Origin of the sequence: Dickeya dadantii NCPPB 898 (assembly GCF_000406145.1) — a bacterium.
Classification (GTDB): Bacteria; Pseudomonadota; Gammaproteobacteria; order Enterobacterales; family Enterobacteriaceae; genus Dickeya; species Dickeya dadantii.
In genome coordinates this window covers 1,435,315-1,550,657 of sequence record NZ_CM001976.1, presented here as the reverse complement: position 1 = coordinate 1,550,657, position 115,343 = coordinate 1,435,315, and the positions used below count along the sequence as shown (strand labels likewise).

The 115,343-nt window shown below is 57.9% G+C and carries 94 protein-coding genes, 1 tRNA gene and 4 pseudogenes (1 of these 99 running past the window's edge); 44 read left to right on the top strand and 55 right to left on the bottom strand.

What is annotated here, in order from left to right; all coding sequences use genetic code 11:
- The 6 genes in view from DDA898_RS07335 to hycI are tightly spaced (at most 10 nt apart) and all read left to right on the top strand, a layout consistent with a single transcriptional unit that may run on beyond the window.
- On the top strand, positions 1-499 hold the 3' end of the coding sequence (locus DDA898_RS07335; RefSeq protein ID WP_038910725.1) for a hydrogenase 4 subunit F. It extends 1,181 nt beyond the left edge of the window; 499 of the gene's 1,680 nt are visible here — the last part of the coding sequence; its start codon lies beyond the left edge, outside the window; it ends in the stop codon at positions 497-499.
- The gene (locus DDA898_RS07330) at positions 492-2,219 is read left to right on the top strand and encodes a hydrogenase large subunit (protein WP_038910724.1); all 1,728 of its coding nucleotides are present in this window, start codon (positions 492-494) and stop codon (positions 2,217-2,219) included. The genes DDA898_RS07335 and DDA898_RS07330 overlap by 8 nt, the downstream gene beginning before the upstream one ends.
- A gap of 10 nt (positions 2,220-2,229) precedes the next feature.
- The gene (hyfH, locus tag DDA898_RS07325) at positions 2,230-2,799 is read left to right on the top strand and encodes a hydrogenase 4 subunit H (protein WP_038910722.1); all 570 of its coding nucleotides are present in this window, start codon (positions 2,230-2,232) and stop codon (positions 2,797-2,799) included.
- A complete protein-coding gene (locus tag DDA898_RS07320) occupies positions 2,796-3,587 on the top strand; it encodes an NADH-quinone oxidoreductase subunit B family protein (protein WP_038910721.1) in 792 nt (263 codons plus the stop codon). The genes hyfH and DDA898_RS07320 overlap by 4 nt, the downstream gene beginning before the upstream one ends.
- Positions 3,584-3,982: a formate hydrogenlyase maturation HycH family protein gene (locus DDA898_RS07315; RefSeq protein WP_013317230.1), complete on the top strand. Its 399-nt coding sequence runs from the start codon at positions 3,584-3,586 to the stop codon at positions 3,980-3,982. The genes DDA898_RS07320 and DDA898_RS07315 overlap by 4 nt, the downstream gene beginning before the upstream one ends.
- Positions 3,975-4,469, top strand: a complete 495-nt coding sequence (hycI, locus tag DDA898_RS07310) for a hydrogenase maturation peptidase HycI (protein ID WP_038910720.1) — start codon at positions 3,975-3,977, stop codon at positions 4,467-4,469. Before DDA898_RS07315 ends, hycI begins: the two co-directional genes overlap by 8 nt.
- An 84-nt stretch (positions 4,470-4,553) precedes the next feature.
- On the opposite strand, the gene dhiA is transcribed toward hycI, so the two are convergent.
- Together dhiA and dhiT are read right to left on the bottom strand one after the other, a co-directional pair.
- Entirely contained in the window at positions 4,554-5,042 is a 489-nt protein-coding gene (gene dhiA / locus DDA898_RS07305) for a type II toxin-antitoxin system antitoxin DhiA (protein ID WP_038910719.1), read from the bottom strand.
- 7 nt (positions 5,043-5,049) lie between these two features.
- On the bottom strand, positions 5,050-5,307 hold the full coding sequence (dhiT, locus tag DDA898_RS07300; protein WP_038910718.1) for a type II toxin-antitoxin system toxin DhiT: 258 nt from the start codon (positions 5,305-5,307) through the stop codon (positions 5,050-5,052).
- A gap of 497 nt (positions 5,308-5,804) precedes the next feature.
- Here dhiT and DDA898_RS07295 point away from each other — a divergent pair, with 497 nt between their 5' ends.
- Positions 5,805-6,347: a 4Fe-4S dicluster domain-containing protein gene (locus tag DDA898_RS07295; RefSeq protein WP_013317225.1), complete on the top strand. Its 543-nt coding sequence runs from the start codon at positions 5,805-5,807 to the stop codon at positions 6,345-6,347.
- A gap of 34 nt (positions 6,348-6,381) precedes the next feature.
- Positions 6,382-8,532: a formate dehydrogenase subunit alpha gene (gene fdhF, locus DDA898_RS07290; protein WP_038910717.1), complete on the top strand. Its 2,151-nt coding sequence runs from the start codon at positions 6,382-6,384 to the stop codon at positions 8,530-8,532.
- 91 nt (positions 8,533-8,623) lie between these two features.
- Here the strand turns inward: fdhF and flhA are convergent, their stop codons facing one another.
- Positions 8,624-10,801 (bottom strand): formate hydrogenlyase transcriptional activator FlhA, encoded by a 2,178-nt coding sequence (flhA, locus tag DDA898_RS07285; RefSeq protein WP_050570223.1) that lies wholly within the window; start codon positions 10,799-10,801, stop codon positions 8,624-8,626.
- A gap of 914 nt (positions 10,802-11,715) precedes the next feature.
- On the opposite strand from flhA, the gene DDA898_RS07280 reads away from it, so the two are divergent.
- Positions 11,716-13,005 (top strand): dicarboxylate/amino acid:cation symporter, encoded by a 1,290-nt coding sequence (locus tag DDA898_RS07280; protein ID WP_038900774.1) that lies wholly within the window; start codon positions 11,716-11,718, stop codon positions 13,003-13,005.
- A gap of 87 nt (positions 13,006-13,092) precedes the next feature.
- Here the strand turns inward: DDA898_RS07280 and hypT are convergent, their stop codons facing one another.
- Positions 13,093-13,986: a hypochlorite stress DNA-binding transcriptional regulator HypT gene (hypT, locus tag DDA898_RS07275; RefSeq protein WP_038910715.1), complete on the bottom strand. Its 894-nt coding sequence runs from the start codon at positions 13,984-13,986 to the stop codon at positions 13,093-13,095.
- 152 nt (positions 13,987-14,138) lie between these two features.
- On the opposite strand from hypT, the gene cuyB reads away from it, so the two are divergent.
- From cuyB to DDA898_RS07230, 11 genes and pseudogenes are all read left to right on the top strand, one after another.
- Complete coding sequence (gene cuyB, locus DDA898_RS07270; RefSeq protein WP_038900772.1) at positions 14,139-14,855, top strand: cysteate racemase; 717 nt, start codon at positions 14,139-14,141, stop codon at positions 14,853-14,855.
- Positions 14,856-14,941: 86 nt separating this feature from the next.
- Positions 14,942-16,021 (top strand): LacI family DNA-binding transcriptional regulator, encoded by a 1,080-nt coding sequence (locus DDA898_RS07265; protein ID WP_038910714.1) that lies wholly within the window; start codon positions 14,942-14,944, stop codon positions 16,019-16,021.
- A 179-nt stretch (positions 16,022-16,200) separates the two neighbouring features.
- Positions 16,201-19,314, top strand: a complete 3,114-nt coding sequence (locus DDA898_RS07260; protein ID WP_038910713.1) for a beta-galactosidase — start codon at positions 16,201-16,203, stop codon at positions 19,312-19,314.
- A 199-nt stretch (positions 19,315-19,513) separates the two neighbouring features.
- Positions 19,514-19,589: transfer RNA gene (locus DDA898_RS07255), tRNA-Asn, on the top strand.
- 247 nt (positions 19,590-19,836) lie between these two features.
- On the top strand, positions 19,837-20,265 hold the full coding sequence (locus tag DDA898_RS07250) for a hypothetical protein (RefSeq protein WP_038900769.1): 429 nt from the start codon (positions 19,837-19,839) through the stop codon (positions 20,263-20,265).
- Positions 20,266-20,299: 34 nt separating this feature from the next.
- Positions 20,300-20,607: pseudogene (locus DDA898_RS22780) on the top strand (phage integrase central domain-containing protein); the annotation flags it as partial.
- Between the two features lie 863 nt (positions 20,608-21,470).
- Positions 21,471-21,650: a hypothetical protein gene (locus DDA898_RS23100; protein WP_139348301.1), complete on the top strand. Its 180-nt coding sequence runs from the start codon at positions 21,471-21,473 to the stop codon at positions 21,648-21,650.
- A gap of 52 nt (positions 21,651-21,702) precedes the next feature.
- Complete coding sequence (locus DDA898_RS07240) at positions 21,703-23,229, top strand: type 2 lanthipeptide synthetase LanM (RefSeq protein WP_038910711.1); 1,527 nt, start codon at positions 21,703-21,705, stop codon at positions 23,227-23,229.
- Positions 23,207-24,061: a hypothetical protein gene (locus tag DDA898_RS07235; protein ID WP_038910709.1), complete on the top strand. Its 855-nt coding sequence runs from the start codon at positions 23,207-23,209 to the stop codon at positions 24,059-24,061. The genes DDA898_RS07240 and DDA898_RS07235 overlap by 23 nt, the downstream gene beginning before the upstream one ends.
- On the top strand, positions 24,061-24,390 hold the full coding sequence (locus tag DDA898_RS23605) for a hypothetical protein (RefSeq protein WP_236616712.1): 330 nt from the start codon (positions 24,061-24,063) through the stop codon (positions 24,388-24,390). The genes DDA898_RS07235 and DDA898_RS23605 overlap by 1 nt, the downstream gene beginning before the upstream one ends.
- Complete coding sequence (locus DDA898_RS07230) at positions 24,368-25,837, top strand: ABC transporter ATP-binding protein (RefSeq protein WP_236616711.1); 1,470 nt, start codon at positions 24,368-24,370, stop codon at positions 25,835-25,837. The genes DDA898_RS23605 and DDA898_RS07230 overlap by 23 nt, the downstream gene beginning before the upstream one ends.
- A gap of 114 nt (positions 25,838-25,951) precedes the next feature.
- Here the strand turns inward: DDA898_RS07230 and DDA898_RS07225 are convergent, their stop codons facing one another.
- The 3 genes from DDA898_RS07225 to DDA898_RS07215 form a co-directional block, all read right to left on the bottom strand.
- Entirely contained in the window at positions 25,952-27,151 is a 1,200-nt protein-coding gene (locus tag DDA898_RS07225; protein WP_050570315.1) for a multidrug effflux MFS transporter, read from the bottom strand.
- Positions 27,152-27,423: 272 nt separating this feature from the next.
- Positions 27,424-27,762, bottom strand: coding sequence for a DUF1869 domain-containing protein (locus DDA898_RS07220; protein WP_033111737.1), 339 nt, complete (start codon positions 27,760-27,762; stop codon positions 27,424-27,426).
- Between the two features lie 10 nt (positions 27,763-27,772).
- Complete coding sequence (locus DDA898_RS07215) at positions 27,773-28,105, bottom strand: TehB family protein (protein WP_013317211.1); 333 nt, start codon at positions 28,103-28,105, stop codon at positions 27,773-27,775.
- Between the two features lie 388 nt (positions 28,106-28,493).
- Here DDA898_RS07215 and DDA898_RS07210 point away from each other — a divergent pair, with 388 nt between their 5' ends.
- Positions 28,494-29,084: a flavin reductase family protein gene (locus DDA898_RS07210; RefSeq protein ID WP_013317210.1), complete on the top strand. Its 591-nt coding sequence runs from the start codon at positions 28,494-28,496 to the stop codon at positions 29,082-29,084.
- Positions 29,085-29,225: 141 nt separating this feature from the next.
- On the opposite strand, the gene DDA898_RS07205 is transcribed toward DDA898_RS07210, so the two are convergent.
- The 12 genes from DDA898_RS07205 to ftsI form a co-directional block, all read right to left on the bottom strand.
- Positions 29,226-29,711: a YjjA family protein gene (locus DDA898_RS07205; protein WP_013317209.1), complete on the bottom strand. Its 486-nt coding sequence runs from the start codon at positions 29,709-29,711 to the stop codon at positions 29,226-29,228.
- 300 nt (positions 29,712-30,011) lie between these two features.
- Complete coding sequence (locus tag DDA898_RS21705) at positions 30,012-30,911, bottom strand: helix-turn-helix domain-containing protein (RefSeq protein WP_050570222.1); 900 nt, start codon at positions 30,909-30,911, stop codon at positions 30,012-30,014.
- Positions 30,912-30,984: 73 nt separating this feature from the next.
- A complete protein-coding gene (locus DDA898_RS07195; protein WP_038912476.1) occupies positions 30,985-32,511 on the bottom strand; it encodes a DHA2 family efflux MFS transporter permease subunit in 1,527 nt (508 codons plus the stop codon).
- A gap of 10 nt (positions 32,512-32,521) precedes the next feature.
- Positions 32,522-33,700 (bottom strand): HlyD family secretion protein, encoded by a 1,179-nt coding sequence (locus DDA898_RS07190; protein WP_038910706.1) that lies wholly within the window; start codon positions 33,698-33,700, stop codon positions 32,522-32,524.
- A 14-nt stretch (positions 33,701-33,714) separates the two neighbouring features.
- The gene (locus tag DDA898_RS07185; RefSeq protein WP_038910705.1) at positions 33,715-34,185 is read right to left on the bottom strand and encodes a MarR family transcriptional regulator; all 471 of its coding nucleotides are present in this window, start codon (positions 34,183-34,185) and stop codon (positions 33,715-33,717) included.
- A gap of 205 nt (positions 34,186-34,390) precedes the next feature.
- On the bottom strand, positions 34,391-35,152 hold the full coding sequence (locus tag DDA898_RS07180; RefSeq protein WP_050570221.1) for an ABC transporter ATP-binding protein: 762 nt from the start codon (positions 35,150-35,152) through the stop codon (positions 34,391-34,393).
- Positions 35,153-35,155: 3 nt separating this feature from the next.
- Entirely contained in the window at positions 35,156-35,968 is an 813-nt protein-coding gene (locus DDA898_RS07175; RefSeq protein ID WP_038910704.1) for an ABC transporter ATP-binding protein, read from the bottom strand.
- 6 nt (positions 35,969-35,974) lie between these two features.
- Positions 35,975-36,874 (bottom strand): nickel/cobalt ABC transporter permease, encoded by a 900-nt coding sequence (gene opp1C, locus DDA898_RS07170; RefSeq protein WP_038910702.1) that lies wholly within the window; start codon positions 36,872-36,874, stop codon positions 35,975-35,977.
- A 2-nt stretch (positions 36,875-36,876) separates the two neighbouring features.
- Positions 36,877-37,809, bottom strand: coding sequence for a nickel/cobalt ABC transporter permease (gene opp1B, locus DDA898_RS07165; protein WP_038910701.1), 933 nt, complete (start codon positions 37,807-37,809; stop codon positions 36,877-36,879).
- Between the two features lie 72 nt (positions 37,810-37,881).
- Positions 37,882-39,456 (bottom strand): nickel ABC transporter substrate-binding protein, encoded by a 1,575-nt coding sequence (nikA, locus tag DDA898_RS07160; RefSeq protein WP_201765887.1) that lies wholly within the window; start codon positions 39,454-39,456, stop codon positions 37,882-37,884.
- An 84-nt stretch (positions 39,457-39,540) separates the two neighbouring features.
- The gene (locus tag DDA898_RS07155; protein WP_081639226.1) at positions 39,541-40,338 is read right to left on the bottom strand and encodes a class I SAM-dependent methyltransferase; all 798 of its coding nucleotides are present in this window, start codon (positions 40,336-40,338) and stop codon (positions 39,541-39,543) included.
- A gap of 218 nt (positions 40,339-40,556) precedes the next feature.
- The gene (gene ftsI, locus DDA898_RS07150) at positions 40,557-42,254 is read right to left on the bottom strand and encodes a peptidoglycan glycosyltransferase FtsI (RefSeq protein ID WP_050570314.1); all 1,698 of its coding nucleotides are present in this window, start codon (positions 42,252-42,254) and stop codon (positions 40,557-40,559) included.
- A gap of 627 nt (positions 42,255-42,881) precedes the next feature.
- Here ftsI and katG point away from each other — a divergent pair.
- Entirely contained in the window at positions 42,882-45,083 is a 2,202-nt protein-coding gene (gene katG, locus DDA898_RS07145) for a catalase/peroxidase HPI (RefSeq protein ID WP_038910699.1), read from the top strand.
- Positions 45,084-45,233: 150 nt separating this feature from the next.
- On the opposite strand, the gene DDA898_RS07140 is transcribed toward katG, so the two are convergent.
- Entirely contained in the window at positions 45,234-46,088 is an 855-nt protein-coding gene (locus DDA898_RS07140; RefSeq protein WP_038910698.1) for a hypothetical protein, read from the bottom strand.
- A 212-nt stretch (positions 46,089-46,300) separates the two neighbouring features.
- On the opposite strand from DDA898_RS07140, the gene DDA898_RS07135 reads away from it, so the two are divergent.
- The 7 genes and pseudogenes from DDA898_RS07135 to DDA898_RS07105 all read left to right on the top strand — a co-directional run.
- The gene (locus DDA898_RS07135; RefSeq protein ID WP_152490674.1) at positions 46,301-46,522 is read left to right on the top strand and encodes a hypothetical protein; all 222 of its coding nucleotides are present in this window, start codon (positions 46,301-46,303) and stop codon (positions 46,520-46,522) included.
- A 412-nt stretch (positions 46,523-46,934) separates the two neighbouring features.
- Positions 46,935-48,689, top strand: a complete 1,755-nt coding sequence (locus tag DDA898_RS07130; protein ID WP_038910696.1) for an ABC transporter permease — start codon at positions 46,935-46,937, stop codon at positions 48,687-48,689.
- A 10-nt stretch (positions 48,690-48,699) separates the two neighbouring features.
- Positions 48,700-50,046: an ABC transporter ATP-binding protein gene (locus DDA898_RS07125; protein WP_081639224.1), complete on the top strand. Its 1,347-nt coding sequence runs from the start codon at positions 48,700-48,702 to the stop codon at positions 50,044-50,046.
- A gap of 47 nt (positions 50,047-50,093) precedes the next feature.
- Positions 50,094-51,197, top strand: coding sequence for a sensor histidine kinase (locus DDA898_RS07120; protein WP_050570220.1), 1,104 nt, complete (start codon positions 50,094-50,096; stop codon positions 51,195-51,197).
- The gene (locus tag DDA898_RS07115) at positions 51,157-51,813 is read left to right on the top strand and encodes a response regulator transcription factor (RefSeq protein ID WP_050570219.1); all 657 of its coding nucleotides are present in this window, start codon (positions 51,157-51,159) and stop codon (positions 51,811-51,813) included. Before DDA898_RS07120 ends, DDA898_RS07115 begins: the two co-directional genes overlap by 41 nt.
- Before the next feature lie 128 nt (positions 51,814-51,941).
- Positions 51,942-52,358, top strand: coding sequence for a CidA/LrgA family protein (locus DDA898_RS07110; RefSeq protein ID WP_038910695.1), 417 nt, complete (start codon positions 51,942-51,944; stop codon positions 52,356-52,358).
- Positions 52,348-52,881 (top strand): annotated as a pseudogene (locus tag DDA898_RS07105) (CidB/LrgB family autolysis modulator); the annotation flags it as partial. The gene DDA898_RS07110 and the pseudogene DDA898_RS07105, both read left to right, overlap by 11 nt.
- Here the strand turns inward: DDA898_RS07105 and DDA898_RS23600 are convergent.
- A pseudogene (locus tag DDA898_RS23600) lies at positions 52,875-52,982 on the bottom strand (IS110 family transposase); the annotation flags it as partial. The pseudogenes DDA898_RS07105 and DDA898_RS23600 overlap by 7 nt on opposite strands.
- Before the next feature lie 212 nt (positions 52,983-53,194).
- Complete coding sequence (locus DDA898_RS07100) at positions 53,195-53,992, bottom strand: helix-turn-helix domain-containing protein (protein WP_038910694.1); 798 nt, start codon at positions 53,990-53,992, stop codon at positions 53,195-53,197.
- Positions 53,993-54,161: 169 nt separating this feature from the next.
- On the opposite strand from DDA898_RS07100, the gene DDA898_RS23790 reads away from it, so the two are divergent.
- The 5 genes from DDA898_RS23790 (at position 54,162) to DDA898_RS07080 (ending at position 58,477) form a co-directional block, all read left to right on the top strand.
- Complete coding sequence (locus DDA898_RS23790) at positions 54,162-54,290, top strand: hypothetical protein (protein ID WP_269077942.1); 129 nt, start codon at positions 54,162-54,164, stop codon at positions 54,288-54,290.
- A 53-nt stretch (positions 54,291-54,343) separates the two neighbouring features.
- Positions 54,344-55,492 (top strand): cyclopropane fatty acyl phospholipid synthase, encoded by a 1,149-nt coding sequence (cfa, locus tag DDA898_RS07095; protein ID WP_038910693.1) that lies wholly within the window; start codon positions 54,344-54,346, stop codon positions 55,490-55,492.
- 133 nt (positions 55,493-55,625) lie between these two features.
- Complete coding sequence (locus DDA898_RS07090) at positions 55,626-56,345, top strand: (Fe-S)-binding protein (protein WP_038910692.1); 720 nt, start codon at positions 55,626-55,628, stop codon at positions 56,343-56,345.
- A 9-nt stretch (positions 56,346-56,354) separates the two neighbouring features.
- Positions 56,355-57,782 (top strand): LutB/LldF family L-lactate oxidation iron-sulfur protein, encoded by a 1,428-nt coding sequence (locus DDA898_RS07085; protein ID WP_038910691.1) that lies wholly within the window; start codon positions 56,355-56,357, stop codon positions 57,780-57,782.
- Positions 57,782-58,477 carry a LutC/YkgG family protein gene (locus DDA898_RS07080; protein WP_038910690.1) on the top strand — a complete coding sequence of 232 codons (696 nt, stop codon included), beginning with the start codon at positions 57,782-57,784 and terminating at the stop codon, positions 58,475-58,477. Before DDA898_RS07085 ends, DDA898_RS07080 begins: the two co-directional genes overlap by 1 nt.
- 67 nt (positions 58,478-58,544) lie before the next feature.
- Here DDA898_RS07080 and DDA898_RS07075 read toward each other — a convergent pair whose 3' ends face one another.
- From DDA898_RS07075 to DDA898_RS07065, 3 genes are all read right to left on the bottom strand, one after another.
- On the bottom strand, positions 58,545-60,275 hold the full coding sequence (locus DDA898_RS07075; RefSeq protein WP_038910689.1) for an ABC-F family ATP-binding cassette domain-containing protein: 1,731 nt from the start codon (positions 60,273-60,275) through the stop codon (positions 58,545-58,547).
- A 303-nt stretch (positions 60,276-60,578) separates the two neighbouring features.
- Positions 60,579-61,343 (bottom strand): sulfite exporter TauE/SafE family protein, encoded by a 765-nt coding sequence (locus DDA898_RS07070; RefSeq protein ID WP_038900743.1) that lies wholly within the window; start codon positions 61,341-61,343, stop codon positions 60,579-60,581.
- Positions 61,344-61,411: 68 nt separating this feature from the next.
- Entirely contained in the window at positions 61,412-61,804 is a 393-nt protein-coding gene (locus DDA898_RS07065; RefSeq protein ID WP_038910688.1) for a VOC family protein, read from the bottom strand.
- Between the two features lie 156 nt (positions 61,805-61,960).
- Here DDA898_RS07065 and DDA898_RS07060 point away from each other — a divergent pair, with 156 nt between their 5' ends.
- Entirely contained in the window at positions 61,961-62,860 is a 900-nt protein-coding gene (locus DDA898_RS07060; RefSeq protein ID WP_038910687.1) for a LysR family transcriptional regulator, read from the top strand.
- 131 nt (positions 62,861-62,991) lie between these two features.
- On the opposite strand, the gene DDA898_RS07055 is transcribed toward DDA898_RS07060, so the two are convergent.
- Both DDA898_RS07055 and DDA898_RS07050 read right to left on the bottom strand, forming a co-directional pair.
- Complete coding sequence (locus DDA898_RS07055; protein WP_038910686.1) at positions 62,992-64,116, bottom strand: ATP-binding protein; 1,125 nt, start codon at positions 64,114-64,116, stop codon at positions 62,992-62,994.
- Positions 64,113-64,850, bottom strand: a complete 738-nt coding sequence (locus DDA898_RS07050; protein WP_013317173.1) for a response regulator — start codon at positions 64,848-64,850, stop codon at positions 64,113-64,115. The genes DDA898_RS07055 and DDA898_RS07050 overlap by 4 nt, the downstream gene beginning before the upstream one ends.
- A 133-nt stretch (positions 64,851-64,983) precedes the next feature.
- Between DDA898_RS07050 and DDA898_RS07045 the strand changes: the two genes are divergently transcribed.
- The 5 genes from DDA898_RS07045 to proP all read left to right on the top strand — a co-directional run bounded on the left by DDA898_RS07045 (position 64,984) and on the right by proP (position 73,134).
- The gene (locus DDA898_RS07045) at positions 64,984-66,246 is read left to right on the top strand and encodes an efflux RND transporter periplasmic adaptor subunit (protein ID WP_071604511.1); all 1,263 of its coding nucleotides are present in this window, start codon (positions 64,984-64,986) and stop codon (positions 66,244-66,246) included.
- Positions 66,247-66,266: 20 nt separating this feature from the next.
- Positions 66,267-69,389 (top strand): multidrug efflux RND transporter permease subunit, encoded by a 3,123-nt coding sequence (locus tag DDA898_RS07040; protein WP_038910685.1) that lies wholly within the window; start codon positions 66,267-66,269, stop codon positions 69,387-69,389.
- A 432-nt stretch (positions 69,390-69,821) separates the two neighbouring features.
- Positions 69,822-69,977 (top strand): hypothetical protein, encoded by a 156-nt coding sequence (locus DDA898_RS23435; protein WP_167401380.1) that lies wholly within the window; start codon positions 69,822-69,824, stop codon positions 69,975-69,977.
- Between the two features lie 48 nt (positions 69,978-70,025).
- Complete coding sequence (locus tag DDA898_RS07035; RefSeq protein WP_050570218.1) at positions 70,026-71,024, top strand: hypothetical protein; 999 nt, start codon at positions 70,026-70,028, stop codon at positions 71,022-71,024.
- A gap of 604 nt (positions 71,025-71,628) precedes the next feature.
- Positions 71,629-73,134: a glycine betaine/L-proline transporter ProP gene (gene proP, locus DDA898_RS07030; RefSeq protein ID WP_038910684.1), complete on the top strand. Its 1,506-nt coding sequence runs from the start codon at positions 71,629-71,631 to the stop codon at positions 73,132-73,134.
- Positions 73,135-73,251: 117 nt separating this feature from the next.
- Here the strand turns inward: proP and DDA898_RS07025 are convergent, their stop codons facing one another.
- The 5 genes from DDA898_RS07025 to DDA898_RS07005 all read right to left on the bottom strand — a co-directional run bounded on the left by DDA898_RS07025 (position 73,252) and on the right by DDA898_RS07005 (position 78,745).
- On the bottom strand, positions 73,252-73,479 hold the full coding sequence (locus DDA898_RS07025) for a DUF1272 domain-containing protein (RefSeq protein ID WP_013317164.1): 228 nt from the start codon (positions 73,477-73,479) through the stop codon (positions 73,252-73,254).
- A 50-nt stretch (positions 73,480-73,529) separates the two neighbouring features.
- Positions 73,530-74,843: an iron uptake transporter deferrochelatase/peroxidase subunit gene (gene efeB, locus DDA898_RS07020; RefSeq protein WP_038910683.1), complete on the bottom strand. Its 1,314-nt coding sequence runs from the start codon at positions 74,841-74,843 to the stop codon at positions 73,530-73,532.
- Positions 74,844-74,854: 11 nt separating this feature from the next.
- Positions 74,855-75,976, bottom strand: a complete 1,122-nt coding sequence (gene efeO / locus DDA898_RS07015; RefSeq protein WP_038910682.1) for an iron uptake system protein EfeO — start codon at positions 75,974-75,976, stop codon at positions 74,855-74,857.
- A 58-nt stretch (positions 75,977-76,034) separates the two neighbouring features.
- Positions 76,035-76,880: an iron uptake transporter permease EfeU gene (gene efeU / locus DDA898_RS07010; RefSeq protein WP_038900732.1), complete on the bottom strand. Its 846-nt coding sequence runs from the start codon at positions 76,878-76,880 to the stop codon at positions 76,035-76,037.
- Between the two features lie 305 nt (positions 76,881-77,185).
- Positions 77,186-78,745 carry a sensor domain-containing diguanylate cyclase gene (locus DDA898_RS07005; protein ID WP_038900731.1) on the bottom strand — a complete coding sequence of 520 codons (1,560 nt, stop codon included), beginning with the start codon at positions 78,743-78,745 and terminating at the stop codon, positions 77,186-77,188.
- Positions 78,746-79,580: 835 nt separating this feature from the next.
- Here DDA898_RS07005 and dgcN point away from each other — a divergent pair.
- Genes dgcN through DDA898_RS06990 form a run of 3 tightly spaced genes read left to right on the top strand, consistent with a single transcriptional unit; the run spans position 79,581 to position 82,454 of the window.
- A complete protein-coding gene (dgcN, locus tag DDA898_RS07000; RefSeq protein ID WP_038910681.1) occupies positions 79,581-80,573 on the top strand; it encodes an N-acetyltransferase DgcN in 993 nt (330 codons plus the stop codon).
- A gap of 10 nt (positions 80,574-80,583) precedes the next feature.
- Positions 80,584-81,594, top strand: coding sequence for an N-acetyl-D-Glu racemase DgcA (dgcA, locus tag DDA898_RS06995; protein ID WP_038910680.1), 1,011 nt, complete (start codon positions 80,584-80,586; stop codon positions 81,592-81,594).
- Positions 81,594-82,454, top strand: a complete 861-nt coding sequence (locus DDA898_RS06990; RefSeq protein ID WP_038910679.1) for a D-amino-acid transaminase — start codon at positions 81,594-81,596, stop codon at positions 82,452-82,454. Before dgcA ends, DDA898_RS06990 begins: the two co-directional genes overlap by 1 nt.
- Before the next feature lie 93 nt (positions 82,455-82,547).
- Here the strand turns inward: DDA898_RS06990 and DDA898_RS06985 are convergent, their stop codons facing one another.
- The 19 genes from DDA898_RS06985 to DDA898_RS06900 form a co-directional block, all read right to left on the bottom strand.
- The gene (locus DDA898_RS06985; RefSeq protein WP_038910677.1) at positions 82,548-83,480 is read right to left on the bottom strand and encodes a DKNYY domain-containing protein; all 933 of its coding nucleotides are present in this window, start codon (positions 83,478-83,480) and stop codon (positions 82,548-82,550) included.
- Between the two features lie 22 nt (positions 83,481-83,502).
- Positions 83,503-84,870: a tetratricopeptide repeat protein gene (locus DDA898_RS06980; protein ID WP_038912467.1), complete on the bottom strand. Its 1,368-nt coding sequence runs from the start codon at positions 84,868-84,870 to the stop codon at positions 83,503-83,505.
- A 69-nt stretch (positions 84,871-84,939) separates the two neighbouring features.
- Entirely contained in the window at positions 84,940-86,373 is a 1,434-nt protein-coding gene (locus DDA898_RS06975; protein ID WP_038910676.1) for a VasL domain-containing protein, read from the bottom strand.
- Positions 86,374-86,424: 51 nt separating this feature from the next.
- Positions 86,425-89,955, bottom strand: coding sequence for a type VI secretion system membrane subunit TssM (gene tssM, locus DDA898_RS06970; protein WP_038910675.1), 3,531 nt, complete (start codon positions 89,953-89,955; stop codon positions 86,425-86,427).
- Positions 89,956-89,980: 25 nt separating this feature from the next.
- Positions 89,981-91,420: a type VI secretion system protein TssA gene (tssA, locus tag DDA898_RS06965; protein ID WP_038910674.1), complete on the bottom strand. Its 1,440-nt coding sequence runs from the start codon at positions 91,418-91,420 to the stop codon at positions 89,981-89,983.
- Between the two features lie 11 nt (positions 91,421-91,431).
- Positions 91,432-91,995, bottom strand: a complete 564-nt coding sequence (gene vasI / locus DDA898_RS06960; RefSeq protein WP_038910673.1) for a type VI secretion system-associated protein VasI — start codon at positions 91,993-91,995, stop codon at positions 91,432-91,434.
- Positions 91,995-93,533: a sigma-54 interaction domain-containing protein gene (locus tag DDA898_RS06955; RefSeq protein WP_038910672.1), complete on the bottom strand. Its 1,539-nt coding sequence runs from the start codon at positions 93,531-93,533 to the stop codon at positions 91,995-91,997. Before DDA898_RS06955 ends, vasI begins: the two co-directional genes overlap by 1 nt.
- Before the next feature lie 2 nt (positions 93,534-93,535).
- Positions 93,536-96,136, bottom strand: coding sequence for a type VI secretion system ATPase TssH (tssH, locus tag DDA898_RS06950; protein ID WP_038910671.1), 2,601 nt, complete (start codon positions 96,134-96,136; stop codon positions 93,536-93,538).
- 15 nt (positions 96,137-96,151) lie between these two features.
- The gene (gene icmH / locus DDA898_RS06945) at positions 96,152-96,928 is read right to left on the bottom strand and encodes a type IVB secretion system protein IcmH/DotU (protein WP_038910670.1); all 777 of its coding nucleotides are present in this window, start codon (positions 96,926-96,928) and stop codon (positions 96,152-96,154) included.
- Positions 96,929-96,944: 16 nt separating this feature from the next.
- Positions 96,945-98,282: a type VI secretion system baseplate subunit TssK gene (gene tssK / locus DDA898_RS06940; protein WP_013317145.1), complete on the bottom strand. Its 1,338-nt coding sequence runs from the start codon at positions 98,280-98,282 to the stop codon at positions 96,945-96,947.
- Between the two features lie 2 nt (positions 98,283-98,284).
- Positions 98,285-98,821 carry a type VI secretion system lipoprotein TssJ gene (gene tssJ / locus DDA898_RS06935; RefSeq protein WP_107768237.1) on the bottom strand — a complete coding sequence of 179 codons (537 nt, stop codon included), beginning with the start codon at positions 98,819-98,821 and terminating at the stop codon, positions 98,285-98,287.
- The gene (tagH, locus tag DDA898_RS06930; protein ID WP_033111721.1) at positions 98,821-100,035 is read right to left on the bottom strand and encodes a type VI secretion system-associated FHA domain protein TagH; all 1,215 of its coding nucleotides are present in this window, start codon (positions 100,033-100,035) and stop codon (positions 98,821-98,823) included. The genes tssJ and tagH overlap by 1 nt, the downstream gene beginning before the upstream one ends.
- A 2-nt stretch (positions 100,036-100,037) precedes the next feature.
- Positions 100,038-101,051 (bottom strand): type VI secretion system baseplate subunit TssG, encoded by a 1,014-nt coding sequence (gene tssG, locus DDA898_RS06925; RefSeq protein WP_038912465.1) that lies wholly within the window; start codon positions 101,049-101,051, stop codon positions 100,038-100,040.
- Positions 101,015-102,781: a type VI secretion system baseplate subunit TssF gene (tssF, locus tag DDA898_RS06920; protein ID WP_038910669.1), complete on the bottom strand. Its 1,767-nt coding sequence runs from the start codon at positions 102,779-102,781 to the stop codon at positions 101,015-101,017. The genes tssG and tssF overlap by 37 nt, the downstream gene beginning before the upstream one ends.
- A 2-nt stretch (positions 102,782-102,783) precedes the next feature.
- Positions 102,784-103,215 (bottom strand): type VI secretion system baseplate subunit TssE, encoded by a 432-nt coding sequence (gene tssE / locus DDA898_RS06915; protein WP_013317140.1) that lies wholly within the window; start codon positions 103,213-103,215, stop codon positions 102,784-102,786.
- 6 nt (positions 103,216-103,221) lie between these two features.
- Positions 103,222-104,700, bottom strand: coding sequence for a type VI secretion system contractile sheath large subunit (gene tssC / locus DDA898_RS06910; protein ID WP_013317139.1), 1,479 nt, complete (start codon positions 104,698-104,700; stop codon positions 103,222-103,224).
- Positions 104,701-104,731: 31 nt separating this feature from the next.
- Positions 104,732-105,235, bottom strand: a complete 504-nt coding sequence (tssB, locus tag DDA898_RS06905; protein WP_013317138.1) for a type VI secretion system contractile sheath small subunit — start codon at positions 105,233-105,235, stop codon at positions 104,732-104,734.
- Positions 105,236-106,034: 799 nt separating this feature from the next.
- On the bottom strand, positions 106,035-106,247 hold the full coding sequence (locus tag DDA898_RS23090; protein ID WP_152490673.1) for a hypothetical protein: 213 nt from the start codon (positions 106,245-106,247) through the stop codon (positions 106,035-106,037).
- Positions 106,208-107,365 carry a M20 aminoacylase family protein gene (locus DDA898_RS06900; protein ID WP_038910668.1) on the bottom strand — a complete coding sequence of 386 codons (1,158 nt, stop codon included), beginning with the start codon at positions 107,363-107,365 and terminating at the stop codon, positions 106,208-106,210. Before DDA898_RS06900 ends, DDA898_RS23090 begins: the two co-directional genes overlap by 40 nt.
- 427 nt (positions 107,366-107,792) lie before the next feature.
- Here DDA898_RS06900 and DDA898_RS06895 point away from each other — a divergent pair.
- Positions 107,793-108,026: pseudogene (locus tag DDA898_RS06895) on the top strand (SymE family type I addiction module toxin); the annotation flags it as partial.
- 77 nt (positions 108,027-108,103) lie between these two features.
- On the opposite strand, the gene DDA898_RS06890 reads toward DDA898_RS06895, so the two are convergent.
- The 4 genes from DDA898_RS06890 to DDA898_RS06875 are packed head-to-tail and all read right to left on the bottom strand — an operon-like array spanning position 108,104 to position 115,340.
- On the bottom strand, positions 108,104-108,424 hold the full coding sequence (locus DDA898_RS06890) for a DUF7716 domain-containing protein (protein ID WP_038910667.1): 321 nt from the start codon (positions 108,422-108,424) through the stop codon (positions 108,104-108,106).
- Position 108,425: 1 nt separating this feature from the next.
- The gene (locus tag DDA898_RS06885; RefSeq protein WP_159077858.1) at positions 108,426-113,438 is read right to left on the bottom strand and encodes an RHS repeat-associated core domain-containing protein; all 5,013 of its coding nucleotides are present in this window, start codon (positions 113,436-113,438) and stop codon (positions 108,426-108,428) included.
- 19 nt (positions 113,439-113,457) lie between these two features.
- Positions 113,458-114,375, bottom strand: coding sequence for a DUF4123 domain-containing protein (locus DDA898_RS06880; RefSeq protein ID WP_038910666.1), 918 nt, complete (start codon positions 114,373-114,375; stop codon positions 113,458-113,460).
- Positions 114,372-115,340, bottom strand: a complete 969-nt coding sequence (locus DDA898_RS06875) for a DUF4123 domain-containing protein (RefSeq protein ID WP_038910665.1) — start codon at positions 115,338-115,340, stop codon at positions 114,372-114,374. The genes DDA898_RS06880 and DDA898_RS06875 overlap by 4 nt, the downstream gene beginning before the upstream one ends.
- Positions 115,341-115,343 lie beyond the last annotated feature (3 nt).

Here is a 115,343-nt window from a genome sequence, read left to right as displayed (position 1 = left end):
CGGCGGTATGCCGCCGTTCAACGTATTTCTGAGCGAATTCATGACGGTTACCGCCGGCATCCACGCCGGTCATCTACCGCTGGTGCTGGTGTTGCTGGTGCTGCTGACCGTGGTATTGGCCGGGCTGGTGCGCATGATCGCCACCAGCGTGCTGGGCAGCCAGCCGGAAGCGGTCAGCAAGGGCGAGCTGGGTTGGCTGACCACCGCGCCGATGCTGATTCTGCTGGTATTGATGCTGGTGATGGGCACTCGTATTCCACAGCCGGTCATCCATTTGCTGGAGCAGGCCACCGCCATCGTTTTAAACGGCAACCATGCCGGCGAACCAACCCCGCCGAGTCTGGGCTGGCCGTCGCTGAGCGCCCGTACTACTACAACAGTGGGTACTACCATACTGGGTACTACCTCGCTGGGTACTATCATGTCAGGTTCTACCTCGCCGGACACCGCGCCTGCTTCATCGTTAACCCCTTCCCGTCAGGAGATGTACCGTGATTAATTCATCCGCCGCGACCGGCACCGAGAATTTAGGCGCCGATTATGTCGCCCATGTCAGACAACAGTTCCCGACGGCGATTCTGGAAGAAGAACGGCAAACCGCCAATCAGTTGACCCTCACCGTCAAACTGCATCAGTTGCCGGAGGTGGTGGAATACCTCTACTACCAGCACGGCGGCTGGCTGTCGGTATTGTTCGGCAACGACGAGCGCACCCTCAACGGCCATTTCGCCGTCTACTATGTGCTGTCGATGGAACAGGGCGAGAAATGCTGGGTGGTGGTGAAAGCACTGGTCAACCCGACGGTGCCGGAGTTTCCGTCGGTGACGCCGCGCGTGCCTGCCGCCGTGTGGGGAGAGCGCGAGGTGCGTGATATGTACGGGCTGATCCCGGTCGGCCTGCCGGATGAACGCCGGCTGGTGCTGCCGGATGACTGGCCGGACGATCTCTATCCGCTGCGCAAAGACGCGATGGATTACCGCCAGCGCCCTGCGCCCACCCGCGATGACGAGTCCTACACCTTCATCAACGAGGCCACCGGCGACACCCGGGTGGTGCCGATCGGCCCGCTGCACATCACGTCCGACGAACCGGGTCACTTCCGGCTGTTTGTCGACGGCGAACAGATTATCGACGCCGACTACCGCCTGTTCTACGTCCATCGCGGCATGGAGAAGCTGGCGGAAACCCGCATGGGCTACAACGAAGTGACGTTCCTGTCCGACCGGGTGTGCGGTATCTGCGGTTTCACCCACAGCGTGGCCTACACCTCGTCCATCGAGAACGCGCTGGGCGTGGTGGTGCCGGCGCGCGCCCATACCATTCGCAGCATTCTGCTGGAGGTGGAGCGCCTGCACAGTCACCTGTTGAATATCGGGCTATCCAGCCACTTCGTCGGTTTCGACACCGGCTTCATGCAGTTCTTCCGGGTGCGCGAAAAATCGATGCAGATCGCCGAGATGCTCACCGGCGCACGCAAAACCTACGGTCTTAACCTGATCGGCGGCATCCGCCGCGACATCCTGAAAGAGGACCGGCTGAAGACCATCAAGCTGATCCGTGAAATGCGCGCCGAAGTCACACAGTTGACCGATATGCTGCTCAACACCGCCAACATGGCGCAACGCACCCAGGGCGTCGGCGTGCTGAGCCGTCAGGTGGCGCGCGACTACAGCCCGGTAGGGCCGATGATTCGCGCCAGCGGCTTTCAGCGCGACGTGCGCGTCGACCACCCGTTCGCCGGTTATCTGGACCTGCCGATGGAGCTGCACCACCTCGACGGCGGCGACGTTTACTCCCGCGTGCTGGTGCGGGTGCGTGAAGTATTCACCTCGCTGGCGATGATCGAATTCGGGCTGGACAACATGCCGGACGGGCCGATCCTCAACGAGCATATCCATTATCAGCCGCACAAGTTCGCGCTGGGTTTTACCGAAGCGCCGCGCGGCGAAGACATCCACTGGAGCATGACCGGCGACAACCAGAAGCTGTTCCGCTGGCGCTGCCGCGCCGCTACCTACGCCAACTGGCCGGTGCTGCGCTTTATGCTGCGCGGCAACACGGTGTCGGACGCGCCGCTGATCATCGGCAGCCTCGACCCCTGCTATTCCTGTACCGACCGCGTCACGCTGGTGGATGTCCGCAAGAAGAAAGTCACCACCGTGCCGTACAAAGAGATCGAGCGCTACGGACTGGAACGCACCCGTTCGCCGCTGAAATGAGGGAGGCCCCATGATTAAACTGTTCAAAACCATCCTCAAAGCGGGCAACAGCACGGTGAAATACCCGTTTGCGCCGCTGGCGGTGCCCGCCGGATTTCGCGGCAAACCAGAGTACGACCCGGCGCAGTGTATCGGCTGCGCCGCCTGTACCATGGCGTGCCCGGCCAACGCGCTGACCATGGCTAACGACCTGGACAACGGCACCCGCACCTGGCAGCTGTTCCTCGGCCGCTGCATCTTCTGCGGCCGCTGCGAGGAAGTGTGCCCGACCCGCGCCATTGTGCTGTCGCAGGATTTCGAAATGGCGGTCGCCAGCAAGGCCGACCTGTATCAGCGCGCCACCTTCCAACTGCTGAACTGCCATGTCTGCCAGCGGCCGTTCGCACCGCAGAAAGAAGTGGAGTACGCCATGGCGCTGCTGGCGCACGCCGGCGTGCCGGAAAGCGAGGTGGAGGCGCGTCGCCACCAGTTCGAAACCTGCCCGGACTGCAAACGCAAACAGAACATGAACCATCAGGGCAACGTGCAGTTGAGCCAGCACCTGCCCGCCCCGACCACTCACAAGGGGAATGCGCAATGAGTATGCTGCCCAACGGGGTCGACCACTACCACACTACCCCGATTACGCTCGACGAACAGGCTCAACAGCTGAAAAAGACGCTGCTGAAGGATATCCAGCGTTCCGCCTACGTCTACCGCGTGGACTGCGGCGGTTGCAACGGCTGCGAGATCGAGATCTTCTCTGCCATTACGCCGCTGTTCGACGCCGAACGCTTCGGCATCAAGGTGGTGGCGTCGCCGCGCCACGCCGACATTTTACTGTTTACCGGCGCGGTGACCCGTGCCATGCGAAGCCCGGCGCTACGCGCCTATGAGTCGGCACCGGATCCGAAAATCTGCATCTCTTATGGCGCCTGCGGCTGCGGCGGCGGCATTTTCCACGACCTGTACTGCGTGTGGGGCGGCAGCGACAAAATCGTGCCGATCGACGTCTACATCCCCGGCTGCCCGCCGACCCCGGCGGCGACGATTTATGGTTTCGCCGTGGCGCTGGGGCTGCTGGAACAGAAACTGCACGGCAGCGACCACCAGCAGGGCGACAATGAGAAAGCAGCACTGATTCATCCGGCACTGCCGCTGGATTTGCGGGTGCGGGTGGAACGGGAGGCCCGCCTGATGGCGGGGTATCGTCAGGGGCGGGAAATCAGCGACCGCTTCCTCGACTTGCTGGAAAACCAGCCGCTGGAAGGCTTTGAGCACCGCGTCAACCGTTGGCTCAACCAATATGACGACCCGCGGCTGAACGAGATTGTCGGCCATTTGCTACGGATTTACCACGCCATGCTGCGCGGGGAGATCCTTTCATGAGCCACGTGCGTTTTTATGCCCTGAACCGCAAGTTTCTCGACAGCCGCGACAAGATACCGGAGCAGGCGCAGCAGGTGATGTATTACTCGCTGGCTATCGGCCATCATGTCGGCGTCATCGACTGCCTGAAACAAGTGTTGCATTGCCCGCTGGCGGAGTACGAAGGCTGGGTCGGCCAGTTGAGTGATGAGGAAGCCCGCCGCAAAATGCTGGGTTTGCTGCGCTTTGGCGAAATCACCATCGACCATACCCACACCGCGCTGTTGGGCGGTGCGTTCACCGCGCTGGCGGCGGCGGACCGCTACCCGGAATGGACCGCTACGCTGGTGGACTATCTGGCGGCGATGCAACGGGAACCGGCTATTTATCTGATGGTGAAGCGTATCGATGACTGAACATCTACATAATGAAGCGCCACTGTATATCGAAAATATCGTGCTGACCGTCGGCAACACCCTGATGGGCGACGACGGCGCCGGCCCGCTGCTGGCGGAGCGCATGAACCGGCAGCCGGTGGCGGGCTGGTCGGTGATTGACGGCGGCCCTATTCCGGAAAATGCCGCCCACACGCTGCGGGAGCTGAAGCCTCGCCGCCTGCTGGTGGTGGACGCCACCGACATGGGGCTGACGCCGGGCGCCATCCGCATCGTCGATCCGCAGCGCATCGCCGAAGACATGCTGATGAATACCCACAGCCTGCCGCTGAACTACCTGATCGATAGCCTGAAGGAAGACATTCCCGAGGTGATTTTCATCGGTATCCAGCCTGCGCTGGTGGCGTTTTATTTTCCCATCAGCCCGGAAGTGACGCAGGCGGTAGACGCCCTGTATCAGCGGTTATCCGGTTGGGAAGAGAATGGCGGGTTTGAGGTGCTGTCGTAAGCCAATCGTGCGCTGGCGCGGTATTACGCTGCATGGCTAAAGCGGGGCAGGCGCCAGCCCCGCTCGTAACCGGAAGCCCACGGCCTACTTTTCTTCCAGTTGCAGCACGGTGTGCGCCAGGCTGACCACCGTCGCCAGGCTGACATTGGTATTCTTATTCAGCGACTTATACAGGCTGGTGCGGCTTTTCGCCCCCGCCTCTTTGGCTACGGTGCTGTTGCCATGTTTTTCCACCGCGGTTTTCAACGCCGCTTGCAGAATTTCCGGCCGGTTTTCAATCACGGCATCATAGAAGGCGCGAGAGATAACATCAGCGAAGTTCCTTTCTCGCACCGCGAGCGTGTGGCTGACATACTCCCCTTTTTTCCGCAATTCCGACGCGGAAATCCTAATATCCGGCAGCCATTCCAGCGAACCGTCCGGCAGCAGGCCAAATTTGATAAACTGGCTGGCGTTCGAAAACACCGGGCTGGGGGCATAGAGATAAAGATTGATGTCGCAAACCAGACCATCTTCATAGGTCAGGCGCAACGAAAAATCGCCAATGACGTCAACTTCCACGATCTTATGCATAAATGCCTCACAGTTTTCCCGGATTTCTCCTCACTACCGCCCGTTCCCACATACTCAGCAGTTGCTGCCGGTGGGCCCTGATATGCGCAAGCGCCAGCTTGCGCTTGTTATTCGGCAGATATCCTTCGATCTCGGTTCCGGTACGAATATTGATGATAAGTTCATGGTTGCCGTAGCAGACATGGACATGCGGTAAGTGATGCCGCTCATCGTCGTAAAAGTACAAATGGAAAATCAGCCCCGCCAGTCTGTCAATCTCAGGCATTGGCACTCCTTGTCAATGAACAGAGTAACATTGTATCCCACGGGATACAATCATCCTATTTCAGTCTTATCGCCTGTAAAAGGCTTCATGTTGATTCCACTGAAAAATAAAAAGCCATTGCGCGCCGCTGAAATGTGCGGGTACGTCGCCATAGCGCTGAAGACACAATAAAGGCCGGGCTTTCTAACCTCGACAGGCGGTTTTCAGAGCTGGAACGCGCTTCGCAACAGATTCGCTTTTATCCGTCTGTCGGCGCGACCTGCACCGCGCCGGGCGCGCGTCGTCAAATCTGCCGAACCCCGTCTGCCGACACTCGTCACCAGCCGGCCACTAGCGATCTTTTCCCAAAAAAACCGTTTTAAATTGCTGATAAATCAAATCGATAAACCATAAGCATTCATTCTGGCATAAACCCTGCTTTATCTGTGGTGATGTGTCGGCGACCGGGCCGTCGACATAACCCTTAGTCCATCAGAGCCGCGGAAGGAGACCCTGTCATGAACCGGTTCGTTTTAGCAGACCCCAGGAAATGTATTGGCTGCCGCACCTGCGAAGTCGCCTGCGTGCTGGCGCACAGCGACGGCAATCCGTCGTCGCTGTCGCCAGAACATTTCACGCCGCGCCTGAAAGTGGTGAAGGGGCTGAATGTCAGCACCACGATTCAATGCCGCCACTGTGAAGACGCGCCCTGCGCCAATGTTTGCCCTAACGGGGCGATCGTACACGCCGGCGATCATATCCGGGTACAGCAGGAAAAATGCATTGGCTGCAAAACCTGCGTGGTGGCCTGTCCGTACGGCGCCATGACGGTGATCAGTAAACCGGTGGCGCGTATCAGCCATTATCAAACGCTGGGTAACTGCATCAAGGCGGAAGCGCACAAGTGCGACCTGTGCGAAGGGCGCGCCAACGGCCCGGCCTGCGTTGAGGTCTGCCCGACCAAAGCCCTGCGCCTGATCAGCCGGGAAGACATTCAGGAGATGATCCAACGTAAACAGCGGCGCGCAGCACTCGATGAAGCCGCGGAAATGAAATTCTGAGCGTGCCGTCGGTACGATGAAGGAGAGCAATGTCATGCAGAAAGTAATTACCGTCTGCCCTTACTGTGGGTCAGGCTGCAAAATTAACCTGTTGGTGGAAAACGGCAAAGTGGTCGGCGCGGAAGGCGCCAACGGCCTGACCAACGAAGGCGAGCTGTGCCTGAAAGGCTATTACGGCTGGGATTTTCTCAACGACACCAAGCTGTTAACCCCACGGCTGAAGCAACCGATGATCCGCCGCCAGAAAGGCGCGCCGTTTGAGGTGGTGTCCTGGGACGAAGCCATCGACTTCGCCAGTTCCCGCCTGAAAGCCATCAAGGAAAAATACGGTCCGGACGCCATCATGCACACCGGTTCGTCCCGCGGGCCGGGCAACGAAACCAACTATGTGATGCAGAAATTCGCCCGCGCGGTCACCGGCACCAACAACATCGACTGCTGCGCCCGCGTCTGTCACGGCCCGTCGGTTTCCGGCCTGCAGGTAACGCTGGGCAACGGCGCGATGAGTAACTCGATTTGCGAAATCGAACACACCGACTGCATTCTGGTGTTCGGCTACAACGCCGCCGACTCTCACCCGATTGTGGCGCGTCGCATCATCAAGGCCAAAGAACGCGGCGCTAAAATCATCGTCTGCGACCCGCGGCACATCGAAACCGCCCGCATCGCCGACCTGTGGCTGCCGCTGAAGAACGGTTCCAACATGGCGCTGGTCAACGCTTTCGCCAACGTGTTGCTCAATGAAGGGCTGTATAACGCGAATTTCGTGGCGCAACATACCGAAGGGTTCGAGGAATACCGCAATCTGGTGGCGAAATACACGCCGGAATACGTGGCGGACATCACCGGTCTCGACCCGCAGCTGATCCGTGACGCCATTCGTATGTACGCCGCCGCGCCGTCCGCCACCATTCTGTGGGGCATGGGCGTCACCCAGTGGACGCAGGGCGTGGACGTGGTGAAAGGTCTGTCCGGCCTGGCGTTGCTCACCGGTAACCTCGGCCGTCCGAATGTCGGCGTCGGCCCGGTACGCGGCCAGAACAACGTACAGGGCGCCTGCGATATGGGCGCGCTGCCGAACCAGTTCCCCGGCTACCAACAAGTCACCGACGCGGACGTGCGCGAAAAATTCGCCAAAGCCTGGGGCGTGCCGTCGTTGTCCGACCGCATCGGCTACTCGCTGACCGACGTGCCGCACATGATCAAGGAAGGCAAGATCAAGGCCAACTACCTGATGGGCGAAGACCCATTGCAAACCGAGCCGGACCTGTCGGTGGTGCGCGAAACCTTCAACCAGCTGGAATTGCTGATCGTTCAGGACATCTTCATGACCAAGACCGCCGCCGTGGCGGACGTGATCTTCCCCGCCACCTCCTGGGGCGAGCATGAAGGGGTGTATTCGGCCGCCGACCGTGGCTTCCAGCGTTTCTACAAGGCGGTGGAACCGCAGGGCAACGTCAAGCCGGACTGGGAAATCATCAGCCTGATGGCGACCGCGCTGGGCTACCCGATGCACTACAACAACACCAATGAAATCTGGGATGAGCTGCGCAATCTGTGCCCGCTCTATTACGGCGCTACCTACGAGAAAATGGCCGGTCTGGGCTATGTGCCGTGGCCGTGCCTGACCGAAGACAGCCCAGGCACGCCGTGGCTGTACGCCGGCAACCAGTTCGACCGCCCGAACGGCAAAGGGCTGCTGTTTGCGACCGAATGGCACCCGCCGATGGAGCAGACCGACGCCGACTACCCGCTGGTGCTCTCCACGGTGCGCGAAGTCGGTCACTACTCCTGCCGCTCCATGACCGGCAACTGCACCGCGCTGCAAACATTGGCGGACGAGCCGGGCTACGTGCAGATGAACCCGGAAGACGCCGCTCGTCTCGGCATTCGCGATCAACAACTAACATGGGTGGCGTCACGCCGCGGCAAGGTGATCAGCCGGGCGATGGTCAGCGAGCGCATCAACAAGGGCGCGGTTTACATGACCTATCAGTGGTGGATTGGCGCCTGTAACGAACTGACGCTGGACGAAGTGGACCCGATCGCCAAGACGCCGGAATACAAGCACTGCGCGGTGAAACTGGAACCGATCGCCGACCAGAACTGGGCGGAGAACTACGTCGTACAGGAGTACAGCGCGCTGAAAGCCCGTCTGCGTAAAGAAGCGGAAGTGGCCGGTTAATCCTTCGCCATCACCCCTTCGCCATCCTCCTCGTTCGGGGAGGATGGCTTTTTCAAGCCGTCTCACAACCTCATCGTTTCAATCACGAAAATCAGGAAATTCCCTCGATTTCCCGGGCGGAAATCCCCATACGTTGCATGCGCGACAACAATGTGGTGCGCTTAAGCCCGAGCCGGGCGGCGGCGCCTTTCGGGCCGGCGACGATGCCGTTGGTTTCCCGCAATACCCGGATAATACGCTCGCGCTCCGATTCCTCGTCAGCATCCAGTTGCCCGGATGACGGCTCAGCCGCCACCGGCGGCGGCGGAAAGTCGCGGTGCGCCGGTTTGGGCACCTCCAGCGGCGACAGATGATGCTGCAATTCATCGATCTGCAGATTGAGCGTGGTGCCGCGCGTCAGGATCACCGCCCGCTCCACCACGTTTTCCAGTTCCCGCACGTTGCCGGGCCACGGCAAACGGCTCAGTTGACGCAACATGTCGGACGGAATGCTGTCGATGGTGCGGTTCATGCGGCGGGCGATCTTGCGGGTGAAAAACTTCACCAGCAGCGGAATATCTTCCGGCCGCTCGCGCAGCGGCGGAATGACGATGGGAAACACGTTGAGTCGGTAATAAAGGTCGCTGCGGTATTCGCGGTCCGCCACCATCTGCTTCAGGTCACGGTTGGTGGCGGCGATCAACCGCACATCCACCGAAATCACTTTGCTGCCGCCCAGCCGCTCGATCTCCCGCTCCTGCAATACCCGCAGCAGTTTGGGCTGCAGTTCCAGCGGGATATCGCCCACCTCATCCAGAAACAACGTGCTGTTATCCGCCTGTTCAAACCGCCCCTGACGCTGGCTGGTAGCGCCGGTGAACGCGCCCTTTTCATGGCCGAACAGGTCGCTTTCCAGCAGGCCGGACGGAATGGCGGCGCAATTCATTTTTACCATATGCTGGACTTTACGCTGGCTCAGACTGTGGATGGCGCGGGCAATCAGCTCCTTGCCGGTGCCGGTTTCCCCCAGAATCAGCACGGTGCTGTCGCTGGCCGCCACCATCTCCACCTGTTCCAGCACCTGGCGGATCGCCGCGCTGCGGCCGATGATTTCGCCAAACTCATCGCCGCTGCGCTGATGAATATGCTCGGTCAGTTGTTCGGTCAGGTAGAAGTTTTCATGGATCAGCGAATCCTTCAGCCGGGTGATCTGCTCATAGGCCAGCGCGTTATCCAGCGCAATGGCGATACGCGCGGCAATCTGCCGCAGTAGCCGGAGATCCGCCTCGCTGACCGCCAGCGCAGAACGGTGCGCCAGTTCCAGCACACCCAACGTCCGGTTGCCGAACGCCAGCGGCAACAGGCAAACGTGAGACAGTTCGCGATCAAACCACTGACAAAGCGGGCGCGGTTCGCCGCGTTGAGGGCGCTCCGTTACTCGTATCAGTTGCGGCTGATGCTGCGCCATCACGCCGTCTGCCAGCGTTTGTGCCCGCTCCACCTCGCCTTGCACCGTTTTCGGCGCGCCGGACTGCGGGTATAGGGTGGCGAGATACTTGAGCGCTGGCGTGTCGCCCTCGCCTTCTTTTAATACCAGCGCGATAAAATCGATGCCGAAGAAGCGGTGGATTTCTCGCGACACCTCCAGCGCCAGCGCCTTCAGTTCCAGCTTGGAAATCACGGTGTTGGTGACATCCACCAGAATACGCAGATGGTCGCGCTCATGGCGCAAGCGCTCCTCTTCCTGCAGCACCTGCTCGCGTTCGCTAATGTTTTCCACCACCAGCGCCACCACCCCGGCCAGCGCCTGGAAAAAATCGAGTTCGTTGTCGGTGAAACGGCTGCCGTCGGTCTTGATGAATTCCACCCCGCCCAGCCCACGGTGCATGCCGCGCAGCGGCAACTGGCAATAGTCGCTCAGCCCAGCGTAGGCCGGCTGGTCAGTCAGATGGGGAAAATCGCGCAGGAAGTGCGTCCGATCGCAATGCAGCGGGGTCTGGGTGCTCCACACCACTCCGCCAGGGCCGTTCGCCAGCAGAATCGCCTCCTCGCTGCACTGGGTCTGCCCAGATTCGCGGTCGTGGCGATAGAAATTCATCTGGTTATGCAGTGGATCAAGCAGGATCAGGTTGACGCGGCCAAAGCGCACCACCGAAAACGACACGCCATCCAGCGCCCGCAGCAGGTCGTGAATGGTGCGCTGTTGCAACAGTGACTGAGAAATTTTCAGCAAGGCATCCTGCCACAGAATAGACAACCGGGACGGAGAGTCTGTCAGTCGTGTCGCCATAACCACCGTAATCCAATTTCCATAGATAGTGTGGGGAAATAGTGTAAGAGCTTCCCTGAGGAAATGACACGTCGCCTCACCAATAGCTTGATCTGAATCGTGCTAAACCGGAGCACGCCGGCGACAAGCGGTCACCAGATGAACAATTATCGCCTGCCGCGACAGATAATAATAAGAACCGTTTACTATTTTGAGTTTATTTTATACAGAAGCGATTACCGATACTGGCTCAGGAAATATTGTCGTGATGCTGAGCCATTACGCGGAATTGCTTAATTTTTATTCACACAAAAACCAAAACGCAACATTTAAATTACATCTATAAAGAAAAAAATAACATTAATGCTCCCGTCCGATTCAATTAAAGCAGGTCATTAAAATTACTGTTGTTTTTATTCAATTGCATACCAGCTTGCCGGTATTACGCCAGATTATATTTTCATGAACAGAAGGGTAATTACTGTTTATTAATTACTCATGTCATCAATCAATAATAAAACCGTGTGCAGATAAAAATAGTTCAGCAGCGATTATTTGTTTTATTGCTGACTCCGATTAAGATATAAGAAAATGTTATGATTAACACAAAAATCGCCCGCCGCCTTAGCACGTGAAACACACAACCAATTGATAAATATGAAATTATAAAAACATATATACCTACTATATGTCTGGTTTTTACCCATAATCAGCAGGGAAATAACGCATTTTTGACCTCATTCAGTGATGCATTTCATTTTATTAGCAGAAAAAAAGGGCAAAAATCCGATTTCGTTGTAGTATTTCGCGCGGCAGACACAACACCCCACAAACAAATCAGGGTATCGGCCTGCGTATGTCTCACGACATCGCTGACCGCTACGCTGCAATAACACTGTGTGTTGTCTGAATACATTCATCAACATGAGGTTTATATGCAAAGGCAGAAGTTATTAATACAGATAATGCTGGCGATCGTGCTCGGTATTCTGATTGGCTGGGCATGCCACAACTATCTGGACGGCGCCCGTGCCAAAGAGGTGGCGTCGTACTTTAATATGGTTACCGACATCTTCCTGCGTCTGATCAAGATGATCATCGCGCCGCTGGTGTTCGCCACTCTGGTCTCCGGTTTGGCCAGCATGGGTAACTCTTCTGCCGTGGGCCGCGTCGGCCTGAAAGCTATGACCTGGTTCGTTACCGCGTCTTTCCTGTCGCTGTTGATCGGCATGATGCTGGCGAACTTCTTCCAGCCGGGCGTCGGCATGAATCTGGTCGCTCCGGTCAACCATGTCACCACCGGTCTGAATACCGATGGTTTTACGCTGAAAAACTTCATCAGCCATATCTTCCCGAAAAGCATCGTGGAAGCGATGGCCAACAACGAAATCCTGCAGATTCTGGTGTTCTCGCTGTTCTTCGGCTCGGCGCTGGCTTACGTTAAGCACCATAACAAGCAGGCCAACTTCATTCTGTCCACCATCGAAGAGCTGGCCAAAGTGATGTTCCGCGTGACCGACTACGTGATGGCGCTGGCGCCGATCGCCGTGTTCGCAGCGATTGCTTCCGCCATCACCACTCAGGGTCTGGGCCTGATCTATGACTTCGGCAAGCTGATCGGCGAGTTCTATCTCGGTCTGGCGCTGCTGTGGGCGGTGCTGTTCCTGGTGGGCTACGCATTCCTCGGCCGTTCCATCGCGGTGCTGGCCCGTCTGATCCGCGAACCCACCATGCTGGCATTCGCCACCGCCAGCAGCGAGTCGGCCTACCCGAAAACCATGGATGCCCTCACGCGTTTCGGCGTACCGAAGAAGATCACCAGCTTTGTGCTGCCGCTGGGTTACTCCTTCAACCTGGACGGCTCCATGATGTACCAGTCGTTCGCTATCCTGTTCATCGCGCAGGCGTACAACATTGACCTGAGCCTGACCCAGCAGATCCTGATCCTGCTGACGCTGATGATCACCAGTAAAGGCATGGCCGGCGTCGCGCGCGCCTCCGTGGTGGTAGTGGCCGCCACCCTGCCGATGTTCAGCCTGCCGGAAGCCGGTATCCTGCTGATTCTGGGTATCGACCAGTTCCTGGATATGGGCCGCACCGCAACCAACGTTATCGGCAACAGTATTTCTACCGCCGTGGTGGCCAGTCTGGAAAAAGACATCACCGACGACGAGGAAGAGCCCGAGGCGGAAGTGGCGCTGCAACAAGCCAGACAGGACGCCTGACCGCGCCCGACAATACGCTAATTAGTCAGACGGTTAGTTCGTCAAACAGTGAATGAGTCAGACAGCGGCCCTCCCGGCCGCTGTTTTTTATTGCGCCGAACGCAGCGTCGTCATCGCCCGCCAGAATGACTCCGACGCCACGTTCAGCCGCGCATCCAACCGGTACAAATACACCTGCATCTTCATCACCGCCTGCTCCAGCTTCAACACGGTCAGTTCCTTGTGCGCCAGCTCATCGCGGATGGAGTAATCCGGCAGCCAGGCAATGCCGTGGCCCTGCTTCGCCATCCGTTTGAGCAAATCGCTCATTGAGGAGACAAAACTCACGGTAAAACGATCGGGCGCCAAAGTGGAAAGATAGCGGTTGACCTGACGCCCCATGTAGCTGGTGTCGGTGTAATTGAGCAGCGGCAGCCCGGCGGCGCGAATATCAAACAACGGCTTGCCGGCCGCATCGCAGGCGCACACCGGGTACAGGGTAGAATCCATGATACGGGTATGACGAAACGGTTCCGACATCAGTTCCTCGTTGTAAAACGAGAAAATGAAATCGCTGCGCCCTTCCTTCAGATTAAGTACCGCATCATCCACATCGATGGATTCGACATAGAAAATCTTCTCCTGCAAATCCGGCACGGTTTTGAGTAACTCCGGCATCACAAACACCGACAGCGAATGCGCCGCCGCAATCGTGATCTTGTTCTTGTAATGGCTGCCGCCATGCAGCTTGTGAATCTGGTATTCCAGATCGTCGAGGGTGTTGCGGATATGGGCGTGAAAAATCTTGCCCTGCTCGGTCAACTGCAACGGCTGGGCGCCGCGGTCGAAAATATCGAACCCCACCGCCTCTTCCAGCGCTCGGATCCGTCGGCTGAATGACGACTGGGAAATGTTGCGCGTCTCGGCCGCCAGTGTAAAACTACGGTGCTCCTCCAGAGCGAGGAAATCGTATAACCATTTGGTTTCAATGTTATTCAGCATTGAAGAACACCTTTCAGAAAAACGCATTATACGCATAACGCTAGCAATGTTATGCAAAACATACATAGAGGATGGGAATTTCGCAATTCACATTTCCGAGCGCTGTGAGATGATTTTTCCACTCCCACATCACCAGCAATGAGGCGGAAAACGTGAATCCTGTAGTCGGCATTCTTGGCGGCATGGGACCCGGTGCGACCGTGGATGCCATGCAAAAACTCATCCGGCAGACTCCGGCCAGAAAAGATCAGGAACATATTCCGATGATCGCGGTTTCTATTCCGGATATTCCCGATCGCACCCAGTGTATTCTCAATCACAGCGTCTCACCGCTGCAGAAAATGGTGGAGTACATGAAGATTCTGGAGAACGCCGGCGCTAGCTGCATCATCATTCCCTGCAACACCGCGCATTACTGGTTTGAGGACTTGAAGCGGCATACCCAGTTGGAAATGATCAGCATTATTGACGCCACCTGTCAGCAAGTGGCTGAACAGCGCGTTCGTCACGTCGCCATTCTGGCTACCACCGCCACCGTACGCGGTGAAATTTACCAGCACGCGCTGGCTGGCCAGCAGGTGCGCTGTACATTACCGACCGACGAGCAGCAGGACGCGGTGATGAACAGCATCTACGCCTACAAGGCGGGCGACATTGCGCAGGCCCGGGCGCTGTTGCTGCCGGTGGTCGCCTCGCTGCGGCAACGGGGCGTGGAGAAAATCATTTTGGGTTGCACCGAACTGCCGCTGATTCTGGAACCGGAAGCCGTCGCCGAACCGGACGCCTATCTGGATGCCACCGATGCGCTGATCAAAAAAACCATCGCCTGGTATTACCAGCAGGTCACGCATCCGCCGGTCGCGGCGTAATTTTTCTCTGTCAGTCGCAGTTGCTGTCGCCAGCCTTTGTTATGATAACGCCAGGTGACAATACAGGGGCTGATTAACAGAGAATCATGAAAGCGAAACCAGTAACGCTCAATGACGTGGCGGCTTACGCCGGCGTGTCGTACCAGACCGTCTCCCGGGTGCTGAATCAGGCACCCCATGTCTCGGACCGTACCCGGGAAAAAGTGGAGCAGGCGATGGCCGCGCTCCACTACATCCCCAACCGGGTGGCCCAGCAGCTGGCGCGCCGCAGTGCCACCACCATCGGTCTGGCGACTATCGACCTGTCGCTGCACGCCCCTTCCCAAATTGCCGCCGCCATTAAAACCACCGCCAGCGAACTGGGATTCAACGTAGTGATATCCATGCTACGCTCCGTCGATGGCAACGACGTCCAGCGCGCCGTTAATGAACTGCTGGCGCAACGGGTAGACGGCGTAATAATCAACGTGCCGCTGGAACAGGAAGCGGCGGAGCAAATCCACCGGTTGTGCGCCGCCACACCGGCGCTGTTTCTCGACACCGCCCCCACCGCCGACCTGCCGAGCGTGATATTCGACCCACATCAGGGCACCAGACTGGCTATCGATCACCTGGTGGCGCTGGGCCACCGCCGGATCGCATTGCTTGCCGGCCCACAAAGCTCGGTATCCGCCCGGCTGCGTTACGAAGGCTGGCAACAGGCGCTGGCCGCCCACCTGCTAACACCCTGCGCCACGGCGGAAGGCGACTGGAGCGCCAGCGCCGGTTATCAGCAGGCACATCTGCTGCTGGCGAATTCGGTTCGCCCGACCGCCATCGCCGTTGCCAACGATCAAATGGCATTGGGCGTGCTGCGGGCTATCCACGAGTATGGCCTGCGCGTGCCGGAACAGATTTCGGTGATCGGCTTTGACGACACCCGCGACAGCGCCTATTTCCAGCCGCCGCTGACCACCATCCGTCAGGACTTCCGGCAACTGGGCCGGGAAAGCGTCAACCGGCTGCTGGAGTGCCTGCAATCCCCGCACAAGCACAGTCCCGCTCCGCTACGGCTGAAAACCACGCTGATCCCCCGTCAGACCACCGCCGCCTGGCAACCCTCCACCTTGTCGCCGCAGGATGTTGCGCAGCAGCTGATTACGCTGGCGCGGCAATTACAACACTAACCCATTCCCCCTGACGCCGGTTTTGTGATCGACACCACTTTCCGGCGCCCTTGCGCTTTACTCACGCGCGGCAAGCCGCGATCCTGCCAGTAAATTGTGAGCGGATAACAAATCCTGTTCATCCGCCTGTCAGGCGCTTTCAGCCATTCACTTTCAGCCAATAAAGGAAAGCCTGCTTTATGTCCACTGCTTCCGCTTATGCTCCTCTATCCGACATCTCGCTGGCGGATATTCTGGCCAGACGTGACTGGGAAAATCCGGCTTGCCCCCATGTTCGCCGGCTGGACGCACACCCGCCGTTTTCCAGCTGGCGCGGCCTCGACGCAGCCCGTGACGACCAGCCTTCCGATCGGCTTCAGCGGCTGAACGGCGCATGGACCTTCAGCTATTTCCCACGTCCGGAAGCGGTACCGGAACAGTGGCTGACGCAGGACCTGACCGACGCTGATGCTATTACCGTGCCGTCCAACTGGCAGTTAGCGGGTTACGACGCGCCGATTTACACCAACATCAAATACCCGATACCGGTCAACCCGCCGTTCGTCCCGCAAGACAATCCCACCGGTTGTTACTCGCTCACATTTTCAGTTAACGCCGACTGGCTGACGCAGGGCCAGACCCGCATCGTGTTCGACGGCGTCAACTCCGCCTTTCACCTGTGGTGCAACGGCAAATGGGTCGGCTACTCCCAGGACAGCCGGCTGCCGGCGGAGTTCGACCTGACGCCCTACCTGCAGCCGGGAGAAAACCGGCTGGCGGTGATGGTGCTGCGCTGGTCTGACGGCACCTATCTGGAAGATCAGGACATGTGGCGCATGAGCGGCATTTACCGCGATGTCTATCTGCTGCACAAACCGGCGGTGCATCTGCGCGATGTGCAACTCACCACCCCGCTGCGCCACAGCTACACCCAGGGCACGCTGTGCGTAACAGCGCAGGCCAACCTGCCGGAAGATCAGGCGCAGGCGTGGCAACTGACTGTGCAACTGTGGCGCGACGGGCAACTGGTGGGTGAACGCCGCGCGCCGTTTGGCACGCCGGCGATCGACGAACGCGGCGCCTATCACGACCGGGTGAACCTGCAAATAGAGGTGGAGCGGCCTGCGCTGTGGAGCGCGGAAGAGCCCAATCTGTACCGGGCGGTGGTGGCGCTGGAACACGCCGACGGCACGCTGGCGGAAGCGGAAGCCTATGACGTCGGCTTTCGCGAGGTCGCTATCCGTAACGGCCTGCTGCTGCTCAATGGTCAGCCACTGCTGATTCGCGGCGTCAACCGCCATGAACATCATCCGCAACGTGGTCAGGCCATCGACGAAGCGACCATGCGGCAGGATATTCTGTTAATGAAGCAGCACAACTTCAACGCGGTGCGCTGCTCCCACTACCCCAATCATCCGTTGTGGTATCGGCTGTGCGACCACTACGGTCTGTATGTAGTAGACGAAGCGAATATCGAAACTCACGGCATGCAGCCGATGAGCCGCCTGTCCGACGACCCGCGCTGGCTGCCGGCTTACGCCGAGCGGGTTACCCGCATGGTACAGCGCGACCGCAACCATCCCTGCATCATTATCTGGTCGCTGGGCAACGAGTCCGGCTACGGCCCAACCCACAGCGCGCTCTACCAGTGGGTGAAACAGCAGGACCCAAGCCGGCCGGTGCAATACGAAGGCGGCGGCGCCAACACGCCCGCCACCGATATTCTGTGCCCGATGTACGCCCGGGTGGATCAGGACCAGCCGTTCCCGGCGGTACCGAAGTGGTCGATAAAAAAATGGATCGGTCTGCCGGGAGAAAACCGGCCGCTGATCCTGTGCGAATACGCGCACGCCATGGGCAACAGCTTTGGCGGATTCGACCGTTACTGGCAGGCGTTTCGCCAGCATCCGCGTCTGCAAGGCGGCTTTGTCTGGGACTGGGTGGATCAGGCGCTGCTACGTGAGCAGGATGGTAAAACGCACTGGGCCTACGGCGGCGATTTCGGCGATAAACCCAACGATCGTCAGTTCTGCCTCAACGGTCTGGTGTTTCCCGACCGTACGCCGCACCCGGCGCTGTATGAAGCCCAGCGCGCCCAGCAGTTTTTCCAGTTCACCCGCCATGAAAGCGCCCCGCTTACGCTGACCGTCACTAGCGAATACCTGTTCCGTCATAGCGATAACGAGGAACTGCGCTGGCGCATCATGCAGGATGACGTGCAACTGGCGTCGGGCGTGGTACCGCTTACTGTCGCTCCGCAGGGCTGCCAGACACTCACTCTGCTTGATCAACTGCCTGCGCCGCAACACCACGCCGATATGTGGCTGACGGTGGAGGTGGTTCAGCCGCACGCGACCGACTGGTCGCCCGCCGAACACCGCTGCGCCTGGGATCAATGGCCGTTGCCGATGCCGCTGGCGCATTCAGCGCCACACCGCGACGACGGTGCCTGTCCAACCCTGACTCGGGATGATGACCATTTCGATATCATCCACGACCAGCAACGCTGGAGCTTCGACCGACGCAGCGGTCTGCTGACGCAGTGGTGGCGCGACGGGCAGCCGCAGCTGTTAAGCCCGCTACAGGACAATCTGACGCGCGCGCCGCTGGATAACGACATCGGCATCAGCGAAGTGGACCGTATCGACCCGAACGCCTGGGTGGAACGCTGGAAGCTGGCCGGACTGTACCAGTACCAGACCGACTGCCGGCAGATCCGCGCCGACACGCTCAGCGACAGCGTGCTGATCACCACCGAACACGTCGGTCATTACCAGCAACAGACGCTGTTCATCAGCCGTAAACAGTGGCGTATTGACGCGCAAGGCGTGTTGACGGTCAGCGTAGAGGTAGATGTTGCCCGTCACCTGCCGCCGCTGGCGCGCATCGGCCTCTGCGGCCAACTGGCGGCGGTCAACCCACAGGTAAGCTGGCTGGGCCTTGGCCCGCACGAAAACTACCCCGACCGCCGCCTCGCCGCACTGCACGGCCGCTGGCAGCAACCGCTGGAGGCGATGCACACGCCGTACATTTTCCCGTCGGAAAACGGCCTGCGCTGCCACACCCGGGAATTGCGCTACGGCGACTGGCTTATCGAGGGCGATTTCCATTTCGGCATCAGCCGCTACAGCCTGCAACAGTTGATGGATTGCACCCACCAGCATCTGCTGCAGCCGGAGCCGGGCACCTGGCTCAATCTCGACGGCTTCCACATGGGCATCGGCGGCGACGACTCCTGGAGCCCGAGCGTCGCGCCGGACTTCCTGTTGACCGCCCCGCGCTACCGTTACCAGTTGCAACTGCGGTTGCAATAACCCCGCCGGGCCGGCAGCATCGCGCGACTGCCGGCCCGCTGTTTTACCACCGCGACATAACGTAAAACGCAGTTCAATCAAGACGATCGTGTGAAAAAGTCGAGATATTGCGCACTCCCTCGCCAAACGCGTCAAAAATGTGGTTTACACCTTTGACATGCACGGCAGACCTCGTTATTATGCGCCCCGTTCCAACGATTCCTCTGTAGTTCAGTCGGTAGAACGGCGGACTGTTAATCCGTATGTCACTGGTTCGAGTCCAGTCAGAGGAGCCAAATTTATCAAGGGGTTGCGTATGCAGCCCTTTGCATTTCAGAATACTTTCAGAAAACCATTTCAGAATATCTTTTTCGATACATTGCGTAAAAATCGAGTCTGACACTTTCATGCAAAAGTATCATACCTATCCCAGTATGCTGTCTCGATGGCCTCCCAGTTCTGTGTTGCCATATTAATTTTCCTATTAAGTTTTTTTTGTTTGTTGCAGATTAGATTTAATAACCTTACAAAACATGGCTTCCTATGAAAATTCAGATACTCATCCCCGCTCTTGCATTTTTCATTTCAAACGCTAGCAATGCCGCCAGTGAGTTTCCAGAGCTATGCCCAACAGTAACTTTCGAAGCATTTGGAGAACCTAAGCAGACAGTAAAGGAGTGTGGCGACCCAAATGAATCTTTCTGGTTGCTGGTTGAAATCAACGGAAAACCGTTCCCACCTCAGGGAATAGGCCTTGTTGTCCCACAAACTCACTATGCACAGAGCAATGGAAAATCGGAGTTACTTACGCTCCAGGTTAAGAAGGAAAATCAGGAATATACTGTTCGTTTTCAGGCTGTGCGCAATGAGAAGACGTTTAACTGGGCTGGCGTCATGATACCTGGTGAGGTACGCTCACTGACTTTGAATGGAAGCCCCGTCAAGATAAGATTTTCTCGCCAAAAAACTTAAAATTAAATTTGCGGTCTTATATCAGTGTTGCTGACATGTTAGTGTGGACTGGCATAAGCGCAACCGGACATGGCCAGAGAACCATGCCGTTCGTCTGCTTGCCAGCACGAACAACCATCTCTTTCCGGTCATCGGGCACCAGCCCGTCACGGAGCTGAAACCCCGCCATTTCATCGACCTGCTGAAAGGCATAGAGAAAAAAGGCTTGCTGGGAGTGGCGTCCCGTACCCGGCAGCACCTGTGCACCATCATGCGTTACGCATTACAGAAGGGGCGGGTGAAAACAGCGCTGCATTGAATTTGGCAGGTGTCGTGACCGGTAAGCGGATGTCTCCTTCGTTAATACCCAGAGTAGAGAAAATAGCCATCATGTTGCCTTAGTCTTCAGTAGATTGATTAATGGATAACCTTGAAGTAGTCCCCGTCAGTACAAGTGCTATTCTTTTAGTTAGCAATGCAATACGCCATGGCTGAAGTAAAGTGAACACCGAACAGCCGTGAAGCTGACTTGAAACCAGATACAGTAATTATGCCAATTAACGGTCTTTCCCTGAGAATGAATCAAACATTATTGCGAACTAAAAATTCATTATAATTTTATTAAACAAACATTAATATTCAGTTAAAGATCGAGCATTTCTGTATAATTCTTTCCGAACACATTGAACAAACTGTAGTTTATCATAGACATTAGTACATCCAGAATGTCCGCTACATAAATCAATCTGCTCGATATTTTATCGCTCCCAATAAATAACTTTCATCAAAATAAATTATTACCATAAGTAAATTTATTTACTTGTGCTAAAGAAAAAATTCCCAAATCTGATATATGTTACTGTCCGTGCAATGAATAATCGCTTAATGTCCCTTCATTAGATTTTTAATCTTTCACTTAATTACCATAATTTCACACCCTCAATAGGGGTAAAATATGAAACAAAACATGAATAGTAAAAATGCATATTGTTTGCACATAATGAAAAAACATTAGAGATCATAGAAAAAGAAACTATACATAAGAACAAAAAAACTCAAATCACTGGAAAATAAAAAATCAAATTACCATCAGATGATTTATCAGAGACAGATCACATTTTAATCTATTATTCCCATTTTATGCTTTCTCCGTGTACACAAAAGTTGTATCTCGCGAAGACATTTTTATCCACTTACATAGTAATTGACAAAATCTGAGGTAACAAATGGAACGTATTATCGAAGTAGCACCGAGTAAGATCTCCGATATTCGCGGTTATATGGCTAATAGTGGTGTTGACTGCGCCAGTGGTACCTGCGACTGCGGAGGTGGTGGTATTAATATCTCCTCGGAAGAAGTACTAATCAAAGAGCTTCAGGAAATTACTGAAGAATTCTTTAATTGATAAAAAAGGGCGGCCATCGGCTGCCCTTTTTTAGGAAGAAAGGATAAGATGTATGCGCTACATACTGTCAGAACCATATCGTGCTTACCTCTATTTCCCATATCTAAGAAATTTTAACCAAAAGATGCAGCAGATGCTGACTGATTATGGTCTGCATCACCTCGATTTTACAGATGTATCATTGAGTATCTCTGAATCACTTGATCAAATCCACCTTCCTGATTTTGTTGTTAATTTCGATGAATGGCTGAAAACACAACCCGATTCACATTCAGATAGATATACTTCCTATTTCAAGAATGATGATAATTCCTGGCTACCAGGGCTAAGAAACAACAATCAATATATTAGTCAACTGGCAGAACATATCTGTGATACCACTATCGCAAACATAAATAATTTTCTTATCCGCTTGATCGAGGAACATAAGTTACTTATTGATATTTATAATTGCCCACCACTTTTTTCAACTCCGGGAAAGCTGTCTTTAGCTGCTGGTGACCGGCATGACAATGGACAACAACCAGTGATACTAGCCCTCGGAAGCTTCAAGCTTATTTACAAACCCAGAGATTCTGGCATTGAAAATGTACTTAATGAGATCTGCAACATTATCGGGTTAGCTAATGTCTGCCCTGTGACACTTAGTTTTAAAACACATTTGTGGCAGGAATTTGTCGAAAACAGGGGCCTGGATTCCAGCGTGGATGCAGCTAAAGTTTACAGAAGATACGGTAATATTTTAGCTCTAGCCGATCTTCTGAATATCAATGACTGTCATTTTGATAACTTCATTGTAGATGCTGGCACTGTATGGCTGATAGATCCCGAAACCAGCTTCCAGTATTTTTTTGATGACGCCCCGGAATTTGAACGTTCTATATATCAAAGCGGATTGCTTCAGAGCCCGGATGTTGTCAAGAATGGACTAGGGCATACATCAGCGCTTACCGCTGTCACCAATATATTTCAGTCTTTTACCTATCCTCACGCCATCCATGATGCGACTGAAAATATTCAGGTTCGATATGAGCGAGGATTTGCCAAACGGACACAAAATTTCCCACACTACCACGGTCTTCCGGTGAACGCTAAGAAGCATATTTCTGATGTAACAGAGGGATATACCGACACGTTTCTCAAATTAAAAAAAAACCATGCGAGAATAATTTCCCTCCTGAAAAACCACTCAGAAATTAAACCACGTTACCTCGTTCGCACAACAGCTTATTATCTACTTATCATTAACAAAATAATTCACCCAGAGACAAGCATAAATATCAAAGAAAAGCTACCAGCGTTAATTGATGAATTTTTACTCTACCCCGGTTCACACCCCAAGTTTCAGAGTCTTATATTATATGAAGTATCCTGCCTTACAAACTATGACATTCCTCTGTTTCATCTTTTTATTAATTCACGCAGTTTATTTGATGGAGAGAAAAACGAATTCCCTGATTTCTTCCCTACTACCCCTCTTGAACAGATTGACAGCTATTTTTCTCGTGATGAACGGTATTTATTAAGACAACATCACCTTATAGCGCGGAGTATGAATGTTGTATACAAAGCAGGCTAAAAAGCATATTTATTTTATTGGTCAGAACAGCCATGGTTCAGACGAGTCATGGGCGTTTCGGAATGCCTTTATACATAAGCTCCGAAGGGAGTTACGTAGCATAGTTCTTGTCGAATGTCCGACTATAGACCTGATTGTGTTTGCACTCAGACGCTTTAGAAAAATAAATACCGGGGACATGTCGTACCTTACATCGTCGGCGTACTGGTGGATGCGTTCTGAGGAGTTTGCAACTTTCCTCCGTGCTTTACCTGCAACATGCGTTATTGCGGGAATTGATTTACCTTTATCCACAACACTTCATGAAAATTATATTAAAAGTATTCGCTTAGTTCCTCTTGCTGAGCAGCGTCTGTTGATCAGTTTGCTGGAGTTTGATCGACAAAGTACATTAAGTATGACTGGAGCAACGCCGGAACAGCGTGAGACCGCTATGGCAGAGAAGATCGGGTTAGCTATCCAGCTTGGTTATGAATTAATTTTTGTCATCTGCCACAACTTTCATGCAACGCACACTTCATGGCTCCATTACCCTTCGCTCTGTCAGACTCTCGGAAATAAATTTCATGGAAGCATCGATATCACATCATACGGCGTGTTTTCTGAAAACATGACATTTCTGGCAACGCCAGATGGGCATTCACTATCAACACACTCTGTACGGCATGCGTGCAAAAAAATGGGTAACCAGACATACCGTGTAAAAATGATATCCTCCCTCTACAGAACGGAAACCAGGGATGCGATGGAGCTAATTCTGAATACTCCCCGACATTTTGATGAATTTGTCATTTTCCCGAACGGGAAATGCCTGACAATGGAGCTTTTCTGATGCAGAAGGTAAAAGAAAAACTGAATCTGGTGACCTATTCGCTTTCATTGCTATTCAGGAGATCACCATGGCTATCCACGCTGTTTATCATCCTCATTGCCCTGCAGGGGTTATTGCCTACCATGAGTGTGATGGCAAGCATCCGGCTCGGAAATATCATCAGTAGCCCGGATCATTCAGGTCTGATGACCGTGGCAGTATTCTGGGCACTGACATTTGTCTTCCCCGGTCGTGCTGGCTCCCATTATCAGTACTCTACAAAGCATACTGAATCAGCATGCCACCTATCTGACGCAACGAACTATTATGGAGGCAGCCTGCCGCATTGAAGACCTGAAAATTATCGAGAAACCGGACATACACGATAATCTTGAGGTTCTTTCAAGAGAAGCTGCTCACCGTCCGCTGAACCTTCTGGTTAATCTTGTTGATATATTTCGCGGCATACTAACGCTGTTGTCTTTGTCTCTGGTACTGGCTTCAGTTGTCTGGTGGTTTCCTCTGGCATTTCTTCTGCCGCTTATCCCGATCACTTTTACTGTTGCGCTTTCACAAATCGATATTTTTCGGGCTCTGCTGGGAAAAGGTACCGCTGCTCGCCTGATAAGGTATTATCTGGCTGTTCTACTTGATGTGAAGCTAGCTAAAGAGGTCAGAATTTTCCGTTCAGCATCATTTTTTTTCACCAAACACACGCAGGCATTCGAAGAGCTGGAAAATGAACTAAATCAGGTCAGACGCAAACAATTACTCAGACCCCAGCCATGGAATCTTTTATATCTGGCATCTATCCTGGGTGTTATGTACTGGTTTGTTGAATACCTTCAGGCAGGCAAAATTTCTGTCGGAGGGTTACTGGGCACCATACAATCAATTTCTTTCTTTGGTTTATCTTGCCAGTGGATGGTGTATTCCTTTGCTAATATCGGCGTCTGTTTTAGTTTCTTTGCTCGACTGCGAGAACTTGAAAGCGTTGCGCAGGAGAACAGCAACCCCCTCTCTGAGATACCTCCTCTAAATGAAATCAAGTTTGAAAATGTTTCCTTTTCTTATGAAAACGGCCACAACGTTCTCAGCAATATTAATCTAACGATCCATGCTGGTGACCATCTTTCTATTGTTGGTGAAAATGGCGCAGGTAAATCAACACTGATTAAGCTGCTCTGCCGTTTGTACCACCCCACATCCGGTCGTATTACCTGGAACGGGATTGATGTTGCCAGCATTGATATAAGGACATGGCACCGTTGCCTTAGTGCTATTTTTCAAGATTTTGGTCATTACAATATGACGGTGCAGGAGAATGTTACGTTCAGGAACAACATGAGTACGGTCGAGCAACAACGCTTTTTACAGACTTGTGAACAGGCTCAGTTCCCGCTGGAGATCCCCCATGATGCAACCAGTTTCCTCGGGAAAGAATATTCCGGTACAGAACTTTCTGGTGGTCAGTGGCAGCGCCTTGCACTGGCCCGTGCTCTGTTTTCTGACGGGGAATTAATCATACTTGATGAACCAACCAGCGCAATGGATCCGCGAGTGGAAACCGAGTTATTTGCTCGCTTTTCTGAACTTGTCAGGGGAAGAACATCCGTAATGGTCACACACCGTCTGAGTGCCGTAAAAAACTCCTCGCGGATAATTGTATTAAAACAAGGCGAAATTGTTGAAAGTGGAACACCAACTGAACTGGAGATAAAGCGAGGTGAATATTATGCCCTGCTGAATTTGCAGCGAAGCCAGTACGATTCCGGAGACGCACAGGTTGCCATCTAAAAGGAAAGAGACTAGTACTGTCCAGAGAGGATAAGTTCTCCCGTCCAATTAACTGAACAAAGAGGGCCGAAAACTCTACTTTACGCCGGTAATAAACAAAGGGAAGAGATCAAGCTAACCGCCCGTTTTCATTACTCGCGTAGTCAGCGCTATTACCGCGCTGATTACGGTAAATAAGGCGATTATCCAGGCCATCGTCCACGGCGTACCATCCCCCAGCAGGGCAAGCAGCAGGGAGGAAATAATGCCGCTACCGTACTGTAGCGAGCCGATTAATGCCGACGCGGACCCGGCAATGTTTGGCACGGCATCAAGCGCAGCGGCTGTCGATGTGGCGGCGATGATGCCGTTCATCGAAAAGAAAATAAACACCGCGACCACAATCAGAATAATTCCGCCGATGTTGAGTTTTGTGCCTATCGCCAGAACGAGTGAGGCGACGGCGGCGATCAGCACGGCAAATTTAAGCAACCTCTCAAGCGGGTAGCGTTGAACCAGACGGCGGTTCACGATGCTCATGCCCACCACGCCGACGATATTCAGCGCAAATAACCAACCGTAATGTTGTGGAACGACGCCGAAATAAGTGATGTAGACAAAGGCTGATCCGGTAATAAACGCATAGGCCGCGACATAATAGGACGTCAGGCATAAGGTGAAGCGCATGAAAGCCGTGTTCGTCAGCAGTGCATAATAGTTGCGAAAGGCGCTGGATAAAGAAGCCTTGACTCGTTTGTCCTCAGGTAACGTTTCAGGCAACCAATATAATGAAATGAACATGAGCAGACCAATCACCGCCAGCAACCAAAAAATCGAGTGCCATGACGTCATGTTGATCAATTGTCCGCCGAGCAGCGGACCGGCAATCGGCGCAATCGCCATAATGATTATTAGCGTAGAGAGCATTTGCGCAGCGCGGACACGGCTAAATAGATCGCGGATCATCGCGCGGGCCAGCATTGGCCCGGTGCACGCGCCCAGCGCCTGAAAAATACGCCAGAAAACAATTTGCGAAATAGTAGTAGAAAGCGCGCAACCCACGGAACCGACGATAAACAGCGCCATACCAATAAACAGCGGCACCCGACGCCCCCAGTGGTCGCTTAGTGGGCCCCAAATCAGCTGTGCAATGCAAAAGCCGATTAAAAAGCCGGTGATGGTCAGTTCCACATCACCTTGTAAATCCTTTCCCATGATTGGCATGGCAGGCAGGTAAATGTCTGTCGATAAAGAAGTAAACGCCATCAGGGCGCTGAGAATGGCAATAAAAAATAGCTCTGGGATTTTTTTCGATCGCATCTGAGGCTGAGTCATATCCGTCATTTAAACTTCGATTCTTTACGCTATATTACCGGGATTGAACCCGATGATAATCATGCGTTACAGAATAGGTTTATGAGTAAAACTCATGAATCAGGCATTACTGAGTAGCTCTCAGGTATTCAGGATAATGATACACAGCAGGAGCGAAACCATGGCCGTCGCGTAATAATAATTACCACGGAAATTAACCGAAAAATACCCCTTATATCCACTCCCACATCGAATGGAAATATAAGGAGTATTTATTACATCAACGCATCATGCTACCAACCGCAAACGTTAGTTTCCTCGTCCGACTCGTAGCCCCGCACAATATTGATCAGTTCTTTGACAGCATCAGCTGCAATAGCCGGGTCTTGCAGTTCAGAGAGGGTAGCGAAATCTTTATCCACTGACACGCCATTATTTTTATTGGTCACGGTCAGCAAAAAGTCTTTACCCTGCTTGCTAGTTTCCGACAGTTCGTCAATCAGCGCCGCAACCGCCTGATTCGCCACGTCCGGCACATATAACGACATGGGTTTAAGAAAAACCCGTTCTTTTTTTTCACTATTACCACGAGTAGATATTGCTAAGGAATACCCTTTATTTTCGCTTTCCATTACGAACACCTCAGCCTTCGATAAGAATTTTTGGATCGACATAAAAATCAACGTTAAATAACGTATCATCCGATAATGCTTCTATTCGATGCCACTTTTCCGGCGGGAATACACCGAATTGCCCGGCTTCTATCGTCAGCGTGTCGACAGGTTCGGGGCTGTTCTCATCAGCGTAGCCGTAATAACGGATAGCCCCCTGCATCACGCATAAACGTGGGTAAACGCCTTGTCGGGTACCCGCATCCAGATGTCGCTGCCAAATAGACGCAGGTGCCGTATCCTTGGTCCAAAACGGCGTGGTACGTGTATGAACATAATTAGCTGGTATTACGATTCGTTGCATGTTTTAACCTCATTTTTCCCAGTTTAAAAATGGCGGGAGGATAAAGTCATATGATGCATATCATATACCTCTTTTCGGCTTTGTGGATTATTTTTTTCTATATATTTTTCACAGTCACGCAACAGGCATGACAAGCCGATGCTGAGACATCGAAGCATATAAGCGCGTGTCATCTCAGTCATCCATATCGACAGCAAGTCGACAGGAATCGTCACGCCTTAAAAAATCACATTAAATGAACAAGGATTTTTCATAAAAATAACAACAGAAATCATTAATACCAAGCATGCATACCCTATGAATACTCAATTGTGGTTATTGTTAAAGGCAATCGAAAAGAGTAGAAATGGACGTCACATATACCTTCAAATAATGGGTTCTACGCAAAATGAAGAAGAATGTGAAATTAAATTCATTTTATTACGGCTTCCCGGTTTTTCTTGTTACCACGACAGATGTCCATAACGGGAATAGTAATATCGCCCCAGTATCCTCCTCGATCTCGCTTGGCGATAAAATTATTATCGGGGTTAGCAAAGGCAGCAAAACGTACAGTAATTTACTGTCAGGCTCCGATGCGGTCATAAATATCCCTGATTATAATCTTTGGGAGACAGTGGAAGCGATCGGTAAGCTGACGGGAAGCGATACGCTATCTGAAAGCCAAATCAAATGGGGCGTTCAGGTATGCCACGATAAATTCGCCAAAACCGGGCTTCACACGGAAAAATCGACGGAGATTACACCGCCGCGGGTGGTTGAATGTCCAATTCAGGCGGAATGCCGAACCGTAAGCACGACGGATAAAGGGCGTTTTATTCTCGTTGAGTTTGATATTCTGAATGTCTGGGTGGAAAGCCATCTATTGGGTCAAAACGATGCTATCGACTCATCAAAATGGAAGCCGTTGATATATAACTTCCGCGAGTACGATACCACCGGTGATGCGTTAGGCTTTAATTTTAAATACGGTCACTGAACATAACCAGAGTGCCAGCCCGGTATTAAACAGCATCGGCTACGCCACCCGGAATATTTATCTTCTGACCTTTGTAATATGTCGCGCGCTCGTTGTCCCGACCAGACGCTATCAGTGCCGCGTGCTGGTCGGATATTTCCGTCAGGAAATAAATTTCACGCCTTGCTTTAATACGATGTCGCACGCCTTGGTTTTGACTTTTTCCGCCAGCGGCGTATTGCCCAACGTATTCAGGTTTAGCTGTTTCCCCTCTCCCGTATTCAACAGACCGGTCAACCCTTGCATATAATCGGTCTGTTTCTGCTGCTCCTGTTGAGAGGTCAGGCCCAGTTTATTCAGCAACTGGTTTTTGATATTTTCGGTATTTGTCGCCGCAACCAGCTTCTGTTTCATACAGTATTCCAGAATACCTGCCGCATTGTTCATGCTGCCGGCGCTCAGCGATTGAGTTCCGCCATTCAGCAAGCCGGTCAGCCCGCTCAGGTTGCCAGATGACGCACCGTTCTGGCTTAACTGGTTGGCCGCGCTGGAAAGGGAATCCTGCCAGCTTGCCGCCTGAACGTAACTCGCGGCCGCCATCAGAGCGACCACACCCACGGTATTCACTACACGTTTGATTAATGTCATAACAGGCTTACTCTTTTGTGATCGAAAACTGCGATGCAGTATACCTTCACCTCAGTCTGCCACCATCCGATAAAACTGAAACAGCGCGCTGAAAAAGTAGCCATATTAGAGCTTGAGCGCGCAACAATCGTCATGGGCACAGCCGGTTTGGACACGGGAGTCGTTGAGGATGTCGGGCTTTGCCCAGGTTCAAAATGGTAAGTGAAGTAGCCCTGAACGGATATCCCCGTCATGCTTCAGGTTGCAGGACAACACGCCAGCGTGTTGTCCTGCAACTTAAAGTATTTAGAGTATAGACTCTTATTTGCGATCAAACGGGATATAGTACTCGACTTCAAAATAATCGGTATCGATCCTGCCCTGTGCGCTTTTTTTACAGCGGATGACTTCAAGCTCGCCGCCATTCATACGGGTATAAGCCTGGCCGGGTAAAATATGATGATAAATCGTTTTCAAAAACGATTTATATTCCGTCATATCTCCGGCAAACATAAAGCGCAGATAGCGTTCCGTAGCTGCTGGCGTCTGCGTTGAAACATTGTCAGCATCAACGTCGTTATGCGGGTCGACGGCGCTAATGTGATACGCCACCCGCACATGACGGTTAACCCGATTCGCGTCCGGAATAAAGGTTGAAAAAAAATAAATAACCACATCCGGGCCACCATATTGGCGGCTTGTCCGCTCCCACAATGTTACTCTTTGCGGGATGTCGATCGCCGAAATAAAATCATCAATACTTTGGGTATGCTCAAAAAAATAGGTATCCGTCGGCACGACCGGCAGATCAACCACTTCGGGAATCGGCAGCCAGTCCACACTGGCGCCTAACGACGGTTGCAGACCGGAGAAATCCCAACCTGGCGCTTTGCGATAATGACCGGGCGACATCCCGAACTGTTTTTTAAAGGTCCGGGTAAACGACTGCTGGGAATCAAAACAATAACGTAACGCCACGTCCTGGATGGTTTGGCTGGTCAGTTTCAATTCAATCGCCGCTTTGCTCAACCGCCGGCTGCGAATATACGAGCCCAGCGAAACGCCGGTTTCCTTCTTGAAGATGCGCTGCAAATGCCACTTGCTATAGCCCGACTTCGCGGTGACGTCATTGATCATCAGTGGGCTTTCAAGGTGGTTCTCTATCCAGCCAACCAGATCGGCAGTAAATCTCACCATAGATGGCATCGTTGATAACATCATTGCAAAATCCTCCTTACTGACTACCAGGAACACTCACACACACCCGCCGAATCGGCATCGGCGGTCGTACAGCCTAATGTCCGGCGGCGGCCGGCCCTGCTGTGGTAAACGGCGGTTTGGCGAACCAAATAATCACCACCAGCCCCATGAACCCCCAACCCAACAGATAGAAATAGTCGATGGTGGACGCCATCCACGCTTGCTGCTGCACCGTTTTGTCCAGTTGCGCCAGCGTGGTCTGGCCGATGCCGCCCATCTGGTTGAGGTAATCCACCGCCGCCGGGTTGTAGACGGACACACTTTCGCTCAGCACCGCGTGGTGATAGATCTCGCGACGTGACCAGATCCAGGTGGTCAGCGACGACGCGAATCCCCCGCCCAGCACACGCAGGAAGGTCGATAGCCCGGAGCCTTCCGCCACATCCTTGTCGTGCAGGTTCGACAGCAAAATAGACGTCAGCGGCACAAAGAAAAACGCCACGCCAATCCCCATAAACAGCTGTACGCCGGCTATCGTCATGAAATCGACATCAATGGTGAACCGGGCACGCATCAGGCACGACAACCCCATGATCACAAACGACAACGTGGCAAGCAGGCGCAAGTCCACCCGGTTGCCGTAACGGCCGATAATCGGCGTGAGCAGCATCGGCAACATCCCCATCGGCGCGGCCGCCAGCCCCGCCCAGGTCGAGGTGTATCCCATCCAGGTTTGCAACCACTGGGGCAAAATCACGTTGATGGCGAAAAACGCGGCGTAGCCGAGCATCAGCGACAGCGTACCGATAGTAAAATTCCGGTCGGCGAACAGCCGCAGGTTAACCAGCGGCTCGCGCTCTCCCAGCTCCCAGATCACAAAGGACACCAGCGCGATGGCGGAAATCACCGACATCGTCACGATATCCGTGGAGGCAAACCAGTCCAGGTCGTTGCCTTTATCCAGCACGACCTGCAACAGGCCAACGCCGAGAACCAGTAGCCCGATACCAACATAATCGACGCGGGCGCGCTCCGTCGCGTCCTGCCAGTCGCGCAGCTGTGCCATCACCACCCCGGCGGCAAACAGGCCGATCGGTACGTTGATGTAAAAAATCCACGGCCAGGCGTAATTGTCGGTGATCCACCCACCGGTAATCGGACCGACAATCGGCCCCACCACCGTCACCATCGCCAGTAACGCCAACGCCATGTTGCGGCGCGATGGCGGGAAAATCATCAGCAGCAGCGTCTGGCACATCGGGTACATCGGCCCGGCGAAAAAGCCCTGCAAGGCACGGAAAACAACCAGCTCGGTCATGCTGCGCGAGAAACCGCACAGAAAAGAGGCCAGACTGAACAGCAGCACCGAAACGATAAATAACCGCCGCTGACCGACGATGCGCGCCAGCCAGCCGGTCAGCGGCAGGGAAATGGCGTTGCATACAGCAAACGAGGTAATCACCCAGGTGCTCTGATCCGAACTGACGCCGAGATTGCCGGCGATGGTCGTCAGCGACACATTGGCGATGGTGGTATCCAGCACCTGCATGAAGGTCGCCAGCGATATCGCCAGCGTCGCCAGTCCCGGATTCGGCGGTGTAAAAGCGGCTTTATCGTTCATCACCGGTGCCTCAGCCATGTGAGCTCACCAGCGGTTGACTGTTGTCGCTCAGAATTTTCGCCACCAGTTTATCGGCCTGCCGGAGCGGATCGTCGTACACATCGGTGCGATAACGCGGCGCGCTGATCGGTGCGGCCGGCAGCAGTTCGCCCTGCGTATTGTGCAGATCCACGCTGGCCTGCATCGACAGGCCGATACGCAGCGGGCGCTGTTTCAGTCCTTCCGGGTCCAGCGCGATGCGTACCGGCAGACGCTGCACGATTTTAATCCAGTTGCCGCTGGCGTTCTGCGCCGGCAGCAGGGAGAACGCACTGCCGGTGCCGATCCCCAGGCTCTGTATGGTGCCGTGGTATACCGTTTTGTCGCCATAGAGATCAGCCGTCAGGGTTACCGGCTGCCCCAGCCGCATGTGCAGCATCTGGCTTTCTTTGAAATTGGCGTCCACCCACACCTGATCGAGCGGCACGATCGTCATCAGGGTAGCGCCAGTGCTGACGCGCATCCCCACCTGAACCGCGCGTTTGGCGACATAGCCGCTGACCGGCGCGACGATGGCGCTACGCGCCCAATCCAGATACTTACTGCGTAGATCCGCCACCGCGTTTTTAATCTCGGGATGATCGTCCAGCACGGTATTATCGACCATCGCCTGATTGGTGCGCAGCGCCTGTTCGGCCGCGTCGAGCGCACTGCGGGCACTGTTGACCGCGTCCTGATAATGCGCCAGGTCCTCGGCGGAAATGGCACCCTTTGCCATCAGCCCCTTGCGGCGGTTGTAGTCGCCAACCGCCTGTTGCAACGCCACCTGTCTGGACGCGACCTGTGCCTGATAGTTATCAACGGTGCTGTACAGACCGCGCACCTGACGCACAACGCTGGCCAGTTGCGCTTCCGATTGCTGCAACGCGATCAGGGTATCGCTTGGGCTAAGCTGCACCAGCAACTGCCCTTTTTCCACATAGTCGCCATCGTCCACGCTGACCTGGGTTACCGTGCCGCCGACCTGCGGCGTCAGCGTGATCAGGTTGCCGCCCACATAGGCATTGTCGGTGGTTTCGTAAAAGCGCAGGTAAAGCTGGTAATAAGCCGCGCTGCCTGCCGCGACCACCAGCAACACCAGCAGCAGGATGGCGAATTGACGTTTACGGCGGCTGACGCGCGGAGCGGATGGCGTGGATGTCGTATCCATGGAAGCGGTGACCTTTATTGTGGGTAGGTTAAGTGAGAGGAATGGCGCGCTATCACCTCATCCGGCAACATTTTGATGAGCAACTGCATCAGCTGTTCCACTTCCTGATAAGTCAGGCGCGCGGTGGTTTGCGACAGGACAATCCGCATCCCTTCCCGTTCAAACTGCTGGAGGATCGCCAGCCCTTTTTCCGTCAGCGCCAGAATCACCTGCCGCTTGTCACTGGGGTTAGGCAACCGCAACAGCAGTTCCCGCTTCACCATCCGCTCGATCATGCGGCTAAGCGCACCGCCGTCCATCATCACGTTTTTGCTCACCTCCACCGGGCTGGTGAAGCCTTTATAGATACTCATCAAGACCTTGAACTGGGGCGCGGTGATGTCGCTGTCGGCAAAATAGTCATTCAGCAGGTTATCCTTGAACTGGTTTACCAGGTGGATAAGCAAGCCAAGCGGGTAGAGCATTTCATCGGATTTTTCATTCATCTCACAAGAACCTGACTAGGCATTAATTGAAATTGAAATTAATGCCTAGGCATCAAAATGTCAATCTCGATTCTTATGCACGCACGTTATCCTTCCCGGAACGCCAACGCGGCGTATCGCAGCGGACAGCGCCCGGTCCGGTGATTCTCTGGCAAAGTGAGTCGTGGCGATGCCGCGGTGAAGCGGCCCTGGGCAGGCATCAGCCTTAGCGAAAGGTCATTACCGCTTGCAGCAACGTGTTTGAGTAGGGATGGGACACCGTGGATAAATCGTTAACCGCGCAGGCTTCAATGATTTCGCCCTCACGGAAAAACATCACGTTGTTGCACAGATACGCCGCCGCCTGAATATCATGCGTAATAAACAGGCAGGAAAGGTTAAAACGTTTTTTCAGGTCGATAAGCAGATCCAGAATCTGCACCTGCGAGGACACATCCAGCGCGCTGATGGCCTCATCCAGAATAAGCAGTTGCGGGTTTGTCGCCACCGCCCGGCAAATACAGACGCGCTGAATCTGACCGCCCGACAATTCATGGACATAACGCCCGCGTATTTTCGGCGCTAAACCGGCCAGCGCTAATAATTCGCTGCTGTGACGATCCCGCTCGGCCCGGCTGATTATTCCCTGCAACATCAACGGCTCGGATAGCGCCTGATAAACCGTCATCAGCGGATTAATTGAAGAGGTATAATCCTGAAATACAGCGCTGATTCGGCGCCTTCTATTTTTGGGGGAGAAGACCGGCTCGCCCGCTAATAATATCGTCCCCCGGTCGGGCCGTTCCAGCCCGCTAATCAGGCGAGCCAGAGTACTTTTTCCGCCACCGCTTTCGCCGATAATGCCGAGGCAATCGCCGTGCTCAAGCGAGAACGAGACATTTTTTATCACCGTACGTTTTCTTTTCGAGAAAAAATGCCCGCGATTTTCCCAATAGCTTTTTTCAACCTGCCGAACATCAAGCAACATGCGTTATTTCCCCATGATCTGGTTGAAGGCCAGACTTAACCGTCTGCGCGTCTCGATCAGGCCGCGCGTATAATCCTGTTCGGGGTGGGCGAATACCCGTTCGGTTGCCCCCTGCTCAACGATCCGGCCGTCTTTCATCACCACCACGTACTGCGCCAGCGCCCTGACCAGCGCCAGGTCATGAGAAACAAACAGCATGGCGCTATCACCGCTTTTTTGCAGTTGGATAAACTGCTGCACGATTTGATACTGCGTAATGCAGTCGAGCGAGGTGGTCGGTTCATCCGCAATGATCAACGCCGGTTTTGATGCCAAGGCGATGGCAATCATCACCCGTTGCAGCATCCCGCCGGACAACTGATGGGGATATTTAGCCAGTAATTCAGCCGCATCCCGCAGCCCGACGTTTTCCAGCAGCGCATTAGCACGGTCACGACGCTGCGCGCCAGTCAACGGCGTATGCCGTTTTAGCGTTTCATCAAGATGGTTACCCACCGTATACAGCGGATCAAACGCGCTGACGGCATCTTGCATGATTAGCGCCATCTGTTTGCCGCGAATAGTCAGCCACGCTGTCGACGACAGACGTTGCAAATCGCGGCCTCGAAAAACCGTTTCGCCGCTGACGCGCAGCCAGGGCGGCAACAGGCCGAGCAGGCTTTTGCACAGCAGACTTTTTCCGCTGCCGCTCTCCCCCACAATCGCCGTACAGCAGCGTTCATGCAGCGTCAGATTAATATCGTTGAGCAGGACGCAGCCTGTGCGCGCATCGGAAACCGCGAGCCGGTTAATGTCCAGCAACACCGGCGGCGTCATCGTGGCCTACTCTTTGCTGTCGGCATAAGCGGTACTGTCAGCATAAGCGCTATTGTCGGCGTAAACCGTCTTGTCGGCATAAGCGGCGGGGTCCAGCGCGTCGCGCAAAAAATCGCCGACCACATGGCAGGCGGCGACCACTACGGCAATGGCGATGCCGGCGGGCAACATTTGCGTCGGGTGAGTCAGCATGACGTTTTTCGCCTCGCTGAGCATATTTCCCCATTCCGGCAACGGCGGCTGGGCGCCCAGCCCCAGGAAAGAGAGCGCGGAGATCATCAGTATCACGCTACCAATATCCGCGGACGCCAGAATAATCAGGTCGGCGGCGGCGGCCGGCAACAAGTGCCGGCGCATGACATAGACCGGAGGCGCGGCAATAATACGCGCGTAATTGACATAATTTTTACTGCCGTGCCGCAGCGTCATCCCTCTGACCATACGCGCATACCAGGCCCATTTCGCCAGCACCACCGCCAGCAGGATGTTTTGCATTCCCGGCCCGATAATCCCCACGATGGCAAAAATCATCACCTCGCCGGGAAAAGAGAGCATGGCGTCGCAGGCGCGCATTAACAATCCGTCGATTCTGCCTTTGAAATAACCGGCGATCAGGCCAACGATTGCGCCGGCCAGCACGGTCAACATCATGGCCGCGATGCTATAAAACACCGTGGTTCTCACGCCAAACACCAGACGCGAAAAAACGCACCGGCCCAGATTATCCGTACCGAGCGGATAGAGCAGGCTGGCGCCCTGATACTTGTGCCTGACCGACGTCAACGCCGGATCATGCGGTGCGATATACGGCGCGAAAACACCGACAATCAACACCGTTAGCAGCAACAGACCACACAGCAAGGCCAGTCGATCCTGGGTGATTTTTTTTCCGATAGCCCACGCCATACTTAACCTTCCCCCCTGATTCGCGGGTCAAGTTTGACCTGCAACAGGTCGGTCAAAAAATTACACCCCAGGAACAGCAGCGCCATCAGCAACATGTAGGCCTGAATCATCGGATAGTCACGATTGAAAATAGCCGAAAGGCACAGCCGGCCCACGCCGGGCCAGGCAAAGATATTTTCGATCACCACCGTGCCGGCAATTAATTTTGGGATGCTCATACCAATCGCCACCAAAGACGCGTGCAGGGAATTCACCAGCACATGTTTACCGATAATCAGCGGCGCCGGCAGCCCTCTCGCTCTGGCGTACAACACGTAATTTTGCCGCAAATTACCGATCATACTTCCCCGGATCAGCCGAATATAGGTGCCGATGTATCCCAGCATCAGGGTGCATGACGGCAAAATAACGGAGTGCGCGTCTTGCATGCCGCCGACAGGAAACAGGTTCATCTTGACCGCCAGTCCCCACAGCAACAGCAAGCCAATCCAATAATTAGGGATGGCGACCGTCAGGAAAACCAGGCTACGAACCACTTTGTCGAAAGGGGGATTTTCGGTTACCGCGCAGGCGATGCCCAACGTCAGCGACAGCGTGACGATCATCACCAGCGACACCGCGGCCAGATACAGCGTGGCGGGCAGCGCCTGCATAAATTCATGCCATACCGGCCGTCGGGTGATAAACGAGGTGCCGAAATCAACGTGCAGTACCTTCCAGAGCCAGAGTAAATAACGTTGAAGGAAAGGCCGGTCCAGCCCTAACTCCTGGCGCATCAGCTGCACCGCCTCATCGGTCGGCACGATTTCATTCACACGCAAGGCCACTTCAGCCGGGTCGGCAGGCACCAGATTCAGCAGCGAAAAAGCCACCAACGACATCACCACGGCCAGCGGCGCCGTCATAAATAATCGTTTGATGAAATATGCACGCATCAGCTCTGTTTTCCTGTGCATTTCCCCGACGCAGCGTTGGCAACACGCCCTGTCGGGAACATCGTTCGGCGATCAGAAATACATTTTCTCAAAGGGAATCTCATACTGTGATGAGTTAAACGACACCCCGTTCAGCGTGGGCGAATAGATAGCTTTGGTTTTTGAATAGGTTAACGGGATATACACCGCTTCATCAGCCAGCAGCGTGAATAACCGCGTATACCGTTCCTGCCGCCGTGTTTCATTCGGCGTCAGCAATATTTCGCCAATCAGGCTATCGATTTCAGGCTTGCGGCGTAATCCCTTCTGCGCCTGATAGTCGGCATGGGCGGGAATACGGAACGACGAAATATACGAAGCCGGGTCGTAAGGCGTTCCCCATGACAACGAATATTGCAGGTCAAAGTCGCCCGATTTTTGGCGGTCCAAAAACGCCTGCTTTTCTTCCCCCAGAATAGTCAGCTGCACGCCGATCTTTTTCAGGTCATCCTGAATTAGTTCGGCAATTTCCCTTTCCGCCGCGTTATTGCGGTTGTAAGACAGCATCAGCGTCAGCGCCTTGCCCTGCTTTTCCCGCACCGTCTTTCCCGCCGCCAGATGCCAGCCGGCCGCTTCCAACAATGTTCCGGCCTGCTGCGGATTAAACCGGTAAACCGGCAAATCGATATCGCAATAAGGCACACGGCGCGACATCAGGGTATCGGCCACGCTTTCGGTGTTATCCATAATCCCGCTGGCGATCGCCGCTTTATCAATGGCGTATTGCAACGCCTGACGCACCGCTTTATCCCCGGTGATGGGACGACCGCTATTCAGCACCAGCGCGCGGGAAGCGACCGGCGGGCTGATCAACGTCCGGTATTTTCCCGATGCCTGCAGCGCGGCAAAGCTGTCCATATCCAGCATATCGCCGTCCGCGCCGAAAATGAGCTGGATCTCTTCTTTTTGCAGCGCCATCAGCATCGACTGCCGATCGGGCATCACCCGCCACACCACGCTGTCAAGGCGCGGCCGGCCGCCCCAATAATTCGGGTTGACGACAAACCGCGCGTATTGATTGGTTTTATGCTCCGCCAGCAGCCAGGGGCCGGTTCCCACAGACCCCGTGATGCCGTTTTTGGTTTTACCGTCGATAAACGCGTTGGGCGACACAAAACGGAACGGTCTGGTCAGCCCCAGTTCGATTAGCGTCGGGTAATAGGGATTTTTGAGTGTGATTTCGACGCGATAGCGGTCCAGCGCAGTCACTTTATCGATCTGTTGCACCAGCTCAAGCCAGGCATGGCGCGGATAATTATCCAGCACCGCCTCTATGTTCTGTTTGACGGCCTCGGCCGTTAACGGCTCGCCATCGGTAAACCGAACATCGTGGCGTAAATTGAAAATATACTGTTTGCCATCGGGCGATATCGTCCAGCTTTCCGCCAGCCAGGGTTTCACCCCCTCGGGCGTATTCATAACCAGCGACTCGAACACCATATTCTGGGCGGCCATTTCACCGGCATAAAGATGAGGATTAATATCACGAATATCTTTGGTGCTGGCGTACACCAGTTGATTATCCGCAGCGCCGGCGTACACCGAAAATACGCCGGAGAACAGGCACAGTATTAACACCGCCAGTGTGATTGGCCGTATCCCAAACATCACCCTTCCCCTGAAAAAATAAACAAGAAACGCCAACGCACCTGCAACGTGAAGTATGACGGGTAGTATGACGGGTATAGCGGTCTATTTTTCCGCAACCACCATAAACATCGGCGTCGACGCGTAGTTAATTTTCTCTTCGTCATCCCAGAGGTTTTCGGCAATATTTTCATCGATGAAAACCTGATTAAAACCACACGCCAGCAGAGAGTGACGATCCCACTCCGGGCGTATTTCCCGGCTTAACGGCAGCGCTCTGGCAATATTCTCCATCGCTACCGTGTCCGTGTTAGCATAGTGGTCATTAATCTTCAGGCGACGGGCATTCTGCCGATCGCGCAAATAGCCGTCGCGCGCCTCGGCATCAAAAAGATGGGCGTACCAATTAGCATCGAAATTAATCAGACGACCGCCGGGAGCTAATACCCGCCGCCACTCCTGATAGGCCGCCTGCGGTTGTTTCAGATTCCAGGTGACATTGCGCGTCACCAGCACATCGAAATGGTTATCCGGGAACGGCAACGTATGCACATCCGACGCCACAAAATTGATATCAACGCCATAAACATCGGCATTATTTTTGGCTTGCACCAGCATGCCGGGCGTTGCATCCACCGCGGTAACATTATGCCCCGCCATCGCCAGCGTGACGGCGAAAAAACCCGGCCCGGCGCCGACATCCAATATATTCAACAGCGGCTTTTTCGGGGCATGATGTAAAATAACATCCTGCCATAACCGGCGCTTGTCGCCTGCTAATTCAGCGACGTTAACATCGTTATATCCTTCCGCTCTCTTGTTCCAGTAATGCTTTACTTCATTGAGTAAACCATCACTCGCTATATCATCCATGACCCTGTCATTCATTATTAATTGCGCCACAACGGGTAACCCCTATTATTACGACAAATTAACCTCAACAAGAAAAATCATGCGGGCATATACATCGCGAGGGAATAGTACACCGCGAAAGAAATACGTACTCGCCTCGCGTATGAACTTTTATAAAAACATCACACTTCATTGAGGTAGATCATGAAAGCTATTAGGTACGCGCCAGCGCCGACAAATCCGCTTGCCGGCGCCGCTAACAGCAAGGATTATTGGGTGAGCGCGTCTGGCGGAATATCCATGTGGCGCAGCACATCCCCCATGATGTGACCGAAGACCGGGCCGGCGACCGAGCCGCCGAAGTGTTTGCCAGCGTCGGGATGGTTGATCATCACCACCAGCGCTACCCGCGGCTGACTGGCCGGCGCTACCCCGGCGGTGTAGTTGACGTAACCGCCGTCGTATTTGCCGTCGGCGCCCATTTTCTCGGCCGTACCGGTTTTAATCGCCAGGCGGTAGCCGGGGACGGCGGCCGTTACCCCGCTACCGCCGGGCAAGGCATCGCTCTCCATCATATGCACCACCGTCCTCGCCACATCTTCGTCGATCACCCGGGTGCCGATGACCGGCGGCGTCACTTTGGTGATGGACACCGGGCGATAAACGCCGAAGGAGCCGATGGTGGCGTACTCGCGCGCAATCTGCAGCGGCGTGACGCGCAGCCCATATCCGAACGCAAAGGTCGCGCGCTCAATATCGGACCACCGCTCGCGGTGCAGCGGGAAATAACCGCTGGTTTCGCCCTCGATCCCCAACCCGCTGGCAACGCCAAGCCCAAAGCGATGATAAAGATCGACCAGCACATTTGCCGGCATCGCCAGTGCAATGTGGGATACCCCGATATCGCTGGATTTTTGCAAAATGCCGGTGATGGTCAGCCGGCTCCAGTGCCCGACGTCTTTAATCAGGTGCCCGTTCACCGGATAAGGCGTGGTATCGATGACCGAATCGGGCCGGATCAGATGACGTTGCAACCCTGCCATCACCACCAACGGTTTAACGGTCGACCCCGGTTCAAAACTGTCCGACATCGCCACATTCCGCATGTTCTTCTGCGGCTCGCCTTCGTAATGATTGGGATTGTAGGATGGGTAGCTGGCCATGCCGAGGATCTCGCCGGTGTTAACGTCAATCAGCACCGCGGCACCGGAATCGGCCTTGTTCAGTTGTACGCCGTCACGCAGGTGCGAATAGAGAACGAACTGCAGATAACTGTCGATACTCAGGGTCAGCGTCGGCGCCTGCTGTGCCGGATCGTCGGCCATCAGGCTGACCACGTTGCCGTAACGATCTTTGCGGTAAACCCGTAACCCCGGCTTACCCTGCAACAACTTGTTGAAACTGCGCTCAATGCCGTCCAGCCCCTGTCCATCCAGCCCGACGATGCCGATGAGGTTGGACACCGCGTCGCTCATCGGGTAATAGCGGCTGGCATCGTTCGGGGTCGAGATGCCGCCAATGTGCAATTGATGCACGTAGTCGGCGATCCCGGCCTCAACCTGACGCGAGATATAGAGAAAATGGCGGTGAGCATTCTCCTGAATCTTGTCTTTAATGGCGCTGAGCGGCAGCGATAATGCGGTGGACAGCGCGCTCCATTGCGCACCGGCGAGCGTCGGGTCGCTCTCCAGCACATGCACCGGATCGGCCACCACGTCATTGGAGGCCACGCTGACCGCCAGCGGGTGGCCGTTGCGATCGGTGATGCTGCCGCGCAACGGCTGCATCACCAGTTCGCGCAGCGAACGCTGATTGGCTTCTTTCTCCAGTTGCAGGCTTGCCACCACCTGCAAATACCCGACGCGGGCCATCAATAGCACCAGGCAAACGCAGATACCGACACACAACAAAACAAAGCGACCCTGAAAATAGGTCACACCCACACCTGTAGAATGTCTTTTAAGCATAAACCGCGCCAACTGAAATAAGGCTGCGTCCCGCGGTGAAATGATCACCAGCGGCTATCACGCCGCCTTCACGGACGCAGCCCAGGGTAAAGATATTGATTCATCGTGTGGCCGCACTATAAATGACATCGGCAAACGGTGCAGAAGCAGGAAACATTCCTACGTAATTCATTAATCATTGAAATGAAAGATACAGTTGAAAACAACCGCTGCCGGAAAAGCGTACGTTGCATCAGCGCCGCAAGCGCCGTGTCATGACGACACATGCTGTGCTCTGCCGCCCGGTCTACCGGTCGGTTTGCCGTAGCTTGCCCTGCATACCTGGCGTTAACAATTGCTTTACTTATTAATCTTCGCGGTTAAATAGCCATTATCTATCACAATATTCATGTAATTCGATTTTATCTCTGACCAGACGCTGACTAAGATAAATAGTGAATTTCAACCAAAGGACACTGGATCACCACGTGTCGCACGAGAACTATGCTATGAAATTCAAATTATTGCGTTAGAAACTGGCGCAGCACCCAACGTCAGCATTATGAGCAATTTCCTGTCCACAGCTCACTGCCCGGCACGCGGTTCGGCCGGGTTGATGGGGACACATGAGCATGAGGTAGAGAACGCATGACAACTGAAAGCAAATGCCCATTTCATCACCAGAGTACGCCGGTTACCGCCAGCGGTAGCGGCACCGATAACCGTGACTGGTGGCCGAACCAACTGAATCTGAACATTCTGCACCAGCATTCTTCCCTGTCCGACCCGCTGGATAAGGGCTTCAACTACGCCGAGGCGTTTAACAGCCTCGATCTCGATGCTATCAAAAAAGACCTTCATGCCCTGATGACCGACTCACAGGACTGGTGGCCGGCGGACTTCGGCCACTACGGTCCGCTGTTTATCCGTATGGCCTGGCACAGCGCCGGCACCTACCGCACCGGCGACGGCCGTGGCGGCGCCGGCGCAGGTCAGCAACGTTTCGCGCCGCTCAACAGTTGGCCCGATAACGTCAACCTCGACAAAGCACGCCGCCTGCTGTGGCCGATTAAGCAGAAATACGGCCAGAAAATTTCATGGGCCGACCTGATGATCCTCACCGGCAACGTGGCGCTGGAATCGATGGGATTCAAAACCTTCGGTTTTGCCGGCGGGCGTCCGGACGTGTGGGAACCGGAAGAAGATGTGTACTGGGGCGCGGAAACCACCTGGCTGGGCGGCGACAAACGCTACTCCGGCGAGCGCGATCTGGAAAACCCGCTGGCCGCGGTACAAATGGGGCTGATTTACGTCAACCCGGAAGGCCCGAACGGCAACCCGGACCCGATCGCCGCCGCCAAAGACATCCGCGAAACCTTCTGTCGCATGGCGATGAACGATGAAGAAACCGTGGCGCTGATCGCCGGTGGTCACACCTTCGGCAAAACTCACGGCGCGGGCGACGCCGCGCTGGTCGGCCCGGAACCGGAAGCGGCCGGCATTGAAGAACAAGGGTTGGGCTGGAAGAGCAAATTTGGTCGCGGCAACGGCGGCGACACCATCTCCAGCGGGCTGGAAGTGACCTGGACGCAAACGCCGACCCAATGGAGCAACTACTTCTTCCAGAACCTGTTCGGCTACGAGTGGGAACTGACCAAAAGCCCGGCCGGCGCCCATCAGTGGCAACCGAAAGGCGGCGCAGGCGCCGGTGAAGTGCCGGACGCGCATGACCCGTCCAAACGCCACGTGCCTACGATGCTGACTACCGACCTGTCGCTGCGTTTCGACCCGGCGTATGAAAAGATTTCCCGTCGTTTCTACGAGAACCCGGATCAGTTTGCCGACGCGTTCGCCCGCGCCTGGTTCAAACTGACACACCGCGACATGGGGCCGCGCGCCCGCTACCTCGGCCCGGACGTTCCGGCCGAAGAGCTGATCTGGCAAGACCCGATCCCGGCGGTCAATCACACTCTGGTCAGCGAGCAGGATATCGCCACCCTGAAAGCCAAGGTGCTGGCTTCCGGTCTGAGCGTCTCCCAATTGGTTTCCACCGCCTGGGCATCGGCGTCCACCTTCCGCGGCTCCGACAAACGCGGCGGCGCCAACGGCGCACGCATTCGTCTCGCGCCGCAGAAAGATTGGGCGGTCAACCAGCCTGACCTGTTGACGAAGGTTCTAAGTACGCTGGAAAGCATCCAAAGCGAGTTCAACCGCGCCCAGTCCGACAACAAGCAAGTCTCGCTGGCCGACCTGATCGTGCTGGCTGGCGCCGTCGGGGTGGAACAGGCGGCGAAAGCCGCCGGTCATGCGGTAACCGTGCCCTTCACGCCTGGGCGGATGGATGCGTCGCAGGAACAAACCGACGTCGAGTCTTTCGCGGTGCTGGAACCGATCGCCGACGGTTTCCGCAACTACCTGAAAGGCCATTACAGCGTGGCGGCCGAAGCTCTGCTGGTGGATAAGGCGCAGTTGCTGACGCTGAGCGCGCCGGAAATGACGGTGCTGGTGGGCGGGCTGCGGGTACTGGGGGCCAATGTCGGCCAGGCGTCGCACGGCGTGTTCACCGCACGGCCCGGCGCGCTGACCAATGACTTCTTCGTGAACCTGCTGGACATGGGCACGACGTGGAAAGCGGCGGCAGGTGAAGAAGGCGTATTTGAAGGGCGCGATCGCGTTAGCGGCAACCTGAAGTGGACCGGCACCCGTGTCGACCTGATCTTCGGTTCCCACTCGCAACTGCGCGCGCTGGCCGAGGTCTACGGCAGTACGGACGCGCAGGCGAAGTTTGTCCACGACTTCGTCGCCGCCTGGACCAAAGTGATGAATCTCGACCGGTTCGATCTGGCGTAATCATCGCTCTGCCCCGGCGTTTTCCGCGCCGGGGCGCATCAGGCCACATCGCTTAACGGGCTGGCGGCCATGCCGCTACGCCCTCTTCCTACGCTGCACATGAAGTAAAGCCGACGTTGAACCAAATCGTGAAAGCTTTCTGCGGTCACGTTAGCGAATCGCGCCCCACAAATTGTCCAGACGCGCCAGCGGCTGCCTGATTTTCCGGCACAAATCCAGATAGCTGTATGCCAGCTTGATCTGATGCTCGTCGCTGAACTCGTCCGCCCACACCGCCGCATCCGCCACGGAAAAGGGTTTGGGCTGCGCGCGCCGGACATCCGTATCCGGCAATCGGTCATTCAACACCAGTTGCACGGCCAGTTGCGAGGCGGCTTGCATCGCCAGCTCGCCATACCCCAGCGCGTTGAGCAGATAAATGGCGTGCGCATGGGTGACGCCGTGAATTTTTTCGCCGGTCAGAAAATACCCGTCGACATCGTGATAAACCTGATGGGTGCTGCGCTGCACCGCCAGCACGCATAGCGCCTCAATATCCACCTCGACAGGCTCCGGCAGCCGAAACGCGCGGTAATCGGCGATCCCGGCGTAACGGTCCCACTTGTCGCTGGCGCAGTTATCGATAAGCCGGGCGATATTCGCCACCGCATTTTCCGTTACCGCCGCCGACGTGCGCTGCAACGTATCCAGCAGCAGCGCGCCGTAAATCACGCCGTGACCGGAGCGGCTGAGCTGCCGGGTGTTGCGCGCTATCGCGTTCAGGATAGGGCTATAGTCCGTAGCCACCTCGCCGGCCGGCAACGGCGCCAGCAGCGCGTGGTATTTTTGCTGCTGCCGTTCCAGCCGGGTTCTCAGGCTGTCGGCGGCAGGCGGCGGCAACAGGCCGCTGTCCAGTAAGGCGGCGCCGGCCAGAAACGACGCGCCGACATGCCCCTGAAACCAACCCTGACTGTCCTGTTCAACCACGTTGGCTAATGCCGTTACTCCACTTTCAATAAAAGTCATTCCCACACTCCATCCGGCAGGCCTGTGCGCATTATGCTACGGAAATCGATAGCGCCTGCAAAAACCGCTCGCTGTTACGAAAACCGAGCGTTGTTACAAAAACCGATCGCCCGCGTGCCGTCAACGGAAAAAACATCGCCCCACTATTTTTCTGCAATGTGGTAGCGACGATCAACCTGGCGGTAGCGATTAATGTGACAGTGGAGATTAATGTGGCAGTAGAGATTCATGTGGCAGTAGCGATTCATGTGGCAGTAGCGATTAATGTAATAGCAGCGATTAATATGTTAACGGAGAACAAGGTAATCGCGGCGCTCATTACACATAGCACCAACCATCGATTCAGGAAAAAAGCCTCTCTCGCATTTATCCCCCTGGAATTAAAACACCGCCAACTTTATTTTTCGATTTATTTACCCAACGAAGATTCATAAATAATTCATGCAAAGTAAAAAACAATATCATTAACGGCCCGTTCGCCGGCGGTGATGGGGGATAAAACCCGCGGTAGCCGCCAAAACAGAATCACCCGATAAAATTATAATTAATAAGAAAAAACTTTCCGATGACCATTTCAATCACGCCATCGTCTCGGCGGAATATACTTTGGTATAGATGACCTATACTTTTTAATCGTGGACGCGATTTAGCACTTATTATATTTTTCACCCGCATTCATCAGAGAATAAAACCGACCGACTGTCTTAGTTGCGGCAGCGTATTTTTACGGCAACGTGTTTTTACAGTAATCAATAGCGATGACCGTGGATTATTGCGAAAACACGACACGATGCCTGCCGCCAGACATTTTTCCGGCTAATGCCTGACATTACCGCGAGGAAAATCATGCATCATCCCCTTCAGAGCATTATGACTGACCAGGCCATGCGCCCTATCCGGCGGCACGCGGCGCCGTCCTACCGGGCGGACATGCTGTTTTTCACCCTGCTGGCGCTGGTAGCGGCGCTGGTGGTGTACGGCATGGAGCAAATGAACCTGCCGCTCTCCATTCTGGACGCCAGCCCGGTCAGGCTGGATATCGCCCTGCTGCCCGAATACGCGCTACGTACCACTCTGCGCATGTTCGTGGCGCTGGGGGTGTCGCTGCTGTTCACGCTGGTCATCGCCACGCTGGCCGCCAAGAGCCGTAAGGCCGAGATGGTGATCATCCCGGCGCTGGATATCCTGCAATCGGTGCCGGTGCTGGGGTTTCTGACCTTCACCGTCACTTTTTTCATGGGGCTGTTTCCCGGCCGCCAGTTAGGGGTGGAATGCGCGGCCATCTTCGCCATTTTCACCAGTCAGGCCTGGAATATGGCGTTCAGCTTTTTCCAGTCGCTGCGCACCCTTCCCGGCGATCTGAGCGAGGTCAGCCAGCAATTCGGTTTCTCGCCCTGGCGGCGGTTTATCCGGCTGGAGCTGCCGTTCGCCACCCCCGGTCTGGTGTGGAACATGATGATGTCGATGTCCGGCGGCTGGTTCTTCGTGGTGGCGTCGGAAGCGATCACCGTCGGCAACACCACCGTCAACCTGCCGGGGATCGGTTCCTGGCTGGCGCTGGCGATCGCGCAGGAAAACCTGACCGCCATCGCCTGGGCGGTCGTCGCTATGACCGTGGTGATTGTGCTGTACGATCAACTGCTGTTCCGGCCGGTGGTGGCCTGGGCGGACAAGTTCCGTTTCGAGCAGACCGCGTCGCAGAAACGACCGCGCTCCTGGGTCTACGACCTGATCCGCCGCACCCACATCTCAACGGCGATCGCCGGCGTGCTTGGCTGGCCGTTTCACGCGCTGGCGGCGTTGCGCTGGCCGCGGTTGCCACCGTTTTTAAGCCACACGCCCGGCCCTCATTACAGCAAGATCACCGATCGGCTGTGGCTGGCGCTGGTGATTATCGGCGTACTGGCAGGCGTGGTGCAGTTAGTGCAATACATCGGCGCGTCGCTCGGCATGGCGGATGTCATCGCGGTGTTCGGCATGGGGCTGGCGACGCTGGCGCGGGTAGTAGTGCTGATCGCGCTGGCCAGCGTCATCTGGCTGCCGATCGGCGTGTGGATCGGTTTGCAGCCCAGCGTCGCCGAACGCCTGCAACCGTTGGCCCAGTTTCTGGCCGCTTTTCCGGCCAACGTGCTGTTTCCGTTCGCGGTGATCCTCATCGCCGGCTTTAACCTCAATCCGGATATCTGGCTGTCGCCGCTGATGGTGCTGGGCACCCAGTGGTACATCCTGTTCAACGTGATCGCCGGCGCCGCCGCCCTGCCGACCGACCTGCTGGAGGCAGCGCGCATTTACGGTATCCGGCGCTGGCAGTGGTGGCGTCAGGTAGCGCTGCCCGGCATTTTCCCCTACTACGTGACCGGCGCGCTCACCGCGTCCGGCGGCTCCTGGAACGCCAGCATCGTGTCCGAATCCATTTCCTGGGGGAAACAACATCTGGAAGCAACCGGCCTTGGCGCCTACATCGCCAATGCGACCACCGCGGCCGACTTTCCCCGGGTCGCGCTGGGCATCGCGGTGATGTCGGTATTTGTGATCGCCTTTAACCGCCTGCTGTGGCGCCCCCTGTACCAATTTGCCGAACGCCGCCTGCGCCTCGGTTAAGGAGAACACCATGATTATTGATCAACAGAACGGCCAGGTTCATCAACCGAACGGTCTGGCTCATCAATCGCACTGCCTGGTGAATGTACAACACGTCCGGCATCTGTATGGCAAACCCGGCAGCGCCGAGCGGCTGGTGCTGGACGACGTCAATCTGACGTTGTACGACAACGAAATCGTCGGGTTGCTCGGTCGCTCCGGTTCCGGCAAGTCGACCCTGCTGCGCTCGATCGCCGGGTTGCTCACACCGAGCGCCGGGCAGGTGGATTTCCCGCCGGGGCCGGACGGCAGGCCGACCACCGTCAGCATGGTGTTCCAGAGTTTCGCCCTGTTTCCCTGGCTGACGGTGCAGCAAAACGTCGAAGTCGGGCTGGAAGCGCAAAACGTGCCGGTGGAACAGCGCCGTAAACGGGCGCTGGCGGCCATCGACCTGATCGGCCTCGACGGCTTTGAGAACGCCTATCCCAAGGAGTTGTCCGGCGGGATGCGGCAGCGCGTCGGGCTGGCGCGCGCGCTGGTGGTGGACCCGGACATCCTGCTGATGGACGAGCCGTTTTCCGCGCTGGACGTGCTGACCGCCGAAACCCTGCGCACCGACCTGCTGGACCTGTGGGGCGAAGGCCGCATGCCGATCAAGTCCATCCTGATGGTGACGCACAATATCGAAGAAGCGGTGCTGATGTGCGATCGCATCATCCTGTTTTCCATCAATCCCGGCCGGGTGGCCTGCGAAATCCGCGTCGACCTGCCGCAGCCGCGCAACCGTCAGGATCCGGCGTTTCGCGCGCTGGTTGAAGACATTTACGTTAAAATGACCTCAGATAACGGCGCGGGCGCCGCGCGGCAGGGGATTTTCCCCGGCTCCGGGCTGGGCATGGTGCTGCCGCTGGTGTCCACCAACTCGCTGGCCGGCCTGATCGAGGCGGTACACGCCGCGCCGTACGACGGCAAAGCCGACCTGCCGGAGCTGGCCAACGCCTTGCAGTACACCGCCGACGAACTGTTCCCGGTGGCGGAGATCCTGCAATTGCTGCGGCTCGCCGAATTGCAGGGCGGCGACATCCGGCTGCTGCCGGCCGCCGGCCGCTACGCCAACGCCAGCGTGGACGAACGTAAACAGCTGTTTGCCCAGCATTTGTTGAATTACGTACCGCTGGTCGCGCACATCCGGCGGGTGCTGGACGAGCGTTCGTCACGCACCGCCCCGGCCCGCCGCTTTCGTGACGAACTGGAGGATTTCATGTCGGAAATCGACGCAGCACAGACCCTGAATTCGGTCACGCAATGGGGACGTTACGCGGAACTGTTCGCCTACGACGAAACCCACGACCAGTTCAGCCTGGAAAACCCGTCGTAACCACGCGCCGCCGGCAGCGGGATCGACACAGAAAAGGGTGCTTGACGATGAGTGAGAAAACACGCGTCGGCCACGCTGCCGCGACGTTGCGGGTGATCCCGCTGGTGCTGATGGCAGTGGGTATCGCGGTGGTCGATACCCTCACCGATCTGGAAATCGCGGTGGGGGTGTTTCAGATTGCCATCGTGCTGCTGGCGGTGCGTTTTCTGACCCCGCGCGGCGTGAGCGCCATCGCGGCGCTGTGCATCGTGCTGACGCTGCTCAGCTATAAGCTCAGCAAGCCCGACGGCAGCGAATCCAGCCTGATCAACTGCGGCATCAGCCTGCTGGCGATTACGCTGTCGACCTATCTGGCGTTAAAAATGTCGGCCGCCATCAACGCGTTTCATGAAGCGCGCGCCCAGCTGGCGCAGATCTCCCGCGTAAACCTGATGGGCGAACTGACCGCGTCGATCGCCCATGAGGTCAACCAGCCGCTGGCCTCCATCGTCACCAGCGGCAACGCCTGTCTGCGCTGGCTCAACGCCACGCCGGCCAATCAGGCGCGCGCGGAACTGGCGGTACAGCGCATCATCAGCGACGCCAACCGCGCCAGCGAAATCATCGCCCGCATCCGCGGGTTCGCCAGCCGCACGCCCCCGCACAAGGCATGGCTGAACATCACCGATACCATCGACGAAATGCTGCTGTTGATTCGCACTGAACTGATGCAGCAGCGTATTCTGTTTAGCTTCAGCGTGACGGAAGGTCTGCCGCCGATTCTGGCGGACAAGATCCAGATTCAGCAGGTATTGATGAACCTGATCCTGAATGCAGTGGATGCCATCGACGCCGCCAAGACCGAACAACGTGCGCTATCGGTCACCGTGGACCGCGACAAAAACGGGGATATTCGCTTTGCGGTCTGCGATCAGGGCGTCGGGTTCAAACCAGAAGAAAGCGAACGGCTGTTCGATACCTTTTTCACCACCAAATCGACCGGCATGGGCATGGGCCTGACCATCAGCCGCTCGATCATCGAAACCCACGGCGGCCGGATCTGGGCCAGCGCCAATACCGACGGCGGCGCTACCTTTTACTTCACCCTGCCGGGAACGGAAAAAAAGCACCATGAACGACACCCTTCTGAATCAACACCCGCTGCGGAATGAACCGGCGCCGATAATTTATATCGTCGATGATGACGCATCGGTGCGGGCCGCGCTGGAAGACCTGCTGGCGTCGGTCGGGCTGGAGAGCCAGGCCTTCGAGTCGCCGCAGCAGTTTATCAGCGCGCGCCGCCCTGACCGGCCGGGCTGCCTGATTCTGGACGTGCGCATGCCGGGCATGAGCGGGCTGGATTTTCAGGATGACATGCACCGCCACGGCATCACGCTGCCGGTGATTTTTATTACCGCCCACGGCGACATTCCGATGTCGGTGCGCGCCATGAAAGCGGGCGCGCTGGAATTTCTGACCAAACCGTTTCGTGAACAAGACCTGCTCGACGCCATCCAGAAAGGGCTAGAACGGGATGGCGAACAACGCCGTCGGGCCGATATTCAGGCCGGATTACAGGCATGCCACGACAGCCTGAGCACCGGCGAACAGCAGGTGCTGGAACAGGTGGTGACCGGGCAACTGAACAAGCAGATCGCCGCGCAGCTCGGCGTCAGCGAAATCACGGTGAAAGTGCGACGCGCGGCGGTGATGCGCAAGATGAAAGCCGACTCACTGGCCGAGCTGGTGCGGCTGTACGACGCGCTGAAGAAAAGCACGCAGGGGTGATTTGGCTTTATTGCCCACCTGTCTTTATTTCGACAAACATCGTCCTGATTTGATAATACCAGCCACAGCGGAAGGGGAGATAATCAACGCCGTTATCCATCCACCTTCATCCGCTGGCAGACGCTTTCATGAATACCGTTATGACCCGCTTCTGGCATCAGGCCCGAGCGTTTTTACTGATTTACGCCTGTTTGTATCTCGGCATCGGCGTATCCGCCGTGCTTCCCATCACCCTGCCGGGCAGCATCATCGGCATGCTGATCCTGTTTCTGTTGTTGTCGTTGCAGATTATCCCGGCGCAGTGGGTCAAACCGGGGTGCCATGTGCTGATCCGCTATATGGCGCTGCTGTTCGTGCCGATTGGCGTCGGCGTGATGCAGTATTTCGACCTGCTGCGCGCCCAGTTCGCGCCGGTAATCATTTCCTGCGCCGCCAGCACGCTGGTGGTGCTGATCACCGTGAGCGCGTGTTCGCATCTGATCCACGGCCGTAAAGCGGCCCGCCATCAGGCCGACGCGGAAAAAGGAGCCGACCATGTGGCATGATATCGTCTGGTCGCTGCCATTAACGCTGCTGGTGTTCTTTTTGGCGCGTCGGCTGGCCCAGCGCCTGAATTCGCCGTTGCTAAACCCGTTGCTGGTTTCCATGGTGGTGCTGATCGCGTTTCTGCTGGTCAGCCACATTCCCTACGAACGCTATTTCCGCGGCAGCTCGGTGCTCAACAGCCTGCTGCAACCGGCGGTGGTGGCGCTGGCGTTTCCGTTGTATGAACAGCTGCACCAGATTCGCATGCGCTGGAAGTCGATCATCAGCGTCTGCTTTCTCGGCAGCGTAGTGGCGATGGTCACCGGCACCTGGATTGCGCTGCGGCTGGGAGCGACGCCGGCGATTGCCGCGTCGATCCTGCCGAAATCGGTCACCACGCCGATCGCGATGGCGGTGGGCGGCAGCATCGGCGGTATCCCGGCCGTCAGCGCGGTGTGCGTGATCTTTGTCGGCATCCTCGGTGCGGTGTTCGTGCATCAAACGACGAGCGAAGTGATGCTGATGCACAGGCTTCATACCAAACAGGGGGGCGACTGGGCCAGAAATGGCAGGAATGCGTTTCTGGTCAGTCGCTCGGCACCGTTCCCTGCTACGCCATGAAGTGGATTTTTTGCCAAATCAATGCCAAGGGTTGATTTCGCATGTGGACGCTCCTTCTTAACTGAAGTGTGATGCTCTCAGTTTGGCACCGCTGCTGTTTCCGCTGTTGGTCGTCCTTGCGCGCTCATCCGCACCGCAGGTGGGGCTGCTAACAAACAGCACATGTTTTCTTACGAACGGTGAATTTTGTTATGGTGTTTGTCAGCAATCTGACCGCAGGCCGAAAAAGCGGGAATTAATAGCGCGTCGGCGGCACTCCGAACATCTGGCGGAATGCGAAGGTAAACGAGGCGGTGCTGGCATACCCCAGTTCCAGCGCCACCTGCGTCACGCTGTGGTTGTTTTTTAGCATCACCACCGACTCCAGCAGCCGCAGGCGTTTCTTCCACTCGCTGAACGCCACCCCGGTTTCCTTTTTGAAACGGCGCGAAAAGGTGCGCACCGACATCCCGGTGCGGGAAGCCCACTCCTCAATGCCGTGCGCCACATCCGGGGTTTGCTGAATATCGCGGCATACTCGCATCAGCGTGGCCGAATGCGGCCACGACAGCGAAAACCCGGCATCCGGCAGCTGTCGCAGCAGCGTGGTCAACACCCGAACCAACCTGGCGTCATCACCATCGTGGTCATACTGTTCCGGCACATGTCTGGTGGCGTAGTGGATAAACTCGCGGATGAAATCGCTGACCAACACGACCTTACAAGCGCTGTAATCGATAGCCACGTAATCCGGCTCGATGTACAAACTCTCCAGCAGCACGTCGCTGGTCGCCAGAATGCGGTGCGGCACGTGCGCCGGAATCCAGACGCCGTACAGCACCGGCACGATCAGCGTCTTGCCTTCAATCTCCACCCGCATCCCGCCTTCCCGCGCATACAGAAATTCGACAAACGGGTGCTGGTGCTGCGCCACCTGCGTCTCCTTCGCCAGCGGATAGCTGCGAAAGTAGACCGGCCGCGGCAGCGTGAGCAATACCGGCGCGGGCTGTCCGGCCACCGGCAAACGGGGGGGAGAAACAAACGAACGCGACATGACGGCCTGACCTCTATTCGATGAAGTTTGTCTCGATAGGGTAACGCAGGCCAGCCTGATTTGCCCGATAATCAGCATCTATTCAGCAGGTGCCAGCTCATGGCCTGATGAACGAACTCGCTGTGATTGTACGATTTTTCAAACCAGTAAATGGATTGAGGAAGAATTCATGGAAGCGACATTATTTTTATGTCACGGCCGCTTGCCGTTTTTAGTAATAGCTTGTCCGCCTTTTGATGAAATAGAACATTTTGCCGACGGCGACACGATGTCATCCGAAAAAACAGTGCCCAAGTAGTGATCAGCATTATCGATAACCAATTGAATTAACTGTTAGTTAAAGGAGACATCATGAGTAATGTGTGCATCGTTGAGGATATCAGCGAAAAAAATGAATGGCGGCGTATGGCGCAGGAATTATTACATCAGGCCGGCATTACCATTAATGGCGACGAAGCCTGGGATATTCAGGTTAACGATCCACGCTTTTTCAAACGCGTATTACAACAGGGTTCGCTTGGCCTGGGTGAAAGTTACATGGAAGGTTGGTGGGACTGCCCGCGGCTCGATATGTTCTTTCACCGGTTACTCGCCGCCCGGCTGGATGAACAATGCCCGTCACGCTGGCGCGATCTGATGCGCATCACCCTGGCACGGCTGGTCAACCTTCAGTCCCGCAAACGTGCGTGGCAGGTCGGCAAAGCACACTATGACCTCGGCAATGACCTGTTCAGCCACATGCTCGATCCCTACATGCAATATTCGTGCGGCTACTGGAAACAGGCCGACACCCTTGACGACGCCCAGCAAAACAAACTGGCGCTGATCTGCGAAAAACTCCGGCTCAAACCCGGCATGACGCTGCTGGATATCGGCTGCGGCTGGGGCGGTCTGGCGGTGTACGCCGCCCAGCATTACGGCGTCACCGTGCATGGCGTCACCATTTCCGCTGAGCAGAAAGCCTTTGTGGAAGCGCGCTGCAGCGGGTTGGATGTCCATATTCTATTGCAGGATTACCGCGATCTGCGCCAGCAGTACGACCGTATTGTCTCCGTCGGCATGTTTGAACATGTCGGGCCGAAAAATTACGCCGCCTATTTTGAGGTGGTGGATCGCTGCCTGAAGCCGGACGGCCTGTTCCTGCTGCATACCATAGGGTCGAATAAAACCGCTCATAACGTTGACCCGTGGATTAATAAATACATTTTTCCCAACGGATGCCTGCCATCCATTAAACAGATTGCCAACACCAGCGAATCCTATTTTGTGATGGAAGACTGGCACAACTTCGGCGCCGATTACGATAAAACCCTGATGGCCTGGCTGACCCGTTTTACCGAAGCCTGGCCGCAACTGGCGGCACATTATTCGCCCGCCTTCCGGCGTATGTTTAGTTATTACCTGACCGCCTGCGCCGGCGCCTTTCGGGCCAGAAACATTCAGTTATGGCAAGTCCTGTTTAGCCGGGGCGTCACACACGGGTTGTGCGTGCCGCGCTGAATGTTCACCTATGCGTTCAGGCCACGGGCGAAGGCCAGCGAACGCATAACGATAAGCGCCATCGTTATTTTTAAACCGACACCTTTTTAAACCGATACGCCGTTAACCCCTACAAACTGGAAGCTAACACAACATGAACGTTAATTTTTTTGTCACCTGTATCGGCGATGCGCTCAAATCGCGTATGGCGCGTGACAGCGTGCTGCTGCTGGAACAGCTCGGCTGTCGCGTCCACTTTCCCGAGCGGCAAGGCTGCTGCGGTCAGCCCGCCATCAACAGCGGGTATATCCGCGACGCGCTGCCGGGCATGAAAACGCTGATCGCCACGCTGGAAGAGAACGATGACCCGATTATTTCGCCCGCCGGCTCCTGCACCAACGCTATCCGCCATTATGCCGACTGGCTGGCCGATGAACCGGCCTGGGCGAGTCGCGCCGAGCGCGTCGCCGGCCGGATGGTTGACCTCACCTCGTTTATCGTCAACCGGCTCGGGGTCACCGATGTCGGCGCCCGCCTGCCGGGCAAGGCGGTCTACCACCCCTCTTGCAGCCTGTTTCGCAAAATGGGCGTGCGCGACGAACCGCTGGCGCTGCTGAGTCAGGTACGCGGCCTGGAACTGCTGCCGCTTCATGCGCAGGAAACCTGCTGCGGTTTCGGCGGCACCTTTTCCGTCAAAATGGCGGAGATCTCCGGCGAAATGGTGAAAGAAAAGGTAGCGCACATCATGGCAGCCAAACCAGACTACCTGATCGGCGCCGATGTCAGTTGCCTTATCAACATCGGCGGGCGGCTGCGGCGTGAAGGGCACGCCGTTCAGGTGTTGCATATCGCCGAAGTGCTGATGAGCCGTTAAGGAGACGCCATGTACCTCAAAACCAGCAACCTGCCGTTTCGCGAACGTATCCGTCAGCAGATCGACAACCCAATCATGCGTCAGGCAGTCGCCAATGCGCAGGAGCGCATTGGCGCCAACCGCCAGAAGATGGTCGATGAACTGGGCCAGTGGGATGTCTGGCGCTCGCGGGCGGCGCAAATTCGCGCCCACGTGCTCGATAATCTCGACGCCTACCTGTACCAGTTGTCGGAACAGGTGACCGCCAACGGCGGCAAGGTGTTTTTTGCCGAAACCCGCGAAGACGCCACCCGGTATATTTTGCAGGTGACGCAGGCCAAACAGGCCCGCAAGGTGGTGAAATCCAAATCCATGGTGACCGAAGAGATCGGCATGAACGCCGTGCTACAGGCCGCCGGCATCGAGGTGGTGGAAACCGATCTGGGCGAATACATCCTGCAACTGGATCAGGACGCGCCCTCCCACGTGGTGGTGCCCGCCATCCACAAAGATCGCCATCAAATCCAGCGCGTACTGCAACAGCAGCTGGACTACGACGGCCCGGAAACACCGGAAGCGATGACGCGCTTTATCCGCCAGAAAATCCGCGAAGATTTTCTCAGCGCCGAAGTGGGGATCACCGGCTGTAACTTCGCCGTGGCGGAAACCGGCACCGTCAGTCTGGTGAGCAACGAAGGCAACGCCCGGCTGTGCACTACCCTACCCCGCACCCACATCGCCGTCATGGGCATGGAGCGCATCGTCCCCACCTTTGACGAGCTGGACGTGATCCTCACCATGCTGGCGCGCAGCGCGGTCGGCGCCCGTTTAACCGGCTACAACACCTGGTTGACCGGCCCGAAAGGCAGCGACGACGTCGACGGCCCGGAGGAGTTTCATTTGGTGATCGTCGACAACGGCCGTTCGCAGGTGCTGGGGTCGCCGTTCCACGACATTCTGCGTTGCATCCGCTGCGGCGCCTGCATCAACACCTGCCCCGCCTACCGCCATATCGGCGGCCACGGCTACGGCTCCATCTATCCCGGCCCGGTCGGCGCGGTGCTGTCGCCGCTGCTGGGCGGATATGAAGACTTCAAACATCTGCCTTACGCCTGCTCGCTGTGCACCGCCTGCGACGACGTCTGCCCGGTGCGCATTCCGCTGTCCTCGCTGATCCTGCAACACCGGCGCACGCTGGCGGAAAACGGCATGACGCCCGCCGCCGAACGGCGCACCGTTCAACTGTTCAACTACGCCAACCGCCATCCGGGGGTGTGGAAAGTCGGCATGGTGGCGGGGGCGCGCGCCGCGCGCTGGCTGATTCGCGACGGCAAGATGCCGTTTAACCTCGGCGCTATCAGCGAATGGACCGCCGCCCGCGACCTGCCGGACGCCGACGGCGAAAGCTTCCGCAGCTGGTTCAAACAGCATCAACGCCAGACCAGGGAGAAACGTTAATGGAAAACCGCGATGCCTTTCTGTCCACGCTGGCCCGCCGGCTCGGTCGTGAACCACGTCAAACGCCGCCGCCGTTGCCGCCGCTGGACAACGACCCGGCCCGCATCCGCCTGACCGAACTGACGCCGCAGCAACGCTGCGACGCCTTTATCGACTACGCCGGCAACGTGATGCAGGCGCACTGTGAACTCACCCCGCAGGCTGAGGTAGCGCAGGCCGCCGCGCGCCTGTGCCAGCGTTATGGCGGCGCGCCGGTGCTGGTCAGCGGCGACCCGCGACTGGCGGAACTGGGCGTCACCGACCACCTACGGCAGGCGTATCAGGCACAGTGTTGGGAGCCGACAGCCGGCGAGGAAAATCTACGGCTGGCGACGCAGGCCCGCATCGGCGTGGTGTACGCCGAGTACGGCCTGACCGAATCCGGCGGCGTGGTGCTGTTCTCGACGCCGCAACAGGGGCGCGCCATCACTCTGCTGCCGGAGTCCACACTGTTTATTGTACGTAAAAGCTGCCTGCTGCCGCGCGTGGCGCAACTGGCCCAGCATCTGCGCCAGCGGGCGCGACAGGGCGAAGCGCTGCCGTCGTGCATCAACCTGATCGCCGGACCCAGTTCTACCGCCGATATCGAACTGATCAAAGTGGTGGGGGTGCATGGGCCGCTGAACGCGGCGTACCTGATTATTGAGGACTGCTGATAGCACAGGCATAAGGTACCAGGCTGCCACTGCAAATGCCCCCTCTGACGAGGGGGCGAGGTTTGATTTACACCAGCCCCAGCAGGGCGTTAAGCCGGGCGATCTCCTCTCGCCACTGCGCCTGTAGCGCCGGTTTCTGGTGCTTCGACTTACGCGCCAGATCCTCGGCCAGCCGGTGTTCCAGCTCAACCAGTTGCGCCAGCTGCACATCGGCTTCATCGACATGATCCGACGCCGCCGCCGCCGCTAACGGCTGCACCACGTGCGCCGTCGGTCCGCCGGCTGGCTCGCTCAGCCGTTGATAGACCTGATCCAGATCGTGCCACTCGCTCAACACCCCGTGATCAACCAGCCAGAAGCGGTTGCAACTGTGGCTGATCAGCGCCCGGTCGTGCGTCACCAGCAGCACGCCGCCGCCAAAGGTTTGCAGCGTGTCGGCCAGCGCTTCTTTGCCCTCCATGTCCAGATGGTTGGTCGGCTCGTCCAGCATCAACAATCCGTAGCGCGCCAGCGACAGCCCGACAAACAGCAGCCGGGCGCGTTCGCCGCCGCTCAGGGTAGCGACCGTCTGCTGATGCCGCGACCACGGAAATCCGGCGCTGATCAGCGCCATCTTGCGGTCCTGCGCCAGCGGCGCGAACGGCGTCAACGCATCGAACAGCGTATCGTCGTCACGCAGTTGATGCAGCGTCTGGTCGTAATAACCCAGCCGAACGCGCGGGTGCAGGCGAATCGACGGGTCCGCCGACGGATGTTGATACTGCCGCCACAGCAGGCGCAGCAACGATGACTTACCACAGCCGTTACGGCCGATAATCGCCACCCGGTCGCCGCTTTTCACCCGCTGCAACGGCAGGGTAAACAGCGGCGGACACGCCGGCGCCGGGCTCACCGCCAATTCCGTCATTTCCAGCAGACGATCGGCGGCCAGAGCGTCGCCATGCAGCGCCAGCCGCCACTGGCTGCCGGCGGTCAGCTCGGTTTGATCGTCCTTCAGCCGTTCGATGTGCTTTTCCATCTGCTTGGCCTTGCGCGCCAGATCTTCGTTATCGTAGACCTTGCCCCAGACGGCCAGCCGTTTGGCGCTGGCGGTAACGCGGTCGATTTCCTTTTGTTCCGCTTTACGGCGCAACGCATCGCTGCGATCGCGCTCCGCCAGCGCGGTACGAGCGGCGCTACAAGGCAGCGCAAAGTAATGCAGTTGCCGGTCGCGCAGGATATAACTGCCGTTGGTGACGTTATCCAGCAACTGGCTGTCGTGGGACACCAGCACAAAGCTGCCGCTCCAGCGTTGCAGGAACTGCTCCAGCCACAACAGCGTCGGCAAGTCCAGATGGTTGCTCGGCTCGTCCAGCAATAGCAGATCCGGCGAGGTGACAAGCGCCCGCGCCAGCAGTAGCCGGGTGTGCTGGCCGCCGCTCAGGGTGCCGGCGCAAAGAAGCCAGTCCCATTCGCCGAATCCCATCTCCGCCAGCAGGGCTTCCGCCCGCCAGCGCTCGCCGGCGCGTTCAGCCTCGGGCAGACGGGCCAGCACCGCCTCCAGCATCGTCAGCGAATGCAGATCCGCCGGCAAATGCTGTTCGACGCGCGCCAGCAGGCAGTGATGGGCTTTTGTCACGCTGCCGCGAGCCGGCGTCAGCGTGCCGTCCAGCAGCTTCAGCAGCGTGCTTTTGCCGCAGCCGTTATGGCCGATAAGACCGAGGCGGTCGCCTTTATTCAGGGTAAAAGAAACGTCGTTCAGCAGAGGGCCGAAAGGAGTATCCACACTCAGGGAGTGTACAGTCAGTAAAGTGCTCATTGCTTACTCAAGAGTTACAGGCACAGCTGTGCCTCGTCAACACACCGCTGACGATAACCCGGTAAGCCCGAGAGAAGGAGAAATGAGGTTTGCTTCGCTCAAGCCACCGTTATCGCAGCACGATATCGATAACGCTTGAGCAACGGCGATCGCCAAAAGGATGTGAAGTGTTAAACATTTCACAGCGCAGCATGATGGTCCTCCTTATTTTTATCCGTAGGTTAATCGATGACCGGATTGTAGCGGCAACGGGCGGACAGCGCCACCCGTCAGGCTTCTTTTACGCAACGTATTCCCGCCGCGTTATTTCGCCACCAGCATCACCACCGCCACGCCCACCAGCACCAGACAGAACGCCAGCCGCAACGCGACCACCGGCAGTTTGTGCGCCAGCGCCACGCCCCACGACACGCTCAGGATGCCGCCGATCGCCAGCGGGATGCCGGTCGCCCAGTCCACATTGCCGGCCTGGGTGTAAGACACCAGCGCCGCCAGCGCGCCGGGCACCACCAGCGCCAGCGCGATGCCCTGCGCCTGCGTCTGGGTGAAACCAAACAGCGTTACCAGCGCCGGCACCACCACCAGCCCGCCGCCGACGGTAAAAATACCGGACATAAAGCCGCTCGCCACGCCGAGCGCCGGTAGATAACGTTTTGATAAGACCGAGGTCGGCGTACGACTGCGCCGGCTGTTGATCCACTGCCAGATGTAGTAGGTCGCCAGCACCAGCAGGAAAATAGCAAACGCCTGCTGCAAGTTATCGACCTGAATGGCCGAGGCGATATGCGCGGCGAAATAGGCCGACACCGTGGCGAAAGCGCACAGCATCAGCGTCATGCGGGTGTCGATCTTGTTGCGCTGCCGGTAACGCAGAAAGCCGATCAACACGTTCGGGGTAATCATAATCAACGCCGTGCCCTGCGCCAGGTGCTGATTCATGCCAAACAGCATCCCCAGCACCGGAATGGCGATCAGCCCGCCGCCGATTCCCAGCATTCCGCCGCATACCCCAAGCCCCATCCCCAGAATCAAACACAACACCATATTGGTCATCAGCAAACTGGTCATAAACAGCCACTACATCCTGTTATATCGTTTTTAGAAATAATGAGTTGAATGAAAAGTACCTTCAATGATCACACCACGTCATCACGAAGATATTCCGCGATTTCGATCAGGTTCAGGTCGGGGTCGCGCAGGTAAACCGAACGGATTTTCCCGGTCGCGCCGGTGCGTTCGACCGGCCCCTCGATAATCGGCCAGCCGCAGCGCTGTAAATGCGCCATCACCTGCACCAGCGGTTCGCCGGCGATAAAACAGAGATCCAGCGCGCCGGGCGCCGGCAGATGGGCGTGCGGCGCAAACTCCGCGCCCCTGACGTGGACATTGATTTTCTGCTGCCCAAAGCAGAACGCAATACGACCGTTACCGAAGGTTTCCTGCCGCAGTCGCAGCACCTGGGTATAAAAACGCTGCGTCGCCGCCAGATCCACGCAGGTCAGCACAATGTGGTCAATATGACTAATCAACGCTGCCTTTCCTGTAATTGAGACAATAGGATGACATCCTAGGCGCAGGCGACGCTTTTGATAATTCCTCAATCGTCAATCACCCTTTCCTGCCAGGAAAGGGTCGCCACTGTGTTAGGCTATGACGCTCACGCTTTCGAGGATCGCCGCCTTCCCATGATCAATCCCGCGCATTTTGACCTGCAATCGCTACGCCTGTTTTTGCAGGTCGCCAGAATCGGTAGCCTGACCAAGACCGCCGAAACCTTCCACATGACGCTGTCGGCCCTGAGCAAACGCATGGCGGAACTGGAACGCACCGTCGATTGCACGCTGTTCATCCGTATGCCGCGCGGTCTGGCGCTGACGGCGGCGGGGAAAGAGCTGGTGCAACTCGCCCGTCAGGTCGTGGGCAGCGTGGAACGCATGGCCGGCGAAATGCAGGATTACGCCGCCGGCGTGCGCGGTCATGTGCACATCTGGGCCAACACCTCGGCCATCATCGAATTTCTGCCGCAGGATCTGGCGCATTTTCTGCAACGCCATCCGCTGGTGCGCATCAATCTGGAAGAGAAACTGAGTGAAACCGTGGTGACGGCGCTGCTCACCGGGCAGGCCGATCTCGGCATCTTCGCCGACAATGTGCCCTCCCCCGGCGTGGAAAAGATTCCGTATCGGGAAGACCAGTTGGTGGTGCTGGTGTCGCCCCGGCATCCGCTGGCTGAACACCGGGAAATCACTTTTGCCGACGCCCTGCCGTACGATTTCGTCGGCCTCAACAACGGCAGCTCGCTGCTAAAACTGTTGCAGGACACCGCCGAAGAATACGGAAAAATGCTGCGTTTGCGCATTCAGGTCAGCAGCTTTGATGGCATATGCCGCATGATCGAAGCCGGGCTCGGCATCAGCATCCTGCCTGAAGGCGCCATTCGTCCGGAAATCCTCGGCGTGGGGCTGCACGCAATCCGCCTGACCGATAGCTGGGCCACCCGCAAACTGTGGCTGGGCATCAGGTCAGGCGCGACCTTGCAGCCCGAAGCCGCCAATTTGCTGGCGCACCTGCGTCAGCCGGTCTGAATCACGCCGGCGATCGGCCAAGCGCTGGCCGACAGCGCCTTAGCCTGGCTGAAAGCCGACGCATTGCTGCCGTCAGCGCGTCCCTGATTGCCCGCTGACTGACGGTCCGTTGATCGATTGCCTATGTTCGATCACCCACCGATCGATTGCCCACCGATCGATGGTCCGCTGGCCGACAGCCCGCTGTTCCGGCCGGCCACCGGCCAGCGCAGTTCGAACCGCGCGCCGCCGAACGGCGATGGGCAGCAGCTCGCCTGACCGCCGTGCGCCTGAGCAATCGCCTGCACCACCGCCAGCCCCAGCCCGCTGCCTTTGCTGTTGCCCGCGCGCGATTGTTCACCGCGCTGGAAGGCTTCAAAAATCTGATCGGCGAACTGCGGGTCGATGCCGGGGCCGTCGTCTTCAACGCTCAGAAACGCCCGCCCGCCATCCACGCCCGCCCGGATGCATAATCGACCGGGGTCGGCATGTTTCTGCGCATTCTCCAGCAACGCCAGCAGCGCCTGACGAATCCGCACCGGGTCGCACTGCACCACCTGGTCTTCCAGCGCCAGCGACAGGGTAAACCCTTCATGTTGCAGCGCAGGTTCGAACGCGCTCACCACCGCCGTCACCTCGTCAGACAGGCGGGTTCGCGTCCAGCGCAGCTCCAGATGGCCGCTTTCCGCCAGCCCCACCACCCGCAAGTCCTCAATCAGCCGCCCCAGCCCTTCCACCTGCGTCAGCAGATTGCGAAACAAGCCGATATCCGGTTCGAACACACCTTCGGTCAGCCCCTGCAACCGGCCGCGCAAAATGGTGACCGGCGTGCGCAGTTCGTGTGCGATGGCGGCGTTCCAGAACGCCCGCTCCTGCGCCATGCGCTCCAGCCGTTCCGCCATGGTATTAAAGTCGCGCACCAGCAACGCCGCTTCGCCCAGCGAGTAATCGTCGGTTTCGGCGCGCGCGTTCAGTTCGCCTTCGGCGATCTGGCGCAGGCTGTGCGCCACTGAATTCAGCGGCACCAAAATGCGGCGCGCCAGCCGAATAGCCAGCACCACCGCGATCACCAACGCCAACAGCGTGGTGACCGCCATCCAGAACCATTCCATGGTCGTCGGCATTAACTGATCGTTCGACGACAGGCTTTCCGGAGAAATAGTCAACATCAGCGAATAGAAGATGTAGGAACCGACCACCATCATCAGGGTGACGGACAGCGCCAGCAGCGTCATGGAACGCACGATTTGGCGGCTCAGGCTACCCAGCGGTTTCATGACGCCTCCCCCAACCGGTAGCCGACGCCGCGCACGCTGGACGGCACGCCGCTCAGCCCCAGCCGCTCCAGTTTCTTGCGCAGTTTGCTGATGTGGCTGTCCACCGTGCGTTCCAGCGAATCCCCTTCCGGCAGGCAGGAAACCAGCAGTTCCTCGCGGCTGAACACCCGGCGCGGCGCACGCGCCATATGGGCGATCAGCCGGAATTCGGTCAGCGTCAGCTCCAGCGGCTGGCCGACGCCATTCAGTTCCACCACCACCTCGTGGTTTTCCAGATCGATCTGGAAGATACCGGTACGCAGGAAGCGCTGCGGCTGACGATCGGCGCGCAGACCGGCGCGGCGCAGCACCGCCTGCACCCGTGCCACCACTTCGGCGGGGTTAAACGGTTTGACCACGTAATCATCGGCGCCAATCCGCAAGCCCATCAGCTTGTCGATATCCTGATCCAGCGCGGTCAGCATAATCACCGGAGTATCGCCGCGGTGACGAATCCCCGCCAGCACTTGCCAGCCATCGACCTGCGGCATCTGTACATCCAGCAGCACCAGATCCGGTTTCATGGAGAGATGGAGTTCCAGCGCTTTGTGTCCATCGGCGGCGTGGAGGGTGCGCAAACCGCTGCGTGTGAGGTAAGCACGAAGAATATCGGCGATTTCTGGCTCATCTTCGGCGATAAGCACCAATCCATGCGTCTCGTCAGCCATCGGCATGGATTGTGTATGAACAGTCATCGGTCAGCTCATGATAAAAAATCCAGGTTCTCCATCATATCTCCATCTTTCTCCAACGGAAACCGCACACAGCGGGCGCACACTTTTGCAGTCTGGCCTCCCTATGGCCGGTAAACAGGGATTACGAAGTGATATGAACACCAAGAAACCGTATCAATACCCGGCCGCCTGTATTCTGTCGGCCCTGCTGCTGGCGACGCCCGGTCAGGCGGAGTCGCACGGCGCAACCACCCGCCAGCCCGTGTCGCTGAAACAACTGTGTCGCCACGGCGTAATACTGGCGCTGGTCGGTATGTTGCTGACCGGCTGCGACCAAACCGACGTAGCGGCCGAACCGCCGCCGGCGCAGGTCACCGTCCTGACCGCCACGCCCGCGCCCATCACCCTGACCGACGATCTGCCCGGCAGGGTCGCCGCGGTGCGGACGGCGGAAATCCGTCCGCAGGTCGGCGGCATCATCCAGCGCCGGCTGTTCGAACAGGGCGCCGAGATCCGCGCCGGGCAACCGTTGTTCCAGATTAACCCGGCACCGTTCAAGGCCGATGTCGATACCGCCGGCGCCGCGCTGCAACGCGCCCAGTCGGTGCTGAACCGGGCGCAAATTCAGGTCGCTCGTCTCAAGCCGCTGCTCAGCACCGGCGCCATCAGCCAGCAAACCTACGACGATGCGATAGCCCAGCGCGACCAGGCCGCCGCCGATGTGGCGCAGACCCGGGCCACGCTGGCGCGCCGCCAACTGGATCTGACCTTCGCCACCGTCGAGTCCCCCATTGCCGGCCGTATCGATCAGGCGCTGATCACCGAAGGCGCGCTGGTCAGCACCAACGACAGCAACCCGCTGGCGCGGGTCCAGCAGATCGATCAGGTCTATGTCGATGTGCGGCAACCGGCCTCCTCGCTGGAACAACTGCGGGATATGTTGAGTCAGCGCGCCAACGGCAGCGACGGCGTACCGGCGGTGATCCTGCACGGCGACGGCCAGCCCTACCCGATGCAGGCGCGCATTCTGTTTTCCGGCGTCAATGTGGACGCCGGCACCGGCGACGTGCTGCTGCGCATTCTGGTGGACAACCCGCAGCGGCAACTGCTGCCGGGAATGTTCGTCCGCGCCCGCATCCCGCTCGGTCACCACGACGACGCCCTACTGGTGCCGCAACAGGCGGTGACGCGCAGCGCCGGCGAAGCCAAAATCTGGGTGGTTGACGCGCGGAACACGGCCCATGCCGTCACGGTCGAGCTGGGCGAGCTGGTCAACCGGCAGTACCGCATTCGCGCCGGGCTCAGCGCCGGCCAACAGGTGGTGATCGAAGGCGGCGAAAGGCTGAGAGACGGCGCCTGGGTGACGACCCAGAACTGGAAAACGGTGCCGTCCGCCACTGACGTGGCGTCACGTTAACAGCAAAGGAGCCATGCGCCATGCCGCAATTTTTTATCCATCGCCCGGTATTCGCCTGGGTGATCGCCCTGTTCATCGTGCTGCTGGGAACCATCGCCATTCCCCAGTTGCCGATCGCCCGTTACCCGTCGGTGGCGCCGCCGACGGTGAGCATCACCGCCTCTTACCCCGGCGCGACGCCCCAGACCATGAATGATGCGGTGGTCGGGCTCATTGAACGCGAGCTGTCCAGCGTCAAAAACCTGCTCTATTTCGAGTCGTCGGTGGACACCTCCGGTTCGGCGCAGATCAGCATCACCTTCAAGCCGGGCACCGACCCGGAGCTGGCGCAGGTGGACGTGCAAAACCGCATCAAATCGGTCGAACCCCGGCTGCCGCAAACGGTCAGGCAAAACGGCCTGCAGGTGGAGTCCGCCTCATCGGGCTTCCTGCTGCTGGTCAGCCTGACCTCCGATAGCGGGCGTTTCGACCAGGTGGCGCTGAGCGACTACATGGCGCGTAACGTGGTCGAGGAGCTGCGCCGGGTCGACGGCGTCGGCCGCGTCCAGCTATTCGGCGCCGAACAGGCGATGCGCATTTGGGTCGACCCGAACAAGCTGCTGTCCTACGGCCTGACCATGAACGACCTGTCGACCGCCATCACCCAGCAGAACGCGCAAATCGCCCCCGGACGGGTCGGCGACGCGCCTACCCTGCCGGGGCAGCGGGTGACCATTCCGCTGACGGTGCAAGGGCAGTTGGAAAACCCGGAGCAATTCGCCGCCATCGTGCTGCGTGCCCGGGAGGACGGCTCGCGGGTGACGCTGGCCGACGTGGCGCGCGTCGAACTGGGCGCGCAGTCCTACGGTTTTTCCGTGCGTGAAAACGGCAAGGACGCCACCGCCGCCGCCGTTCAGCTGGCGCCGGGCGCGAATGCGGTGCGCACCGCCGCCGCGATCGCGCAGCGCATGGCCGAGCTGAAACCGTCCATGCCCGCCGGGATGGGCTATTCGCTGCCGTTCAACACCGCGCCGTTCGTCAAAATCTCCATCGAGCAGGTGGTCAGGACGCTGGCCGAAGCGATGGTGCTGGTGTTTCTGGTGATGTACCTGTTTCTGCAAAATGTGCGTTATACCTTGATCCCGGCGATTGTCGCCCCCATCGCCCTGCTCGGCACCTTTACGGTGATGCTGGCGGCCGGTTTCTCCATCAACGTGCTGACGATGTTCGGCATGGTGCTGGCGATCGGCATCATCGTGGATGACGCCATCGTGGTGGTGGAAAACGTTGAGCGGCTGATGGCGCAGGAACGGCTGTCGCCTCAGGCGGCGACCACCCGGGCGATGAAGGAGATCACCGGCGCGATTATCGGCATCACGCTGGTGCTGTCGGCCGTGTTTATCCCGATGGCGTTCGCCAGCGGTTCAGTGGGGGTCATCTACCGGCAATTTACCCTGTCGATGGCGGTATCAATCCTGTTCTCGGCGTTTCTGGCGCTGACGCTGACCCCTGCGCTGTGCGCCACGCTGCTGACGCCGGTTGCCGACGGTCATCATGAGAAACGCAGCTTTAACCGCCGTTTCGAACAGTTGACGCAACATTACGCCGCCGGCACCCGCGCGCTGCTGCGCCGTTCCGGCAGCATGTTGCTGCTGTTCGCCGCGCTGACCGGCGCGCTGGCGTGGATATTCCGGGAATTGCCGTCCGACTTTCTGCCGCAAGAGGATCAGGGCTACTTCATGACCTCGATCCAACTGCCGTCGGACGCCACCGAAGCGCGCACGCGGGACGTGGTCAAGGCCTACGAACAGCACATCGCCTCGCGCCCCGGTATTGCGTCCAACATGTCGATTCTCGGCTTCGGCTTCTCCGGCTCCGGCCCCAACGCGGCGATGGCGTTCACCACGCTGAAGGACTGGTCGGCCCGCGACGGCGCCACCGCGCAGGGTGAAGTGGCGCTGGCGCAGCAGGCGATGTCGTCGATCCGCGAGGGTACCGCCATGACGCTGATGCCGCCCGCGATCGATGAGCTGGGCACCTCGTCCGGCTTTACCCTGCGCCTGCAGGACCGATCCGGTCAGGGTTACGCCGCGCTCAAGGCGGCGGAAACCAAACTGTTGACGCTGGCGGCGCAGAGCCACATCGTCGCCGGGGTTTATCCGGACGGCCTGCCGCCCGGCAGCACGGTGCGGCTGAATATCGACCGTCAAAAGGCGGAAGCGCTCGGCGTGTCGTTCAGCACCCTCAGCGAGACGCTGTCCGCCGCCATCGGCTCACTGTACGTGAACGACTTCCCGAACGCCGGCCGTATGCAGCAGGTGATCATTCAGGCCGACGCGCCGGCGCGGATGCAACTGGACGATGTGCTCCGGCTGTATGTGCGCAACACCGCGGGCGGCATGGTTTCGCTGAAAGAGGTGGTGACGCCGGTCTGGAGCGATACCCCGCTGCAACTGACGCGCTATCAGGGGTTCCTGGCGGCACGAATCTCCGGCAGCGCCGCGCCCGGCGTCTCCAGCGGCGCGGCGATGGCGGAGATGGAACGGCTGGCGGCGCAGTTGCCGCCCGGCTTCACCGTGGAATGGACCGGGCAGTCGCTGCAGGAACGGCAATCCGCCGCGCAGGCGCCGATGTTGCTGCTGCTGTCGATGGTAGTGGTGTTTCTGGTGCTGGCGGCGCTGTATGAAAGCTGGTCGATTCCGCTGTCGGTCATGCTGGTGGTGCCGCTGGGGCTGCTCGGCGCGGTGCTGGCGGTGATCCTGCGCGATATGCCGAACGACGTGTTCTTCAAGGTGGGGCTGATTACCGTCATCGGTCTGTCGGCCAAGAACGCCATCCTGATCGTCGAGTTCGCCAGACAGCTGCGCGACCAGGGGCATGAACTGGTGGACGCCGCGGTGACGGCGGCGCGCCTGCGCCTGCGCCCGATCCTGATGACCTCGCTGGCGTTTGCGCTGGGGGTGGTGCCGCTGATGGTGGCGTCGGGCGCCAGCGCGGAAACCCAGCACGCCATCGGCACCGGCGTGTTCGGCGGTATGGTCAGCGCCACCGTACTGGCGGTATTCTTCGTGCCGGTGTTTTTCGTGGCGGTCATGAGCGTGCAGGAGCGTTATGACCGCTGGCGTGAAAAACGCCGGACAACACACGTAAACGCCCCACACTAACCCCATCAGAGTGGCGACAGGCTGAACGTCGCCGCTCTCATTATGCGGTTATCCCATCACGCCATGACCGCCAGGTCCGATCCTTGTATGTTTAAAGCAGACCCTGCTGCCCGTGTTTGCTTAGTGCCAGGGGGGGGGAAGTTTAGAGTGGTTCTGGGAAGCTCTCATATCGTGGCCAAATTTTGTCTACCGTTTAACTGCGAGAAGATAAACGTTTGTGTCGAAGGTAAAGGAGAGAAAAGTTCTTTGGAAATGAATGTATGAGTATCTGGCAAACAATGATATCCGTACTTCTATCCAGGAGTTAACGACTTACTTTGTACTCTGAAAGTACACAGTGGTTGCATCAATAGTATACTATTGCGTAACGAAGATTCGTGACGTATAGTTGCTGCAACTCATTTGTTTATAACTACCGTCAGGTACTAAATTATGTCTCCCGCACAAGCTAAACAGAAGCAGCATAAACGCTACAATGCCGTAGCAGTGCAAGTTGCGCTTGGTCGTGCCGGGTATCAACCTGCCGTGAAAAGTCGCTTCAGCAAGTCAGCCAGCAATAAGTTTGCCCATGAGATCGATTTTGCCTGACCACGAACTTTGAGGCACAATAAACCATCATCCACTGATGGTTTTTTTATGTCTGTTCAAAACGTTATCCCCCCTGATGAGCAGGTGTATCTGCTAAATCAGCAGTTGATCTGCAACGCCGATCAGTTCAAACATGCGGTGATCACAGTTGGCGGCCAGGCCGTGCGATACTGGATATCCTATTACCATGCTCGATACGGCGATAGGTTGCCTGATGAGCGTCTCACTACTTCTGTTGACTGCGACTACAGCGCCCGGAAAGACGACATTGCGGCCATAGCTAAAACACTCAATGTAAATACGTGGGAGAACAAAGACGGCCAGCCACCATCCCTAGCTCAGTTCATGCTTATCGATAAGGACACGCATGATATTAAGCGGGATGATGATCGTTTGTTTGCTGTGCCGAATGCACCTGACGAGCCAAATGTGGTAGATATTATCGATCGGCCCGGAGGCTTTGACCGCTCTGATTTTCTGGGGGATAAACTTTACCTCCATACCACCCCGTTTTATGTGGAAGCAACCGGCCCAGGTATCCCGGAAATGAGCGAAAAGATCAGGGTGTTAAATCCCATTGCCTGTATGCGCTCCCGCTTCAGTAACCTAATTGATTTGCGTCGTGATCCTGAAATTGAGATCGCCCGAATCAACGCGCTTAAAATCCCGTGTTACTACTTTCTTATCGACGCGTTCGATGTTGAGCCGTTCTGGATTGCTCGGGAAATGTTTATGGAACTCTGGCAGTTGGCGGGCAATAAGAATTGTCTTCGTCAGCAAGCATTCTGGCACACCTGGCAGGGACCGTTATTGGAGAAGCAGCAAAGTAACAACATTACACTATTAGGCGTATTGGAAAAAGTGCATCAATTTCTAGCAGGGCATCTGGATGATTTTGAGATCCCGGAAGCCTTTGTCACCAAAGAGTTGCCACTGAAACTTGCGCAGCTTAGTGACCGATTTGAGCGCTATATTGCGCTCAACAATGAACAGGCGGTAAGAGGACGCAGGGGATATGAACGTAATCGCCGTGATGATTACCTATAGTGCATCGCCATTGTCTTACTAGTCATCTTATAGCCGCCTACTTCGGCTCCTCGCCCACAGCAGGCATCCATCGTTTACAACCTCTGCGTAACGTTTCGCCTACCTTTATTGATATCAAACACGACGGCTCACCTTTGCTTTTCCAGTTAAGTCCGTGGTTATCCCCCCATTTCAGCCACCAGAAAAACCCACTCAGAACCAGCATAAAACACCAGTAAAAAGCCAAATAATCGATATTTAAATCCACATAAAATGACAAACAATCACCATTATTTTTATAAATTAAAAAATTGTGATATTATTAACAACAATGTGTATTGACAACGGCCTGCTCGTTCAGCATCGCAACAGGCCGTAGTACGCGATCACGCCGAGCCTGCATCATTTTGATGCCCCGGCCCGGCAGAGATGCTCAAGGGGAAGAATGAGACGGTGTTGCGCCATGTTGCCGGCGCGCCGACGTGAATACGTTTTGCGGGCTGCTGTCCGCCACACCCTCACCACACTACCCGATAGCACCTGACGTCATACCCGGCAAGACGGTGTTTTTCCCCCACGCTTCACCTCCCTTTTCATGTCACGAGAATAAAAGGTTAGTCACTTTATGAAATTGAAGAGAAAACGTGTAAAACCTATCGCGCTGGACGATGTCACCATCATTGATGACGGCCGTCTGCGCAAAGCCATTACCGCCGCCGCGCTCGGCAACGCCATGGAGTGGTTCGATTTTGGCGTCTACGGCTTCGTCGCCTATGCGCTGGGCCAGGTGTTCTTCCCCGGCGCCGATCCCGGCGTACAGATGATCGCCGCGCTGGCGACCTTCTCGGTGCCGTTTCTGATCCGCCCGCTGGGCGGCGTGTTTTTCGGCGCACTGGGCGACAAATACGGCCGCCAGAAAATCCTCGCCATTACCATTATCATCATGTCCATCAGCACCTTCAGCATCGGGCTGATACCGTCGTACGAACGCATCGGCATCTGGGCGCCGATCCTGCTGCTGCTGGCAAAAATGGCGCAGGGGTTCTCCGTCGGCGGCGAATACACCGGCGCGTCGATCTTCGTGGCGGAATATTCTCCCGACCGCAAACGCGGTTTCATGGGCAGTTGGCTGGATTTCGGCTCCATCGCCGGGTTTGTGCTGGGCGCCGGCGTGGTGGTGCTGATTTCCACCCTTATCGGCGAACAGGCGTTTCTGGAATGGGGCTGGCGCCTGCCGTTCTTCCTGGCGCTGCCGCTCGGCCTCATCGGCCTGTACCTGCGCCACGCGCTGGAAGAAACCCCCGCGTTTCGGCAACACGTGGAGAAACTGGAGCAGAACGATCGCGACGGGCTGAAAGCCGGACCGGGCGTCTCTTTTCGGGAAATCGCCACCCACCACTGGAAAAGCCTGCTGGTATGCATCGGGCTGGTGATCGCCACCAACGTGACCTATTACATGCTGCTGACCTACATGCCAAGCTACCTGTCGCACAGCCTGCATTACTCGGAAAACCATGGCGTATTGATCATCATCGCCATCATGATCGGCATGCTGTTCGTGCAGCCGGTGATGGGCCTGCTCAGCGACCGCTTTGGCCGCAAACCATTCGTGGTTATCGGCAGCGTCGCCATGTTTTTCCTGGCGGTGCCGAGCTTTATGCTGATCAACAGCGACATTATCGGCCTGATTTTTCTTGGGCTGCTGATGCTGGCGGTGATCCTGAACGCTTTTACCGGCGTGATGGCGTCAACCCTGCCCGCGCTGTTCCCGACGCACATTCGCTATAGCGCGCTGGCCAGCGCTTTCAATATCTCGGTGTTGATCGCCGGCCTGACGCCCACCGTCACCGCCTGGCTGGTGGAAAGCAGTCAGAACCTATATATGCCGGCGTACTACCTGATGGTGATCGCCGTTATCGGCCTGTTGACCGGCCTGTTCATGAAAGAAACGGCCAACAAGCCGCTGAAGGGCGCCACGCCGGCCGCCTCCGACCTGTCGGAAGCGAAGGAAATTTTGCAGGAGCACCACGACAATATCGAACATAAAATCGAGGATATCACGCAGCAAATCGCCGAGCTGGAAGCGAAACGCCAACTGCTGGTTGCCCAGCATCCGCGCATTAATGACTAGCTGAAGCTGAACCAATGAACAGCTGAGCACGCCCGTCGACCTTCTGTTCGACGGGCGTTTTGCATCAGCCTGGCAAGAAAAACCGGGGTAGAGAAAACAGCGGTAGAAAGAAAAGCGTTACCGGGCCAGCACCCGCCGGGTCGACGCCGGGTTATTGACCAGTTTCTCCGCCGGCCGGATCGGCCGACGGACCAGTTCGCCGCCGCAGTTAGGGCAGCGACCGCTCAGTTTATCCTCCGCGCAATCCGCGCAGAAGGTGCACTCAAACGAACAAATCCGCGCCAGCAATGAATCCGGCGGCAGATCGGCGTCGCAACATTCACAGTTGGGCCGTAATTCCAGCATGATGACGCTCCTGTTTTCAGCGATTAACCCGGTTGGTAACCCGGCGCGGCTTACGCCGTCAGCAACCCGCTCGCCAGCCAGTCGTCGGCGCTTTTCACCCCCGGCAGCACGAAGAAATACCCTCCGCCGATTGGCTTGATGTACTCCTCCAGCGGTTCGCCGTCGAGCCGTTTTTGCACCGTCAGAAAACCTTTTTCCAGGTCGGCCTGATAGCAGACGAACAGCAGCCCCATATCCAACTGGCCGGAGTTAGACACCCCCAGCGAGTAGCTGTAGCCACGGCGCAGCATCAGGTTGGCGCGGGTTTCCGGGGTGCGTGGATTGGCGAGGCGAATATGCGCGTCCAGCGGAATCACTTTGCCTTCCGGGTCCTGACCGTAGTCCGGTTCGTCATGCTCATGGGCCATGCCCAGCGGCGCGCCGCTGTGTTTGTCCCGGCCGAAAATGGTCTGCTGCTCCCTGAGCGGCGTGCGGTCCCAGAATTCAACATGAAAACGGATGATGCGTGCCGCCTGATAGCTGCCGCCCACCGCCCAGGCCGGCTCGCTGGACGCCGCGCCGACCCACAGGATCTGGTCCATCAGCGTATGATCGCCGGTATTGGGGTTAGCGGTACCGTCTTTGAAACCCAGCAGATTGACGGGGGTTTGCCGGCCTTTGCTGCGCGCCGCGTGCGCGGAAATAAACCCTTCCCGCTTCCAGCGTACGCTGAGCAGGTCCGGCGTCTGCTTGATGATGTCGCGCAGCGCGTGCAGCACCGTCTCGTTGGTGTTGGCGCAAATCTGCAACAACAGGTCGCCGTGACACAGACTGGCGTCCAGCGAGTCGTTGGGAAAACGGGTCATGCGTTGCAGCTTCAGCGGCTTGAGCGCCTGCAAACCAAACCGTTCGTCAAACAGCGACGCGCCGACCGACACGGTGATGGTAAGGTTATCCGGATAGATTTCCGGCCCCATGATGCCGGAATCCAGCGGCGGCAGACGCGGGTCGACATCCGGCACCTTGCCGCCCTGCGTCAGAAATGCGACACGCTGAGTCAGCAACTGGAACAACCGGGTCAGGTCCGGCTTGCTGGTCGCCAGCACATCGAACGCCACCAGCATCATCGCCGCCTGTTGCGGCGTGACGATACCGGCCTGATGCGGACCGTAGAACGGCTGTTTTTCCCAGCGTTCATCCTGCGGCGCCTGCGGTTTGTCCTCCGCCTGCGCCAGCCGGTCGGCGCCGAGCGCCAGCGCGCCGCCCATCATGCCCAGCCCCTGCAACAGCCGGCGGCGTGAGGGCGAAGCGATGTCCGGCTGTGCCGGACACGCGGAAGCTTGGGAGGAATGCGGCCCGTCCTGCGGGCCAGTGGTATGGCTCATGATCGCTCGCCTCAATCCAAACCGAGCACGCCGCGCAGCTGCGCCAGGTCTTCCGCCAGCGTGGTGATCGGCCCTTTCAGCGCGGTGCGATCGGCGTCGCTCAGCTTCTCGTAAGATTCAAACCCGTCTTTGGTTCTGTACTTCGCCAGCACGCCATCAACCGTTTTGAAGTTGGCGTCGATTTTGGTCAGCAGCGGTTTATCGGCTTTCTCCAGCAATGGGCGCAGCAGGTTGACGATCTTCTGCGCGCCGTCAACGTTGGCCTGGAAATCCCACAGGTCGGTGCGGCTGTAACGATCTTCCTCGCCGCTGATCTTGGTCGCCGCCACTTCTTCAATCAGCCCGGCCGCGCCGCCCACCACTTTACTCGGCAGGAAGGTCAGGCTGGCGATACGTTTTTGCAGCTCCTGGGTATCGGCGTACAGCTGATCCGCGTACTGCTCCATACCTTTGGTGGAACGGTCGGCGAACAGTGCTTTCTCCAGTCGGTGGAAACCGGTGAATTTCGGGTCGTCGGCTTTCTTCTCGTAGTCGTCTTCACGGGCGTCGATGCTGCCGTCCAGATCGGAGAACAGCTCGGCAATCGGCTCGATACGCTCGTAGTGCTGACGGGTCGGTGCATAGAGTTTACGCGCTTCATCCAGCTTGCCGGCCTTGATAGCGGCGGTGAACAGTTTGGTCTGCTGTACCAGCCCTTCCACTTCTTTGGTCACGTAAACCTTGTATTCGGCGATCGGCCCTACCAGGTCCAGCACGTTGGTTTTCGCGGCGGCGGCATCGCCGCCGGCGGTCACCACCAGTTTACCTTTCGGGTTGCTGAGCAGGCCGCAGGTCATATCGTATTCGCCCGGTTCCAGGTTGGCGGTCATTTTCTGGGTAAAGCCCGGCGCGATATTCTCACGCTCTTCCACCACCATCACCCCTTTGAGGATTTCCCATTCCAGGTTTTTCTGACTGGCGTTGGTGACCACAAACTGCGTTTTGCCGGCCGCCACCGTGACTTGCATCGGTTCGCACTGTTTGTCGTTCACGGTAATCTTAACCTGCGGGACATCCGCGGCCAGCGCGCTGAACGCCGGTAAAGCCAGCAGAGCGACGCACAGCGCCGTACGGCGGAAGAATGGTGTAGACATAGAATTATCCCTTTTTACATTAATTGTTAATGGTGATAGTTACTAATAGTTACAGCGATTAATGGTGATGCTTACGCGGCGCCGAAGCCGTGGCCGGCTCCATGCGCTGCGGCAGGAAAAAGAACGCCAGCGCCGGGATCAGATACAGGAAATAGACCACCACTTCGCTGACCGTCGGGGTTTCCTGATAGCCGAACATCCCTTCCAGCAACGTGCCGAACAGGGTATGGGTCGACAGCGTGGCGCTGAAATCGAACGCGATTTGCTGAAATTGGTTCCACAGTCCCGCTTCGTGAAACGCGCGGATAGCTCCGGCGGCCAGACCAGCGGCGACAAACAGAATGAACAGGCTGCTCCATTTGAAGAACCGCGCCAGATGCAGTTTCACCCCGCCCCAGTAGATCATCACCCCGACCACAACGGCGCACAGCAGCCCCAGCACGGCGCCGATCGGCGCGTAAATGCCGACATCCTGCTGGAAAGCGGCCAGCAGAAAGAACACCGACTCCAGCCCTTCGCGCGCCACGGCGAAGAAGACCATCGCCACCAGCGCCCACCCCTGACGCGAACTGGCGCTCAGCGCCTGATCGATGGCGCCTTCCAGATGCACCCGAACCGAGCGAGATACCTTGCGCATCCAGAACACCATATAGGTCAGGATGATCACCGCGATCACCGCGACTATCCCTTCAAACAGCTCCTGCTGTTTTTGCGGAAACTCACCGGTGGTGGCGTTGATGAACACCCCGAGCGCCAGACATAGCACCAGCGCCAACGCCACCCCCGCCCAAACCGCCCCCAACCACTGTTCGCGTTGGGTACGCTTCAGGTAGCTGGCAATCAGGCTGACGATCAGCGCCGCCTCCAGGCCTTCACGGAACATGATGAGCAACGGAACAAACATGGATGGATACTCCTCAGACAGACAGGGCGACACGCACTTTTAGTTCCAGACCCGCTCCAGACGCCAGCCCGGACGCGCCGTCACAGGGATACAAATCAGATAAAGAATGATAATAGTTCTTATTAATAGAGAAAGGTAAGGTAGGGTAAAGCAATTTTTTCTAATCAAATATTTCAGCGCTGCCGTCCGGCGCAGCAGCGGGGCATGACAGGGAAAACCCGGCGGTGTCGCACATTCGTGTCTGGGCAATTACGTGTCTGGGCAATTACATGGCTGGCAATGGGCGGGCGCATTGCCAGCCGTGCCTATAACCGCACGCAGCGGTCACGGCCTTTTTTCTTCGCCAGATACAACGCCTGATCGGCCCCTTCTTTCAGGCGCTGAATATCGCAGGGGTTGTCGCTGGAGTGCGAATACACCCCCACGCTCACCGTCACCACCAGACGGGGCAACAGCGAGGCCTGATGCTGTATCGCACATCTGCGTACACTTTCCACCACTCGCTCACCGTACACCGCCGCCTGTTCACCGTTCATTCCCGGCAAAATAATCGCGAACTCTTCGCCGCCATAACGAGCGGCCAGAGCGCCGTCAGGCAAAAGCAGCCCGTTCAACACGCCGCCCAGTTGGGTCAGACAGCGGTCGCCCAACACATGGCCGTAGGTATCGTTGTAACGTTTGAAGAAATCCACATCCAGCATGATCAGCGACAGGAGCCCGCCCTCTTCGCGGGCGCGGGTCAGCGACTGCTCCAGATAAAGATCGAAACGTCGGCGATTGGCCAGTTTGGTGAGCGGGTCAACCAGCGCCAGTTTTTGCAGCACTTTGTTCTTGTCGCTTTCCTCCTGATGCAGGCGGCTGATCGCCTCTTTATTTTTCACTGTTAAGCGGATCTGTTTCAGAACGAAGCCGCCGAGAACAAACATGGCGAACAGCACCATGATGTTGAGCAGCATGGCCGAAATGTTTTCCGTCAGCCAGCGCGTCTGCAGCGCGCCTCTGTCCAGACTGGCCGCCACCACCAGCGGATAGCGTTTCAGTTTAACGTAGCCGACAATACGAACCCGGTTATCCAGCGTGGTGCGCCAGATACCGTTACCGCTACCCTGTTCCAGCCGGGACTTTTCAAACAGGCCGCCGTCAGCGAAATTGCTATTAATATATTGTTCGCGATTGGGGTAAAGATAAATGGCATGGCCATCCGCATTCATCAATGACAGCACGCCGTCATAATCCAGGCTGAAATAACTGTAGAAATTACCGAAATAATTATGGTCGATAGTGGCAAGGAAAACGCCCTTGAATTCGCCATTCGGTCCATTTATTCGTTTAGCCACCGGAATAATACGTCTGCGGGTTATCGTACTGACGTTAACCTTACCGATAAACAACGACGTGGTATTATTGTCTCTGAGCCAGGTAAAATATTCCCGCCGGCCGGCATTATAAATATAGAGCGGCCCATTGCCGGTAGAGGAAATCAGGTTTCCCTTTTCGTCAAACAGGTAGAAACCCACCAGTTGCGGCAGCACCGCGCGATGGGTATCGAGAACGTTTTTCACTCGCGTGGAATCCAGCATGCCGGTTTGCGACAACTCCCGCAGCATGTCGTCGATCGCCACTTCAATCGGCACAAACGTATCTTCCGCCTGACGTGACATCGCCACGGACAGGTTAGTCACGTTTTTCTCCGCATCCACCAACATACGCTGATAGGAATCCAGAAAATTCCAAATACTTGTGGTCACAAAAATCAGGCTACAGACGGCCAGAAACGCCATCATGGTAATACCGGGAGAAGTATGAAATGGCAAAGAACGAAGGAAACGCAGAGCACTGAACAGAGAATTATTATTATTTGACATATGCGTTCTCAATAAGACGACAACTCTATATAGACATGCTACCTGATATTTCAGACGGTGTCCCACTATTGCCATTCCACCGTCTCCCGCTGTCCTAAAAGGCGCAACGGGGTATTCCGCCAGATAAAATGTGATCTCTCAACATGCAGCATACATCCTTAACCTGTTGCCACATTGGGGACAGACTATAATAAATCTGTGACAAAACGCTCAGTTCTGTAAAAAAGCCCGCTATCGTACCGGCATCTGCGTCCTCCTGATGCTCAATATTACGCTGCCGAGTGCGCCAATGTTCGATCCATTTTAGTGCACCCTGTTTGTCCAGGGTAAAATCAATCCTCACCTTGCGCGTTATCCGTGCTTTTTATTAACGTGATGATGAATAGTCTTTTGAGGTAATTTAACATTCCTCGTGGAAATACAATGCGGCCGACCCAGTAATGTGCAACAGCACCAAAATAACGCGAGCATCGCACTAAAATAACCCTATTAATTTTTACTCGCCTTTATTTTTATAAAAATCGGCCTGATATTCGTTTTTAAAAAAATAACAGACTTTTATATTAAAAAACACCTAATAGAAGACATCGCGAACGAATAAAAACCATCACATCCAGAATATAAATCTTATTTTTTGTCGTTATTGACAACATAACACTACTTGATAATATCGAAAAACCTGACCTGTCAGCATTATTTTCCGGACACCACAACGTATCCAGAAAAGCGCTGATGTACGCATTATCTTATTGATTCTAATTTTCTATTTACCTTACCTACCGGTGAGACGGCGGCCCTTTGCCCTGCGTTTTTTATTTCAATAATGGAGTCGGTGATGAATATTAAAAAACCTTATTTGCTGTTTCTTGGCGATGCCCACGACCAGTTGGCCGCCAAAGTGGCGATCGGCATCAAACAGTGGCATCCGGAGTACTGCGTCGGCCAGTACCGCATGGCGGGGTGCCGGGCGGACTGCGGCCTGCCGGATATGGATATCCCCGCCGCCCGCGCGGCGGGCGCGCAGACGCTGGTGATCGGCGTGGCGAACCGCGGCGGCATCATTTCCGACGCCTGGGTCGCGGTGCTGCGTCAGGCGCTGGAGTGCGGCATGGATCTGGCCGCCGGTCTGCACAACAAACTGGCGGATGTGCCGGAAATCAGCGAATTGGCCGCCCGGCTGGGGCGCTCGCTGTTCGACGTGCGTCACCCGACCCAGAGCTTCCCGGTGGCCAGCGGGCGTAAACGCAGCGGTAAACGCTTGCTGCCGGTCGGCACCGACTGCTCCTGCGGCAAGATGTACACCGCGCTGGCGATTGAAAAAGCGCTGCTGGAACGCGGCGGCAAGGCCACCTTTCGCGCCACCGGCCAGACCGGCATTCTGATTTCCGGCGCCGGCGTCAGCATTGACGCGGTGGTGTCCGACTTTATCGCCGGCGCGGTGGAAACCCTCGCCCCCGATAACGACGCCGACCACTGGGACGTGATCGAAGGTCAGGGGTCGCTGTTCCACCCTTCGTTCGCCGGCGTCACCACCGGTATTATCCACGGCGCACAGCCGGACGCGCTGGTGCTGTGTCACGAACCCACCCGCACCCGCATGCGCGGCGTGGACTATCCGCTGCCGGATCTGCAAGCCTGTATCGACCTCAATCTGGCGATGGCAAGACTGACCAACCCGCACGCCCGCTTCGTCGGGGTTTCCATCAACAGCGCGCACCTGGACGAAGCGGACGCGCTGGCCTACATGACGACACTGGAACAGCAACTGGGTTTGCCGGTAGTCGATCCGTTCCGTCAGGGCGTGGGCCGTATCGTCGACCAACTGTGAGGACCGCATCATGGCGGAATTGATCGTCACCCATGAACGCTGGGCGTTAAAAGAAACCTTCACCGTTTCGCGCGGCAGTAAAACCCACGCCGATGTCATCAAGGTAACGGTGCGCGACGGGCGCTGCGAAGGGCACGGCGAAAGCGTGCCTTATGCCCGCTACGGCGAAAACATTAGCGGCGTGGAAGCTCAGTTGCTGACGCTGCGGGACGCGGTGCGACGCGGCCTCGACCGGTCGACATTGCAAACCCTGTTGCCGCCCGGCGCCGCACGTAATGCGCTGGACTGCGCGCTGTGGGACCTCGACAGCCAGCGACAGGCCAAACCGGTGTGGCAACTGGCCGGGCTGCCGCGCCCGGAACCGGTGGTCAGCGCGTTCACGCTGTCGCTGGATACCCCGGAACGGATGGCGCAGGCGGCGCAACGCAACGCGCACCGTCCGTTACTGAAGCTGAAACTGGCGGACGAACATGACATCGAGCGGGTGGCGGCGGTGCGACAGTGGGCGCCGCAAGCGCGGCTGATCGTCGACGCTAACGAAGGCTGGAACGTCGATTTGTACCTGAAACTGGTGCCGGCGTTGCAGCGCCTTGGCGTCAGCCTGATTGAACAGCCGCTGCCCGCCCGCGACGACGAGGCGCTGGCCGCGCTGCCGCGCCCGATTCCGCTGTGCGCCGACGAGTCCTGTCATGACCGCCGGTCGTTGCCGGGGCTGGCGGCGCGCTACGACATGGTCAACATCAAGCTGGATAAAACCGGCGGGCTGACCGAAGCGCTGTTATTACGTCAGGCGGCGCAGGCGCAGGGGCTGAAAGTCATGGTGGGTTGCATGGTCAGCACCTCGCTGTCGATGGCGCCGGCCACGCTGATAGCGCAAGGCGCGGAGATCGTCGACCTCGACGGGCCGTTGCTGCTGGCGGACGACCGGGTCGGTGGGCTGGAATGGCGCGGCAGCCAGCTGTATTTATCTGAAGAGGGATTGTGGGGCCACCCCCGCCCTTGTTTAACGGGAGTTGCATAATGTCACGTGTCCTTTACGTTAACGGGCGCTATCTGCCCGAGGAACAAGCGACGATTTCGGTGTTCGATCGCGGATTTCTGTTTGCCGACGCGGTGTATGAAGTCACCGCGGTGGTCAACGGCCGGCTGGCGGAATATGACGGCCACATGGCGCGGCTGGCGCGCTCCTGCCGCGAGCTGAACCTGCGTCTGCCGGTTAGCCAGGAAGCGTTGCGGGAAATTCATCTGGCGCTTATCGAGCAAAACCGGCTGGAGGAAGGCGGCATTTACCTGCAACTCAGCCGGGGCAGCACCGGCGACCGTGATTTCGCCTTCCCCAGCGACGCCGCGCCGACGCTGGTGCTGTTCACCCAGTCCCGCCCGGTGATCCACCATCCCTGCGCGGAAAAAGGCATTCGCGTCATCACCTGTCCGGATCTGCGCTGGCACCGGCGCGACATCAAGACCGTCAGCCTGCTGATGGCCTGCATGGCGAAGGAGTGGGCGCACGCCAAAGGCGCCGATGACGCCTGGCTGGTGGAAAACGGCCTGATTACCGAGGGCAGTTCCAGCAACTGCTTTATCGTCGATGCCGATAACCATTTGATCACCCGCCCGCTGAGCAACGACATCCTGCATGGCATTACCCGCAAGGCGCTGCTGCAACTCGCCGCCGATCATCAGCTGACGGTGGAAGAACGGGCGTTTACCCCGCAGGAAGCGCTCGCCGCCAAAGAAGCCTTTATCAGCTCCGCCACCACCTTTGTCTGGCCGGTGGTAGAGATTGACGGCGTGACGATTGGCGATGGGCGGCCCGGCCCGCTGGCGCGCCAGCTGCGGGACATCTATATCGGAATGATTCGCGCCCAGACGGCGGGGTGAGCATCTGGCGCGGCGGGTAATACCGCCCTGCCGTATCAGGACAGGGCCTGTTTTCACCACATGTCTACCGTACGGCAGCGTCTACTACGCCGCTTATCCTTTGCGGCACAGCGGGCGACCGTTGACCTTGCCGGAGCCGCACAGCCAGCGGGTTTTGCCGTCGCTGATGGTATAGCCGTTGGCGTCCGGCACCACCCGGACGTCGCGCAGGCTCAGTCCGGCCAGTTGCACCGGCTCTACCCCCAGAAACCAGACATGTTCGCCGTCGGTCGCCAGTTTTTCATTATTCGGCAGCATACGAATATCCGCCGCTTTCACCCCGGCCGGAAGACCCTGATACGGCCGCCCGAAGATATAGAAGCCGTTTTTGTCCAGCGCGGCGCTGAACGTCAGACAGCGGAAACTGGCGGCATCGCCATCGGCGCGCTGCTCGCCGCGGTAGTAAAGATTACCGTCAATGGTGGCCCAGCCAAAACAGCTACCCGCGCTCGGCGCCTGTTTTTGATAGGGCACGACGCTAGTTTCATTCTCCACGAAATAGTAGTTCTGTTTGTCGAACGCCTGATTGCGGGCCAGCGTTTTGAAACTGGCGATATCCACGCCATTCAGCTCCTCACCGTCAGGCAGCCAAACATGGTTGCGATCGCGGAAGAACGGAAAATCCAGCGCCTGAAAACTGTCGGCATCTATATCCTGCTTCATGCGCTCGCAGCCGACATATGAGCCGACATTGCTAATCAGAAACGAGTCATAACGCAGTCTGGCGCTTTCTGGCTTGAAACCATCCGGCAGAGGCTGCTGGTTGCAGTAGTAACGATGGCCCGACACCGCCAGCGCCACCCGTTTTTCCCGCAACAGCACCCGAAAATCGTCCAGCTTTGCACCCTCCAGCACCTGCGGATCCGCATTCACCGATACCCGGTACACCACCTTACCTTGCTCAACCTGATAGGGCGGCTTTACTTCCGCCTGTGACGACAGCGCCGCCATGCCCAGCAGCAGGGCGAGATATCCGTTCCGTTTCATACGCTTTCCTTTAATTTTCGCATCACTGTGTATCCGTCTCTTTGCCTGTCGACCAATGCATAGCCAGTTTCTGCCCGGCCTTGATTTCATCCGGCTGCATGGTGGCTTCCAGATCGTTACGGGCCGCAATCGCCTCCGCCATGCCTTCGGTCGCCGCCAGCGAGTACCAGGCGTAGGCGTGAATACGATTACGGGATGCGCCCAGCCCATCCTGCCGCATCATCCCCATACGATACTGCGCCATACGGTTGCCGTCATGCGCCGCGAAGCGATACTGTTTCATCGCTTCCACATAATCGGCTTTTCCGCCCTGCCCCAGCCGCAGCATCTCGCCATACGCCAGCCGGGATGCGGTATCGCCGGTCGTCGCCGCCTTGGTGAACACCTCGCGGGCTCGTTCCAGCTCGCCACGCTTAAGCAGCCAATCGCCCAGTTCACGCTGCGCCGGCACATAGCCGGCCGACGACGCCAGCACCAGATAGTGCTCCCGCCTGGCGTTGTCCGCCTGCATCTGGCTCAGCTTGTAATCGGCTTCGCCGTTGCCTTTGCCGGAGGCGCGCTCCAGCCAGTAATGCGCCTGTTTGTCGTCCTTCGCCAGCCCCTTGTTGCCGTCACGGTAAGCCTGCGCCAGCCACAGCTGCGCGTCGGCTTCGCCGCTGTTCGCCGCCTTTTGATACCAGTCGAGCGCGTCTTTACCGTCGGCGTGCCGCGCCATCCATAACTGGGCCTGCGGTTGCCCTCTTTGCGCCGCCCGGAAATACCAGCGCTCGGCCAGGTCGGTCCGTTTCGCCACGCCTTTGCCTTGCTCATAGCGCTGGGCAAGCTGGTACTGCGCGTCGCGGTTGCCCAGATCCGCCGCCTTCTCTAGCCACCCGGTCGCCTCCTCTTCAGCGCCGGGATGGGCGGCGTACCACTGCGCCACCACCAGCTGCGCCGGTGCGTACTGATTGTCCGCCGCGCGTTCGAACGCATCCAGACAGGCCGCCACCAGTTTGCCCTGATGCTGCGCCTGACAGTCGGTTCCCAGCCGATAGCCGGCCTCGCCGCTGCCCAGCCGCGAGGCTTTTTGCCACCACTGGCGCGCCAGCGGCGTATTTTTCGGTTCACCCAGCCCGGCCTGATACCAGTCGCCCACCTGCAACGCCGCCAGCGCACGGGTTTCCTGCGGTCCGGACAGGTCTGACAGATCCGCCGCCTTTTGCATCCACTGCATGGCTTCGCCGTAGTGCGAACGGGACGCCAGCTGCTTCGCCAGCCGGTACTGCGCTTCGCCGTTGCCGCTTTCCGCCGACTTCAGCAGGTCCGCATCGGACAGCGACGACACCGGCGCCTGACAGGCAGCCAGCAAGCATACGGACAGCGCCGTCAATAATCGTATTTTTCTCATCATGTTACCGTCGTTACCCCTGGTGACATCCGGCGACGCCGCCGGGCGGCGCATCCCGCCCGGCCAGCGGCCTTAACTGCCGCTATCGCCTTGCTGCAACCGGTACAGCCGGATAGTGAACGCACGCAGTTCATCTTCCATGGCGCGCAGCTCCGCCGGGGTCAGCGACTGGCGGGCGGCCTTGCGCGCCTCCAGCGTGCGCAAACGGAGGCCAAACGGCACATCGGAAGCCAAATCTTTCTGAATATCGTAGAGTTGGGACTTCAGGTACGAAATGGTCACCGTGCGACGCTGTTTTTCCAGATCCAGCAGCTGTTGCAGGGTGTCGCCCACCCCGGCGCGCGCCTGTTCGTAGCCGCTGACGCGCGGCGGTTTGTCGCCCTGCTGGCGGTCGAGGGCTTTCTGCCACTGACGGTCCATCTCTTTGACCGCCAGCGAGTCCGGATACAGTTGCTGCATCACGCCTTTCAGCCCTTCGCCATACTGGAACAGATAGAACGGCGAGGCGTTCTTCACCTGCTCCAGTTGCGCCTGATAACGGTTGATCAGCTCGCCTTCCATGCCTTGTAGCTTCTGTTCGCCCAGCACGATGCGCACCCGGCGGATGTCATTGTGATCCGGCGCGGCCGGCAGCGCGTAGGCCGGCTGCTGCAATAGCGCCAGCGCCTCGGTTTTCTGATCCTGCCAGTACTGCCAGCCGCTCACCGCCGCCACCGGCAACGCACAGGTCAGTACGCCGCAGACAAACCAGAACCAGGCCGGTTTCTGCTTACGGTGCGCCTCAATCTTCAATACCGTCGGTTTCATCTGCCCTTTCTCCCGCCCGACCAGAATACTGCCCGACGGCAGCGCCGGCTGGGCTGCCGCCGCCGCGGACGCCATCCCGCCCGGTTCCATATCGGACTGGAAGAACACCATCGGCGGAATCTGCATATCCTGCTGTTTTTTCAGTGTTTGATCGTCAGAGACAATCACAATCTCGGTTTCGTCAAACAGATGGGTGTAGCCTTCGATAAAGTGCAGCAGGTTCTCCACCCGGGGAATGCGGCTCAGGCCGGAGTTGTGCAGCTTCTCGCTCATCAGTTGCAGCGCGCGTTCGCAGCGGTAGACCAGCCGTTTGTGTTCATGGCTGATGGCGTACTGGCGAATCACCTCGCTGATGCGGGCGATAAACCAGTCCAGAATTTCGATACGCGCCCGCTCCTGATGCACCGGCGGCCAGAAGTTTTCCCACTGAGTCACGATCAGGTTGGCGAGAAATTCACAGCCCTCGGTAAAGCCGTTCAACCCGGCCAGACGCGAGCGCGCCAGGGTGAAATAGATGGCGGTTTGCAGGTCGACGCCCTGCTTCTCGAAGATGGCGGTCGCCATATCGTGCACCCGCATCCAGTCCACATCCGGGCGGGAGGCATGGCTCAGCTTGTTGATTTCCGCACGTAACGCCTCGTACTCGGGCAGCATCCGTGGATCGCGGCCCACTTTCAGGGCCTGTTGTGCATCTTGCATATCACATCATCCGGCTACGGGCGCATTCGCATCGCGAATGCGCCCTCAGGGTTAATAGAGAGAATCAGGCAGCTTGAACTGGCTGAACAGGCCACCGGCGAACGGGTTGTGGCTGGCGTCGGTATAAACGCGATAGGTCATGCCGCCTTGTTCCAGCGAGAAACGCACGTCGAAGGTGTTGTCGTTCACCTGCGTCAGCTGGCCGTTGGTCAGCAGGCGGAACATCGCCCACGGGCCGGTGAAGCTCAGGCTGCGCGGCGAGCGTTCGCGGTCATCCGGCACCAGCGTCAGCTTGCTTTCGGCGCCGTCGCGCATACTGTTCGGCCACACCAGCGGCGTTTTGGTCCGGCGTCCGTGGCTGTACTCCAGCAACTGTCCGTCAAGATTCAGTACGCTGCGGCGCTTGTTGGCGGTCAGCTCCACCGGTTCCACCACAAAGTGTATTTCCAGGCTGCCCTGCGCATTGAACAGCGTCTGGCGGATACGGGTGGCGCGATCCAGCTGTTTCACCAGTTCGGTCTGCAACGGCGACGCGCCTTCGCCCTCCAGCATGCCGCTGTCCATAATCGACTTGAGGTTGGTCTGGTAGAAGCTATCCAGCGTACCGCCCACGGCGAAGAAGCGCTCCATCTCGGACAACGGCACATCCTTGTCGGAAGACGGGTTGAACGGGTAACGATCCGCCAGTTTCTCGTTGAACGGCGTCACCACTTTGTCCATCCACTCCTGATTGAGCGACGACATCGCCAGCCCGGTCACCAGACTGGCGCTTTCTCCCGCCAGTTGGCCGACCCAACGGTCCAGCGGCGCCGGCAGGCTGCGGGCATACTGCTGCAACGCGAACACCGGGTCGGCGAACTTGTTGCCCTGACGCGCCTGTACCGCTTTCAGCGCCGCCTGCCCCGGATCGGTGGCGTTCACGATCTGATCCAGATAGTGGTAGAGATCGGTCAGCTTCTGGTTGACCTCCTGCACCAGCGGCCCCTGGTCGCCCCGCCCGCTCAGCGCGGCGTTAATGGTCATGAACGGGCGACCGATGCGGGTATTGATGCCCTGTGCGGTGTCGTTCTCGTCATCCGCCAGCTTGCGGATGCGGGTGTTGTCGCTCACCGTGGTCAGCACCCGCTGGAACGGCTGGTCGTTGCCGGTAATATCGGTCAGGATATTCAGCGCCTGTTCCGGGCTTTCCAGCGGCTGGACGTCGATATTCGCCAGCGCTTTTTGCCACTGGTTGATGTAATCGGTGATGTAGCGGTCGTTCACCTGACGCAGAATTTCCTTGCGGTCGGCCTCGCTCAGGTGGGCGCGCTCACGCTGGCCCAGCACCCAGGCATCCAGCGCGGTCAGGTCCAGCAGCGTTTTGTCCTGCTTGAGGTAGAAATCGCTGAAGCCGGGATAGGTCAGCAGCCGCGGCACCGTGCCCGCCTTGTCGTTGCGCAGGGTGAAGACCGAATCGAACGTCGGCCCCACCTCGTCGCGAATCGCCAGATCCGGCGGCAGCACCTCGTCGCGAATCGCCAGATCCGGCGGCAGCACCTGCGTCGCCTTCATCACCAGACTCTGGTAGACGCGCTGGTACATCGGCAACTTACTCAGCTCGCGCTGGGCGCCGGCGATCGGGTCGACGAACGGCGCGAAGGTGGAGATCGCCACCGTATCCTTCTGCTCGCGGGACTGGTGCCAGTCAGTATGATCCAGCGCGTAATCCAGATGCTGCATCAGCTGTTCCTGCACCTTGCCCTGCCCCGGAAACGCCTTCTGCCAGCGCAGCGCCATGAACTGCTCCACCAGCGTCTTGTTGCGTCCGGAGGCGTCGTCCAGCATCCGCATCACCCGCAAAATAGTGAGTTTCTGCTCGCTGCCGGCCGGCGCCTGATTCAGGTCTTCCAGCAGCCCCTGCATCACCGCCGGCAGGAAACGCTGGTTGAGCATTTGCAGGTAAGAGCCTTCCACGTAAGGGCCGATCTTATCGCCCTGATACAGCCCAAGGTCGGCCAGCATCGGCGTGCGTTCGTGGTAGTTGCCGAACGACAGGGTGGCGTCGCGGATCAGGTTCAGACGCGGCAGTTGCTGATAACCGTACCCCGCCTGCCCTTCCAGTTCGTTGGTGCCGATGAACGCCTGCGCCTTGGTCAGCACGTTACGGCCGGCCTCCTCGTTCACCCGATAGAAATGGTGCCAGCTGCCGATCATCGCCAGCCCGAACAGCACCATGCAGGTAATGCCGATGCTCATACGGCGACGGCGATACAGGCTGTGCAGCCGGTTTTCCCCCGCCAGACTCGCTTCCGGGAAAATCACCTCCGGGAACAGCTTCTGCACGAAGAAGGTATTGGACTCGCCGCGCATGGCGGCGTTGATCGGCTCCGGCAACTGATAACGCCGGGAAGCCGACTGGGCGAAGGCGTCGAACGGCACGCCCTGCTGGTACACCGAGCTGACATACACACCGCGCACCAGAAATGCGCGGTCGTCGCCGGTCGCCAGCGTTTCGTTCAGCACTTCCGTCACGTAATCCTTCAACCCGGCCAGCTGGCGCACGAAGGTGAACAGCGTATTGCGCACGCCGCGATCCGACTGCGTGAGCAGCATTTCCGGCAGGTTATTGTTGAGGTTGGCGATCCAGTCGTCCCAGAAGCGCTCCAGCTCCTCCAGCCAGCCTTTGCCGTGGCTGGCCTGCGGCGTGAACGTCACCCCCAGCACCGCCTGACGCGCTTCCCGGTTCAGCGAGCGGTACACCACGTCAAAGCCGCGCAGCATGTCCAGACGGGTCAGCGCCACGTACAGCGGCAGGCGGGTATTGATATTGACGGCGATTTCCTGCAGGCGAGCGCGCATCACCTGCGCATACGCCTTACGCTCCGACACGCTGGCCTGCGACAACCAGGACAGGTCGATGGTCAGCACCAGCCCGTTCAGCGGCTGGCGACGACGGTTGAGGCTCAGCCACTGCAACAGGTGTTGCCACAGACGGGCATGGCGGCCGGCCGACGGCTCCGCGCCGACTTCCGGCTGGGCCAGCAGTTGGCCGCTAGGATCCCAGATCACCGCCGACTCGCCAACCCAGCTGTTAACCTGCTGGCCGCCGGCCACTTCGCGCAATTCCGCATCCAGCTTCGGGTTGAGCTTGTTGGCCGGGTTGGCGCGATGAATCAGGCTGCTTTTACCGCTGCCGGACAGGCCGATCGCCAGATACCAGGGCATGGCATACAGCGCTTTTTTGCCTAACTGGGTCTGAAACGCCTGCAACCAGCGATCCAGAAAGGTTTGCTGGCTGTCGACGTACACCTGCAGCGGGTCCTGCTCGATAATCTGCTGTTCACGCCGTTCCGCGCGCAATTGCTGCACCCGGCGCCAGACGCGCCAGGCACTGTAGGCAAAGCCTAGCCACAGCCAGACCAGCGTGAACACCACGCGGCCCCACACGCTTTGCAGCGGACGCATGTCGCCGAGGGTCAGCCGCGGCCCCAGCCACCAGGCCAGCACCAGCGCCACCACCCATACCACCACCCCCAGCAGCAGCCAGGACGGTTTCAGTTTCGGCAGCTGTTGCCGCAGAAAGGTAATGATTATTTTCAACATAAGTGACCATTCAACTCCGAATGTCTTATTTCCTGCGGGACGCGCCCAGCCGTTCCAGTCGGCTGACCATTCCCGGTTCCCACTGCATCAGGCCCAGTCGCTCGCTTTCCTGCCACAGGTGCTGATAATGTTGTGCCGCCAGCGCTTTCATACCCTCTTCCGCCAGCAAATCCGCCAGCACCAGTTCGGCGCAAAAACGCTCGCGCGGCTCTTTCAACCGCCGAATACGCTCATCCAGCAGCGACAGCGCCGCGCCTAACCCTTGCTCGGCGCAGCAGGCCGCCGCCTCGGCCGCCAAATCGTCCTGCCGTTGACCGCCGCCGCCGCGTGCCGGCTGGGCGGATTGCAGCCACTGGGCGCATTTGGCCGACAGAAACGGCGAACCGTCGCTGAACGCCAGCTCGCGCAGTTCCGGCAGCCGGGCGAGAAACGCCGACAGTTCGTCGGCGATGGCGCCGGCGACGGCGCTATGCCCCAGCCGGGTCGCCACCGTCGCCGACAGCATGTGGCCGTCAAACCAGTACGGCGCCAGCGTCAGGCTCTGTTCAATCTTGTTCCACAACACCAGGTCAGCCTGCCCAAGCGCGCTCTGGTATTCATCCACCCGGTCGGGCGACACCGGCGCCAGTTGGGTTTTATTACCGCGAGCCGTCGTCGGCGGCGTGGTGATCCCAGCCCAGACCGCGTTGCGGCGCAGGCGATAGCCTACCGGCGCTTCCGGCTGGCGCTCCACCAGCAACGCCGCCACATTAAGCTGGGTCTGCTTCCAGCTACGGTCATCCGAACTGTTGATTTCCACCGTCGCGGCCGCGCTGGTGGTCCCGGCGGCGCTGCCAGAACCGCCGCTGGCGGCAGCGGCGCTCCCGCTCGTTCCACCCTGCGCGCCAGACGCCGGCTCCGCCGCCTGATTGGCTTTCTCCTGCGCCTGATGACGTTGCCGGGCGCGTTGAAGCGCCGCCGCCAGTTCGTCGGTCAAGTCAGCCTTGTCGGCGGCCAAACCGCTCCAGCGTACCGCCAGTTGTTCCGCCAGTTGATGCAGTTGGCTCAGCTCCGCTCCGGAGGCGTTTTCCGCCACGCGGGGCAGCACGCCCTCAAAACGGCGGATGATCTGCACCATCAGCTTCTGTTTTTGTACCGGACTGGCGGGGAACGCCAGCGTCCAGTAAGCCTCCAGCCAGCTGTCGAGCAGCATGATGGCGGTGGCGAACGGGGTGGCCTTGGCCGGGTGCTGTAAACAGCGCAGCAGTTGCACCAGCACGCGCATGTCTTTGGTGCGGCTCTCCAGCAGCGTCAGGCACTGACCGGCGACGGCGTTGAGATCCACCTGGCTGTGCGCCAGCGACCCCAGCTTAACCAGCTCGGTTTCCACCTGTTCCCACAGCGGATCATCCGCCGCCACCGCCGCCCGCAGCGCCTCGTCGGGCAGGGTCGTCAGCAGTCGTTTACACCAGGGGTGTGCATGCATACTCATCGCCTCTACCAGCGGCACTGCTGACGCAGCGGCGCCAGCGCCTCGCCCAGCCCGGTGAGATCGATGCGCAGCACATGATCCTGCTCGCCATTCAGCACCAGCTCCTGGTGCCCGACCCAGCGTTTGAGCGTGTCGATCGCCGGCAGGCCGCGGCCAAATTCCAGCAACGTGCCGCGATTGCGCACAAACCAGTTATCCGGCGCGCTGGCGCCGTCAAGCTGGGAGGTGACGTTGTCGCCCGGCCACGGCTGGCTGAGCGTCAGTCGCAAATGGGTAATGCTGCTGGCGCAGCTGATCACCAGCGTGTTGCCGTCCGCCAGCGTCCGCGTCAGCGTCAGGTCGCCATTGGTCGCCTCGCGGTTGAGATGAAACGCGTTCTCCCCCACCGCACCATTATTCGGGGCGGGCGGCGAGGCGCCGGCGCGTTCCGTTTCGCGTCCGAGCGCGTCGTAACAGGCCAGACGCACCTGCGGCGACGTCTCATTGCGGCACTGTTCCCACAGTGATTGCCAGGCGGGATCGGGCGAGCCGACTGCCGCCATCAGCAGCGGCACCATCGTCAGCATCATCAGTTCACCTCCAGTTTCTGGCACTTGTGATCCAGGGTTCGTTTGGGAATATTCAGGCTCTCCGCCACCAGCAGCCGGTTGCCCTGAAACTGGCGCAGACGCGCCGCAATCACCGCGGCTTCATACTGCTGAGTGGCGAGGCGCAGATCCTGAATATGGTGGAAAGCGTCGCTATCGGCGGCGGCTCCGTTACATACCCGCTCGTGCAACTCCGGCGGCAACGATTCCAGACGAATCGGCTCGCCTGCCGGCGTATGCGCGCAGGCCACCTCCAGCAGGTTCTTCAGCTCACGTACATTGCCGGGGAAGTCATACCCCACCAGTTGCTTGAGAAACGTGCGATGCAGCGGCCCCAGCTGTTTCTGCTGCTGGCGGGCGAACAGCCCGATAAAGTGTTCGCACAGCAGGCTGATGTCATCCGGGCGATCGCGCAGCGGCGCTACCTGCACCAGACACTGGCACAGGCGATGATAGAGATCCTGACGGAACTGGCCTTCGGCCACCCGCTGCTCCAGCGGTTGATGCGTGGCGGCGATCAGCCGGAAATCGGAATGTTGCTCCTGCCCGGCGCCCAGCGGCCGGAAACTGTGCGTTTCCAACACCCGCAACAGCTTGGCCTGCATCAGCGGCGGCATATCGCCCACTTCATCCAAAAACAGCGTGCCGCCGTTGGCTTGCGCCACCAGCCCGACCTTGTTGCTCTGCGCGCCGGAAAACGCGCCTTTCTCGTAGCCGAACAGCTCGCTTTCAATCAGGTTTTCCGGAATAGCGGCGCAGTTGATGGCGATGAACGGGCGCTCGGCGCGCTCGGAACACTGGTGCAACAGCCGGGCCACCACGTCTTTGCCGGCGCCGGTTTCGCCGTGAACCAGCACCGATAACCGGTGGCTGGCCGCCTGACAAATCTGCTGGTGCAATTGCCGCACCGCGCCGGACTGACCAATCAGCCCGGCGGCCACCCGTTTTTCCCGTTCGCGCCGCAGCGCGCCTTGGTCTTTAATCTGGCGCAACGAATCACGCAGCGCGGTCTGTTCACGTCGGCTGTGGCCCAGATCGCGGATCAACGCCAGTTGACTACAGAACACCTGCGCCAGCTGCGCGCAATCGCCATGCTGCCCCAGCGTCTCTAGCCGCTCCGGCGTATCCAGCAGCGCCAGCACCGCCAGCGGTTTACCGCTGTCCGCCTGCAACGGCATGGCGTACAGCCCGCAGGCGGCGCCCGCGTCGGTCAGCAACTGGCGAAAACCGCCATGCTCGATGCGCGCGCCGCCGTACAACGACGTCCAGCTGCGCGTTTGATTCTTGAGCAATACATAAGCCAGCGGATGACTGAAATCGTCCACGCCGAGCGACAGCGACAGCGGCGTGCGATGCACCCAGCCGCTGCATATCAACTGGCGCCCGCTGACATCCACCATCCCCAGCAGCGCGCCCTGCGGCTGCCATGCGGCACGCAGCGTGCTCATCAGCCAGTCGCACAGGCCGGCTTCATCCCGGTGACGGGTCAGCGAGAACGCCAGTTCAAGGGCTGATTGCATGCTCAGCCCTCCACCTCGGACCGGAACTGGCCGTCTTCCACCCGGAAATCAATGCGGCTGACCGGCTGTCCGGCCGACAGGCGTTGCAGCAATTGCAGCGACACCGGCGGCAACAGCGCGCCGTCGATCACCGACTCCAGCATGCGCGCGCCGTTCTCGCTGCGGTTCGCCAGACGCAAAATCTCTTCCGGCACCGCCGCGTCGATCAACACCTCGGCGCCAAAGCGCTGTTGCAGCAACGTCACCAGACGGGACAGTTTGCCCTGCACGATCTCCACCAGCGTGTCGTGATCCAGCGGCAGATAAGGAATCACTTCCATACGCGCCAGCAACGCCGGTTTGAAGAACGCCGCCAGTTCCGGATAGAGCGCATCCAACAGTTCGTTCTGTCGATCCGCAAAATTGACAATCGTCTGGAACCCCAGGTTGGAGGTCAGGAAGAACACCACGTTGCGGCAGTCGATCACCCGCCCTTCGCCGTCCGCCAGTTCGCCTTTGTCGAACGCCTGATAGAACAGGTTGAGCACGTCCGGGTGGGCTTTTTCCACTTCATCCAGCAGCACCACCGAATAGGGTTTCTGGCGAATGGCCTCGGTCAGCACCCCGCCCTCGCCAAAGCCGACATACCCCGGCGGCGAACCGATTAAGCGGGAAACCGTGTGTTTCTCCTGGTACTCGGACATGTTGATGGTGGTGAGATAATTACGGCCGCCGAACATCAGATCGGCAATCTGCACCACGGTTTCGGTCTTGCCCACGCCGCTCGGCCCCACCAGCAAAAACGCGCCCAACGGTCGGCCGGGACGGCGCAGGTCGGCGCGGGCGGTCAGCAGGTGCTTGTGCAACTGGGCGATCGCCAGCTGTTGCCCTTTGATGCTGTCGCCGAGGTAATCCGGCAGGCGGGTAACCACGTCGAGCTCGCCCTGGGAAATGCGGTTCAACGGCACCCCGGTCCACTCGGCGATCACCGACGCTATCTGGGTTTTATCCACATGCGGGGACACCAGCACCGACGGTTGTTGCAGTTCGGCCAGCGCCCGCTCGCTATCGGCCAGTTCAGCGGCCGCGGCGGCGGCATCGAAATCTTCCGCCGGTTCATCGGCCAGCAACGCCGTGCGCAGGGCGACAATCTGCTGCACCAGCGTTTTTTGACGCTGCCAGTCGGCTTCCAGCTGCGCCAGCGTCGCGGCGTCCGCCTCGCTGGCGTCACGCAGCGTCGCCAGCCGCTCCGCCGTGTCGCCAAGACCGATGCGGCCCTGACGCTCCAGTTGGGCGATCTCCAGCGCCTGCTGATGCAAACGGGTCTGCAACTGGCTGACCGCGCGCGGCGGCGTAGTCAGGTTGATGGCGACGCGCGCGCAGGCGGTATCCAGTACGTCGATCGCTTTGTCCGGCAGCTGACGCCCCGAGATATACCGGGCGGACAGATTGGCCGCCGCCTGCAAGGCTTCTTCGTCGATCAACACGCCGTGCGATTGTTCGTAAATGCTGCGCAGCCCGCGCAGAATCACCGTGGCTTCGTCAACGTTCGGCTCGCCCACTTTCACCAGTTGGAAGCGACGCGACAGCGCGGCGTCTTTTTCCACGTATTTCTTGTATTCGCTCCAGGTGGTGGCGGCGATGGTGCGCAGTTCGCCGCGCGCCAGCGCCGGTTTAAGCAGGTTGGACACGTCCAGCCCGCCGGCCTGATTGCCGGCGCCGATTAAGGTGTGGGCCTCGTCGATGAACAGGATCACCGGTTTCGGCGCCTCTTTGACTTCCTGCATCACCCCTTTGAAGCGTTTCTCGAATTCGCCTTTCACCGAGGCGCCGGCCTGCATCGCGCCCAAATCCAGCGTCAGCAGTTCCACGTCGCGCAGCCGCTCCGGCACCAGCCCGGCGACGATGCGCAGCGCCAGTCCTTCAATCAGCGCGCTCTTACCCACCCCGGCCTCGCCGACCACGATCGGGTTGTTTTTACGGCGACGGGACAGAATGTCGATCATCAGGTCGATTTCATGATCGCGGCACAGCACCGGGTCTAACTTGCCCTGACGGGCGGACTCGGTGACATTCTGGGTATAGCGGGACAGCTGGGTGGTGGCTGCGGCCGCCTGATCCGGCGTCGCGCCGGCGGCGGCAATCACCTCGGTTTCCGCCGAGTCTTTCACCCATTCGTCAAACTGCTGACGCAGCAGTTCACGGTTAATCTGCGCCAGTTGGCGGGTCACCGTGGCCGACAGATAGCGCGTCGGAGTCATCAACAGCACCAGCAGCAGCACGCCGCTGCGCAGACGGGCGTGCTGGAGTTCAGCCGAAGCCAGCAGCCAGCTGTCCTGCAACCACTCCACCAGCAGCGGCGAAAACGAGGGATAGCCCGACTCAAACCCTTTGTCCGCGGCATTCGGTTGCAGCAGAGCCGCCAGTTCGTCGGCCTCCATCCCGGCGCGTTTGAGGATCTGGCGCACGTCGCACAACGGCGTCTCCAGCATTTTCAGCAGCAGGTGCTCAATGCGGATCTCCGCGCCCTGATGCTGAATGCACAGCGCCGCCGCCTCTTCCATCATGTGGCGGCACAGCGGGTTGAGTCGCTCAACCAGGATCGGCAGTTCGATTCGAATCACGAGAATACGCTCCTGTTATTGTAATAATTCTCCCAGTTGACGCAGCACGTCCTGGGTCTGGTTGGTTAGCTGGTAGTGATAGAGGCCAAACGCCGCGGCCATCACCACGCACAGGCCGATAAACAGGGTGCGCAGCGAAATCTGTTTACGCAGTTGGTAACGGGAAGACTGCTGCCCCAGATTGAGGTGGAACACCGTCGGCGTATTTTCCGGCTCCGGACGCAGGGTGTCGTGCAAGCGGCGCACCACCCGATCCAACTCTTCGCGCCCCTGCGTCATCACCCGGTAGCGGCCTTCAAAACCGAGGCACAGACACAGGTAGATGAATTCCAGAATGTCGCGGTAGCGCGCTGGGTCATCCAGCAGCTTCTCCAGCAGTACGAACACCTTCTCGCCGCCCCAGGTTTCATTGTGAAAACGGGTAAGCAGCGAATGGGCGGACCACACGCTCTGACCGCCCCACTCTCGCCCCATCACCGCTTCGTCAATGAAGGTGCACAGAATGTAGCGGAACGACAGAATCACGCCGTTCTCGTAACCGTGGGAATGCAGTTCCTGCTCGATAGCCTGAATTTCGGACTGCACGCGCTGGTATAGCTCCGCCACGCCGTCGTATTCCGACAGCTGACGCACACGCTCCACCATGCCCAGCAGCGGGGTAACGGCGTCGATCATCGGGTTGATGCTCTGCCCGCGCAGGCGAAACCAGTAATCGGAATCCATATCCAGTTGCCGGGCGTTGTCATACAGCAGGTCGCCCAACTGATCGCTTTTGATGATGTCGGTACTCACGGGTTCCTCCTGTTAACTACTGGCCGCGGATGGCCCACAGTTGCATGTCCAGTTCCGGGAATTCGCCGGCGATGTGGAACGCCAGCGTGTTGCTGGTGACCAGCGATTTCCAGGCCGGGCTTTGCCTGTCCAACTGAAAGTAGCTGTAGCCGGCGTGATACGGCAGTTGGCGCGGCGCCACCGGCAGCGGCAGCAGCGGCACGCCGGGCAGTTGCAGGCTGATGAGTTCGCGGATTTTGTCGCTGGAAGCGATCTTGGTTTGCTGCAACAGCTGTTTGCGCAGATGCTCCTGCGGCATACGGGCGCGCACCGCCAGCACAAATTCGGCGCCGGCCATCAGTTCGGCGTCGCCCACCAGCGCCACCCGCACGCCGTAAGGCTGCGCCTTCATCTGAATCGACACTGCGCGTGGCGACAGCACGGTGCTCAGCGCCTGACGCAGCGCCATCATCAGCGGCTCGAAGCTGGATTGCTGATGCTCGTGGCGGTAAGCGGCAAACTCCGGCGGCAGGCGCGATTCGTCGGTAAAGGTCATCAGTTCGCCGCACAGTTGCACCAGCGCTTCGTGCAGCCGCTCCGGGTGCAACGTACCGAGGCGCGCCAGATGCGACAGCTGCGGCTGAGCGCGGTTAAGCAGTTGCAGCATCATGAACTCCGCCACGTCCGCCACCCCTTGCTGACCGGGTGCGGCGATACGCTGGGCCAGGCTGCGGGCGCGTTCCGCCACCAGACCGGCGGACTCGCCCAGAAAGCGTTTCAGGCTCGGAATGGCGGTGACGCTGATGCTGCACGGCATGAAATTGGGGTCCAGCACCAGACCGCCGTCCGGCCGCTTGTCGAGGATGTTGGCGATCGCCAGCGAGGCGTAGGCGCTGCGGTCATCGCGCTCCAGCATCAGCCGCAGGCTGACCTTGCCCACTTCCATCGACACCACGTCGCCGCCTTCGCTGTGCAAATCGCGCACATCGTGTCGATGCGACTGCAGGCGGGTGGCGATGCCGGCGCCCGTCTGCCCCACTTCGCTGACGCCGTTCACCGCCAGCGGCAGCGCCAGATACACTTTCTGGTTAGCCAGCGCCACATCGGTGATCTCCAGCGGTTGCGGCAGCGCGTCATCCCCCGGAATGTTGAATACCGTGCCGTCCGGCATCACCCCGGTGGCGTTAACCAGCGCAATGCGCCCGAAGTTGAGGTATTCCTCGTTGATCGCCAGTGATTGCAGGCCGTAAAAATAATCACTGAGCGCGCTGAGGCGTGCATGCAGCGCGTAGTCCGTGTGTCTTTGCTGTTGCTGGAAATGCTGCGGCTTGATGAACAGCCCTTCCCGCCAAATAATCCGATTTCGGCTCGACATAGTTATTCTTCTTCTTGATCTTTCTTGATTTCGACTTCTTCACGGCGCAGATGCACCAGAAGCTGATAAGTGCGGCCGGTGTTTTTCAGCTTGATCACCTTGCGCCACTCGGCGCTGTCCGGGTCGGCGTACTTGGCGATCACCCCGATGTAATGCACTTTTTCATCCAGCTTGACCGGCGGCAGGTATTTGAACTGCCCCGGCAGCAGCGTGTAGTCCTGATGGCTGAGGTAATTCTTGGCCAGCGCTTTTTCGATATCGGTGGTCACCTGGTCGTAATCGGTAGCAAGCAGGCGGGAGTCTTCCGCCAGCATTACCAGTTGAAACTCGACTGGCGCGGCTTCGCCGCTCTCGCTGGGGTTGACGTCCGGCTCCGCCACCAGACTGAAACCGACGGTGGACGGCTGGTTATCGTTGCTGCCTATCTGAATATCCGGATTGGCCGCCACCTTCGCCATCTTGCCGATCGTGGAACAGCCGGGAAGCAGCAGCATCAAGGCACATAACCACCCGATTCGCAGCATTAAGACTCGCAGCATTATTTCTGCTCCTGCTGCTGGCGAACCGCGCGGTCATACGCCTGCGCATACACCTGATGGAACAGTTTCTGGAACCCTTGCTGACGCGGCGAGGTCAGTTCACGGTAATAGTGCTGGTACATCTGCCACGCCCAGCCGTCGTCCAGCGCCTGACGTTCGCCGCTGCGGCGATAATGTTCGAAACGGCCCAACAGCGCCGCCGGTGAAAACGCCTGCAAAATGCTTTCCAGCGCCACGGCGATCGCCTGCTGGTTGGCCCGATGATGCGCCTGCATATTGCTGAGCACTTCGCTGACCGCCGCGGGCGCGGACAGATGCACCGGGCTTTTATCGTCGGCGAACAGCAGCGACAGGGTATCGGTGTAATCCAGCCCCAGCCGCAGCGGGTTATCTTCGATCGGCCGCAGATGGGTGTCCGCCAATGCCGCCTGATCGGCCTGCAGCGTCAGCAGACCTTCCACCATCGCCTTCAGGCTTCGGCCCATCTCTTCGAGCATGTCGCGCAGTTGCTGCTCATCACCGGTATTCAGCGATACGCCCAGCCCGCGCAGCAGCGGCGCCAGCGTCACTGCGTCAACCTGCCCGCCCAGACCCGCCCCGGCGTGCGGGCTATCAATGGTCGGTAATTCCACAAATTTCTGATCCATGGTGTCCTCAACGGCAGAAAAAGAAGAAAGCGAGGCCGGCAGTTCGTCGCCGCGCTCACCCTCCGTTGCCAGCGGCGAGCGGCTCTGTTCCTGCTGCAACGCCCACAACGGGTCATTAAATCGGCTCGCCGTCGTCTCTTCGACGGTCGGGCTGTGTCGTTCTTCGTCAAGCCACCCTTCCAGCACGTCGCCGGGGCGCTGCCCCAGCACCTGATCGATGTCCTGCTCGCGCGCCGGATCCTCAAGGTAGACCCCCAGCCGGAACGGACCGATCACCAGTTCGTCACCGTGCTCCAGACTCACCCGGCGGTCACGGCCGATGGGCGACAGCGCGCCGTTGATGAAGGTCTGGCCGCTCAGGTCGCACACGCAGAAATGGCCGTCCTGTAATTCGATGCGCGCATGTTCCGGCAATACCGCTCCCAGCCGGTCGCGCAGTTGCCATTGATCCTTTTCCGACGCGCCCAGCGTGCCGCCGCGGTGATCAAACCGGTGCTGCACCTGCGAATTGATATCCAGCTGTTCGCTGTTGAGCACCACCAGCGTGAGTGGGTTGTTTTCGTTCACAATTACTCCTGCACACAAATCGTCACATACGGGTCGGCGGGTGGCTGCCCGAGAAAGCTGCTCCATCCCAGACGGCTGCTCTGGTCATCGCCCAGCCGCAGCCCTCTGGCCTCTCCTTCGGCGAAACCGAGGCGCAGGTCCCAGGCCAGTTGATCACGCAGAATGAAGGAAACAAAACGCACCAGCGGCTGAAAATGCTCGCCGTTGGGCAGGAAACTGAGAAAACGGCCGAAGCTGAGGTTATCCACTTTGAGCAGGAATTTGCCGGCGCAGTCATTCACCTTGTCGCCGATGACAAAATCCCCGCCCAGCACGCTGTTGGCGCGCCCCAGCCGGTTTTGCTGGTCTTCGAAAATCGGTACTTTGCGGTGCTGCCAGGCGATGACCTCTACGTCTTCAAGGTCAAAGCAGTGAATAACCAGACCGGCCACCACTTCCGGCGAACGGCTGGGGCTGGCCAGCAGGCCGGCGTAAGACAGCATCTTGGCCCGGTTGACCGGCAGGCTGTCGCGCACCGCGTCGTTGCCGAGCCCCACCAGCGCGAACATCAACCGGGAAAAACCGTCTTCGCCGTCATTCTGGAAACGGACGTGGTAGCGGTATTTGCGCCAGGCGCGGTGCAGCAGCGTCAACAGCCGATGGTGGAAAAAATCGAGAAACACGCCCAGTTTTTGCTCGCCCTGCGCGTACTCCCACGCCAGTTCTTCGAGGTAATACCCCGGCATCGGCGACTGGCTGCCGTGCAGCCCGAGAAACGCCACTTCCAGCTCCTGCCGGCCGTCACGATCTTCGCCCACCCGCAGCACATCGCTGGGGTGAAAGCCAATCGACGCGGTAGAGCGAAAGCGAATGCGCTCCAGCTCCGGCCGGAAATCGAGCGCCTGCTCCAGGTCGACGCCTTCCATCTGGTTGAGCAACTCCACCAGTTGGAAAAAGTTGAAGTGGCGCGCGTCCTGGCGAAACATCGCCTGATCGGGCATTACATCATCGAGTGCTGACCTATCTGCACCGGCCATCGGTAGCGCTCCTTGTTATCGATGTTGACCACTTCCAGCAGATGGAAGGCGTTGACGCTGGCGTACAACGAAAAGAAATGCGCCAGCACGGTGCTGAACAGATAGAGTTCGCCTTCACTGGAGAACGCCGACTGCCGCACCGACAAGACCGACTTGAGCCCGCGCACCGGCATCCCCTGCACCAACCGGTCCACCGGCGTGGTTTCAATCGTCTCGATCCCCGCCAGCCGCTTGCGCGACGCCTGCTCCGCCTGCTTGTCATGCAACGCCGGGAAGTCGTAGGTACGCAGAATCTGCACCAGCGCATCGCGGCGCAGCAGCGACACATAGTTCAGCGACAGGTTGGAGATCAGCGTCCAGTGCAGGCTGCCGTCGAGCGCCGGCCGCAGCGGACGGCTCGGTCGAATCAGGTTGCGGAAAGTGGCGAAGGACGGCGAACTGCCGGTCGGCACGCAGATGGCGCCCACCGGCAACTGCGCCGCACGCGAACGGTTGGTACAGGTCAGGCTGACCGAAATGGATTCATCAAGATCGATCACCTCTTTCTCGTCGCCGCGCACAAACGACAGCAGGTGATCGAAACCGTCGCCGCTGACCGCTTCACGCACCCGGATGCGGTAATACAGCGCCAGACGCCCTTTGGCCCGCTCGATTTGATGCTGGAAACTTTCGAAAGGCTGATAGAGCCGCGGAATGCCGCGCGAGCGTCCGCTGTTGCCTTCCACCCAGCCTTCCACCTTGTCGATGGAGAAAATTTCGAAACTGTCGGCGTGGCGATAGCTGGCTTTGAGCGGGTAATCGGTCTGGCGGCCGTCCAGGTTGATAGGTTCGCTGTCATGACGGAACAGGTTGATGGCCGGCACGCAGTTGAGCATGAACGAATCCGGGCGGATTTTCAGTTCCGCCGGCAACGGCCGGTCAAAGCAGAAGTGCAGTTTGAAATCCGTCACCATCAGCGGCTGGTTAGGCCAACTGGCGCCGGACAGCTGGAAGAACAGAAAACTTTCCGGAAAACAGAAGTACTCCTGCAGGATGCGGTAGCCGGAGTAGACGTTGCCGGGATACGGCAGCATCGCGTCTTCGCGCTCGAAGCCGACGGTTTTCAGCACATTCGCTTCCTGACGAAAGCGTTTACCGTCAATTTCCAGCTCAATGTGCGATAACTGACTGGCGATCCAGAAATAGAGTTCATAGGCGGTATAGCGGTCGCCGCCCAGGAAGAAACGCAGTTTATCGAGCTGCAGATCCCCCAGCGACAATGGCCCGTGCAGGCCGATATCCAGCGTGATGGCGGACATGTCGTTGCCGCTTTGCGCGTTGATCTGGCGGATATCCGCCGGGTAGATCCAGGCATCGTGGCAGGTCTGAAAATGGCACACCACATCGTCGATCGGCAGGCTGTCCAGCTCGCAGCCGCGCGACACGAATGCCGGTTGCGCGATGGCGCCGGGCAGTACCGAAAACTGCATGATGGTCATGCTGGGCACCGGGCGCAAATAGTTCGGCCACAGCATGCCCAGCAGGCCGTGCGTCAGCTCCGGAAACTCATCCTCGATCTTCGCCCGCAGGCTGCCGGTCAGAAAGGCAAAACCCTCCAGCAACCGCTCGACATCCGGATCCGTGGTCTGTTCTGACAAAAATCGGGTAAGTTCAGGGTGTGCCTTGGCGAATTCGCGCCCCTGCAGGCGCAAATAGGCGAGCTCATCCCTGAAGAAATGTTCCAGCGACATAATCACATCATTCTGTAATGGCGGTGGCTGTCCATATGAATATTGAAGGAGGTGACCTGCTCCAGATCTTCCAGCCGCACATGTGCGGTGACCTGAAACGACATCTCCAGCGGATTGGACAGATAGTCCGATGCACTGACGTCCACATGGACAATTCGCGGTTCAAAGCGGCAGATACACTGTCGGATCGCTTCACGGATCTTGCCCCGAATGTCCGCGCCGCCCTGCGTGGCGTCATTGAAATCAATCACGCCAAGCTCGGGTGCGCTGCGACAACTGCCGGGGCGCGTATTCAGCACCTGATCGAGCTGGCGTTTCACCGACTCGATCAAGTCTTCCAACTCCGTTTCGGGAGAGGAACGGCGCTCCTCTCCCCGGATACGATCAAACAGGCTGGCCGCGGATCCCCGCTCCCAGGCAGAGAGCGACGGCATCAGTCGTTATTCCTTATCCAGACGCCCAACCAGGGACAGTTCAAAGTTCGCCCCCATGTACTTGAAGTGCGGGCGCACGGCCATGGTCACCTGATACCAGCCCGGTTCGCCTTCTACGTCCAGCACCTTGATCTGGGCGGCGCGCAGCGGGCGACGGCTACGTACGTCTGCCGGCGGGTTTTCCTGATCGGCGACGTACTGCTTGATCCAGTTATTCAGCTCGCGCTCCAGATCCTGACGCTCTTTCCAGGAACCGATCTGCTCGCGCTGCAATACTTTGATGTAGTGCGCCAGACGGTTGATGATGAACATGTACGGCAGCTGCGTACCCAGTTTGTAGTTGGTTTCCGCCTCTTTACCTTCTTTGGTGTTGGCGAATACCTTGGGTTTCTGCACCGAGTTGGCGGAGAAGAACGCGGCGTTGTCGCTGTCTTTGCGCATGGTCAGGGTGATGAAACCCTCTTCGGCCATTTCGTATTCGCGGCGGTCGGTGATCAACACCTCGGTCGGAATCTTGGCCTGCAACTGGCCCATCGCTTCATAGACATGCACCGGCAAATCGGTGATGGCGCCGCCGCTCTGCGGGCCGATAATGTTCGGGCACCAGCGGTACTTGGCGAAGCTGTCGGTGATGGCGGTACCCATCAGATAAGCGGTGTTGCCCCACAGATAGTGTTCGTGGTTAGCGCTGATGTCTTCCTTGTAATTAAACCCTTTGATCGGGTTTTCTACCGGGTCATAAGGCAGACGAGCCAGGAAACGCGGTGCCGTCAGGCCCAGATAACGGGCATCTTCCGACTCGCGCATCGAACGCCATTTAGTGTAGGCCGGGCCTTCAAACACCGATTTCAGGTCTTTGATGGACGGCAGATCGGTAAAGCTGTCCACGCCGAAGAAGGTCGGTGCGACGGAGGAGACGAACGGCGCGTGCGCCATGGCGCCTACCGCGCTGACATACTGCATCAGCTTGATATCCGGCGAACTCTGGGTCAGCGCGTAATCGCCGATCACCCCGCCGATCGGCTGGCCGCCGAACTGGCCGTAGCCGCTGGAATAAACGTGTTTGTAGAAACCGGACTGGGTGATTTCCGGTGCGAACTCAAAGTCCTCCAGCAGCTCGTTTTTGGTAGCGTGCAGCAGCAGGATTTTGATGTTTTCGCGGAAATCGGTGCGATCGATCAGCAGTTTCAGCGAACGCCAGGAGGATTCCAGCTCCTGAAGTTCCTGCGCATGCAGAATCACGTCGATCTGCTTGCTGAGTTTCTTGTCCAGCTCAACGATCATGCTGTCGACCAGCGCCTTGTTCACCGGCTCGGCCGCGTTACCGCTGTCCAGAATGTTGGCCACCAGCGCGGCGATCCCCTGCTTGGCGACGTTATAACCTTCATCCACCGGGGTGATGCGCGCCTGCGCCATGATTTCTTCAAGCAGCGACGATGAACCACCGGCCGCGCCTGTCTGGGCCTGTTCTTCAACCATTGACATGTTTGTTTCCCTTCTCGTCAGTAACAATCAATTATTCGGCGGGTTTCACCAGATCCAGCTCTTTGAGCAGCTGCGCTCTGGCCTCTTCGCTGGACAACAGATCCTGCAGGCGATTACGGAAAGCGGGAATATTACCCAACGGCCCTTTCAGCGCGACCAGGGCTTCACGCAGTTCCAACAGTTTGCGCAGTTCCGGCACTTGCTGGGCGATGCGATCGGGGGAGAAATCATTCAGCGAAGCGATGCTGAGTTTGACGGGAAGGTCATCCTGGCTGTCTTCTTCCAGACGGTTAGGTACGCTGAAATTCAGCTCCAGGTTGGCCTCTTTCATCACCGAAGTGAAGTTGTTCTTGTCGATAGACACCGTTTGACGTTCTTCAATCGGCGTTTCTTCTGTGCGTCCTTTCATATTTCCCACCACCATCAGCGTAAGCGGCAGTTCAATTTCCGCCTGCTGACCACCAGTGGCCGGGACATATTTGATATTAATACGTTCCTTTGGTGCGACAGATGCACCGTCAGTTCCTTTTGCCATATGTCAATACCAACGTGAGGGCACCCTGGCCCGAAAAAATAAGGTCGAATCCTACTGAACGACCCGCCAGAATCCATGACAGACCGGGCTGTTCAGCGAACAAATAGGCTATATCCTTCATACTTCAAGTTGCAGGTGTGTTGGCTGCTCTCATTCACCCCGGTCACTGACTTATGTAAGTTCCCGGGGGTCATTCGGTTGCCGCCTTCCTGCAACTCGAATTATTTTGGATATGTTTGTTTTTCGACCGACGATATGCACGAAATAGAACCCGCCGCCTCGGCGCATTCACTCAACGCATTCTTAAACCGTATGAAATCAGTAAGCCAATAAAAAACGACAGAACTGTATTCAAAATGTGTAGATATATTTCTGCTTCGTTCGCCAATCATACACATAACGCTGACACGTGGTCAACGCTAATATACTTTTGATATCCGCAAGCTCCAAAAAATAAAAAATTATCATATAAATCAATATTTTATAAAAATAAAACAACCAAAAAAGACATATTGTTACCAGCAAAACAGTGACATAAACCTGCGTTGCAATTTTCCAAAAAACGGGTATTTTTGGCCCCTCTAATTTCGTTATATTTTAAAATAATTATTCAGCTAATTACTTTCAGGAATAAATCTATTTCTTATATGGAATATTTACATGACGCAAAAATGATTATTTTCATACCAGAGCATTACGTAAACGAAACATTTCATCACTATTTATGTCATGAAAATAAAATAAAACGCCGGGTCATCGTTCAATTTAAAACCACATTGTATGGCGGTTCCTCGTTGAATCAACGGAAAAAACGCTCGCCACCACTCTGGCAACAGAATTTATAGGAAACGGTTTCTGTTTTATTATTCCCAATTGCAATTTGAATCAAGAAAAAATAAAAATCATACTTTAAGGAAAAATAGTTTCCATTAACGTCAATTATTCCCGCCATCCAACGCAGACCGGAAACATTTACCCCATCGGCAACCGGTTTTCCACCAACGCCACCCACATAGCGGCACCATGTGGAATCAATGCGTCATTGAAGTCGTAGCAGGCATTATGCAGCGGACGGGATGGCGTCTCGCCATCGGCTCCTAACCAGAAATAGGCACCGGGACAGTGCTCCAGCATGCAGGCGAAATCCTCGGACGCCATCGAAGGCGCGATTTCCCAATGTACCTGACTCGCGCCAAATGTCGTTTCCGCCACCTCGCGCACCACCTGCGCCGCTTGTGCGTCGTTTTGGGTAACCGGGTAGCCGGGGTAATAAGCAATGGAGCCAGTGACGCCGAAAACTTCGGGAATTTGCGCCACAAACTGCGCAATCAACGCCTTCACCTGCTCGCGCACCGAGGCTTGCAGGCAACGCAGCGTGCCGCGCAGCACCACTTTTTCCGGAATGACGTTGATGGCCTCGCCGCCGGCAATCTGCGTGATACTGATCACCGCAGACGACTGAGGCGACAGGCGTCGTGAAGGGATAGTTTGTAACGATAACACCAGTTGAGAGGCGGCCATAATCGGGTCGGCGCCGTTTTCCGGCATGGCGGCATGGCAACTTTTGCCGATCAGCACGATTTCAAACGAGTCCAGCGAGGCCATCATCGCCCCGCTGCTTAGCCCGACATGCCCAACAGGCAGCCCCGGCCAGTTATGCAACGCATAGATGTCATCCATTGGAAAACGGGTAAACAACCCCTCTTCCACCATGCGTCGCGCACCACCCAGATTCTCTTCCGCCGGCTGAAACACCACGCGCACCGTACCGCTAAAACGACGGGTTTCACTAAGATGGCAGGCGGCGGCCAGCAACATGGCGGTATGCCCGTCGTGACCGCAGGCATGCATAACGCCGGAACGCTGGGATTTATAGGTAAGATCGCTCAGTTCGGTAACCGGCAGCGCATCCATATCGGCCCGCAGCCCAATGACAGGACCAGGTCCATTCTCCAGCGTTCCCACTACGCCGGTATCCGCCAGCCCGGTATGCACCTGAAAACCGAAAGTGGCAAGCAACGTCGCAACCATCTCGGACGTCTGACGTTCGTGATAGCCCAGTTCCGGATTGGCATGCAGTTTGCGCCGCCATTCAACGGCCTGCGCAATCAGCGCCGGAGAAATCCCCATACGCATCCTCCCGTTGATTCACATCAGGGCCCACCGCCTGATATACCGCTCCCTCTGTTCAGGAATCGCCACAGGGAACTACCTACTCTACTCCAGCAGCCCTCATGAACAAAGGCATGCCCGACAAGAATGCGCATGGGATAGCGTCAATGCGCGCTATGTCATCCTTCCATCACCGTTATCGGCATTATCGCCGACACCTTACACCGGTTCCGGATGGCTGACTGTCCCAAATACCGACCAAAATCCAGGAAATAACAGAAAAAGAGGGATCAATCACATCGCATCAACAGGGTTCATCATCAGCTGACAAAGGAGGAGGATGGTTATGCATGGCTTTACGTCACGCAAAACGCGGGTATAGAGCGTTACTATACTGTGGCTGTGGGATTGTGGTGCTGTGGAACTAAAACGGGTGTACTTATAGTACCGCAACAGGTTGATGCTGACCCAGCTGGACGATAACACCGATATCGCCGCGCTGGTGGCCGAACTGGACGGCAGCGACACCGACGGCGCGGACTAGGTGGGCGACAACGGCGAACTGACGCTGGCAGGCGACTGGCTCACCCAGAGCGGCTTACTCACCCCGCCGCTCAGCATTGAAGCGCTGCCAGGCCGGATCATGCTCCGGGCTGAACCGGGCGCGGTGCTGGAGTAATAGCGCTGACAGCTAAATAGAAAAAAGCCGGAAGGATCGTTGGATCACTTCCGGCCTAATTTCAGCATTATTAGCGCTTATAATTTAATAAAAGCATCATTTTCGAAGTAATATATAAATGCCTTGAATAAATCCTCATCTGACACATTATTCTTCTGAAGATTTGCATTATTAACTATGCCTTGTATTGATTGGATTCCCATGACATACCTGTACCCGGCATCTTTAACTACATCAGGATCTTCATCTGGATCATCTGAATCTACGTCATCGGGATCTTCTACCATAACTAATGAATCTAAACCCCAAGATGAAACATCCTTAGGTAGATATAAAGCTAAACGCCAATCAATATTTCCAGCATCACTTAATACTTCTCTTAGATTTTTCTGAACCATTTCATCGTCCTCCGCCCCAATTATACATTCCTCCTTTTCCACCTGGATGTAAGGTTTCTTGAACCACTCCGGGAGCCTGATGCTGAGATAAAGGTACTAATTGCATCACTCCAGGTTTCTCAGGATGGTGATGCCACGTCAAATCACTTATAGGTGAGCGTCTTGGATACGCACCACGAGGTCCTGGCTTAACCCCATCGGTGATTCCTGGATACATACCCTCCATACTTTTCGCAAAGCTCGGGTCAGCCTGCATTGCCTCATGTAGCTTTTTATTTGCATCTTGGAAATGAACTTTATCAGAGCGACCAGGATAAAATTGGTCATCGATCTTAGTTTCGTAAGCTACTGAATATTGAGAACTCTTAAGCGGTCTTCCAGAGGCATCTCTACATACAGATTCAGCCAGCCCAAGCGGATCCACCCACTCCATCGGGTTATGCACATACCCCTGCGGCCTCAGCCCCCCAGCCAGCCCTATCGGGTCCGCCGAGATATACTGCCCCAGCTCCGGGTCGTAGTAGCGGTGCCGGTTGTAGTACAGCCCCGTTTCCGCGTCGTATACCTGACCCTGATAACGCAGCTCGCAGTACACCTCTTCGTTCGCCGCATCACCCAGATAACGCCGTAGCGGGATCGGGATTTTCTCTTCCCGGTGCGGTCCCCACAGTCCCTGTTCGCCACGCCAGTGCACTTCTCCCGTTTCGCTGCACAGCTCCCGCGCCGTCCCCGTCAGGTCCGCCACGATATAGTGCAGCCGCGTCTGACCCGCCTGCTCCTCCACCTGCGCCAGCGGCCGGAAACTCCCCGGCTCGTACACCCACTGCACCGCACGCGCCACGCTGCCGTCAACACGGTACTGCGTCTGACCCGACAGCTGGTCACCGTCCCACCGGTACGACACCCGCGCTACCGCCTGCGCCGACGGCACCTGGCCCTCGCGCACCTTGCTGACCCGCCGTCCAAACGCGTCGTAACCATACCGCCACCGCGCACCGTCCGGCAAACTCACCCGCACCAGCCGGTCCTGCGCGTCCCACTCAAACCGCGTTTCCTGCGGCCTGAAGCCGGGACGGTTTTCCCGCCGGCTCACCAGCCGGCCGCACGAGTCGTACTGATACTGACGGCCGCCGCGCTGCGTTACCCGGCCCGCCTCATCGTACCCCGACGACGACTGCACCGCCGCGTTTTTTGCCGACAGCCTTCCCGCGCCGTCCGGCGCTATCGCCGACACCTCGCACAGGTTCTGTTCGCTGTCGTAACCAAACAGCCGCGCCTGCCGCTGCCTGCCCTGATCGCGACGCTCCGCCGTCACCTGCCCGGCGCCGTTCAGCCGGAACGCCTGCTCGCCCCAGTGGCTGTCCGTGATGCCCGTCAGACGGTCCAGCACGTCGTACTGGTAGCGGCGCTCCAGCACCCCATTTACCCCGTCCAGCGCCTGGCCCGACAGCAGCCCGGTGGCGCTCCACTCGTGGCGCAACACAAAGCCTTCGCCATTGCTGCGCCGCTGTTCATACCCCGACGCCGTGTGGCTGAACGTCAGCGGTTGATGCGAGCCGATGCTCAGCGTGGTCAGCCGACCGCCCTGCCAGCCCAGACTCAGCGACGACAGCAGCCCTTCCACCACCGACCGCTGCCCGCCGTCGTCGTAGCCGGTGCGTACCTCTTCGCCGTTTACCCGCTCCGACACCACCTGACCGGTGCGGTTATACGCGTACTCCACCACCGCGTCCGGGCTTGCCGCCTTCAGCAGCCGGCCCGACAGGTCATATGCAAAGGTCGTCGCGCCTTCACTGGCACCGTCCGCACGGCTGGCCTGTATCTCGCTCAGGCGGCCGCCGACGTCATACCCATACTCCAGCCGGCTGCCATCCGGCGCGATGCGCCGTGTCAGTTGGCCCGCCACATCGTAGTCGTAACGGTACACCCGGCCGTCGTAATGTCGCTCCTCGCTTAATCGACCTGCCGTATCAAACCGGTACTGCCACACCTGACCCTGACTGTTGGTCACCCCGGCAAACTCCGACTCCGCATTGTAATGATAGCGGACGGTCGCCCCCAGCGGGTCGGTCGTTTCCAGCAGGTTATCAAACGCCCCGTAACGGAACAGGTAGCGCTGCCCCAGCGCATCCGTCACCGAGGTCAGGTTGCCTTCACCATCGTAGCCAAAGCGGGTTTCGCTACCGTCTTCATACACTACTTTCGACGGCGTGTTGCGGCCACCTTCATAATCCCAGCGCCGCACCTGCACGCCCTGCTCGTGCGCGATGTGTCGCGCCGTCAACCGGTCATGACCATCGTAGAAAAAGGTCACCGCCGGCGCCTCGCCCGGTTCCAGCCGTTCCAGCAACCCGCGCCGGTTGTAATGATAACGCTGCTCGCGGCCATCCGGCCCGGTTACCGCCGACAACAGCCCCTGCGTCGTATACGCATGATGCCAGCTCCGCCCCTCCGGATCGCTGGCCGTTTCCACCAACCCCTGGGCATTGCGGGAATAATGCCAGGCGTTGCCCAGCGGGTCGGTATAAGCCAGCAACTGACCGTCATCGTCGTAATCGTAACGGTGTACGCTCCCGTCCGGCAGCGTCACCGCCGTCACCTGCCCCCAGTCGTTACGCTGATACTCGGTGCGCCCGCCCAGCGGGTCAATCTCCGCCGCCAGTTGGTTGTCCACCCACTCAAAACGGTGTTCCCCGCCGTCCGGCTCCCGGCGCAACAGAATATTGTTACGTGCATCGCGCACATAGGTCGTCACTCCGCCAAAACCGCTGTGGTAGTGGCTGGTGAAGGCGTCATCGTCGTAACGAAACGCGCCCGGCCAGAACCCCTCCGCCGTGCGGTCACGCAGCGCGCGCCCCGCGGCATCGTACTCGTGCTCAACCCAGGTGTGCGCCAAATCCGACCAGCGCAGCAACCAGCCCTGCGGTGAGTACTGATAGTCGAAATTGCGCCCTTCCCCCGCCCGCACGCTCAGCAGATGACCTTGTGCATCGTACTGATAGCTGGACAGCGTTTTCAGCGGCTGGCGATGCTCGTCGCACAACGTCAGTTTGACTATCCGCCGCCGCTGCGTTTCTACATGCACCAGACGGCCATCCGGCAGCACTATCCAGCACAGTTCAGCGCGATCCCACAGCAGGGTAATCCGGTTGCCCGCCCGGTCTTCAATCGCGCTGAGGCACAGTTGCAACCCCAGCGCATGCTCAAAGCGATAACGCAAGCCGTCCACATGTTGCAGCACGAGCTGCCCCTGTTGACGCGCCAACCGCCACTGCGGGCTGGACGGCGCGCGGCTAAACGCCCCCTCTTCAGGCAGCACGAACACCGCCTGGTTGAACTCGCCGTCGGTCAGGGTAGCGATGCCGTTTTCCAGCTCCAGGCTCATATCCCAGTTGGTGCGCCACAGCGCCCCTAACAGCCCCGGCTTCCGCTCCCCGCCTGAACGGTAATAGCGCTTCATGGATAACGGCAGCAACCCCGTCAGCTCAACGTCGGTGCGCCAGTCCACCACGTAACCGGTCGCCATATCCACCGGCTCGCCTTCCCCCTGGCACTTATCGCTGCCAGCTTTGCACGCGTTGTCCTCTTCCCCGGCTTTTTTCTGCTGCGGAGCGTGATCCGGTTGCTCGCCCTTATTACTCCCGGCGCTAATGTCCTCGGTTTCTTTCGACGATGTGCGCCGTTTCTTTTCACTCACCGCATTTGTCGGCTTTCCGTCATCGGCCTTGGTTATTGAATTGTCGGATTTTGGGGTAGCCGGTTTGGCCGCCTGGCTTTCAGCATGCGCCGGCGCTTTTGGCGCTTCGGCGGCTTTAGCGATGCTGCCCTTCGGCCTGGCGCTGCCGCTCACGCGGGTGATGACCTTGCCGATAAACTCATTGAATTTGGACTCAATGTAGGCCAGCGCGCTGTCGTATTTGGCGATCAGCTTTTCCAGCGCGGTGATCATGGCGCTGAAGCTGTCTTTCATCAGCGACACAATCCAGTTGTTTTTCAGCTTCGACTCGGCCAGCACCTGTTTGAGCGCCGCGTGAATCTTCAGCAATAGCGCTTTAGCTTGCGCGCCGTAATTTCGCAGCTCGGCGCGCAGTTTGGTCAACCCTTTCACCAGATTGCCGTCCGACAGGCTGCGGATAGTCCTGATGGCGAACTGCAGCTCTTTCGGCGTCCCGACCTTGAGCGCCCGGATAATCGCCCGTCCGCTGACCTTCAGCGCATCGCCTAATCCTGGAATCACCCCTATCGCACACAGTGCGCCTTCGGCGATATGCAGCGGGTCTTCGAGCCTGGCCGGCTCCTGGTAAGACTGCCAGCTCCACTCGCCGATCGAATAGACATCCATCGCCTGCCCGACCACCGGAATGAAGCCCAGCGCGATTTCACAAAACAGCATCAGCGCCGCGTTGTCATCCCCGCCTTTGTCCGCCACTTCCGCCGCCAGACTATGATGAATTTTGTTAATCGCCTGTTTTAGCTGTCGGCTGCCGCGGTTGATGCGCTTATCCAGCTCCCAGAAACGGTCATAGGATTTGCGGTACTCCTTGGGAATGGAGGTAAAAATCCCCGCGCCGTCGACATCCACATGCCGATCGCTGCTGTCATCCGCGTCGTAGGTCACCAATCCCTGCTTGCGCAGCAACAAAAACAGCGTGAAATATTCTCCCGCCAGCGTCGCATAAGCCGGATTTGACTGTAATACCGGGTTGTTTTCCACGGTTTCACGGGGTTTGAAATCGTCGGAGCCTTCATCCAGCATCAGCTCAAACGTGCCGCATCCCATGTCGTAAATTTTGCATAACCCGTTGGCGTCGGTTTTGCCGTGGATTTCCGTCTTGTTGCTATCAATCAGGATGAACGGCGCGTTAGGCACCGGTTTCCCGGAGTCATAGTGGTAGTGAATCAACACTTCGCAGCCGCATTTGGCGCAACCGCCTGAGATTTGGTTATCCGTGGCAAAATTCTGATTGGCTGCGTCTTCACTCGACAGCAGCGTCGCCTTTTTATCCTGACTCATGACAAGTCATCCTTTTTCGTTATGCGTCGTCCAGTTGGTCAATCGCCGCCTTATACAGGCGATCCATACGGTTTTGCGCGCCGATGTACTCCGGCTGCGCCAGAATCGTCTGCGCCCACGGCTGGTGGATAAAGGCCGGTTCCAGCTCGGTGGCCAGCGCCAGATAGCGCACGATATCGCGGTCGTTATTAAATCCCTGAATACGGGCCTGTTCGGTCTGCTGACGGGTGAAATTCAGCAAGGCGTCGTCATCGCTCGCCTGCCAGCACTGGTGATGCGTGCGGAGATGCGCCATGTAGCTGTCCAGCGCCTGACGCGTCGCCGGCGCCAGCAGCGCCAGCCACTGCGCCTCGCTGAGCGAGCGCGGCAAGGTATCGGGCGGGTTGTGGGCGGTTCGTTCGGTTAGCGTCAGGCTCTGTACGACACCATCGGGCGCAATATCGCAGAAGGTAGCGATCGGGCCGTAGATCGCGGTGGCTTCCTGTGCCGAACTCGCCGTCAGTAACGGGGTGATCACCTCCCAATCGCTGATGCGCAGAATAGCGCTGTCGCCCTCCTGAGTAGCGACCAGGCTCCACTGCCGCAGGTGTTTTACCAGCTCCAGCAGTTGGTCGAGCGGCGAGTAAGCCTGCATAAACCAGTCGAGTTGAACTCCAATCCCCCAGCCTGACTGCGTCAACAGATGTTCGCGCACCTGCGGCCAGTTGGCCGGATGGACGGGAATACAATAAGGCGAGACGGACGCATGAACCTGTCCGGTTTCACCCCAGTACAGACGGGTTTGCTCCAGACTGCCGCCCCAGCGCTCCGCCAGCCAGGGAACCGCATCGTTCAGCGCCGCTTCGGCGACCACGAAGCACCCGCCTGTAGCCAGTCGCGCCTGCCAGGCCGCTTCCGTTTCCGGTTGCAGACGCAGAAAAGAGTGAGACAGCGTCACGGCATAACCTCCGTCGTATCCGGTAATTCGCCCCGCATCCAGCCGGGCCGGTGATAATGAAGGCGAACGTCTTCCACCTGGGCGGAGTCGGATTTAAAAATCCGTATGCTGTCGCCCAGTGAATAACGCTCGGTCAAATGAATAAAAACAGGGTGATGATAAAACTCGCTGCCGATTACCCAGCGGTGGGCCGACCAGGCTTCGCACTCCGTTTCCGAGGCGAGCGGATACCAGTTGCGGGCCAACGTAATGCCGCTGAGAAAGCGACTTTTCACCACTTCGACATCCAACTGCATCCAGTGCAATGTGCCGGCATACAGAAACAGCTCATTCGCCAGTCGGTGCAGACGGTTATCGTTGGATAACCGATAAAACTGGTCGCGGTTCAGGGTAATCAGATAGTCGTCATGGGTGGCTTGCGGCACCGGCTGCGCCTCATGTTGGCCCACCAGCGCTTGATAGCGGCAGGGAACGCTGAAGTCGTCTTCCGCCAGCGGCAGATACAACCCCGTCAGCGGCCCGATAAACGCCGCCTGTTCCTCGCCGCTCAGCGTTTGCCACCACAGCCGCAGCACATCCGGTACGTAACTGCGCAACTGCGCCAGCGTACCGTCCGGGTAGCGACAGCGCAGACGTTGCTGCCAGAAATCAGCCACTGGTGTCAGCGACTGCTCGCTATGCATCAACATCACGCCCTGATGGCGCGCGGGCTGCGTATCCGCCAGCCAGTGCAGCAGCGTTTCCCCCGGTCCGCCCTCTTCCACCTGCACCACCATCGGCGCCCAACGCTGCCAGTCGTCGCCGGCACCCTCAAAGCGCAAGCGTTGCCATATCTGCGCCGCTCGCGGCTGAAACGCACGCCAGAAATCCGGCAATGCCGGATAACGCATCGGGTCGACAATCGCATACAGCGGCAGCGAGCAACGCTGACTGAGTTCAAACAGGGTATAGCCCGTTATCGTCATTAA

Coding starts and splice junctions, on each gene's coding strand:
- hyfH (WP_038910722.1), top strand. CDS start 2,230: ATGATTAAACTGTTCAAAACCATCCTCAAAGCGGGCAACAGCACGGTG.
- DDA898_RS07320 (WP_038910721.1), top strand. CDS start 2,796: ATGAGTATGCTGCCCAACGGGGTCGACCACTACCACACTACCCCGATT.
- DDA898_RS07315 (WP_013317230.1), top strand. CDS start 3,584: ATGAGCCACGTGCGTTTTTATGCCCTGAACCGCAAGTTTCTCGACAGC.
- hycI (WP_038910720.1), top strand. CDS start 3,975: ATGACTGAACATCTACATAATGAAGCGCCACTGTATATCGAAAATATC.
- dhiA (WP_038910719.1), bottom strand. CDS start 5,042: ATGCATAAGATCGTGGAAGTTGACGTCATTGGCGATTTTTCGTTGCGC.
- dhiT (WP_038910718.1), bottom strand. CDS start 5,307: ATGCCTGAGATTGACAGACTGGCGGGGCTGATTTTCCATTTGTACTTT.
- DDA898_RS07295 (WP_013317225.1), top strand. CDS start 5,805: ATGAACCGGTTCGTTTTAGCAGACCCCAGGAAATGTATTGGCTGCCGC.
- fdhF (WP_038910717.1), top strand. CDS start 6,382: ATGCAGAAAGTAATTACCGTCTGCCCTTACTGTGGGTCAGGCTGCAAA.
- flhA (WP_050570223.1), bottom strand. CDS start 10,801: ATGGCGACACGACTGACAGACTCTCCGTCCCGGTTGTCTATTCTGTGG.
- DDA898_RS07280 (WP_038900774.1), top strand. CDS start 11,716: ATGCAAAGGCAGAAGTTATTAATACAGATAATGCTGGCGATCGTGCTC.
- hypT (WP_038910715.1), bottom strand. CDS start 13,986: ATGCTGAATAACATTGAAACCAAATGGTTATACGATTTCCTCGCTCTG.
- DDA898_RS07265 (WP_038910714.1), top strand. CDS start 14,942: ATGAAAGCGAAACCAGTAACGCTCAATGACGTGGCGGCTTACGCCGGC.
- DDA898_RS07260 (WP_038910713.1), top strand. CDS start 16,201: ATGTCCACTGCTTCCGCTTATGCTCCTCTATCCGACATCTCGCTGGCG.
- DDA898_RS07250 (WP_038900769.1), top strand. CDS start 19,837: ATGAAAATTCAGATACTCATCCCCGCTCTTGCATTTTTCATTTCAAAC.
- DDA898_RS23100 (WP_139348301.1), top strand. CDS start 21,471: ATGGAACGTATTATCGAAGTAGCACCGAGTAAGATCTCCGATATTCGC.
- DDA898_RS07240 (WP_038910711.1), top strand. CDS start 21,703: ATGCGCTACATACTGTCAGAACCATATCGTGCTTACCTCTATTTCCCA.
- DDA898_RS07235 (WP_038910709.1), top strand. CDS start 23,207: ATGTTGTATACAAAGCAGGCTAAAAAGCATATTTATTTTATTGGTCAG.
- DDA898_RS23605 (WP_236616712.1), top strand. CDS start 24,061: ATGCAGAAGGTAAAAGAAAAACTGAATCTGGTGACCTATTCGCTTTCA.
- DDA898_RS07230 (WP_236616711.1), top strand. CDS start 24,368: ATGGAGGCAGCCTGCCGCATTGAAGACCTGAAAATTATCGAGAAACCG.
- DDA898_RS07225 (WP_050570315.1), bottom strand. CDS start 27,151: ATGACTCAGCCTCAGATGCGATCGAAAAAAATCCCAGAGCTATTTTTT.
- DDA898_RS07220 (WP_033111737.1), bottom strand. CDS start 27,762: ATGGAAAGCGAAAATAAAGGGTATTCCTTAGCAATATCTACTCGTGGT.
- DDA898_RS07215 (WP_013317211.1), bottom strand. CDS start 28,105: ATGCAACGAATCGTAATACCAGCTAATTATGTTCATACACGTACCACG.
- DDA898_RS07210 (WP_013317210.1), top strand. CDS start 28,494: ATGAAGAAGAATGTGAAATTAAATTCATTTTATTACGGCTTCCCGGTT.
- DDA898_RS07205 (WP_013317209.1), bottom strand. CDS start 29,711: ATGACATTAATCAAACGTGTAGTGAATACCGTGGGTGTGGTCGCTCTG.
- DDA898_RS21705 (WP_050570222.1), bottom strand. CDS start 30,911: ATGATGTTATCAACGATGCCATCTATGGTGAGATTTACTGCCGATCTG.
- DDA898_RS07195 (WP_038912476.1), bottom strand. CDS start 32,511: ATGAACGATAAAGCCGCTTTTACACCGCCGAATCCGGGACTGGCGACG.
- DDA898_RS07190 (WP_038910706.1), bottom strand. CDS start 33,700: ATGGATACGACATCCACGCCATCCGCTCCGCGCGTCAGCCGCCGTAAA.
- DDA898_RS07185 (WP_038910705.1), bottom strand. CDS start 34,185: ATGAATGAAAAATCCGATGAAATGCTCTACCCGCTTGGCTTGCTTATC.
- DDA898_RS07180 (WP_050570221.1), bottom strand. CDS start 35,152: ATGTTGCTTGATGTTCGGCAGGTTGAAAAAAGCTATTGGGAAAATCGC.
- DDA898_RS07175 (WP_038910704.1), bottom strand. CDS start 35,968: ATGACGCCGCCGGTGTTGCTGGACATTAACCGGCTCGCGGTTTCCGAT.
- opp1C (WP_038910702.1), bottom strand. CDS start 36,874: ATGGCGTGGGCTATCGGAAAAAAAATCACCCAGGATCGACTGGCCTTG.
- opp1B (WP_038910701.1), bottom strand. CDS start 37,809: ATGCGTGCATATTTCATCAAACGATTATTTATGACGGCGCCGCTGGCC.
- nikA (WP_201765887.1), bottom strand. CDS start 39,456: ATGTTTGGGATACGGCCAATCACACTGGCGGTGTTAATACTGTGCCTG.
- ftsI (WP_050570314.1), bottom strand. CDS start 42,254: ATGCTTAAAAGACATTCTACAGGTGTGGGTGTGACCTATTTTCAGGGT.
- katG (WP_038910699.1), top strand. CDS start 42,882: ATGACAACTGAAAGCAAATGCCCATTTCATCACCAGAGTACGCCGGTT.
- DDA898_RS07140 (WP_038910698.1), bottom strand. CDS start 46,088: ATGACTTTTATTGAAAGTGGAGTAACGGCATTAGCCAACGTGGTTGAA.
- DDA898_RS07130 (WP_038910696.1), top strand. CDS start 46,935: ATGCATCATCCCCTTCAGAGCATTATGACTGACCAGGCCATGCGCCCT.
- DDA898_RS07125 (WP_081639224.1), top strand. CDS start 48,700: ATGATTATTGATCAACAGAACGGCCAGGTTCATCAACCGAACGGTCTG.
- DDA898_RS07120 (WP_050570220.1), top strand. CDS start 50,094: ATGAGTGAGAAAACACGCGTCGGCCACGCTGCCGCGACGTTGCGGGTG.
- DDA898_RS07115 (WP_050570219.1), top strand. CDS start 51,157: ATGAACGACACCCTTCTGAATCAACACCCGCTGCGGAATGAACCGGCG.
- DDA898_RS07110 (WP_038910695.1), top strand. CDS start 51,942: ATGAATACCGTTATGACCCGCTTCTGGCATCAGGCCCGAGCGTTTTTA.
- DDA898_RS07100 (WP_038910694.1), bottom strand. CDS start 53,992: ATGTCGCGTTCGTTTGTTTCTCCCCCCCGTTTGCCGGTGGCCGGACAG.
- DDA898_RS23790 (WP_269077942.1), top strand. CDS start 54,162: ATGGAAGCGACATTATTTTTATGTCACGGCCGCTTGCCGTTTTTAGTA.
- cfa (WP_038910693.1), top strand. CDS start 54,344: ATGAGTAATGTGTGCATCGTTGAGGATATCAGCGAAAAAAATGAATGG.
- DDA898_RS07090 (WP_038910692.1), top strand. CDS start 55,626: ATGAACGTTAATTTTTTTGTCACCTGTATCGGCGATGCGCTCAAATCG.
- DDA898_RS07085 (WP_038910691.1), top strand. CDS start 56,355: ATGTACCTCAAAACCAGCAACCTGCCGTTTCGCGAACGTATCCGTCAG.
- DDA898_RS07080 (WP_038910690.1), top strand. CDS start 57,782: ATGGAAAACCGCGATGCCTTTCTGTCCACGCTGGCCCGCCGGCTCGGT.
- DDA898_RS07075 (WP_038910689.1), bottom strand. CDS start 60,275: ATGAGCACTTTACTGACTGTACACTCCCTGAGTGTGGATACTCCTTTC.
- DDA898_RS07070 (WP_038900743.1), bottom strand. CDS start 61,343: ATGACCAGTTTGCTGATGACCAATATGGTGTTGTGTTTGATTCTGGGG.
- DDA898_RS07060 (WP_038910687.1), top strand. CDS start 61,961: ATGATCAATCCCGCGCATTTTGACCTGCAATCGCTACGCCTGTTTTTG.
- DDA898_RS07055 (WP_038910686.1), bottom strand. CDS start 64,116: ATGAAACCGCTGGGTAGCCTGAGCCGCCAAATCGTGCGTTCCATGACG.
- DDA898_RS07050 (WP_013317173.1), bottom strand. CDS start 64,850: ATGACTGTTCATACACAATCCATGCCGATGGCTGACGAGACGCATGGA.
- DDA898_RS07045 (WP_071604511.1), top strand. CDS start 64,984: ATGAACACCAAGAAACCGTATCAATACCCGGCCGCCTGTATTCTGTCG.
- DDA898_RS07040 (WP_038910685.1), top strand. CDS start 66,267: ATGCCGCAATTTTTTATCCATCGCCCGGTATTCGCCTGGGTGATCGCC.
- DDA898_RS23435 (WP_167401380.1), top strand. CDS start 69,822: ATGTCTCCCGCACAAGCTAAACAGAAGCAGCATAAACGCTACAATGCC.
- DDA898_RS07035 (WP_050570218.1), top strand. CDS start 70,026: ATGTCTGTTCAAAACGTTATCCCCCCTGATGAGCAGGTGTATCTGCTA.
- proP (WP_038910684.1), top strand. CDS start 71,629: ATGAAATTGAAGAGAAAACGTGTAAAACCTATCGCGCTGGACGATGTC.
- DDA898_RS07025 (WP_013317164.1), bottom strand. CDS start 73,479: ATGCTGGAATTACGGCCCAACTGTGAATGTTGCGACGCCGATCTGCCG.
- efeB (WP_038910683.1), bottom strand. CDS start 74,843: ATGAGCCATACCACTGGCCCGCAGGACGGGCCGCATTCCTCCCAAGCT.
- efeO (WP_038910682.1), bottom strand. CDS start 75,976: ATGTCTACACCATTCTTCCGCCGTACGGCGCTGTGCGTCGCTCTGCTG.
- efeU (WP_038900732.1), bottom strand. CDS start 76,880: ATGTTTGTTCCGTTGCTCATCATGTTCCGTGAAGGCCTGGAGGCGGCG.
- DDA898_RS07005 (WP_038900731.1), bottom strand. CDS start 78,745: ATGTCAAATAATAATAATTCTCTGTTCAGTGCTCTGCGTTTCCTTCGT.
- dgcN (WP_038910681.1), top strand. CDS start 79,581: ATGAATATTAAAAAACCTTATTTGCTGTTTCTTGGCGATGCCCACGAC.
- dgcA (WP_038910680.1), top strand. CDS start 80,584: ATGGCGGAATTGATCGTCACCCATGAACGCTGGGCGTTAAAAGAAACC.
- DDA898_RS06990 (WP_038910679.1), top strand. CDS start 81,594: ATGTCACGTGTCCTTTACGTTAACGGGCGCTATCTGCCCGAGGAACAA.
- DDA898_RS06985 (WP_038910677.1), bottom strand. CDS start 83,480: ATGAAACGGAACGGATATCTCGCCCTGCTGCTGGGCATGGCGGCGCTG.
- DDA898_RS06980 (WP_038912467.1), bottom strand. CDS start 84,870: ATGATGAGAAAAATACGATTATTGACGGCGCTGTCCGTATGCTTGCTG.
- DDA898_RS06975 (WP_038910676.1), bottom strand. CDS start 86,373: ATGCAAGATGCACAACAGGCCCTGAAAGTGGGCCGCGATCCACGGATG.
- tssM (WP_038910675.1), bottom strand. CDS start 89,955: ATGTTGAAAATAATCATTACCTTTCTGCGGCAACAGCTGCCGAAACTG.
- tssA (WP_038910674.1), bottom strand. CDS start 91,420: ATGCATGCACACCCCTGGTGTAAACGACTGCTGACGACCCTGCCCGAC.
- vasI (WP_038910673.1), bottom strand. CDS start 91,995: ATGATGCTGACGATGGTGCCGCTGCTGATGGCGGCAGTCGGCTCGCCC.
- DDA898_RS06955 (WP_038910672.1), bottom strand. CDS start 93,533: ATGCAATCAGCCCTTGAACTGGCGTTCTCGCTGACCCGTCACCGGGAT.
- tssK (WP_013317145.1), bottom strand. CDS start 98,282: ATGTCGAGCCGAAATCGGATTATTTGGCGGGAAGGGCTGTTCATCAAG.
- tssJ (WP_107768237.1), bottom strand. CDS start 98,821: ATGCTGCGAGTCTTAATGCTGCGAATCGGGTGGTTATGTGCCTTGATG.
- tssG (WP_038912465.1), bottom strand. CDS start 101,051: ATGGCCGGTGCAGATAGGTCAGCACTCGATGATGTAATGCCCGATCAG.
- tssF (WP_038910669.1), bottom strand. CDS start 102,781: ATGTCGCTGGAACATTTCTTCAGGGATGAGCTCGCCTATTTGCGCCTG.
- tssE (WP_013317140.1), bottom strand. CDS start 103,215: ATGCCGTCGCTCTCTGCCTGGGAGCGGGGATCCGCGGCCAGCCTGTTT.
- tssC (WP_013317139.1), bottom strand. CDS start 104,700: ATGTCAATGGTTGAAGAACAGGCCCAGACAGGCGCGGCCGGTGGTTCA.
- tssB (WP_013317138.1), bottom strand. CDS start 105,235: ATGGCAAAAGGAACTGACGGTGCATCTGTCGCACCAAAGGAACGTATT.
- DDA898_RS06900 (WP_038910668.1), bottom strand. CDS start 107,365: ATGGGGATTTCTCCGGCGCTGATTGCGCAGGCCGTTGAATGGCGGCGC.
- DDA898_RS06890 (WP_038910667.1), bottom strand. CDS start 108,424: ATGGTTCAGAAAAATCTAAGAGAAGTATTAAGTGATGCTGGAAATATT.
- DDA898_RS06885 (WP_159077858.1), bottom strand. CDS start 113,438: ATGAGTCAGGATAAAAAGGCGACGCTGCTGTCGAGTGAAGACGCAGCC.
- DDA898_RS06875 (WP_038910665.1), bottom strand. CDS start 115,340: ATGACGATAACGGGCTATACCCTGTTTGAACTCAGTCAGCGTTGCTCG.